The 115,343-nt window shown below is 62.7% G+C and carries 76 protein-coding genes, 9 tRNA genes and 2 pseudogenes (1 of these 87 running past the window's edge); 60 read left to right on the top strand and 27 right to left on the bottom strand.

What is annotated here, in order from left to right; translation table 11 throughout:
* The 4 genes from EGM97_RS19115 to EGM97_RS19100 all read left to right on the top strand — a co-directional run.
* A protein-coding gene (locus EGM97_RS19115; RefSeq protein ID WP_238960867.1) for a non-ribosomal peptide synthetase crosses the window boundary here: on the top strand, nucleotides 1-5,917 show its final stretch. The gene continues 6,482 nt to the left of window position 1, outside the view; only the last 5,917 of its 12,399 coding nucleotides appear in the window; its start codon lies off the left edge, out of view; it ends in the stop codon at nucleotides 5,915-5,917.
* Complete coding sequence (locus EGM97_RS19110; RefSeq protein ID WP_238960866.1) at nucleotides 5,917-19,455, top strand: non-ribosomal peptide synthase/polyketide synthase; 13,539 nt, start codon at nucleotides 5,917-5,919, stop codon at nucleotides 19,453-19,455. The genes EGM97_RS19115 and EGM97_RS19110 overlap by 1 nt, the downstream gene beginning before the upstream one ends.
* A complete protein-coding gene (locus tag EGM97_RS19105; RefSeq protein WP_238960865.1) occupies nucleotides 19,452-22,682 on the top strand; it encodes a non-ribosomal peptide synthetase in 3,231 nt (1,076 codons plus the stop codon). Before EGM97_RS19110 ends, EGM97_RS19105 begins: the two co-directional genes overlap by 4 nt.
* Before the next feature lie 345 nt (nucleotides 22,683-23,027).
* Nucleotides 23,028-25,499 (top strand): TonB-dependent siderophore receptor, encoded by a 2,472-nt coding sequence (locus EGM97_RS19100; protein ID WP_238960864.1) that lies wholly within the window; start codon nucleotides 23,028-23,030, stop codon nucleotides 25,497-25,499.
* Between the two features lie 92 nt (nucleotides 25,500-25,591).
* Here EGM97_RS19100 and EGM97_RS19095 read toward each other — a convergent pair whose 3' ends face one another.
* From EGM97_RS19095 to pvdM, 5 genes are all read right to left on the bottom strand, one after another.
* Nucleotides 25,592-29,734 carry an amino acid adenylation domain-containing protein gene (locus EGM97_RS19095; RefSeq protein ID WP_238960863.1) on the bottom strand — a complete coding sequence of 1,381 codons (4,143 nt, stop codon included), beginning with the start codon at nucleotides 29,732-29,734 and terminating at the stop codon, nucleotides 25,592-25,594.
* A gap of 37 nt (nucleotides 29,735-29,771) precedes the next feature.
* Nucleotides 29,772-31,430, bottom strand: coding sequence for a cyclic peptide export ABC transporter (locus EGM97_RS19090; protein WP_238960862.1), 1,659 nt, complete (start codon nucleotides 31,428-31,430; stop codon nucleotides 29,772-29,774).
* An 87-nt stretch (nucleotides 31,431-31,517) separates the two neighbouring features.
* Nucleotides 31,518-32,387, bottom strand: a complete 870-nt coding sequence (locus EGM97_RS19085; protein ID WP_238960861.1) for a formylglycine-generating enzyme family protein — start codon at nucleotides 32,385-32,387, stop codon at nucleotides 31,518-31,520.
* A 33-nt stretch (nucleotides 32,388-32,420) separates the two neighbouring features.
* Nucleotides 32,421-33,701, bottom strand: coding sequence for a pyoverdine-tailoring periplasmic protein PvdN (pvdN, locus tag EGM97_RS19080; RefSeq protein WP_238960860.1), 1,281 nt, complete (start codon nucleotides 33,699-33,701; stop codon nucleotides 32,421-32,423).
* The gene (pvdM, locus tag EGM97_RS19075) at nucleotides 33,698-35,068 is read right to left on the bottom strand and encodes a pyoverdine-tailoring dipeptidase-like protein PvdM (protein WP_238960859.1); all 1,371 of its coding nucleotides are present in this window, start codon (nucleotides 35,066-35,068) and stop codon (nucleotides 33,698-33,700) included. The genes pvdN and pvdM overlap by 4 nt, the downstream gene beginning before the upstream one ends.
* Nucleotides 35,069-35,313: 245 nt before the next feature.
* Here pvdM and pvdP point away from each other — a divergent pair, with 245 nt between their 5' ends.
* The gene (gene pvdP, locus EGM97_RS19070; RefSeq protein ID WP_238960858.1) at nucleotides 35,314-36,930 is read left to right on the top strand and encodes a pyoverdine maturation tyrosinase PvdP; all 1,617 of its coding nucleotides are present in this window, start codon (nucleotides 35,314-35,316) and stop codon (nucleotides 36,928-36,930) included.
* Nucleotides 36,931-37,032: 102 nt separating this feature from the next.
* Nucleotides 37,033-37,338 carry a hypothetical protein gene (locus tag EGM97_RS19065; RefSeq protein ID WP_238960857.1) on the top strand — a complete coding sequence of 102 codons (306 nt, stop codon included), beginning with the start codon at nucleotides 37,033-37,035 and terminating at the stop codon, nucleotides 37,336-37,338.
* Between the two features lie 176 nt (nucleotides 37,339-37,514).
* Here the strand turns inward: EGM97_RS19065 and EGM97_RS19060 are convergent, their stop codons facing one another.
* From EGM97_RS19060 to EGM97_RS19045, 4 genes are all read right to left on the bottom strand, one after another.
* Nucleotides 37,515-37,841 carry a DUF6124 family protein gene (locus EGM97_RS19060; RefSeq protein ID WP_238960856.1) on the bottom strand — a complete coding sequence of 109 codons (327 nt, stop codon included), beginning with the start codon at nucleotides 37,839-37,841 and terminating at the stop codon, nucleotides 37,515-37,517.
* Between the two features lie 442 nt (nucleotides 37,842-38,283).
* Nucleotides 38,284-39,678: an efflux transporter outer membrane subunit gene (locus EGM97_RS19055; RefSeq protein WP_238960855.1), complete on the bottom strand. Its 1,395-nt coding sequence runs from the start codon at nucleotides 39,676-39,678 to the stop codon at nucleotides 38,284-38,286.
* 10 nt (nucleotides 39,679-39,688) lie between these two features.
* A complete protein-coding gene (locus EGM97_RS19050) occupies nucleotides 39,689-41,659 on the bottom strand; it encodes a MacB family efflux pump subunit (protein ID WP_238960854.1) in 1,971 nt (656 codons plus the stop codon).
* A complete protein-coding gene (locus EGM97_RS19045) occupies nucleotides 41,660-42,811 on the bottom strand; it encodes an efflux RND transporter periplasmic adaptor subunit (RefSeq protein WP_238960853.1) in 1,152 nt (383 codons plus the stop codon).
* A gap of 384 nt (nucleotides 42,812-43,195) precedes the next feature.
* On the opposite strand from EGM97_RS19045, the gene EGM97_RS19040 reads away from it, so the two are divergent.
* The 11 genes from EGM97_RS19040 (at nucleotide 43,196) to EGM97_RS18990 (ending at nucleotide 57,563) form a co-directional block, all read left to right on the top strand.
* Nucleotides 43,196-43,678, top strand: a complete 483-nt coding sequence (locus tag EGM97_RS19040; protein WP_275300489.1) for a sigma-70 family RNA polymerase sigma factor — start codon at nucleotides 43,196-43,198, stop codon at nucleotides 43,676-43,678.
* A gap of 153 nt (nucleotides 43,679-43,831) precedes the next feature.
* Nucleotides 43,832-45,166, top strand: a complete 1,335-nt coding sequence (locus EGM97_RS19035; protein WP_238960851.1) for a lysine N(6)-hydroxylase/L-ornithine N(5)-oxygenase family protein — start codon at nucleotides 43,832-43,834, stop codon at nucleotides 45,164-45,166.
* Nucleotides 45,167-45,497: 331 nt separating this feature from the next.
* A complete protein-coding gene (locus tag EGM97_RS19030; RefSeq protein ID WP_238960850.1) occupies nucleotides 45,498-48,722 on the top strand; it encodes an ATP-binding protein in 3,225 nt (1,074 codons plus the stop codon).
* Nucleotides 48,723-48,876: 154 nt separating this feature from the next.
* Nucleotides 48,877-49,311, top strand: coding sequence for an ANTAR domain-containing protein (locus EGM97_RS19025; protein ID WP_238960849.1), 435 nt, complete (start codon nucleotides 48,877-48,879; stop codon nucleotides 49,309-49,311).
* A gap of 113 nt (nucleotides 49,312-49,424) precedes the next feature.
* On the top strand, nucleotides 49,425-50,039 hold the full coding sequence (locus tag EGM97_RS19020; protein ID WP_238960848.1) for a response regulator transcription factor: 615 nt from the start codon (nucleotides 49,425-49,427) through the stop codon (nucleotides 50,037-50,039).
* A 118-nt stretch (nucleotides 50,040-50,157) separates the two neighbouring features.
* Nucleotides 50,158-51,024 carry a pirin family protein gene (locus tag EGM97_RS19015; RefSeq protein ID WP_238960847.1) on the top strand — a complete coding sequence of 289 codons (867 nt, stop codon included), beginning with the start codon at nucleotides 50,158-50,160 and terminating at the stop codon, nucleotides 51,022-51,024.
* Between the two features lie 204 nt (nucleotides 51,025-51,228).
* Nucleotides 51,229-52,671, top strand: a complete 1,443-nt coding sequence (locus EGM97_RS19010) for a mechanosensitive ion channel family protein (RefSeq protein WP_238960846.1) — start codon at nucleotides 51,229-51,231, stop codon at nucleotides 52,669-52,671.
* Between the two features lie 166 nt (nucleotides 52,672-52,837).
* Nucleotides 52,838-53,278 (top strand): carboxymuconolactone decarboxylase family protein, encoded by a 441-nt coding sequence (locus EGM97_RS19005; protein WP_238960845.1) that lies wholly within the window; start codon nucleotides 52,838-52,840, stop codon nucleotides 53,276-53,278.
* Between the two features lie 212 nt (nucleotides 53,279-53,490).
* Complete coding sequence (locus EGM97_RS19000) at nucleotides 53,491-53,991, top strand: sigma-70 family RNA polymerase sigma factor (protein WP_238960882.1); 501 nt, start codon at nucleotides 53,491-53,493, stop codon at nucleotides 53,989-53,991.
* A gap of 51 nt (nucleotides 53,992-54,042) precedes the next feature.
* A complete protein-coding gene (locus EGM97_RS18995) occupies nucleotides 54,043-55,026 on the top strand; it encodes a FecR family protein (RefSeq protein ID WP_238960844.1) in 984 nt (327 codons plus the stop codon).
* Nucleotides 55,027-55,124: 98 nt separating this feature from the next.
* Complete coding sequence (locus EGM97_RS18990; RefSeq protein ID WP_238960843.1) at nucleotides 55,125-57,563, top strand: TonB-dependent siderophore receptor; 2,439 nt, start codon at nucleotides 55,125-55,127, stop codon at nucleotides 57,561-57,563.
* Nucleotides 57,564-57,739: 176 nt separating this feature from the next.
* Here EGM97_RS18990 and EGM97_RS18985 read toward each other — a convergent pair whose 3' ends face one another.
* Nucleotides 57,740-58,891 carry an MFS transporter gene (locus EGM97_RS18985; RefSeq protein ID WP_238960842.1) on the bottom strand — a complete coding sequence of 384 codons (1,152 nt, stop codon included), beginning with the start codon at nucleotides 58,889-58,891 and terminating at the stop codon, nucleotides 57,740-57,742.
* A gap of 207 nt (nucleotides 58,892-59,098) precedes the next feature.
* Here EGM97_RS18985 and EGM97_RS18980 point away from each other — a divergent pair, with 207 nt between their 5' ends.
* Nucleotides 59,099-60,091: a diaminopimelate epimerase gene (locus EGM97_RS18980; protein ID WP_238960841.1), complete on the top strand. Its 993-nt coding sequence runs from the start codon at nucleotides 59,099-59,101 to the stop codon at nucleotides 60,089-60,091.
* A 171-nt stretch (nucleotides 60,092-60,262) separates the two neighbouring features.
* Here EGM97_RS18980 and codA read toward each other — a convergent pair whose 3' ends face one another.
* The 5 genes from codA to EGM97_RS18955 all read right to left on the bottom strand — a co-directional run bounded on the left by codA (nucleotide 60,263) and on the right by EGM97_RS18955 (nucleotide 65,501).
* Nucleotides 60,263-61,510 carry a cytosine deaminase gene (gene codA, locus EGM97_RS18975; protein ID WP_053147542.1) on the bottom strand — a complete coding sequence of 416 codons (1,248 nt, stop codon included), beginning with the start codon at nucleotides 61,508-61,510 and terminating at the stop codon, nucleotides 60,263-60,265.
* Nucleotides 61,511-61,524: 14 nt separating this feature from the next.
* On the bottom strand, nucleotides 61,525-62,796 hold the full coding sequence (gene codB / locus EGM97_RS18970) for a cytosine permease (RefSeq protein WP_238960840.1): 1,272 nt from the start codon (nucleotides 62,794-62,796) through the stop codon (nucleotides 61,525-61,527).
* A 278-nt stretch (nucleotides 62,797-63,074) separates the two neighbouring features.
* On the bottom strand, nucleotides 63,075-63,905 hold the full coding sequence (locus tag EGM97_RS18965) for an alpha/beta fold hydrolase (protein ID WP_238960839.1): 831 nt from the start codon (nucleotides 63,903-63,905) through the stop codon (nucleotides 63,075-63,077).
* Nucleotides 63,906-63,980: 75 nt separating this feature from the next.
* Entirely contained in the window at nucleotides 63,981-64,337 is a 357-nt protein-coding gene (gene queD / locus EGM97_RS18960) for a 6-carboxytetrahydropterin synthase QueD (RefSeq protein WP_047700553.1), read from the bottom strand.
* 84 nt (nucleotides 64,338-64,421) lie between these two features.
* Nucleotides 64,422-65,501 carry a patatin-like phospholipase domain-containing protein gene (locus tag EGM97_RS18955; protein WP_238960838.1) on the bottom strand — a complete coding sequence of 360 codons (1,080 nt, stop codon included), beginning with the start codon at nucleotides 65,499-65,501 and terminating at the stop codon, nucleotides 64,422-64,424.
* Nucleotides 65,502-65,667: 166 nt separating this feature from the next.
* On the opposite strand from EGM97_RS18955, the gene EGM97_RS18950 reads away from it, so the two are divergent.
* The 7 genes and pseudogenes from EGM97_RS18950 to EGM97_RS18920 all read left to right on the top strand — a co-directional run bounded on the left by EGM97_RS18950 (nucleotide 65,668) and on the right by EGM97_RS18920 (nucleotide 71,792).
* Nucleotides 65,668-65,976, top strand: a complete 309-nt coding sequence (locus EGM97_RS18950) for a PepSY domain-containing protein (protein ID WP_238960837.1) — start codon at nucleotides 65,668-65,670, stop codon at nucleotides 65,974-65,976.
* Complete coding sequence (locus tag EGM97_RS18945; RefSeq protein WP_053147550.1) at nucleotides 65,976-66,287, top strand: PepSY domain-containing protein; 312 nt, start codon at nucleotides 65,976-65,978, stop codon at nucleotides 66,285-66,287. The genes EGM97_RS18950 and EGM97_RS18945 overlap by 1 nt, the downstream gene beginning before the upstream one ends.
* Nucleotides 66,287-66,955, top strand: coding sequence for a response regulator transcription factor (locus EGM97_RS18940; protein WP_053147555.1), 669 nt, complete (start codon nucleotides 66,287-66,289; stop codon nucleotides 66,953-66,955). The genes EGM97_RS18945 and EGM97_RS18940 overlap by 1 nt, the downstream gene beginning before the upstream one ends.
* Nucleotides 66,956-66,965: 10 nt before the next feature.
* A complete protein-coding gene (locus EGM97_RS18935; RefSeq protein ID WP_238960836.1) occupies nucleotides 66,966-68,279 on the top strand; it encodes an ATP-binding protein in 1,314 nt (437 codons plus the stop codon).
* 347 nt (nucleotides 68,280-68,626) lie between these two features.
* Nucleotides 68,627-69,943, top strand: coding sequence for a Na+/H+ antiporter family protein (locus EGM97_RS18930; protein WP_238960881.1), 1,317 nt, complete (start codon nucleotides 68,627-68,629; stop codon nucleotides 69,941-69,943).
* A gap of 49 nt (nucleotides 69,944-69,992) precedes the next feature.
* Nucleotides 69,993-70,886: pseudogene (locus EGM97_RS18925) on the top strand (cache domain-containing protein); the annotation flags it as partial.
* 84 nt (nucleotides 70,887-70,970) lie between these two features.
* Nucleotides 70,971-71,792: a methyl-accepting chemotaxis protein gene (locus tag EGM97_RS18920; RefSeq protein ID WP_477788835.1), complete on the top strand. Its 822-nt coding sequence runs from the start codon at nucleotides 70,971-70,973 to the stop codon at nucleotides 71,790-71,792.
* Between the two features lie 238 nt (nucleotides 71,793-72,030).
* Here the strand turns inward: EGM97_RS18920 and trhP are convergent, their stop codons facing one another.
* A complete protein-coding gene (gene trhP, locus EGM97_RS18915; RefSeq protein WP_238960834.1) occupies nucleotides 72,031-73,356 on the bottom strand; it encodes a prephenate-dependent tRNA uridine(34) hydroxylase TrhP in 1,326 nt (441 codons plus the stop codon).
* Between the two features lie 151 nt (nucleotides 73,357-73,507).
* On the opposite strand from trhP, the gene EGM97_RS18910 reads away from it, so the two are divergent.
* Complete coding sequence (locus tag EGM97_RS18910) at nucleotides 73,508-74,569, top strand: AI-2E family transporter (RefSeq protein WP_238960833.1); 1,062 nt, start codon at nucleotides 73,508-73,510, stop codon at nucleotides 74,567-74,569.
* On the opposite strand, the gene EGM97_RS18905 is transcribed toward EGM97_RS18910, so the two are convergent.
* From EGM97_RS18905 to EGM97_RS18890, 4 genes are all read right to left on the bottom strand, one after another.
* Nucleotides 74,566-74,748, bottom strand: a complete 183-nt coding sequence (locus EGM97_RS18905) for a hypothetical protein (protein WP_238960832.1) — start codon at nucleotides 74,746-74,748, stop codon at nucleotides 74,566-74,568. The two genes, EGM97_RS18910 and EGM97_RS18905, sit on opposite strands and share 4 nt — an antisense overlap.
* 88 nt (nucleotides 74,749-74,836) lie before the next feature.
* Nucleotides 74,837-75,031: a hypothetical protein gene (locus tag EGM97_RS18900; RefSeq protein WP_053154796.1), complete on the bottom strand. Its 195-nt coding sequence runs from the start codon at nucleotides 75,029-75,031 to the stop codon at nucleotides 74,837-74,839.
* 244 nt (nucleotides 75,032-75,275) lie between these two features.
* A tRNA-Asn gene (locus tag EGM97_RS18895) sits at nucleotides 75,276-75,351 on the bottom strand.
* A 201-nt stretch (nucleotides 75,352-75,552) separates the two neighbouring features.
* On the bottom strand, nucleotides 75,553-76,749 hold the full coding sequence (locus EGM97_RS18890; RefSeq protein WP_238960831.1) for an amino acid aminotransferase: 1,197 nt from the start codon (nucleotides 76,747-76,749) through the stop codon (nucleotides 75,553-75,555).
* 332 nt (nucleotides 76,750-77,081) lie between these two features.
* Between EGM97_RS18890 and uvrB the strand changes: the two genes are divergently transcribed.
* From uvrB to EGM97_RS18835, 11 genes are all read left to right on the top strand, one after another.
* Complete coding sequence (gene uvrB / locus EGM97_RS18885) at nucleotides 77,082-79,097, top strand: excinuclease ABC subunit UvrB (RefSeq protein ID WP_238960830.1); 2,016 nt, start codon at nucleotides 77,082-77,084, stop codon at nucleotides 79,095-79,097.
* Between the two features lie 224 nt (nucleotides 79,098-79,321).
* Complete coding sequence (gene gltX / locus EGM97_RS18880; protein WP_238960829.1) at nucleotides 79,322-80,803, top strand: glutamate--tRNA ligase; 1,482 nt, start codon at nucleotides 79,322-79,324, stop codon at nucleotides 80,801-80,803.
* 146 nt (nucleotides 80,804-80,949) lie between these two features.
* Nucleotides 80,950-81,025, top strand: a tRNA-Ala gene (locus tag EGM97_RS18875).
* A 78-nt stretch (nucleotides 81,026-81,103) separates the two neighbouring features.
* Nucleotides 81,104-81,179: transfer RNA gene (locus tag EGM97_RS18870), tRNA-Glu, on the top strand.
* 53 nt (nucleotides 81,180-81,232) lie between these two features.
* A tRNA-Ala gene (locus EGM97_RS18865) sits at nucleotides 81,233-81,308 on the top strand.
* A gap of 76 nt (nucleotides 81,309-81,384) precedes the next feature.
* Nucleotides 81,385-81,460 (top strand) — tRNA-Glu (locus EGM97_RS18860).
* Nucleotides 81,461-81,640: 180 nt separating this feature from the next.
* Nucleotides 81,641-82,180: a TetR/AcrR family transcriptional regulator gene (locus tag EGM97_RS18855; protein WP_232777871.1), complete on the top strand. Its 540-nt coding sequence runs from the start codon at nucleotides 81,641-81,643 to the stop codon at nucleotides 82,178-82,180.
* 27 nt (nucleotides 82,181-82,207) lie between these two features.
* Nucleotides 82,208-83,041: an alpha/beta fold hydrolase gene (locus EGM97_RS18850; protein ID WP_238965553.1), complete on the top strand. Its 834-nt coding sequence runs from the start codon at nucleotides 82,208-82,210 to the stop codon at nucleotides 83,039-83,041.
* Nucleotides 83,042-83,117: 76 nt separating this feature from the next.
* Nucleotides 83,118-83,561: an acyl-CoA thioesterase gene (locus EGM97_RS18845; protein ID WP_238965552.1), complete on the top strand. Its 444-nt coding sequence runs from the start codon at nucleotides 83,118-83,120 to the stop codon at nucleotides 83,559-83,561.
* Between the two features lie 196 nt (nucleotides 83,562-83,757).
* Nucleotides 83,758-84,717: a tRNA dihydrouridine synthase gene (locus EGM97_RS18840; protein WP_238965551.1), complete on the top strand. Its 960-nt coding sequence runs from the start codon at nucleotides 83,758-83,760 to the stop codon at nucleotides 84,715-84,717.
* Between the two features lie 120 nt (nucleotides 84,718-84,837).
* A complete protein-coding gene (locus EGM97_RS18835) occupies nucleotides 84,838-85,290 on the top strand; it encodes an Hsp20 family protein (RefSeq protein ID WP_053154767.1) in 453 nt (150 codons plus the stop codon).
* Between the two features lie 53 nt (nucleotides 85,291-85,343).
* Here EGM97_RS18835 and EGM97_RS18830 read toward each other — a convergent pair whose 3' ends face one another.
* Nucleotides 85,344-88,622: an EAL domain-containing protein gene (locus EGM97_RS18830; RefSeq protein ID WP_238965550.1), complete on the bottom strand. Its 3,279-nt coding sequence runs from the start codon at nucleotides 88,620-88,622 to the stop codon at nucleotides 85,344-85,346.
* A gap of 66 nt (nucleotides 88,623-88,688) precedes the next feature.
* On the bottom strand, nucleotides 88,689-89,579 hold the full coding sequence (locus EGM97_RS18825) for a LysR family transcriptional regulator (RefSeq protein ID WP_238965549.1): 891 nt from the start codon (nucleotides 89,577-89,579) through the stop codon (nucleotides 88,689-88,691).
* A gap of 158 nt (nucleotides 89,580-89,737) precedes the next feature.
* On the opposite strand from EGM97_RS18825, the gene leuC reads away from it, so the two are divergent.
* The 19 genes from leuC (at nucleotide 89,738) to EGM97_RS18730 (ending at nucleotide 108,974) form a co-directional block, all read left to right on the top strand.
* Complete coding sequence (gene leuC, locus EGM97_RS18820) at nucleotides 89,738-91,156, top strand: 3-isopropylmalate dehydratase large subunit (protein ID WP_238965548.1); 1,419 nt, start codon at nucleotides 89,738-89,740, stop codon at nucleotides 91,154-91,156.
* Nucleotides 91,157-91,167: 11 nt separating this feature from the next.
* Nucleotides 91,168-91,812 carry a 3-isopropylmalate dehydratase small subunit gene (gene leuD, locus EGM97_RS18815; protein ID WP_238965547.1) on the top strand — a complete coding sequence of 215 codons (645 nt, stop codon included), beginning with the start codon at nucleotides 91,168-91,170 and terminating at the stop codon, nucleotides 91,810-91,812.
* A gap of 155 nt (nucleotides 91,813-91,967) precedes the next feature.
* Nucleotides 91,968-92,732, top strand: coding sequence for a class I SAM-dependent methyltransferase (locus EGM97_RS18810; RefSeq protein WP_238965546.1), 765 nt, complete (start codon nucleotides 91,968-91,970; stop codon nucleotides 92,730-92,732).
* Between the two features lie 65 nt (nucleotides 92,733-92,797).
* Nucleotides 92,798-93,880, top strand: a complete 1,083-nt coding sequence (leuB, locus tag EGM97_RS18805) for a 3-isopropylmalate dehydrogenase (RefSeq protein ID WP_238965545.1) — start codon at nucleotides 92,798-92,800, stop codon at nucleotides 93,878-93,880.
* A 54-nt stretch (nucleotides 93,881-93,934) separates the two neighbouring features.
* Nucleotides 93,935-95,047: an aspartate-semialdehyde dehydrogenase gene (asd, locus tag EGM97_RS18800; RefSeq protein ID WP_053154747.1), complete on the top strand. Its 1,113-nt coding sequence runs from the start codon at nucleotides 93,935-93,937 to the stop codon at nucleotides 95,045-95,047.
* A gap of 250 nt (nucleotides 95,048-95,297) precedes the next feature.
* On the top strand, nucleotides 95,298-96,308 hold the full coding sequence (locus tag EGM97_RS18795) for an aspartate-semialdehyde dehydrogenase (RefSeq protein ID WP_238965544.1): 1,011 nt from the start codon (nucleotides 95,298-95,300) through the stop codon (nucleotides 96,306-96,308).
* A gap of 211 nt (nucleotides 96,309-96,519) precedes the next feature.
* Nucleotides 96,520-99,126: a FimV/HubP family polar landmark protein gene (locus EGM97_RS18790; RefSeq protein ID WP_238965543.1), complete on the top strand. Its 2,607-nt coding sequence runs from the start codon at nucleotides 96,520-96,522 to the stop codon at nucleotides 99,124-99,126.
* 419 nt (nucleotides 99,127-99,545) lie between these two features.
* Nucleotides 99,546-100,370 (top strand): tRNA pseudouridine(38-40) synthase TruA, encoded by an 825-nt coding sequence (gene truA / locus EGM97_RS18785; protein ID WP_238965555.1) that lies wholly within the window; start codon nucleotides 99,546-99,548, stop codon nucleotides 100,368-100,370.
* A gap of 63 nt (nucleotides 100,371-100,433) precedes the next feature.
* A complete protein-coding gene (locus EGM97_RS18780) occupies nucleotides 100,434-101,066 on the top strand; it encodes a phosphoribosylanthranilate isomerase (protein WP_238965542.1) in 633 nt (210 codons plus the stop codon).
* Between the two features lie 256 nt (nucleotides 101,067-101,322).
* Nucleotides 101,323-102,243 (top strand): acetyl-CoA carboxylase, carboxyltransferase subunit beta, encoded by a 921-nt coding sequence (accD, locus tag EGM97_RS18775; RefSeq protein ID WP_238965541.1) that lies wholly within the window; start codon nucleotides 101,323-101,325, stop codon nucleotides 102,241-102,243.
* Nucleotides 102,240-103,547, top strand: coding sequence for a bifunctional tetrahydrofolate synthase/dihydrofolate synthase (folC, locus tag EGM97_RS18770; RefSeq protein ID WP_238965540.1), 1,308 nt, complete (start codon nucleotides 102,240-102,242; stop codon nucleotides 103,545-103,547). The genes accD and folC overlap by 4 nt, the downstream gene beginning before the upstream one ends.
* The gene (locus EGM97_RS18765; RefSeq protein WP_238965539.1) at nucleotides 103,531-104,211 is read left to right on the top strand and encodes an SPOR domain-containing protein; all 681 of its coding nucleotides are present in this window, start codon (nucleotides 103,531-103,533) and stop codon (nucleotides 104,209-104,211) included. The genes folC and EGM97_RS18765 overlap by 17 nt, the downstream gene beginning before the upstream one ends.
* A gap of 99 nt (nucleotides 104,212-104,310) precedes the next feature.
* Nucleotides 104,311-104,871: a CvpA family protein gene (locus EGM97_RS18760; RefSeq protein ID WP_053154729.1), complete on the top strand. Its 561-nt coding sequence runs from the start codon at nucleotides 104,311-104,313 to the stop codon at nucleotides 104,869-104,871.
* A 41-nt stretch (nucleotides 104,872-104,912) separates the two neighbouring features.
* Nucleotides 104,913-106,418 (top strand): amidophosphoribosyltransferase, encoded by a 1,506-nt coding sequence (purF, locus tag EGM97_RS18755; RefSeq protein ID WP_232777879.1) that lies wholly within the window; start codon nucleotides 104,913-104,915, stop codon nucleotides 106,416-106,418.
* A 57-nt stretch (nucleotides 106,419-106,475) separates the two neighbouring features.
* Nucleotides 106,476-107,687, top strand: coding sequence for an O-succinylhomoserine sulfhydrylase (locus EGM97_RS18750; protein ID WP_238965538.1), 1,212 nt, complete (start codon nucleotides 106,476-106,478; stop codon nucleotides 107,685-107,687).
* Nucleotides 107,684-108,439, top strand: coding sequence for an SDR family oxidoreductase (locus tag EGM97_RS18745; RefSeq protein WP_238965537.1), 756 nt, complete (start codon nucleotides 107,684-107,686; stop codon nucleotides 108,437-108,439). Before EGM97_RS18750 ends, EGM97_RS18745 begins: the two co-directional genes overlap by 4 nt.
* A gap of 158 nt (nucleotides 108,440-108,597) precedes the next feature.
* Nucleotides 108,598-108,673 (top strand) — tRNA-Val (locus EGM97_RS18740).
* 58 nt (nucleotides 108,674-108,731) lie between these two features.
* A tRNA-Asp gene (locus tag EGM97_RS18735) sits at nucleotides 108,732-108,808 on the top strand.
* Between the two features lie 89 nt (nucleotides 108,809-108,897).
* Nucleotides 108,898-108,974 (top strand) — tRNA-Asp (locus EGM97_RS18730).
* Nucleotides 108,975-109,148: 174 nt separating this feature from the next.
* Here EGM97_RS18730 and EGM97_RS18725 read toward each other — a convergent pair.
* Nucleotides 109,149-110,432: an NAD(P)/FAD-dependent oxidoreductase gene (locus EGM97_RS18725; protein WP_238965536.1), complete on the bottom strand. Its 1,284-nt coding sequence runs from the start codon at nucleotides 110,430-110,432 to the stop codon at nucleotides 109,149-109,151.
* A 183-nt stretch (nucleotides 110,433-110,615) separates the two neighbouring features.
* Between EGM97_RS18725 and EGM97_RS18720 the strand changes: the two genes are divergently transcribed.
* Nucleotides 110,616-110,692 (top strand) — tRNA-Val (locus tag EGM97_RS18720).
* Between the two features lie 99 nt (nucleotides 110,693-110,791).
* Here the strand turns inward: EGM97_RS18720 and EGM97_RS18715 are convergent.
* Nucleotides 110,792-111,079 (bottom strand): tyrosine-type recombinase/integrase, encoded by a 288-nt coding sequence (locus tag EGM97_RS18715; protein ID WP_238965535.1) that lies wholly within the window; start codon nucleotides 111,077-111,079, stop codon nucleotides 110,792-110,794.
* A 62-nt stretch (nucleotides 111,080-111,141) separates the two neighbouring features.
* On the opposite strand from EGM97_RS18715, the gene EGM97_RS18710 reads away from it, so the two are divergent.
* The gene (locus tag EGM97_RS18710; RefSeq protein ID WP_238965534.1) at nucleotides 111,142-111,531 is read left to right on the top strand and encodes a hypothetical protein; all 390 of its coding nucleotides are present in this window, start codon (nucleotides 111,142-111,144) and stop codon (nucleotides 111,529-111,531) included.
* Between the two features lie 81 nt (nucleotides 111,532-111,612).
* Nucleotides 111,613-111,864 carry a hypothetical protein gene (locus tag EGM97_RS18705; RefSeq protein ID WP_238965533.1) on the top strand — a complete coding sequence of 84 codons (252 nt, stop codon included), beginning with the start codon at nucleotides 111,613-111,615 and terminating at the stop codon, nucleotides 111,862-111,864.
* Between the two features lies 1 nt (nucleotide 111,865).
* Here the strand turns inward: EGM97_RS18705 and EGM97_RS18700 are convergent.
* A pseudogene (locus tag EGM97_RS18700) lies at nucleotides 111,866-112,898 on the bottom strand (DNA-methyltransferase).
* 29 nt (nucleotides 112,899-112,927) lie between these two features.
* On the opposite strand from EGM97_RS18700, the gene EGM97_RS18695 reads away from it, so the two are divergent.
* Nucleotides 112,928-113,593 (top strand): DUF6338 family protein, encoded by a 666-nt coding sequence (locus tag EGM97_RS18695; protein WP_343075414.1) that lies wholly within the window; start codon nucleotides 112,928-112,930, stop codon nucleotides 113,591-113,593.
* Nucleotides 113,594-113,920: 327 nt separating this feature from the next.
* On the opposite strand, the gene EGM97_RS18690 is transcribed toward EGM97_RS18695, so the two are convergent.
* Nucleotides 113,921-114,232 (bottom strand): hypothetical protein, encoded by a 312-nt coding sequence (locus EGM97_RS18690; protein WP_238965532.1) that lies wholly within the window; start codon nucleotides 114,230-114,232, stop codon nucleotides 113,921-113,923.
* 286 nt (nucleotides 114,233-114,518) lie between these two features.
* On the bottom strand, nucleotides 114,519-115,343 hold an 825-nt coding region (gene tnpC, locus EGM97_RS18685; protein ID WP_477788834.1), incomplete at its 5' end, for an IS66 family transposase.

Here is a 115,343-nt window from a genome sequence, read left to right as displayed (position 1 = left end):
TTCCACCGGTAACCCCAAGGGCGTGAGCGTGGCCCATGGTCCGCTGGCGATGCACTGCCAGGCCATCGGCGAACGCTATGAAATGCGTGACAGCGACTGCGAGTTCCACTTCATGTCCTTCGCCTTCGACGGCGCCCATGAACGCTGGCTCACCAGCCTGACCCATGGCGCTTCGCTGTTGATTCGCGACGACAGTCTGTGGACCCCGGAACAGACCTGTCAGGCGATGCGCGAGTACGGCGTGACCGTGGCGGCCTTCCCACCGGTGTACCTGCAACAGTTGGCCGAACAGGCCGAGCGCGAGGGTAACCCACCCAAGATGCGCGTCTATTGCTTTGGCGGCGACGCGGTGCCCAACGCCGGTTTCGAGCGGGTCAAGCGCGCCCTCGACCCGGACTTCATCATCAACGGCTATGGCCCGACCGAAACCGTGGTCACCCCGCTGATCTGGAAAGCCGGCCGCGACGTGACCTGCGGCGCCGCGTACGCGCCCATCGGCAGCCGCATCGGCGACCGTAGCGCCTACGTGCTGGACGCGGACCTGAACCTGCTGCCCCAAGGCATGGCCGGTGAGCTTTACCTGGGTGGCACGGGCCTGGCCCGGGGTTACCTGAACCGTCCGGGCCTGACGGCCGAACGCTTTGTCGCCGATCCGTTCAGTGTCGGTGGTTTGCTGTATCGCACCGGCGACCTGGTGCGCCAACGGGCCGACGGCACCTTCGATTACCTGGATCGCATTGACAACCAGGTAAAAATCCGCGGTTTCCGCATCGAGCTGGGCGAGGTCGAGGCCAGCCTGCAAGCCCTGGAGGGCGTGCGCGAAGCGGTGGTCGTGGCCCAGGAAGGTGTTGCCGGCAGCGGCAAGCGCCTGGTGGGTTATGTGGTGGCTGAGGCGTCGGTCACCGCGCCTGAGGCGTTCGCCGGGCAACTGCGCGAACAGCTCCAGGCGACCTTGCCGGCGCACATGGTCCCGGCTTATCTGCTGGTGCTCGAACGCCTGCCCCTGACCCCCAACGGCAAGCTCGACCGCAAGAACCTGCCCAAGCCCGACGTCGGCCAATTGCAGCAGGACTATGTGGCGCCACGCAGCGCGCTGGAACGGCAACTGGCGTCCATCTGGCAGGACGTGCTCAAGCTCGGGCGGGTGGGGCTGCGGGACAATTTCTTCGAGCTGGGCGGCGATTCCATCGTGTCGATCCAGGTGGTCAGTCGCGCCCGTCAGGCCGGCATTCACTTCACGCCGAAGGATCTGTTCCAGCACCAGACCCTCGAAGCACTGGCCACCGTGGCGCAGACCGGCACGGCGGCGCCAGTGATCGACCAGCAGCCGGCAACCGGCGAAACCGCACTGCTGCCGATTCATCAATGGTTCTTCGCCCAACCGATTCCCGACCGCCACCACTGGAACCAGTCGGTGATGCTCAAGCCGACCCAGGCGCTGGACGCTTCGGTGCTGGAGCAGGCCTTGCAAGCGCTGGTCGCCCATCACGACAGTCTGCGCCTGGAATTCATCGAGCAGGGCGAAGGCTGGACCGCGCGCTACCGTGACGTGGACACACGGGCCGCCGGGCCGTTGGTCTGGCAGGCCGAAGTGATTGACCTTGCTGCGCTCGAAGACCTGGGCAACCGCGCCCAGCGCAGCCTGCAACTGAGCGGCGATACGCTGCTACGGGCGGTACTGGCGAACCTCGCCGATGGCACTCAACGGCTGCTGTTGATCGTGCATCATCTGGTGGTGGACGGTGTGTCCTGGCGAATCCTGTTCGAAGACCTGCAAAGCGCTTATCGGCAGCTTCAGGCTGGCACAGCGCTGCACCTGCCGGCCAGGACCAGCGCTCTCAAACGCTGGACCGAAGCGTTGCGGGACTATGCCGCCAGCGCCTCGTTGCAGGCCGAACTGGCCTTCTGGCAACAGCAGTTGCACGGCGCCGGGGCTGCGTTGCCTTGGGACAACCCCGAGGGCGGGCAGCAGCATTGCCATGCGCATGTGGTGCGCAGCCAACTGGACAAGACCCTGACCCGACAGCTGCTGCAACACGCCCCGGCGGCCTATCGCACCCAGGTCAACGACTTGCTGCTCACTGCCCTGGCGCGGGTGATGGTGCGTTGGACCGGCGACGACAGTGTGTGGGTGCAACTGGAAGGTCATGGCCGGGAAGATCTGTTTGCCCACATCGACCTGACTCGCACCGTCGGTTGGTTCACCAGCCTGTACCCGGCGCGGCTGACGCCCGTCGCCGACCTCGATGGTTCGCTGAAGCAGATCAAGGAACAACTGCGGGCCATTCCCCACAAAGGCATCGGCTTCGGTGCCCTGGCGCACCTGGGTGATGCCGACACGCGTCGAGTCTTGCAGGGCTTGCCGACACCGTCACTGACGTTCAACTACCTGGGCCAGTTCGACGCCAGCTTCAATGGCCGCGACGACGCGCTGTTCGTGCCCACCGGTGAAAGCGGCGGTGAAGAGCTGAACCTGCAGGGCCCGCTGGGCAGCCCGCTGGCGCTGGACGGCAAGGTCTTCGATGGCGAGTTGGCGCTGAGCTGGACGTTCAGCGGCGAGCGGTTCGACGTCGCGACCATCCAACGCCTGGCGGATGACTACCAGCAGGAACTGACTGCGCTGATCGCCCATTGCTGTGACAGCGCTCACGGCGGTGTAACGCCCTCGGATTTCCCGTTGGCGCGCTTGTCCCAGGCGCAGTTGGATACTCTGGTTCCGCAATACCTGGCGGTCGAGGACATTTATCCACTGTCGCCGATGCAGCAGGGGATGCTGTTCCACAGCGTCTATGGCGAGGCCGGCGGCGACTACATCAACCAATTGCGCCTGGACGTCGAAGGGCTGGACCCGGAGCGCTTCCGTCAGGCCTGGCAGGCGGCGGTGGACGCTCATGACATTCTGCGCACGCAGTTTGTCTGGCAGGGGGACCTGCCGGAGCCGCTGCAAAGGGTCAGCAAACACCTGGAGCTGCCTTACCGCCTGCATGACTTGCGGGGCGCTGCGCAGGGCGATGAAACCTTGCAGGCGCTGGCCGATGCCGAGCGTCGGCAATTGACGCTGGACTCGCCAGCCCTGTTGCGGCTGACCATCGTGCGCCTCGATGAACAGCGCTACCACCTGATCTACACCCATCACCACATCCTGATGGATGGCTGGAGCAATTCGCAGTTGCTCGGCGAAGTATTGCAACGCTACAGCGGCCAGCGTGTCGCCGTGCAAGGCAGCCGCTATCGGGACTACATCGCCTGGTTGCAACGCCAGGACGGCGCCGCTGGCGAAGCGTTCTGGAAAACTGCGCTGCAACGCTTGGAGGCACCGACGCGGCTGGCCGACACCATGCCCCGGTCGGAAGGGAGTGGCGTCGGTTACGGCGACCATGTCCAGGTACTCGATGAGCCGCTGACCCGGCGCCTGGAGGCGTTCGCCCGCACGTCGAAAGTCACCGTCAACACCCTGGTGCAAGCGGCCTGGCTGCTGCTGTTGCAGCGTTACACCTGCAAGGACACCGTGGCCTTCGGCGCGACGGTGGCCGGTCGGCCGGCTGACCTGCCGGGTATCGAAGAGCAAATCGGCCTGTTCATCAACACGCTGCCGGTGAGCGCCAGCCCACGGGCCGAGCAATCCCTGGACAGCTGGTTGCAAGCGGTGCAAGGGCAGAACCTGGCGCTGCGGGAGTTCGAGCACACGGCGCTGCTCGACATCCAACGCTGGGCCGGGCAGGGCGGCGATGCACTGTTCGACAGCCTGCTGGTGTTCGAGAACTACCCGATTGCCCAGGCCCTGGAACAGGGCGCGCCGCAAGGCCTGCGCTTCGGCCCGGCGATCACTCGGGAGCAGACCAGTTATCCATTGACCTTGCTGGTGAGCCTGGATCGACAATTGTCGGTGCACATGAGCTATCAGCGCGCCCATTTCCAGCCCGACACCGTGGCGCGGCTGGCGGCGCATCTGACTCAACTCCTGGGGCAGATGACCGGCCAGGGCGAGCGTTGTCTGGGGCAGTTGTCGATGCTCGGGTTCGATGAGCATCAGCGCCTGACCCACGACTGGAATCCGGTCGACGCACCGTTCGAGCAAACCCTGTGCGTGCACGAGGTGATCGCTCGCCAGGCCGAAGCCACGCCGGATGCCTTGGCCGTGACCTTCGCCAGCACCCGCATGAGCTACAGCGAACTGGACGGCCGCGCCAATCGCCTGGCCCACCGACTCATCGAACTGGGCGTGGGTCCGGAGGTGCGGGTAGGGGTGGCGATGCCGCGCTCCGAACACCTGCTGGTCGCCTTGCTGGCAGTGCTCAAGGCTGGCGGCGCCTACGTGCCGTTGGACCCGGATTACCCGGCCGAACGCGTGGCCTACATGCTCGACGACAGCCGTGCTCGTGTGCTGCTGACCGAGCAGGCCGTGGCGATGACCTTGAACGTGCCGGCCGACACGACGGTGCTGATGCTCGATCGGCTCGACCTGACGCCGTATCCACTGAGCGCGCCACGTACCACGGTCAGCCCGGACAACCTCGCCTATGTGATCTACACCTCCGGTTCCACCGGCAAGCCCAAGGGCGTGGCGATTGCCCATCGCAACGTGCTGGCGCTGATCGACTGGTCCCGTTCGGTCTACAGCCGTGACGACATCCAGGGGGTGCTGGCTTCGACCTCGGTGTGCTTCGATCTGTCGGTGTGGGAGCTGTTCGTGACCCTGGCCAATGGCGGTTCGCTGATCATCGCCCGCAACGCCCTGGAGCTGCCGCACCTGCCGGCGCGGGATCAGGTGCGGTTGGTCAACACCGTACCGTCGGCCATCGCCGCGTTGCAGCGCGGCGGCGAAATCCCGGCCAGCGTGCGCATCATCAACCTGGCCGGCGAGCCCTTGAAGCAGAGCCTCGTGGACAGTCTGTATTCACAACTCCCACAGGGGGCAGGCTCACTCCCAGTGGGGGGAGGCGTCGAACATGTCTACGACCTGTATGGCCCCTCGGAGGACACCACCTATTCCACCTGGACCCGGCGCACCGCCGGTGGCACCGCGAACATCGGCCGGCCGCTCAAGCACACCGCCAGTTTCCTGCTCGGCGCCGATCTGCAACCGGTGCCCCAGGGCGTATCGGCAGAGTTGTACCTGAGCGGTGCGGGCATTACCCGTGGCTACCTCGGGCGGGCGGCGATGACCGCCGAGAAGTACGTGCCCAATCCGTTCTCCAGCACTGGCGAGCGGATGTATCGCACCGCCGATGTGTGCCGCTACCGCGCCGATGGCGCACTCGAATACCAGGGGCGCATCGACCATCAGGTGAAGATCCGCGGCTTCCGTATCGAGCTGGGGGAAATCGAAGCGCGGCTGCTGGCCCAACCGGCCGTGAGCGAAGTCGCGGTCCTGGCCCAGGACGCCGGGGGCGGTCAACAACTGGTGGCCTACGTGGTTGCCCCGTCGTTGAACCGGGACGACGCCCAAGCACAACGGGCCCTGCGAGATGAACTCAAGGCCGGGCTCAAGACGCATCTGCCTGACTACATGGTGCCGGCTCATCTGTTGTTCCTCGAACGATTGCCGTTGACCCCCAACGGCAAGCTCGACCGCAAGGCCTTGCCCGCCGTGGAGAGCGGCCTGTCCCAGGCCGGTTATGTGGCCCCGGCCAGTGAACGGGAACAACAGGTCGCGGCGATCTGGGCCCAGGTGCTCACTGTGGCGCGCGTCGGCCTGAACGATCATTTCTTCGAGCTGGGCGGTCATTCGCTGCTGGCGGTCAACGCCGTCTCGCGCATGGCCCTCGAACTGGGGCTGACCCTGACCCCGCAACTGATTTTCCAGCACCCCGTCCTGAAGGATTTCGTCGCGCAACTCGACACCGGCGGCGGGCCAATCAATGAACAGAAACTGAACAAGCTGGAAGCCCTGCTTGATGAAATGGAGGAAGTCTGATGGACAAGAGTGTTGCTTTGAGGATTGCCAAGCGCTTTATCACTCTGCCGCTGGACAAACGCAGGCTGTACCTGGAAAAGATGCTCGAAGAGGGCGTCTCGCCGGCCAACCTGCCGATCCCCGAGGTGCGTTCCGGGTTCGAGGCTATCCCGCTGTCCTACGCTCAGGAACGCCAATGGTTCCTGTGGCAGATGGATCCCCTCAGCTCGGCTTATCACATTCCCAGCGCCCTGCGCCTCAAAGGCCGGCTGGACGTGCCGGCCCTGGAGCGCAGCTTCAATGCGCTGGTCGAACGCCACGAGAGCCTGCGCACCACGTTCATCGAGCGTGACGAGCAGACCGTGCAGGTTATCCACCGGCAGATGCCGCTGCGCATCCGCCTCGAATCCTTGCCCGCGAATTCCCCGGCCAGTCAGGACGACAGCATCAAGGCCTTCGTCGAGGCTGAAACCGCACGCCCGTTCGACCTGCGCCAAGGGCCGTTGCTGCGGGTTTCCCTGTTGAAAGTCGCCGAGGACGACCATGTGCTGGTGCTGATCCAGCACCACATCATTTCCGATGGCTGGTCGATGCAGGTGCTGGTCGATGAGCTGGTCCGTCACTATGGCGCCGAGACTGTCGGCACGCCGCTGTCGTTACCGGAATTACCCGTGCAGTACGCCGACTATGCCATCTGGCAACGTCATTGGCTGGAGGCCGGCGAGCGTGAGCGGCAGTTGGCCTACTGGGTCGAGACGCTGGGCGATGAACAGCCGGTGCTGGAGCTGCCCCTGGATCATCCGCGCCCGCCTGTGCAGAGCTTCCGTGGCGCACGGCTGGACCTGGACCTGCCGCCACCATTGGTCGCAGCGCTCAAACAACTGGCCCAACGCGAAGGGGCCAGCCTGTTCATGGTGCTGCTGGCGTCGTTCCAGGCCTTGCTGCACCGCTACAGCGGCCAGCCGCAGATCCGCGTCGGCGTGCCGGTGGCCAACCGTAACCGGGTCGAGACCGAGGGCCTGATTGGCTTTTTCGTCAACACCCAGGTGCTCAACGCGCATGTCGACGGGCAACTGCCTTTTGATCGCTTGCTCGATCAGGTCAAGCAAGCGGCCCTGGCCGCCCAGGCCCATCAGGACTTGCCCTTCGAGCAGTTGATCGAGGCGCTGCAACCGGAGCGCAGCCTCAGCCACAGTCCGATCTTCCAGGTGATGTTCAACCACCAGACCGCCCGCGACGTCCAGGACCGGCAAGTGCAACTGCCGCAACTGGGCATCGAGGACCTGGTGTGGGAAGGGCGCACCGCCCAGTTCGACCTGACGTTGGGCACGTATGAAACCGAGCAGGGTATTGCCGCGGAACTGACCTACGCCACCGACCTCTTCGAACCACAGACCATCGAACGACTGGCCCGGCACTGGCTGCAACTGCTGCAAGGCATTGTCGAGGCGCCGCAGCAGCGGATTGGTGAACTGGCGCTGCTGGACAGCGACCAGCAGCGCCAGACGCAGCAGGATTGGCGTCGGACGGTGGACCACGGCGTTGAGCTTGAGTGCGTGCACCAACGCATCGCCGAGCGGGCCCGCCAGACCCCGGATGCTTTGGCACTGACAATCGATGGACAGGTCCAGACCTACAGGCAACTGGACAGGCGCGCCAACCAACTCGCCCATCGCTTGATCGCCCTGGGCGTGACGCCCGGCCAGCCAGTGGGCATCGCGGTAGAGCGCAGCGTCGAGATGATCGTCGGGCTGCTGGCGATCCTCAAGGCCGGCGGTGCCTACGTGCCGTTGGACCCGGCGTATCCCGAGGATCGCCTGGCCTACATGATTCAGGACAGCGGCATCCGGTTGCTGTTGACCCAGGCCCGCTTGCAGGCGGTGTTACCTATTCCAGCGACCCTCCCGGCCCTGTTGCTGGACCAACCCGACGCCGCGCTACAGGATGCCTGCGACACGTGCCCGAGGGTGCCGCTCACCGGCGAGCATCTGGCCTATGTGATCTACACCTCCGGTTCCACCGGCAAACCCAAGGGCGTGATGGTGCGCCACGGGGCATTGAGCAACTTCGTCACCAGCATGATTGCCCAACCCGGCCTGACGGCCGACGACCGCATGCTGTCGCTGACCACCTTCTCCTTCGACATCTTTGGCCTGGAGATCTATGGCCCGCTGTGCGCCGGCGCCAGCGTGGTGCTGACCGGCCAGAACGTGCACCAGGATCCGCAAGCGGTACTGGAGTTGATCGCACGACACGATGTCACCGTATTGCAAGCCACGCCTTCGAGCTGGCGCATGCTGCTGGATCATGAACAGTCGCCGCTGCTGGCCGGGCGTACCTTCCTCTGTGGCGGCGAAGCGTTGCCCCAGGAACTGGCGCAACGGCTGCTGGCGCTGTCGCCCAAGGTCTGGAACCTCTATGGCCCGACCGAGACCACCATCTGGTCGGCGGTGCATCCGTTGAGCCCCGAAAACAGCCGTCCGTTCCTGGGTAAACCCCTGGACAACACAGCGCTGTACATCGTCGGCAGCGACCTGACTCTCAACCCGCCCGGCGCGCCGGGTGAATTGCTCATCGGTGGTGACGGCCTGGCCCGCGGTTACTTCCAGCGTCCGGCCTTGACCGCCGAACGGTTTGTCCCGGACCCGTTTTCCACCCGTGGCGAGCGGCTGTACCGCACCGGCGACCTGACCCGCTATCGGGCCGAAGGCGTGGTCGAGTATCTCGGGCGCCTGGATCATCAGGTCAAGATCCGTGGCCTGCGCATCGAGCTAGGTGAGATCGAAGCGGCGCTGTTGGCCCAGGACAGCGTGCGTGAAACCGTGGTGATCGCCCATGAAGGCCCGACCGGCGCGCAACTGGTGGGTTACGTGGTGCCTGCCGTCAATCCGGGACCGAACCCGGAAGACGAGGCTGCCGCGCGCACTGCACTCAAGGCTGCGCTCAAGGCGCAGTTGCCCGAGTACATGGTCCCGGCGCACCTGCTGTTCCTGGCGCAACTGCCGCTGACGCCCAATGGCAAAATCGACCGCAAGGCCTTGCCCGCCCCGGATGCCCGCGATGTGCAACGTGCCTACGTGGCGCCCCGCAGCCCCCGTGAGCAAGAGGTGGCGGCGATCTGGCAAGAAGTGCTCAAGCTCGAACGGGTAGGGCTGGAAGATAACTTCTTCGACCTGGGCGGCCACTCACTGTTGGTCACCCAAGTGGTGTCGCGGGTCCGCCGGGCACTGGGGATCGAGGTGCCGCTGCGCAGCCTGTTCGAACACAGCACATTGCAGGATTTTGTCGGCGCCCTCGATGTCGACCGGGGCGAACACGCGCCGGCAATGGTGCCAGTGCCGCGAGACAAGCCGCTGCCGCTGTCGTTTGCCCAGGAGCGCCAGTGGTTCCTGTGGAAAATGGACCCGGACAGCGCCGCCTACAATATTCCGACGGCCCTGCGCCTGCGCGGTGCCCTGGATAAACTCGCCCTGCGTCGCAGCTTCGAAGCGCTGGTGGAGCGTCACGAAAGCTTGCGCACGGCATTCATCGAAGACGATGGGCGCACCTGTCAGGTGATTCGCCCGCAGGGCCAGGTCAGTTTCGTCGAGCAGCGCTTGGACGAACAAGACGAAGCCGCGATCCAGGCGTTCCTCGAACACCAGACACAAGGTCCGTTCGATCTCTTGAACGACGCGTTGCTGCGTGTGGCGTTGCTGGCGCTGGACGACCGGGAGTACATCCTGGTGCTGACCGTGCATCACATCGTCGCCGACGCCTGGTCGTTGCAGGTGATGATCGATGACCTGATGAGCCTGTATTCGGCATTCGTTCAGGCGCGGCCCGCACAGCTGCCTGCGTTGGCGGTGCAGTACGCCGATTATGCGGTCTGGCAGCGGCAATGGATGGACGCCGGCGAGCGGGATCGCCAACTGGCCTACTGGACCGGGCAGTTGGGCGGCGAACAGCCGTTGCTGGAGTTGCCTACGGACCATCCGCGTCCTGCGCAGCAAAGCCAGCGGGGGGCGCGTTTGCCCATTGTGATCGATCCTTCGTTGAGCGATGCCCTCAAGGCACTGGCCCGGCGTGAAAACGTCACGTTGTTCGTGCTCCTGCTCGGTAGCTTCCAGGCCTTGTTGCATCGCTACAGCGGGCAGTCCGACATCCGCGTCGGGGTGCCGATCGCCAACCGCCAGCGGCTGGAAACCGAGCGCTTGATCGGATTCTTCGTCAATACCCAGGTGCTGCGAGGCCAATTCCACGGCGATCTGACAGGTGCCGACCTGCTGCAACAGCTCAAGCAGACGGCCATGGCGGCGCAGGTGCATCAGGACCTGCCGTTCGAGCAACTGGTCGATGCCTTGCAGCCGCAGCGTAACTTGAGCCACAGCCCACTGTTCCAGGCCATGTTCAATCATCGCGCCGAAAACGTCGCCGCGTTCTGCGAAGCATTGCCGGGCCTGACGGTCGAACCCCTTGGCTGGGCGCAACGCACCGCGCAGTTCGATCTGAGCCTGGACACCGTCGACAGCCCGCAAGGCTTGCACGCGGCCCTGACCTACGCCACGGATCTGTTCGAACCGGCCACCATCGAACGCATGGGTCAGCATTGGCTCAACTTGTTGCAGAGTCTGGTGCAGGACCTGCATCGCCCCGTGGCGCAATGGACCATGCTGGAGGCTGGAGAGCGTCGGCGGATGCTCGTCGACTGGAACGCGACGACGGTTCGCTATCCTCTCGAGCGCACGGTGCAGGGGCTGATCGAAGAGCAGGTGCGCAGCAATCCGGATGCCCCGGCGCTGGTCTTCGGCGAGCAACGTCTGTCCTACGGCGAACTCAACGCCCGAGCCAACCGACTGGCTCACCGGTTGATCGATCAAGGCGTCGGCCCGGACGTGCTGGTGGGCATCGCCGTGGAGCGCTCCGTGGAGATGGTGCTGGGGCTGTTGGCGATCCTCAAGGCCGGCGGTGCCTACGTCCCGCTGGACCCGGAATACCCGCGGGAACGCCTGGCCTACATGTTCGAGGACAGTGGCATCGGCCTGCTGCTGACGCAACAACACGTGCTGGATTCGCTGCCGATCCCGACAGGGATGCACAGCCTGCTGCTGGATCAACCTGACGATGGTCTGTATGCCGGTCGCGACAGCGATCCACAGGTCGACGTCCACGGCGAGAACCTGGCGTATGTGATTTACACCTCCGGCTCCACCGGCAAACCCAAGGGCGCGGGTAACCGCCATTCGGCGCTGGTCAACCGGCTGTGCTGGATGCAGCAGGCCTATGGGCTCGACGCCACGGACAACGTGCTGCAAAAAACGCCGTTCAGTTTCGATGTGTCGGTGTGGGAGTTCTTCTGGCCGCTGATGACCGGCTCCACCCTGGTGGTGGCCGCGCCGGGTGCTCATCGCGACCCGACTCAACTGATCGAGCTGATCACCGCACACCGCATCACCACGCTGCACTTCGTCCCGTCGATGTTGCAGGCTTTCGTGCAAGATCCTCACGTGACCGATTGCACCAGCCTCAAGCGCATCGTTTGCAGCGGTGAAGCCCTGCCGGTGGATGCGCAGCAGCAGGTGTTCGCCAAGCTGCCGGGCGCCGGCCTGTACAACCTCTATGGCCCGACCGAGGCGGCCATCGACGTGACCCACTGGACGTGCGTCGAGGAAGGTCGTGACAGCGTGCCCATCGGCCAACCCATTGCCAATCTGGGCACCTACATCCTGGACGATGAACTGGCCCCGGTGCCGGTGGGCGTAATAGGCGAGTTGTACCTGGCGGGCGAGGGCCTGGCCCGTGGTTACCATCGCCGCGCCGCGCTGACGGCCGAGCGCTTCGTCACCGGGCCTTTCGGCCAGGGGCAGCGGCTGTATCGCACCGGTGACCTGGCACGGTACCGCGCCGATGGTGTGATCGAATACGCCGGACGGATGGATCATCAGGTGAAGATCCGTGGCCTGCGCATCGAACTGGGCGAAATCGAGGCGCGCCTGGCCGAGCACGAAGACGTGCGCGAAACGGTCGTCATCGCTCAGGACGGTGCCCTGCTGGTGGCCTACGTGGTGCCGGCCCGCGTCGAGCTGCTGGCCGCCGATGACGCCGTTCGCCAGGCATTGCAAGAGCGCCTCAAGGATCACTTGAGCCGTGCCTTGCCCGACTACATGGTGCCGCAGCACTGGCTATGGCTGGAAAAGATGCCTGTCAGCCCCAACGGCAAACTGGAGCGCAAGGCGCTGCCCAAAGCCGATACCAGCGCCAGCCCCAAAGCCTACATCGCACCGCGCACAGCCATCGAACAGGCGCTGGCCGACATCTGGCAAAGCGTGCTGGGGCGCGACCAGGTGGGTATCCAGGACAACTTCTTCGAGCTGGGGGGCGATTCGATCATCTCCATTCAGGTGGTCAGCCGGGCCCGCCAGGCCGGGATTCATTTCAGTCCCAAGGACCTGTTCGTCCACCAGACCATCCAGGGCCTGGCGGGTGTGGCGGGCAGGGGCGACAGCGGTCCGGGCATCGACCAGGGCCCGGTGACGGGCGATACGGTGCTGCTGCCGTTCCAACAGTTGTTCTTCGAACAGAACATGGCCGAGCCTCATCACTGGAACCAGTCGCTGCTGCTCAAGGGCCGGCGACCGGTGGACGCCGGGCATCTGGAGCAGGCGTTGCAAGCGTTGGTGGCTCATCACGATGCCTTGCGGCTCGCGTTCATCCATGAGGGTGACGGCTGGATCGCTCGCCATCGCACGCTCGCCGAGCAGCACACGGTCTGGCAACGATCGCCTCTGTTGTGGACCGCCGAAGTGGCCGATGCCTTGGCTTTCGAGCCATTGGCCGAACAGGCCCAGCGCAGTCTTGCTCTGGACGGCGGCACCTTGTTGCGCGGCGTATTGGCGAACCTGGCCGATGGCAGCCAGCGGCTGTTGCTGGTGATCCATCACTTGGTAGTGGACGGCGTCTCCTGGCGCGTTCTGCTGGAAGACCTGCAACAGGCGTATGCCCAACTGCAAGCCGGACAGACGCCGACGCTGCCCACCAAGACCAGTTCCACCCAGGCCTGGGCGCAACGGTTGCAAACCCATGCCGGCAGTGCAGCGCTACAGGCTCAGCTGGCTTATTGGCAAGATCAGTTGGAGGGCGCTCGCCCTGACCTGCCGTGTGACCGCCCTCAGGGGGCAATGCTCAGATGCCATGCCGCGCAAGTCCAGACGCGTCTGGACAAGCACCAGACCCAACGCCTCTTGCAGCAAGCGCCGGCGGCTTATCGCACCCAGGTCAACGATTTGCTGCTAACGGCCCTGGCCCGAGTCATCGGCCGCTGGACCGCCGAAGCCTCGACGCTGATTCAATTGGAGGGGCATGGCCGCGAGGCGCTGTTCGACGACCTGGACCTGAGCCGCAGCGTGGGCTGGTTCACCAGCCTGTTCCCGGTGCGCCTGACCCCGGCGGCCAGCGCAGCGGATTCGATCAAGGCCATCAAGGAACAATTGCGAGCGATCCCCGACAAGGGGCTCGGATTCGGCGTGCTGCGCTATCTGGGCGATGAGCAGACCCGTCGCACCCTGGCGGCACTGCCCGTGCCGCGCATCACCTTCAACTATCTGGGCCAGTTCGACAACGGGTTCGCCGATGACACCGACGGGCTGTTCGTCCCGGCCAGTGAATCGTCGGGCCGGGCACAAAGTCCCCTGGCGCCGCTGGACAACTGGCTGACGCTCAACGGCAGCGTCTACGCGGGCGAACTGAGCATCGACTGGACGTTCAGTGCGCAGATGTTCGACGAGGCGACCGTCCAGGCCCTGGCCTCGGATTACGGCCACGAGTTGCAGGCGTTGATCGAGCATTGCTGCCAGGCGCAGCACCAGGGGTTCACACCGTCGGACGTGCCGCTGGCCGGTTTGACCCAGGCCCAACTGGACGGCCTGGCCCTGGCACCTCGGCAGGTCGAAGACCTCTATCCGTTGTCGCCCATGCAGCAGGGCATGCTGTTCCACACCCTCTATGAACAAGAGGCGGGTCACTACATCAATCAACTGCGGGTGGACGTCGAGGGACTGGAGGTCGAGCGCTTCCGCCAGGCCTGGCAGGCCGTCATGGACGCCCATGAAGTGCTGCGCAGCTGTTTTACCTGGGAGGGCGACTTCAAGCGGGCCTTGCAGGTGGTGCACAAGCGAGTGGACGTCCCGTTCCTGTTCCATGACTGGCACGCCAACCCCAGCCAGTCCCTGGAACTGGACTCGCTGGCCCTGGACCAGCGCCAGCAAGGTTTCTCGCTGGACACGGCGCCGTTGCTGCGCTTGGTGGTGGTGCGTGTGGCAGAGGACCGTTATCACCTGATCTACACCAGCCATCACATCCTCATGGACGGCTGGAGCCATTCGCAGTTGCTCGGTGAAGTGCTGCAACGCTACAGCGGCCAGGCACCGGCGCGGCCGGCTGGACGCTACCGGGACTACATCGAGTGGCTGTCGCTCCAGGATCCGCTGGCCAGCGAGCAGTTCTGGCGCACGCAACTGGCCGAGCTGGACGAACCGACGCACCTGGCGGGGGCCTTTGCCCGGGATTCGCGCAGTGAGGCAGGCGCCGGCCATGGCGAGTACGAACAATCGCTCGACGAGCACGCCACGGCGCGGTTGCACGCTTTTGCCCGAGAGCAGAAGGTGACGGTCAATACCCTGGTGCAAGCGGCCTGGCAGTTGTTGCTGCAACGCTGCACCGGGCAATCGGTGGTGGCTTTCGGTGCCACGGTGGCCGGCCGGCCCGCGTCCATTGCCGGCGTTGAGCAACAGATCGGCCTGTTCATCAACACCTTGCCGGTGATCGGCAGCCCACGGGCGGAGCACAGCGTCGGCCAATGGTTGCGGGAGGTCCAGGGACGAAACCTGAGCCTGCGCGAACATGAGCACACGCCGCTGTTCGATATCCAGCGCTGGGCCGGACAGGGCGGTGCGGCACTGTTCGACACCTTGCTGGTATTCGAGAATTACCCGGTGTCCCAGGCGCTGCAAGAGGGCGCTCCGGCCACGTTGCGTTTCGGCGAGGTGGCTAACCATGAACAAACCAACTACCCGCTGACCCTGGCGGTGAACCTGGGTGAAACGCTGTCGCTGCTCTTGAGTTACCACCGCGCCAGCTTCGCGCCAGGGGACGTTGTCCGCATCGGCCAGCACCTGGTGCACCTGTTGGAGCAGATCGTTCTCGGCGGCGAGCGCAGGGTGGGGCAATTGTCATTGCTCGATGCCGGACAACGGGCGGTTCAGCAGGCCTGGAACGATACCACCACTGCGTACCCGCTCGACCGCAGCGTGCATCGTCTGATCGAAGAACAGGTGGAGAAAACCCCCCACGCCTGCGCGCTGGTCTTCGGCCGGCAACGGTTCAGTTATGCCGAACTCAATGCCCAGGCCAACCGCCTGGCCCATCGGTTGATGGCGCAGGGCGTCGGCCCGGATGTACTGGTGGGCATCGCCGTGGAGCGGTCGGTGGAAATGGTGGTTGGCCTGTTGGCGATTCTCAAGGCCGGTGGTGCCTACGTGCCGCTGGACCCGGAATACCCTCAGGATCGCCTGGCCTACATGTTCGAAGACAGCGGCATCGGATTGCTGCTCACCCAGCGTCATCTGCTTGACCAACTGCCAGTGCCGACCGGCTTGCACAGCCTGGTGCTGGATCAGCCGGACGACTGGCTGGCCGGGTGCAGCGGCGCCAATCCCGGGGTCGCGCTGCAGGGCGAAAACCTGGCCTACGTGATCTACACCTCCGGTTCCACCGGCAAGCCCAAGGGCGCCGGCAACCGCCATTCGGCCCTGGTCAACCGGTTGTGCTGGATGCAGGACGCCTACCGGCTGGACGCAGGCGACCGCGTGCTGCAAAAGACCCCCTTCAGCTTCGACGTATCGGTCTGGGAGTTCTTCTGGCCATTGCTGACCGGCGCCACGTTGGTGATGGCGCCTCCAGGGGCTCATCGCGATCCGCAGCAGTTGATCGAGCTGATCACCACGCAGCAGATCACGACCTTGCACTTCGTGCCGTCGATGTTGCAGGTGTTCATGCAGGATCCGGCGGTGGATCGTTGCCGGAGCCTGAAACGGATTATCTGCAGCGGCGAAGCGCTGCCGGTGGATGCTCAACTGCAGGTGTTCGCCAAACTGCCGGCTGCCGACCTGTATAACCTGTACGGCCCCACCGAAGCCGCCATCGACGTGACCCATTGGACCTGCGTCGATGAAGGCCGGGACGCGGTGCCGATCGGTCAGCCGATCGCCAACCTGGGCACGTTTATCCTCGACCACGACCTGGCGCCATTGCCCGTGGGCGTGACGGGCGAGTTGTACCTGGGCGGTGAAGGCCTGGCGCGCGGCTACCATCGTCGCCCGTCACTGACGGCCGAGCGATTCGTCACCAGCCCGTTCGGCGATGGTGCGCGGTTGTACCGGACCGGCGACCTGGCGCGCTATCGCGCCGATGGCGTCATCGAGTACGCCGGGCGCATGGACCATCAAGTGAAAATCCGTGGCTTGCGCATCGAGCTGGGGGAAATCGAAGCGCGCCTGACCGAGCATGACGAGGTCCGTGAAAGCGTGGTCATCGCCCAGGACGGCACGCTGCTTGTGGGCTATGTGGTGCCGCAGTCGCCTGCGCTGTTGTGTGGCGACGGCGACATCGGCCAGGCGTTGGAGCGGGCATTGAAAGTCCACTTGAGCCAGCACCTGCCCGACTACATGGTTCCGCAGCACTGGGTTCTGCTGGAGCGCATGCCGGTGAGCCCTAACGGCAAGCTGGACCGCAAGGCCTTGCCGCGATTCGATGCCAGCTTGTCGCAGCCTGGCTTCGTGATGCCCGAGGGTGAGCTGGAGCAACAGATTGCCGCTGTCTGGCAAGAGGTGCTGGAGGTGGAGCAGGTCGGGCGCCACGATCATTTCTTCGAGCGCGGCGGTCACTCGCTGCTGGCGACCCAGGCGGTTTCCCGCCTGCGCAAACTGACCGGCTATCCGCTGAGCCTGCGTGATCTGTTCGACCATCCGCGGCTCAAGGCGCTGGCGGCCCTGATGGCCGGCGCCGGAGAGGGGCCGGTGCGGGCCGGGGACTCCAGCGGGGTCCGGCTCGTGGCCCATGGTCCGCGGCGTTCGGCACCGCTGTCGTTGGTGCAGCGACGGCTGTGGATCGCCGAGCAGTTGTCCGGCGGCACCTCGGCGTACGGCATGCCCATGGCGTTGCGCCTGTGCGGCGAATTGTCGGTGGCGCGTCTGTTGGACAGCTTCGCCGAAGTGGTCCGTCGCCACGATGTGCTACGCACCGCGTACACCCAGGACGACGAAGGCGATCCGGTTGCGTTGATTGCCGATGGGGTCCGACTGGACTTCCCGCTGATCGACCTGTCCGGCCTTTCCCCCAGCGCCCAGCGCGAGCGGGTGGCCCAGGCGACATTGGAAAACGCGCGCATGCCGATCGACCTGGAGCAGGCACCGCTGCTGCGCGGGCAAATCCTGCACTTGGGAGCGACCGAGCATGTGTTGCTGTTCGCCATGCATCACATCATCTCCGATGGCTGGTCCATGGGCCTGTTGATCAACGAACTGGTGCAAGCCTACGAGGCGTCCCTCAAGGGCGAACCGATGCCGCTGCCGCCCCTGGAGGTCCAGTACCAGGACTTTGCGTTGTGGCAGCAGGCGCTGGAAGCACAAGGCGTATTGGCGCGCCAGGCCGAGTACTGGAAACAGCGGCTCAGTGGCTACGAGGGGCGTTTGAGCCTGCCGCTGGACAGCCCGCGTGGCCAGGCCGCGTCCTATGACGGCGATGCACTGCAATTCCAGCTGTCCACAACCTTGAGCGAGGCCTTGCGCCGATTGTCCGGCGCGGCGGGCGTCACGCTGTACAGCACGTTGCTGGCTTCCTTCCAGGTACTGCTGCATCGCGTCTGCGGGGCACAGGACGTGGTGATCGGGGTGGACGTGGCCGGTCGTGAGCGACCCGAGCTGGAGCGCCTGATCGGCTTCTTCGTCAACGTGTTGCCGCTACGTTCTCGCCTTGACGCCGACGCCACGTTCGCACGGTTCCTGGGGCAGACCCAGGACGACCTGCTTGGCGCCCTGGAGCATCAGGACGTGCCGTTCGACCAGATCGTCGACGTGTCCGGGGTCCCCCGTCACAAAGGCATGAACCCCTTGCTCCAGGTGTTGTTCGTGATGAATAACGTGCCAGTGCGCACCCGTTCCATGGCGGGGCTGAGCGTGGAGTTCCTGCCGGCGCTTGAGACCCATTCTAAATTCGACATGGCGCTGTTCGTTGACGAAGAAGAAGGGCAATTGCGCGGTAATTGGCAATTCGCCACAACCTTGTTCGGACACGAGCGCATCCAGTACCTGATCCAGGCCTGGACGGCCCTGTTGGAACAGATCGTCGCTGATCAGGACATTCAATTGGGAGCTATCAGCATGCCAGTCGACAACTTGGCGGCAGCCGTCACGCCTGCCACCGTCCCGGGGCCCAAGGCCGATAAACTGGGCAAGTTTCTCAAACGCTCCGTGACACCGCTGGCCAAGGCCCGCCCGGCACGGGTGCGTGAATCGCTGGTGGCGGCGCCGCAGCGATTCCCGTTGATGCTGGAGCCGGGCGAGCCCCATCTGGATGTCATCGAGTGGATCCAGCAGAACCGGCCGTTGATCGAGCAGAAGCTGGCCGAGCACGCCGGCATTCTTTTCCGCGGTTTCGAGCTGGATGGCATCCAGGGCTTCGAAGCGTTCGCCGAAGCGATACAGCCGGGCCTTTACGGCCAGTACGGCGACCTGCCCAAGAAGGAAGGTGGCAAGAACACCTACCGCTCCACGCCGTACCCGGAGCGCAAGATGATCCTGTTCCATAACGAGAGCTCCCATCAGGACCGCTGGCCACGCAAGCAGATGTTCTATTGCGAGCAGGCAGCGCCGGTGGGGGGCGCGACCCCGGTGGTGGATTGCCGGTTGATGTACGAAAAACTGCCGACCGAGCTTCGCGAGAAATTCGAGGACAAGGGCCTGCTCTACGTGCGCACCTTCACCGACAAGCTCGACGTGTCGTGGCAGCACTTCTTCAAGACCGAAGACCGCCGCGAAGTCGAGGCCCGTTGCCGGGCGGGCGGCATCCAATGGCGCTGGCTCGACAACGATGAATTGCAGACCCGCACGCCGGGACCCGCGATCATCACGCACCCGATCACCGGTGAAAAGTCGTTCTTCAACCAGGTGCAGTTGCATCACATCTACTGGCTGGACCCGGACGTGCGGGAGGACCTGCTGTCGATGTACGGCCTGGAGCGGATGCCCCGGCATGTCTACTACGGCGACGGTACACCGATCGAAGACGAGGTGATGGAGCGCATTGGCCAGTTGTACGAAGCCTGCGCGGTGCGTTTCGACTGGCGCAAAGGTGATGTGATCCTGCTGGATAACATGCTGGTGGCCCATGCCCGTGATCCGTTCGAAGGCCCTCGCAAGATCGTCGTCGCCATGGGCGATATGTACGACCGCAGCAGCCTGGAGCATCCGCCGGCCGCTGGGCAAACCGCCCAGGGCGCACTGAATACCGAGGAAGTCGGAGCATGAACGAGGTCATGATGGACGCACAGGATCCGGGTTTCGCCCTGACGCCCGAGCAACAACGGGCACTGGAGCAGTTGTCGAACACGGCGACCTGTGGCGAGGCATTGCGCTGGTTGAAGGTGGGCATCGAGGGCGATCTCGATCCGCAGCGCTTGCAGGTTGCATTGGATGCCCTGGTGGCGCAGCAGCCAATGTTGCTGGCGCGTCTGGTCAAGGTCGCCGGTTTCCACGGTTGGCGTCAGGTCGCTGGTACTGCCGGGCGCTTCCCGCTGGCGATACAGGCTGGCGAGCAACGGGTCGAGGACGTGCAGGCGCAGATCGAGGAATCGATGGGCCGCGCCTTTGTGGTCGGTGAATCGGAAAGCGTCCAGGCCGTGCTCCATCGCCTGGCGCCCCAGCGCTGGCAACTGGTGCTGGGCATCGCCCGCCACAGTGCCGATGCACAGACCCTGAACCTGCTGCTTCAACAAATCCAACAGGCCTATGCCGCAGCCCAGGCAACGGACGACGAGCTGCCCGGCGAGTTTGCCCAGTACCTGGAGTGGCGCAGTGAAGTGGTGCTCGATGAAGATGCCGCCGCTGCGCGGACCTACTGGCAACAACATCTGCAAGGCGTGCAGACGGACATCGCCACGCCATGGCTGGCCGAGCGCGGCGCCAGCGGTGAGGCGGCTGCTGCCGACTCGCGGGTATCGCTGACACTGGCGCCTGCTCAGCATGACGCTTTGCAGCGTTTGGCCGAGCAACTCGGCCAGCCGCTTGCCACGCTGTTACAGGGCGCGTGGTGGCTCCTGCTGGGCCGTTTGAGCGGTCTGGAACAGGCCCTGGTGGGCGTGCGTCATGACAGTCGCGAGGACTATGAGTATTTCGCCCATGCCCTGGGTATGTTCGAGAAAACCTTGCCGTTGTGGCTTTCGCTGCCTGCTACCGCACCGTTCGATGAGTGGTTGGGAGCGCTGGCGGCGCGCCTCGAAGAACATCGCACCTGGCAGGAATACTGGGCGCCGGAACTGTCGCCCGACGCAGCGCGTCCGGCCTATGGCTTTACCGTAGGACAGGCCATCCCTGTCGGGCACATGGGCGGCTTGAACTGGGTCGCATCGGAGTGTGCCATGGGCCAGGCCGATGCGTTCGAGCTGCTGCTGCAGGTTCAGTTGCGAGCTGATCAGCAACTGGCTGCCATCGATTTGTGTTACGCCAGTTCGCGTTATTCGCCAGCTTCGGCCAATGCCCTGCTTGAACACTACGGCGTGCTGTTGGCCTCGATCCTGGCGGCACCGAAGAATGCACTGGCCCAGCTCAGTCTGCTGGGGGCCACCGAGGAACAACGCTTACGGGCGATCAACCCGACGATGCAGGCGTTGGCGGATAACCGTTACCTGCCGCAGCGCATCGCCGATCTGGCGATCCAAACGCCCGATGCCATCGCCCTGAGCGATGCCCATGGGCAATTGAGCTACGCACAATTGCAAGCCCGGGTCGAGTCTGTAGCGCGAGGCCTCAAGGAGCGGGGGCTGGAGGCCGGTTCGATTGTCGCCCTGGCCCTGCCGCGCTCGGCGGACCTGGTGATTGCCATGCTGGCGAGCTGGCGCTTGGGGGCGGCGTATCTGCCGCTGGATGCGCAGTGGCCCCAGGCGCGCCAGGCGTTGATGCTGGAACAGGCCGGCGCGGCGGTGTTGCTGACCGATGCGACGCGTCTGCCGATCTGGCAGGAACAACCGTACATGGCGCTGACCCTGGCTGAACTCGATCAGTCGACGGCGTCGTTGCCCGCACTTGCCACCCGGGGCAACGACATCGCTTATGTGTTGTTTACCTCCGGCTCGACCGGCGTGCCCAAAGGCGTGGTGATCGAGCATCGGCAATTGCTCAACTACACCGCCCAGGCCAGCCGGGCGCTGGGACTCGAGCAGTGCAGGAGCGTCGCTTTCAGCTCCACCGTAGCGGCGGACCTGGGCAACACGACCCTGTTCGGTGCGCTGTTCAACGGTGCGGCGTTGCATGTGGCCAGCGATGAGCAGATGCAGGACGGCGCGTTGTTCGCCGAGTACCTGCGACACCACGCCATCGACTGCCTGAAAATCGTGCCGTCGCACCTGGCGGCACTGCTCGACAGTGAGCGGGCGGTCTTGCCGCGGACCTTGATCCTGGGCGGAGAACCGATTGCGGCTACGTTGGTCGAGCGCATCGCACGTGTGCGTGGCGATTGCCGGGTGTTCAACCACTACGGGCCGACCGAGGCCACGGTGGGCGTGATGATCCATCCGTTATCGCTGGACGGCGCCGCCGACGATTGTTCGGCGCTCAGCCAAGTGCTGGGCAATAACCAGGTGTACGTGCTGGACGCCGACCTGCGCCTGGCCCCGGTGGGCCTGCTGGGCGAGTTGTACCTGGGCGGCGCGCAGCTGTGCCGGGGGTATCTGAACGCCGAAGCCGACGGGCAAGCATTCATCCAGAGTCCCTTCGATCCGGCGCAGCGGCTGTATCGCACCGGTGACCTGGCGCGTTATCGGGCGGACGGGGCGATCCAGCTGCACGGCCGGCGCGATCAGCAGATCAAGGTGCGCGGGTTCCGTATTGAATTGGCGGAAATCGAGGCCGAGCTTCTGCGTATGCCTGGGGTGGCCGAAGCGCAGGTGTTGCCGGCAGCGTCGGCCGAACAGGGGCTGCTGGCCTTTGTGGTGGCGCAGTCGGGGCCGTCGGCGGGCTTGCTGGACGCCGTGCGTGCCGGTCTGAGCGCGCGCCTGCCCAGTGTGATGGTGCCGGCGCACCTGCAACTGATCGAGCATTTTCCACGGTTGGCCAACGGCAAGATCGATCGCAAGGCGTTGCAACAGTTGGCCGGCGCGACGGCGAATGACGAAGACGCCGCGCCACGGGATGCGCTGGAGCAGTTGCTTGCCACACGCATGGCGCAGCTGTTGGGGCTTGAGCGACTGGGCATCGACCGTGACTTCTTCGCCGCCGGGGGGCATTCGCTGCTGGTGATCAAGCTGGTGGCTGGCATTCGCAAGTTATTGCAGTGCGAAATTCATCCGGGGCTGGTCTTCGATCATCCGACGGTGGCGTCGCTGTCGTCGGCCTTACGGGCGATGGAAAGTAGCCCGGGGCAACTGGAAAAAATGGCCCAGGTGCGCTTGCGCATGGAGGCGATGAGTCCCGAGGAAAAGGCCCGCCTGACCGAACAGGCTCGGCAACAACACGCCACTCGGGTCGCGCAAGGCACCTGACCTGACAGGCTCGCAAAGCAAGGAAAAAGGCCGTCGCCTCACCGCGTCGGCCTTTTTTTAAATTTTGTTACGTGAATGATAAATAAACTCATTCCGGTTTTCTCCAAGTGCTGCGTCTTACTAACGTGTGTAGGCAAATCGGGTCGGGCAGGGCAGCCCAGGCAGCGGATTTGTCCAGCAGGAAAATTGCCGTCTTCCAGCCGGATGACCGCGCCCGGGGAGGGGCCGGTCAGCGCGCCCTGATCCATTGCCTGAGGCAGTCGGCAGGGCGGGTTCACGGGTACTGGCGAGCGGTGGGCCCTCCGGCCCCATGACCTTTCACTTCTACCAATAATAGAGAGCACGATGTCATCCATTCATGAGTTGAAACCTCTGTTCAAGGCACTCGTCATGTCCCGCGGCCTGCGTTCGCGTCGGATGTTGGCCGGCCTGGGGTTGGTTTGCGTACTGCCACTGAGCGCCCAGGTGATGGCGGAAGACGTCAGCATCGACATTCCCGCGCAATCGCTGCCCAAGGCGTTACAGGCGTTCGGCCAGCAGACCAATCAGCAGGTGATCTACAACGCCGACGATATGGCCGGCCTGAAAAGCAACCGCGTCAGCGGCAAGATGAGCCCGCAGGCGGCCATTGCCGAATTGCTCAAGGGCACGGGCGTGAGCTACAGCGTGGAGGGCAGCACGTTGATGCTGGTGCGTGGTTCCGCCGCGGGAGGCCTGGAGCTGGGGGCGACCACCGTGAAGGCGACGGCACCGGATGCAACGACCGAAGGCAGCCACTCCTACACCAGCAACGCCGTGACCATCGGCAAGGGCACCCACACCCTCAAGGAAATTCCCCAGTCGGTCACCGTGATGACGCGCAAGCAGATGGACGACCAGAACCTGGTCAGCCTCAAGGACGCCGTCAACCAGACCACTGGCATCGTTGGCCTGCAGGGCGTGGGCCAGGGCATGATCCTGTCGTCGCGCGGTTTCCAGATCGACGACTGGCAGTACGACGGCGTACCGATCCCGCGCAACACCTATTCGCTGGGCAACTGGGCGACCCAGGATCTGATCTTCTTCGACCGTCTGGAGATCCTGCGCGGCGCTTCCGGCCTGCTGCAAGGCACGGGCAGCCCCGGCGGTGCCGTCAACCTGGTACGCAAGCGTGGCCAGAGCGCCCCGACCGTGACCCTCACCGGCAAGGCCGGCTCCTGGGACCACTATGGCCTGCAACTGGACGCCGGCGGCCCCTTGAACGAGGCCGGCACTATCCGCGGTCGTATCGTCGCCGACGAGGACCAGAGTAATTCCTTTATCGATCACGCGTGGAGCAAGACCCACTCGCTGTACGGCGCGCTGGACATCGACCTGAGCGAGGACACCACCCTGGGCCTGGCGGTCAGCCGCTCCGAGGGCGAATCCCGCGGCAACATCCGCGGTTTGCCACGCTACGCCGACGGCTCGATGCCGGACGTGTCACGTTCGACCTACACCGGCGCGCGCTGGAACCGCTCCGACATCAATGTCACCACCACCTATGCCGATCTGGAACACCGCTTCAACGACGACTGGGCGTTCAAGGTGGGCGCCGTACACATGACCGAGGACAACCAGGCGAAAAACCAGCGAGTCCAAAGGGGCGGTGGTCTGTTGCCCGATGGCAGTGGTGTGCAATATGCCGACTTCGTAACTGATTTCCAGTCCGAGAAGGTCGGTCTGGACATGAACCTGACCGGCAAGTTCGAAGCCCTGTCGATGCAGCAGGAAGTCATGCTGGGCGGCAACTATTCCCAGTTGGAGACCGATGACAAATACGCCCGGACCTTCAACAACACCAGTGACTCCATCTTCGACCTGGACAATGACCGTCCGGACATCAGCTATGACAGCCTGATCAACAGTCCGGGTGGCTTGGGCGTCCTCAGCAAGTACGATGTCCGCCAGAAAGGCCTGTACGGCACCTGGCGCGTCAAGCCGGTGGACGACCTGACGCTGATCCTGGGCTCCCGGGTCAGTTGGTATGACTTCAGCTACAAGTCGAAAAACGAAAGATCAACCGGGATCACACGCAACGACCCCAGCACCTCGACTGAAACCGGAGTGGTCACGCCGTACGCCGGTATCGTCTATGACCTGAGCCGTGAATGGGCGGTGTACACCAGCTACACCGATGTGTTCCAGCCACAGACCAATATCGATGCCAGCGGTTCGGTGCTCAAACCTGTAGTCGGAAAAAACTACGAGGTCGGTCTCAAGGGTGAACTGATGGATGGTCGGGTCAATACTTCCCTTGCGGTCTTCCGCTACGACCATGAGAACCGCGCCGTCAACGACGGCGGCTCGGGGTGTGGAGGCTTTGGTTGCTCTACAGCGTCGGGCAAAGTGCGTAGCCAGGGCATTGACGCCGAAATCAGTGGTGAAGTGATCGACAACCTGGAGCTGTTCGCCGGCTACACCTACAACACCACCAAGTATCTGGAAGACCCGAACAATGAAGGCAGTGTCTTCAGTACCTGGACGCCGAAACACATGCTGCGTGTATGGAGCAACTACCAGTTCACCGGTGATTGGAACCGCGTCAGTGCCGGCCTGGGGTTCACGACCCAAAGCCACACACTGGTTTACGACCTTGACCGCGACGTACCGGGCTATACCGTCTGGAATGCTCGTGTGGGGTATCAACTGACGCCTGAAATCAACCTGGCAGTCAATGCCAATAACCTGTTCGACAAGACGTACATCACGTCGGCTTACAACCAGCTCAACGGCAATAACAACTTCGGTGATCCACGTAATCTGATGTTTACCGTGAAGTACACCCCGCAGTTCTGATCCACGCATCGACAAAAAAACCGACCCGCTTGTGCGGGTCGGTTTTTTTATGGCTGAAGGGTGAGTAGGGCAAGCGCTGTGGCGATCCTGACCTATGGGCTGACGGTACTGTCCATGAAGGCCTCGACCAGTGAATCCAGCAAGGCGTCATCGAAGATCATGCCGCGGTGGCGCAACGGCGAGTGCACCGAACCGTTCAGCTCACCGGTCAGGCTGTGCGCCTGGATCAAGTTTTCGCAGAAGGCCAGTTCTTCCGGAGTTTTTTCCGCCTGCGTCCACCAGCAACTGGGACGTACCCGCACCGACTTGAAGGTGTACCCGTCAAAGGCTTCCAACAATCGATCATGCACCGAGAACGCCTGGGCGTTCATGACCTCTTCCTTGACGCTTTGCACCACCGACAGCAAATCGCTGCGGCCTGGCTCGATCTGGCTGGCAGCCCAGTCATGGAACGCCTTGACCGTGCTCTCGGGGTGTTCACGCCGATACGCCGCCGTGCGCTCCGTAAGCGTCGGAAACAGCAGGTCGAAATACTCGATGGCCTCGATCAGATCCTGGGACGCCAGGTCGGTTTTTTCCTGGTCGGGTAAATGCCGATGACGCGGCAACGCTTCAGGGTAGAGCTGCTCAGGGATCGTGCTGTCCACCAATCCCAGAAAACCGACGGTATGACCCTGGCTTTCCAGCATCGCAGCGATGTCCATGGCAATCGTCCCGCCCAGGGACCAGCCCATCAGGTAATACGGCCCTTGGGGCTGGGCCTTGACGATTTCCCGGCTGTAGTCGGCAATCATCTCGCCCCAGGCCTCGGGCCCCACATGGGGTTCGCTGAAGCCGCGGTGCATGACGCCGACGGTGCGTGCCCGATCTCGCAGTTTGCGCGCCAGCGGCTGATAGCAGAACACGATACCGCCGCTGGGGTGCAGGCAGAACAATTGGGGCGAGCTGGCGGGGGCGCTGTTCAAGGCCACCAGGCATTGAGCTTGTTCGCGATGTTTTTGCGAGATGAACAGGGCCAGTTCGGCGATGCTCGGATGGCTCAGCAACTCCTGCAAACGCACCGTGATATCCAGGCGTGCCTTGAGGCTGGCGATCAGCTCGATGGCCAGGATCGAATGTCCGCCCAGCTCGAAGAAGCTGTCGTTGATACCCACGCGCTCGACCCTGAGGGATTGCCGCCAAAGCTGCGCCAGGGCCTGTTCCAACTGAGTGCGAGGCGCCACGTAGCGCGATTGCCTGAGGTTGGCGTCGGGTTCCGGCAAGGCCTTGCGGTCGAGCTTGCCATTGGCATTGAGGGGGAACCGGTCGATGAACAGCAGGTGGCTGGGCACCATGTAGTCCGGCAAGTGTGCCTTGAGCGCGGCCAGCAGGCTTTCGCGCAGTTCCGGGGTGGGCTGCGCGGCAATCACATAGGCGACCAGTTGCAGGCCGCCGGGGCCGTCATGGGTCAGTACGACGGCATCCTGCACCTGCGGCAGCGTTTGCAGGCGCGCCTGGATTTCGCCCAATTCGATGCGGAAGCCGCGGATCTTGACCTGATGATCCAGGCGCCCGATGTATTCGATGCTGCCGTCGGCACGGTAGCGGGCGAGGTCGCCGGTGCGGTACAGGCGTCCACCCGGCAGCGGATCGAAGGGGTCGGGGATGAACCGGCTGGCGCTCAGGTCGGCGCGCCCGTGATAACCACGGGCCAGGCCGGCCCGACCGACATAGAGCTCACCGGTGCAGCCTTTGGGGACAGGGTTCAGGTGAGCGTCGAGCAGATACCAGGACAGGTCGACAATGGGCTCGCCGATAGGGCTCGCGGCCTCGCTGTCCAGGTCTTGCATCGACAGCGGTCGCCAGGTGACATGGACGGTGGTTTCCGTGATGCCATACATGTTGATCAACTGTGGTGTCCGGTCACCGAAGCGTTCGAACCAGGGACGCAGGCTCTGCACATCGATGGCCTCACCGCCGAAGATCACCTGCCGCAAATGCTGGTCAAGCGGCTGCCGTGACGCACAGGCGACCTGCGACAACGACTTGAACGCCGACGGTGTCTGGTTCAGTACGGTGACGCGTTCCTGGCACAACAGGGCATGAAAATCCTCCGGCGAACGGCTTATGGCGTGGGGCACGATGACCAGCCGACCGCCATGCAGCAGGGCGCCGAAAATCTCCCATACGGAAAAGTCGAAGGCATAGGAGTGGAACAGGCACCACACGTCGTGGTGGTCGAAGCTGAACCAGCGGTCCGTGGCCTGGAACAGACGAGTGACGTTGTGATGCGCCAGCAACGCGCCTTTGGGCTGGCCGGTGGAGCCCGAGGTGTAGATCACGTAGGCCAGGTTATCCGGGTGCACCGGCACATCCGGGTTGTGCTTGGGACACGCGTCATCGACGTCCTGCGGATCCAGTGACAGACAGACCGTACCGGCGGGCAACGCCAACGAATCCCGCAGATGCGCCTGGGTCAGGACCTGCGTGACGCCGCTGTCCTGGATCATGTAGGCCAGGCGATCGGAAGGATACGCCGGGTCCAGCGGCACGTAGGCGCCGCCCGCCTTGAGAATCGCCAGCAGGCCGATGATCATCTGGGGTGTCCGTTCTGCGGCGATCCCCACCAGCACATCGGGTCCGACCCCTTCGGCGATCAACCGATGGGCCAAGCGGTTAGCCTGCCGGTTGAGGTCGGCATAGCTCAGGTGCTGCCCTTCGAAGGTCAGGGCAATCGCATCGCCCGTGGTGGCGGCGTGGGTTTCGATCAGCTGATGCAGGCAACGCCCGTGGGGCAGTAGGGTCGGTTGCCGGTTCCAGTCGTCCAGGGTCTGTTGACGCTCAGGGGCACTCAGCAGTTGCAGCTCGCCCAACGCGGATTCCGGGGTTTCGATCAGGCTCTGCAGCAGGTTGTGCCAGTGCTCGGCCATGCGCTCGATGGTCGCTGTCCGGTAGAGATCACGGCTGTACTCAAACGTCGCCAGTAATTGCTGCTGTGAATAATCGACATCCAGCGACAGGTCGAATTTGGCCTGGCTGTCGCCAGCGGGCAGAAACTCCAGCGCCAGTCCATCCTGGATCGACATCGATGTCGTGGGCGCGCCGGTGCGCCAGTTGAACAAGACCTGGAACAGCGGGTTGGAACCTTGTGCGCCGGGGCGTTGCAGTTGATCGAGGATCAGTTCCAACGGGTAGTCGGCATGTTCGAGCGCCGCCAGGGATTGGGTGCGCAGGTCGTGGAGAAAATCCAACGCGGTGCGCGTCGAGTCGAGCCGCGCCCGGTAGACCTGGCTGCTGACGAAAAAACCCACCAGTGCCTGGCTTTCAGGGCTGTTGCGGTTGGCGTTGGGGACGCCGACGGTGAAATCGTTCTGGTTGGCGTACCGGCCCAGCAACAGTTGCCAGGCGCCCAGCGCGACCACGAACGGTGTGAGCCCCTGGCGTCGGCAAAACGTCTCCAGGGCCTGGGCCATGGCTGGTGCGAGTGTCACCTGGACGCGTCCGGCCATGTGCTGCTGGCTCGCGGCGCGAGGGAAATCCTGAGGCAGTTCCAGAACGGGCAGGTCATGGCCCAGGCACTGGCGCCAGTAGTCGCCGCTGCGCTGGCAGGCCGTGCTCTGCAGGTATTCGCTTCGTTGGTGGGTTGCGTAGTCGGCGTATTGCAAGGGCAAGGCCGGCAGCGGTGAAGCGTCGCCGAGCAGCGCGCGGGTGTAGGCCTGGGTCATGTCCTGCATGAGAATCGTATTGGACCAGGCGTCGGAGACGATGTGATGCATGTTCAGCAGCAACACGTGTGCATCGCTGTCCAGCCGCAGCAGCGTTGCTCGCATCAGTGGCGCATGGCTGAGGTCGAACGGTTGCCGGGCGTGCTGCTCGATGCGCTGGGCGAGCGCCGTGGCCCGGGCCTGTTGGTCGAGTGCGCCGAGGTCCTCGCGGTGCAGGATGAGCCTGGCGTTGCGTTCGACCACCTGGACCGCTGCGCCGTCGATTTCGACAATCGCGGTGCGCAGGATGTCGTGGCGATCGATGACGCGGTTGAGCGCCTGTTCCAGGGCGTCGGCGTCGAGTTCACCCGACAGGCGCAGGGCGCGCGGCAGGTTGTAGGCCGACCGGGTCGGGTCTCGCTGGTGCTCCAGCCACAGGCGTTGCTGGGCGAAGGACAAGGGCGCGCGGTCCAGCCGGGGCCCTTCGGGCATGCCATCCTCGGCCTCATCGAGCAGTAGCGTCAGCAGATCATCATCTAGCAGTTCGTTCATGGTGTTCTCGCGGTAAACAGCATTGCGTCGGGACGGCTCAGGCAAAAGCCTGCGGGGCCTTTTCACTGATGACCCGACCGGCCTGCATCCGGACCAGTTGATCGGCGATATCGAAGTAACGGTCATCGTGGGAAATGACGATGATGGTTTTGCCCAGCGCCTTGAGTTCCGGCAGCAGCTGCGTATAGAAAACCCGGCGGAACACCGGGTCCTGATCGGCGGCCCATTCGTCGAAGACCAGCACCGGGCGGCCTTCCAGCCAGGCGTTGAGCAGGGCCAGGCGCTTGCGCTGGCCGGTGGACAGGTCGGTGGTGCTGAACAGACCGTCGTGGATGCTGACCTTGTGGGCGATTTCCAGGCGTTCCAGGTAGCGGTTGGCTTCTTCAGGCACTTGCTGGTCGCCCTGGACCAGTTCGTCGAACAGGTAGTAGTCGGCAAAAATGGTGGTGAACAGCTGGCGATAATCGTCCCGTTGGGCAGCCGTTACCGGTTTGCCATCGAGCAGGATATCGCCACGTTGTGGGGGATAGAGCCCCAGCAGAAGCTTGATCAACGTGGTCTTGCCGCCGCCGTTTTCGCCGACGATGAAGACGATATCGCCCTGGGCGATGGTCAGGTTGACCGGCCCGAGGGCGAAGGGTTGGCTGCCGTCGACCGCCGGGAAGGCGTAATGCACATCGCGCAGTTCCAGCTGCTGGAGCGTCGGGCTGGGGCTGTTCCTGGCATCGAGCGGCAGGTGCGGCTCGGGTGAAGAAAACTGCTCGGCAAGGTCGGCAATGCGCTTGAAGGCAATGTTGGCCCGGCTGATGACCGGCAGGGTCATCACCAGGTATTCCAGCGGGCCCTTCATGTACAGCAGCACCAGCACGAAGCCGCTGAGCACCGCCTTGTCGGTGCCCAGCCACAGCGACTGCAGCGCCAGGACCAGGCCGATGACCACGAAGAACAGCATCGAGCCGAAGGTCTTGGCGACCACGAAGGTATTGACCGAACGGATATTGGTCGCGCAGATGTCGTCGGCGGTTGCTTCGATGCGCTGGTTGAACATGCGCTGGCGGCGGGGACGGTGGATGCGCAGTTCCTTGGCACCGGCGGCGATGGCGCTGTAGTGCTTTTGCAGGGCGTCTTCCGCCTCGCGGGCTGCTTCGAAGCCCCTGATGCCCCGGGCCCGGGCCACGTACTGGATGACGGTGCCGATCACCAGCGCCACCAGCAGCACCGCGAACATCGGCAGTGACAGGTAGGCCAGGTAGGCCAGGCAACCGAGGGTGACGGTGAAGGCGATGGCCAGCGGGGCGAAGGAAAACGCGAAGTTGCTGACCATGTTGACGTCATGGGTCAGTACCGGGATGAGCCGATGGCTGCGAAAGCGTTCGATCTGCTCGATGGGGGCCAGCAAGACTTTCTTGCCCAGGGATTTACGCAAGCTGGCGATGATGTTCTGGCCGACATGGTTGGTGCCGATGTCCGAAAGAATCGAGGTCAGCAGCGCCGCCGCACAGAGCCCCACGAACGTTGCCAGCATCTGCGGCGTGGGCTTGGTCGAGGCATTCAGGGCGTCGTTGATGGTCGCCAGCAGCGCGGTGATGCTCAGGCCACCCAGCATGCCGAGCAGAATCGACGCCACCATGATGAGCCGGAAGGGCTTGAGCAGGCTGAGCACTTCACGCAGGGCTCCGCGGGAGTTCGAGGTCATGGGAATCCCCTTTTAGGGCCGGTGATGGCCGTGGTTCAAGGCGTTGGCGCAAGGCGGGAAAAATGCAATGAGCAGGGCGGTCATGGTTTACATATCCCGCGCCACGCGGAACCCCAGCCAGTCGCCCCGTGCATCGGGATAAACCGCGTTGCGATTGCCCGAGCGAGAAAACACCGGCGCTTCGCCCCAGTCGTTACCACGGATGCGTCGCACCTTGCAGTCGCCGCTGAGCCAGGCGCTGCCGTCGCTCGGGGCGCCGTCGTAGTTGGGGTTGTAGCAGTCGGCCGTCCATTCGTAGACGTTGCCGTGCATGTCGTAGACGCCGAAGGCATTGGGTGGAAAGCTGCCGGCGGGGGCGGTGAAGTTGTAGCCGTCGGCTGCGCCGTAGGTGTTGGCGTGTCGGGCGATGCTGTACTCCTTGCCTTCATCGAAGGGGAACGGGCCGCTGCTGCCGCCGCGGGCCGCGTATTCACGCAAGGACTCGCTCACCAGCCGGTACGGCTTGCCGGTTTTTTTCGACAACCACGCCACGTAAGCGTTGGCTTCGTCGAAGTTCATGCACACCGCCGGATGCAGGTCGGTGTATTGCTTGCCTGGGTCGCTGCCCTGATAGTCGGGAACGCCGGCCTTGCACGCGCGGCCGGGGCGCTTGTCGGCGTCGGGCATCGTGTAGCCGGTGTCCTTGAGGTAGGCGAACCATTCGCCTTTGAGCACCTGGAAGCGGCTGATGGCCACGGGCCTGGCGAACGTCACCGGGTGCATCGGACCCTCATCGGGCTCGCGGCCGACTTCATTGTCCGGGGTGCCCATGGTGAAAGTACCGCTGGGCAGTACGACCATCTGCGGGCAGTCCTTGCAGTCCCGGAATACTTGGCCCGGTTGGGACGCCTGGGCGCCGGAGGGCAGCAGGGCGGTAAGGGCCAGGGCCGGGAATAGCTTCAGCGAAAAACTGTTCATCCATCTCTCTCGATTAGATCAAAAAGGTTCGGTTCAGAGCGTCTTGCTCAGCAGCCTCATGAAGTGATCGATCTCGGCTTCGGTATTGAGCAGCCCAGGCGCGGTGCGGACCACTGGGCCGGCATCGCGATGCACCGCGTCGGCGATCACCCGGTTTTTCATCAGGTAGGCGGCGATCTCGTCGCTCTCGCGGCCCTTGACCCGGAAAAACGTGAAACCGGCGGACAGCTCCGGGCTCAGGGGCGTGACCAGTTCGATCTGCGGCTTCGCGAGCAGCTGCTTTTTCAGGTAAGTGTTGAGGGCATGGATGCGCGCCTGCACCTCGGCCTTGCCCAGTTGCAGGTGCAGCTTGAAGGCTTCGTCCGCGGCCCAGCGATGCTCGAAGGCGTGGAAGCCTCCTGGTGTCATGACGGTGGAAAACGCCGTGGCTTCGGAGAACGTTGGAATGATCGGTGTGACGTACCTGAGCTCTTCGCTGCGGCTGCACACCAGGCCCGTGCCCCGTGGGCCGAACATCCACTTGTGGGTGCCGGCGATGAAGAAATCGCAGTTCATCGTCGGGAAATCGAGGTTCTCGACGCCGAAGCCATGGACGCCGTCCACCACGTAGATGAGGCGTTGTGCGTCGCTGCGGCCTTGATTGTGCTTGTCGACCAGAGCGCCGATCTTGTCGATGGGCAGCTTGACGCCGCTGCCCGAGTGCACCCAGGTCATGCCCAGCACGCGAGTCTGCGGACGGATATTGCGGTCGATGGTCGCGAGGATTTCCGCCTCGCTGGCGTTGTGGGCGCTTTCGAACAGCTTGATCTTGCGCACCTGGGTGCCGTCCCGTTGATTGCGCAGGCCGAGGATGGTGTGGGTGGAATAGTGTTCGTGAGCGGTGGTGAGGATCTCCTGATCGGCGTTCACCTGAACGCCGCCGTAGATCATCGCCAGGCCCTCGGTGGTGCTGCCGGTGAGGGCGATCTGTTTCGGGCTCGCTTGCAGGTAGCGTCCGGCCCAGGTCCGCACGTTCTCCTCGCGTTCCTCGGTGACGCCCAGGTCCCAGTCCATCAACAGGCCGGGGTTCTTATCCAGGGCGGCGCGGTGTTTTTCGATGGCTTCGCGCACCGGGCGGGGGTGGGTGGTGACCAGGAAGTTGGAGAAGTGCAGGTAGTCCGGGTCCTGGTCGAACAAGGCGCGCAGTTGTGCCCATTTGTCCCGGGGCAACCGTGGCAGAGCATCGGCGCTGGCGGGCGCGGGAAGGCTGGCGACCAGTGGCAGGCCGGCGGCGAGAATCCCGGCCTGTTTCAGGAAAGTGCGGCGTTCATTCATGGCTGTACGGCCTTCTGGTTCGAGGCCACGGCTGGCCGGGCGGCTTTCTGCACCTGGTCCCAGACCCGCAGGAAATTGCCGCCCCACAGCTTGGCGATGTCGGCTTCGGAGTAGCCGCGGGTGAGCAGTTCGGCGGTGACGTTGCGGATGTCGCCCACGTCTTCCCAACCTTTCACGCCGCCGCCTTCGTTGAAGTCCGAGCTGATGCCGACGTGATCGATGCCGATCTTGCGCACGGCATAGTCGATGGCGTCTCCCAGGTCCTTGAGGCTGGCCTTGGGTTCTTCCTCCAGGATGCCGTAGAGCTGGGCAGCGTATTCGCCAAAGCGCTGTTCCGGCCACGCGGCAATGATCGGGTCGCCCGGCATCAACGCCATGGCGAGATTGGGCAATGGCGGCAGGTCGAAGCGCTCGCGCAGGGCGTTGAGTTTGTCCTGGGTCTTCTGCGTCAGCGGGCGCAGGTATTGGGAGAAGCCAACGATCTGCACCACACCGCCGCTGGCCTTGATCAACTGCATTTCCTTGTCGCTGAGGTTGCGCGGGATGTCCACCATCGCCCGTGGTGCCGAATGGGAAGCCACCAGCGGCGTGCGGCTCAGCTGTGCGACTTGCTCCAGGGCCTGGGTCGACATTTGCGACACGTCGATAATCACGCCCAGATCGTTCAATCGCGTCACCGCTTGCTTGCCGATGTCGGAGAGGCCGCCGAGGGCGTCGGGCGAATCGTTGAAGAAGGGCAGCGGTCGCGAAGAGTCGGCCCAGTCGTTGTTGCCGATATAGCTGAAGCCGAACATGCGCATGCCCCGCGCCGTCCACAGGTCCAGCAGGTTCAAGTCGTGGCCCAGGGGATAGGCATTGAGCATGCTGATGAAAATCGCGAACTTGCCTTCGCCGTGCAGGCGCCGGAATTCGTCCGGGGTGTAGGCGATGGCGACCTGGTTGGGAAAGTCGCGGACCATGCCGGTGATGATCTTGTAGCGCACCTCCTGTTGGTTGCGCGCTTCTTCGACGAAACCGGCAGTGGGCCTGTGGGGGGCGTTGGGGCCGTTCCACAGTTCCGGCCAGCCGAAGATGGTCAGGGCCGCGCCGGACAGGTGGCCGCGATTGGCTTTCACCAGGTCGAACTGACCCTTGCCGTCCTTATCGGCTTCGTTGCCGGCGGTGCCGAAATCCAGCGGCACGGTGATGTGGCTGTCGAAGGAGAGCAGGCGTTCGTGCAGCTCCCGGGCTTGCTTCATCACCTTGACCGGGTAGCCGGGGTTGTCCCGCCACCAGTGGTCCCAGGCCGCGAGGCCGCCACCGACCACCAGCGCCAGGGCCAGGGGCACACCGGTGAAAAGAGCCTTTTTCGAACGTCGTGTTGTCATTGCCGATCTCGATCTGGTTCGCCTTGGAAGGACAGGCGCGGGGCCTTTGCTATCTGGGGAGGACGAGTGGTTGGCGGGGAAATTTAGGTGGCCTGGAGGGCCCTTTCGCGAGCAAGCCCGCTCCCACATTGGAATGCGGTCCCCTGTGGGAGCGGGCTTGCTCGCGAAACGCTTTAAATTTGCCGGCCCACCCATCGTCCTAGCTTGGATAAAGCCCACCCCAGGGCCCGAACACAGGTAAGGCAATGACGATTTCTCGACGATGGTTCATGGCAGGCCTGGCGCTGACCGGTGCCGCCGTGCCTGCGGTTTATTACGGGCATCGCGAACTGACCCGGCCGGACCCCACCATCACCCCCGGCGAGGCTTCATTCGATGTGGCGGACGTGGCGGGCCAACGCCGCGCCGACAAGCTGCGCGGTATCTGGACGATCCGTTTCACCGGACGCGACGGCGGCGTCGATGGCCTGCCGAGCGACGGGCTGCAACTGTTTCTCGACATCGCCCATAAGGGCCGTGGCCTGGTGGGTTGCCTGGATACCGCTGAACGTCTGCGTACGGGCGCCGAGCCTCGTTACCGGGTGTTGGGCGACCTGGCCGGCGACGACTCCAGGCAGTTGAGTTGGCGACTCACCCGTGCCGAGCATGAAGCACCGGACTATGAATTCATCATGACTCTGGACGAGGTCTGGGCCGGTTTCGGCAATGCCGGTCGCGCCACGCTCAGTGGTCGCGTGTCGCGACTGGACCGGTCGGCGGCCCTGCCGGAACTCGACAACTCGTTCATCGCCCTCAAACAAGCGTTTCCCGAAGCCCGCGAACGCACGCCGTTGAGCCCCGCACTGCTGGCCTGGCTGGTATCGCCCGAACATCGGTTGTTCCACCAGCTCTGGCATGCCTCGCGGGACAAGTGGCACACCCTGGACGAAGACAAGCGCAACGCCCTGCGCGGCCTTGGCTGGCAGCCCGGACCGCGCGACCAGGAGCGTGACGCCCGTGGCCCACGCAAGGATCGCAACGGCTCAGGCATCGACTTTTTTTTCATGCACCGGCACATGCTGAGAACGGCCCGTTCGTACCAGCCGCTACCGTCCTGGCAGCGCTTTCCCTTGCCGCAGCCGGAGCTGGAGCGTGATCGCCTCGGTTTTGCCCGGTATTTCGATAACCTCGACGGTACGGCATTGCCGCCCACCTGGCTGGCCGCCGGTGACGAGCAATACGCCCAGTGGGTGAGCGACATCAAGACGGCCGAGACGTACCACAGCAATTTCCTGGTCTGGGAGTCGCGCTACCGTGATCCGCGTTACCTGTCGAAACTGACCCTGGGTCAGTTCGGTTCGGAGGTAGAGCTGGGTCTGCACGATTGGCTGCACATGCGCTGGGCCTCGGTGCCCCGGGATCCGTCCAACGGCCACCCGGTGCCGTTCGCCCGCGACCAGGCCGACTTCGCCCAGCGTTGGTTCGCAGCGGAAAACGACTTCCTCGGCGATCCGTTTTCCTCCCATGTGAACCCGGTGTTCTGGGCGTTCCACGGCTGGATCGACGACCGTATCGAAGACTGGTTCCGAGCCCACGAGCGTTTCCATCCAGGCGAAGTGAGCCGGCTTGAAGTCGACGGCGTACCCTGGTTCGCCCCCGGCCGTTGGGTGGAAATCGCCGACCCCTGGCTGGGGCCGGACACCCACGGGTGCAGCACCACGCCGGGGCTGCAGGTCGGACGCTCGGTGGAGAGGGACCCGGAAACCATGAAACTGGCCCTGCGCATCACCTTCGGCAATGACGATAAAAAGCTCTCGAAGCTGTTTCGCCGCGTGCCGCAACGTCCGTGGTATGCGCGCAATCTCAAGGCCAGGCCGGTGTAGTGCCTGGGCGAGGAGACCTGTTAGTTCTTACAGCAGACAGCCTTGTCCGCTCGGCATAGAGTGCTCGCACTGCCATCGGATCATCTGCAAAGGGGGCTTCGAATGGAGACCAGTAAAGGCATCCTGATCACCTTGACCGAGAAAACCGGCTCGACTTTCGGGGCGGTGGAGATCGACTTCGTGACCCGCATGACGGGGTTCGTCGATGACGACCCGGACACTGAGTTCATCGACTCGATTGTGTCCGCCTACAGCGTCCGGGTGACCCGGACAAACCCGCAAGGCCCCCTCGACAAGGTTTCGGTGCATGGCGACATGGACGGGGACAACGACGTGGACGCGGCCGATAGCCAAGCGCTGATCGACCTCGCCATCGCCGCAACCAGGGTGCCCGCGCCGGCAGGATAAACCCACGCCACAGGTCAGATACACCGCGCCCCCTGTGGGAGCGGGCTTGCTCGCGAAAACGTCGGCACATCTAACATCATCGGTTCAGATACACCGCCATCGCGGGCAAGCCCAGCTCCCACAGAATGTGGCTCTTTCATATGGGGGGCTTGGCTTGATAGAGACCTTGCCTAGGACTACGGCCGTTCAGCGATATCCAAGGCACGGTTCGCCAGCAATTCGCCCAACTCGACCATCTGCTGGATCCCCAGCGCAAAATGCCGCCGCGAACCTTCCAGTTCGAACGCCAATTCGCTGGCCATGACATTGACCGAGGCCAGGGTTTCACTGAGGTTGGCGAGCAGGCATTCCATGTCCGCGCCTTCTGCCACTGTGAACAATTGGCCCGGTAATGGATTGTTTTTTTCAGGTTTGGGGTCGAGGTAGAAGGCGAGGGCGCGGTCGGCGGCTTCGTTGAGTTTTTTCGAGTCGTCTTCGGGGGGATTGGGGGTGATCTTGAGCATGGTGTAACTCCTAGTATTCATTTAAGGAGCCGACACTATCGCTACCAAACGATTGGGTGGCGGCCGTACGCGGGTTGGTAGACCGGAGCACTAGGAACCCGGCGCGCCCGAAGACGCCCTGCGCACGGCCACCATGAAACAGACACCGAGAGAGCATCTGAAAAAGGTGGCGCTTGCGCCTAGTGAACTCGCGGGCTACCAAACCCGATCGCTGAAATCAGCGACCCGGAAACAGTAAAAGCCACGAGCCAGGCGCACAAGCCGGCGGATTCTGGCGCAGTTGTAGGCAATGGCGCAAGGCGATGTAGCCTGGCTCGGGAGTCCTACAGGGTCGGATAAACAAAGCCAAAGCCGAACACAATCGGTGGCAGGAAGAGTTACCCGTGGCGAGGGGATAAATCCCCTCGCCACAACTGTCATCGGCTTGAAATATGTTCGAGGCCTACATCACCCGCCAACCCCCACCCAACGCCTTGTACAACGCCACGCTCGCCTGCACCCGCGCCAAACGTAATTGCACGTTCGTGTCCTGAGCCGCGTAGAGCGTACGTTGGGTTTCCAGTACGGTGAGCAGGTCTTCGGCGCCGGCCTGGTAGCGGCTTTGTGCGATCTCGAAAGCGTTTTGGGCTTGCTGCAGTTCTTCGGTTTGCCACTGCCGTTGCTGGTCGAGTCCGTGCACAGTGTTCAGGGCTTTTTCAACGTCGGCGAAGCCGTTGACGATGGCGGCTCGGTAGAGCGCCAGCAGTTCTTCCTGGCGGGCGCTGGCCTTGTCCCGTTCGGCCTTGAGGCGGCCGTTGTTGAAGATGGGCGCGACCACGCCGGCGCTGAGGTTGTAGACGTTGTTGCGCAGCAGTTGGTCGGCGATGTCGGCACCGGTGGCGAGGCCCAGGCCCAGGGTCACGGACGGCAGCATGGCGGCGCGGGTGACGATGATGTCGGCCTGGGCCGCCGCAAGGCGCGCTTCGGCGGCAGCGATGTCCGGGCGGCGGCGCAGCAGGTCGCTGGGCACACCGGCGTCGATGGACGGCCAGCGCAAGTGGTCGAAGGGTTCATCGTCGAGCCTGACCGCTTGCACCGGTTGCCCCAGCAGCGTCGCCAGGGTGATCAGCGCCTCTTGAGCCTGCTGTTGCACTTGCGGCAACCGGCGTTGTTGGGCTGCCACCAGGCTTTTTTGCTGGGACAGTTCCAGGGCCGTGGCGCTGCCGGCGTCGTAGCGGGTCTGCACCAGATCGAGCACATGCCGGGCGTTGGCGAGGTTCAGCTCGGCGATGCGTTGCTGCTCGCGCAAGGACAGCGCCTGGGTGTAACTGTTGGCGACGCCGCTGAGCAGGGTCAGCTCCACGGTCGCGCGGTCGAACCGGCTGGCCGACAGAGTACTCGTCGCACTGTCCCGGGCCGCTCGTTTGCCGCCCCAGAAATCCAGCTCGTAGCTGGCGCTGAGGTGGGCATCGTAGTAATCGATGGTGCGGTTGTTCCGATCCACATCCAATTGGCTGTAACCCTTGCCGCGAAGCAGTTCCTGGCGGTTGCCATTGAGCCCGGCCGTGATCTCGGGCAGCAGCGGGGCGCCGGCGATCACTGCGCTGGCCTGCGCCTGGCGAACCCTGGCCGTGGCAGCCGCCAGGTCGTGGCTGTCCAGGCGTGCCTGTTCGATCAGCCGGTTCAATTGCGGGCTGCCGAAGTGCGTCCACCAGCGTGAGTTGTCAGCCTGGGCGCCGGACATGTCGGGGTTCTGCCAGGCCAGTGGCGGCTGGATGCCGCTTTCCGGCGTCGGCATCGAAGTGCCGCAGGCCGCCAACAACAGGCCGGCCGCCAAAAGGGTCAGGTGCGCTTTCATAGGTTGGGATTCATTCGCTTGTGAGGGCCGCGACCGGGTCGAGGCGGGCGGCCTTGCGGGCTGGCATGAAGCCAAAGACGACGCCGGTCACCAGCGCGCAGCCAAACGCGCCGAACACCGCCAGCCATTCGAAGGCCACGGCGATCCGGCCCAGCAACAACGCGCCGCCCACCAGCAGGGCCAGGCCGATGCCCGCCAGCCCGCCGACCACCGAGAGCATCACCGCCTCGGTGAGGAACTGGCGCAGGATGTCGCGCTGGCGGGCGCCGGTCGCCATGCGGATGCCGATCTCCCGGGTCCGTTCGCGCACGGTCATGAGCATGATGTTCATCACACCGATACCGCCCACCAGCAGCGAAATCGCGGCAATTGCGCCGAGCATCAGCGACAGGGTGCCCTGGGTCCGGGCTTCGGCCTGGATCATCGCGGCGTTGTTGGTCAGCTCGAAGTCCCGCTTGCCGTCGTGCAGGCGCAGCAGGGTCCGGGAGATGGCCTGTTCGGCCTCCTTGACCTTGGTCGCATCCCGGGCGGCGATCACCACGTATTCGGGGTGACGGGTGCCGAACAGCCTGACGCTGGCGGCGGAGTAGGGCACGGCGATGCGGTTGTCGGCGTCGGAGTCGCCGGAGCTGGCGCCTTTTTCCGCCAATACGCCGACCACCTGGAATGGCATGTTCTCGATCAGGATGTAGCGGCCAATGGGGTTGGCGACGTCCTTGAGCAGCTTCTGCCGGACCTTGTAGCCGATCACCGCCACCGCTGCCGCACCTCGTTCGTCGGCGTCGGTGAAGTAGCTGCCCTCGGTCACCGGCCAGTTGAAGATGGTCGGGAAGTTCGTGTCGTTGCCACCCACGTAACTGGTGTGGTCGAGGTTGCCGAAACGTACGCTGGCCTTGGCGCCGTTGACGGGCATGATGCGTTGCACCTCGGGCAGGGCGGCGAGGGCGGCCAGGTCATGTTCGCTGATGATGCCTTTGGCGGCACGCGGGCTGGGCGCGGCACCGTTGAGGTAGATGATGTTGGAGCCGAAGGCGCCCATCTGCGCCATGACCTGGCGCTTGCTGCCTTCGCCCACCGCCAGCATCACCACCACCGAGGCCACGCCGATGATGATGCCCAGGAGTGTCAGGGTGGTGCGGAATCGGTTGATCCACATCACCCGCCACGCCGCCTGCACCGCGTCGAGCAGTTCGCCCTTCCAGGCGCCGTTGTGTTCGCTGCCGGCACTCAGGCGTTGCCGCAGGTCCACCGCTTGCAGCGCATTCGGGTTGGCCCGCGGCGGTGTCGGATCGGCGTGGGCGCTGTCGTTGATGATCAGCCCATCGCGGACTTCGATGATGCGTTTGGCCCGGGCCGCCACGTCACGGTCGTGGGTGATCAGGATCACCACATGGCCCTGGCTTGCCAGCTCGTCGAGCAAGGCCATGACCTCGATGCCGCTCTGGCTGTCGAGGGCGCCGGTGGGTTCGTCGGCGAGAATGATATGGCCGCCGTTCATCAACGCCCGGGCAATCGACACCCGTTGCTGCTGTCCGCCGGACAACTGGTGCGGGCGGTTGCCGGTGCGGCTGGCCAGTCCCAGGCGTTCGAGCAGGGCGCTGGCCCGGGCGTGGCGCTCGGCGGCCGAGGTGCCGGCATAGATCGCCGGCATTTCGACGTTTTCCTGGGCGGTGCCGGACGGAATCAGGTGATACCCCTGGAACACGAAGCCAAACGCTTCGCGTCGCAGCCAGGCCAGTTCGTCGCTGCCCAGATGGGCGACATCTTCGCCGGCAAAGCGGTACTCGCCACTGGTCGGGCGGTCGAGGCAGCCGAGGATGTTCATCAGCGTGGATTTGCCGGAGCCGGACGCCCCGACGATCGCCAGGAACTCCCCGGCATGGATGGACAGATCGATGCCCCGCAGCACCTCCACCCGGGGGCTGTCGCCACCACCGTAGGCCTTGCGAATGTCCCGCAGTTCGATCAGCGGTGTGTTCATTCAGCCTCCGTTGCCAGAGGCCGGGTCGATCAGCACCCGGTCACCCTCGTTCAAGCCGTCGACAATCTGGGTGCGCAAGCGATCACTGACGCCGGTACGAACGGTGCGTGCCTGGACATCGCCGTTATCGGCCAGCACCCGCACCTGACCGGTGTTGTCCTGCAGGGCCGCGGTGGGTACGGTCAATACATCGTGAGCCTGGGCGGCGACAAAGAACACCTGTGCGGTCATGTCGGTCATCAAGGCACGGTCGGCGTTGTCCACGTCCAGCAACACGGTATAAAGCACCACCCGTTCGGTACCGCTGCGTCCTGCCGTGGGACTGCCGCCCTGGCTGGCTTCAAGCGGACGCGGCGGCACCGGCAGAATCTGGCGCACGGTGCTGCTCCAGCGCCGGGTGCCGCCGGCCAGGGTAGTGAAGTAAGCGGTCATGCCCGGCTTGACGTGGCCGATGTCGGCTTCCGAGACCTCGGCCCACACCGTCATCGGCGACAGCCGGGCGATGCGCAGGATCAGGGGCGTTTGCTGCTGGGCATTGAGGGTCTGGCCTTCCCGGGCGCCGACGGCGACCACGGTGCCGGCCATGGGCGCATAGATGCGGGTGTAACCCAGCTCGGCCTCGTCACTGCGCAGGCTGGCCTGGGCCTCGCGGATCCGCGCCTGGAACATGTCGATGCGCGCCTGGGTCGCCCGCACTTCGGCCTGGGCGGTCTGTACGTCCTCCTCGCGGGTGGCACCGCCGGCCTTGAGTTGCTGCTGGCGGCGGAATTTCTGCTGCGCCAGGTCGTGCTGGGCACGCTGTTCCTGAAGCTGCGCCTTGAGGTTTTCGATGGAGAACCGTCCGGCATCCAATTTGGCTTTCTGCGTGGACGGGTCGATTTCCACCAGCAACTGGCCTTCGCGAACCTCGTCTCCGGCTTCCACGTGGATCTTCTGGATCTGCCCGGAGGCCTGGGCGCCCACATCCACGTATCGTCGCGGCTGCAACGTGCCCAGGGCGGTCACGCTGTTTTCGATGTCGCCACGGCTGACGGTGGCGGTGGCCAGGGGGGCGCGGCTGGGTACCGCCGCCTGCCAGGCGGCGAAAGCCACGGCCGGGAGCACGGCAAAAGTAAAAAGCCAGGCGCGTCGGGTAGGGCGGGGACGTTTCATGCAGGGTTCCGACCGGTGAAAACGGGCCCGTTCCGAGAGACTTCGGGACGGGCGGCTGTTTTGGTAAACGAGCGCTTTGGCCGGGAATTTACTGGCTGAAAAACTTGGTAGCAGGTTGGAGGGAAAACAACTTAATCGCCGAGCCATGGGATGTGGTGGTGAGGGGATAAATCCCCTAGCCACAGACAAATCCCCTCTCTCCACAAGAGCCATGCTCTGCCACCGCCGGGGGGGACGAATCAGCCTGGATACAAACGAATGCTTTAAATCTATATGAGAATTACTATAAATTACGTGATTGAATCTGCCACCATCGTGCTACTGCCTTGCGGGGCAAGCCGGGTGGCACAGGGATAGCTGTCGCAGCCATTGCGCACGGGAGTCATGTTGGAAAACTACTATCGCGAGCTGGTGTGTTTCCTGAACGCCAGGCTAGGCAACCGCCAGGCGGCCGAGGATGTGGTGCATGACGCCTATGTGCGGGTGCTGGAGCGCGCCAGCGACACGCCCATCGAACAGCCTCGGGCATTCCTGTATCGCACCGCGCTGAACCTGGTGATCGACGGGCATCGACGCAATACCCTGCGCCAGGTCGAATCCCTGGATGTTCTGGACAACGAAGAGCGCTTCTTCACGCCCTCGCCCCATACCAGCCTCGACCACGGTCAGCGCCTGGAGATGCTGCAACGTGCCCTGGCCGAGCTGCCGCCGCTGTGCCGGGACAGTTTTCTGCTGCGCAAGCTCGAAGGCCTGTCTCATCCGCAGATCGCCGAGCGCCTGGGCATTTCCCGGGCGTTGGTGGAAAAGCACATCGTCAATGCCATGAAACATTGCCGTATTCGCGTCCGGCAATGGGACCAGGGCTGAACATCGCAGTGCGTTAAATTTTCTTTCATCGTCCTCGTTACCACTCAACAGCAACTACTGACGACTTGCCGGCCCGGTTGCATGGCCACCGCCGGCCGGTTTTTACGGTTTTTCGCGCCCTGTTGAGGGGCTTCTCTCCAGAGGACACTGGACATGACACAGGCAACTGCAACGCCCCACGTTCACGATTTGATCGGCATCGGCTTCGGCCCCTCGAACCTGGCGTTGGCCATCGCGCTGCAGGAACGCGGCCTGGTCCAGGGCGAGCTGGATGTGCTGTTCCTCGACAAGCAGGCCGATTACCGCTGGCACGGCAACACCCTGGTGAACCAGAGCGAGTTGCAGATTTCCTTCCTCAAGGACCTGGTGACCCTGCGCAACCCCACCAGCCCCTATTCGTTCGTCAATTACCTCAAGCACCACGGCCGCCTGGTGGACTTCATCAACCTGGGCACCTTCTACCCGTGCCGCATGGAGTTCAATGATTACCTGCGCTGGGTCGCCGCACAGTTCGCCGGGCAGAGCCGTTATGGCGAGGAAGTGCTGCGTATCGAACCGGTGCTGCACAACCAGCAGGTCGAAGCCCTGCGAGTGATTTCCCGCGATCGCCAGGGCGAAGAGCGCGCGCGCACCACCCGTTCGGTGGTGGTGAGTGCCGGTGGTACACCGCGTATTCCGGAGGCATTCAAGGCGTTCAAGGATGACCACCGGGTATTCCATCACTCCCAGTACCTGGAACGCATGGCGACTCAGCCCTGTGTGAAGGGCCAGCCCATGAACATCGCCATCATCGGCGGTGGGCAGAGCGCGGCGGAAGCCTTTATCGACCTGAACGACAGTTACCCTTCGGCGCAGGTCGACATGATTCTGCGCGGCTCGGCCCTCAAGCCGGCCGACGACAGCCCGTTCGTCAACGAGGTGTTCTCGCCACAATTCACCGACCTGGTGTTCCAACAACCCCACAGCGAGCGCGAACGCCTGATCAACGAGTACCACAACACCAATTATTCGGTGGTGGATATCGACTTGATCGAACGCATCTACGGGATTTTCTACCGCCAGAAAGTGTCCGGCATCGCCCGCCATGCGTTCCGCACCCTGACCACGGTGGAGAAAGCCACGGCCACCGACGCCGGCGTGGAATTGGCGGTGCGCAACAATGCCACCGGTGAAGTCAGTGTGTGCCGTTACGACGCGGTAGTGCTGGCCACCGGTTACGAGCGCCAGACGCATCGCACATTGTTGGCGCCACTGGCGCAATACCTCGATGACTTCGAGGTGGACCGTCACTACAAGCTGATCACCGATGAGCGCTGCAAGGCCGCCATCTACATGCAGGGCTTCTGCCAGGCCAGCCACGGCCTGAGCGATACCTTGCTGTCGGTCCTGCCGGTACGCGCCGATGAAATCGCCGGCTCGCTGTATGAACATGGCAAGCATCTCGACCAGTGGCGCTCGGTGCGTGAACAACGGCTGGCCGCGGTGTAGCGACGTGCGGAACGTGTCAGTCAACACAATCCTTGTGGGAGCGGGCTTGCTCGCGAATACGGTGGGTCAGTTGCTATCTATGTTGACTGGTCTGACGCCTTCGCGAGCAAGCCCGCTCCCACAGGTTCCATATCAGGTCTTTCGCTAGGGCTGGCATCAGGCAAGCAAATCTTCAGAAATTTCCTACACTCATCCCACGCCTGCCCCGCATTTGGCAGGCGTGTTGACGGTTCGCTGTTCCCTCGCATTGTCAGTCTGAACCTATCAGCCGGTCGCCCTGGCCTGGAGCCGGTGGTGTGCCGGGTCGATTTCGCCATGCGAACAGATTCAGATGATGCTGCTTCTACGCACGGGCCTGGTGGTGCTGTTGCTGGGCTCATTGAATGTGACGCCACAGGCTGGCGCGGCTCCCGAAGGGTTGCAGGTGCTCGGGCGCTCCCATGTGGACGGTTATTCGGTGGCCCTGGACGCGGCCGACCAGGCCTGGTTGCGGCAGAAAGGGGCGTTGCGCTTGGGTGCCTCGGCACCGGATTACGCGCCGTTCAGCATGACCGGCAATGGCAGTGATTATGAGGGACTGACCGCTGACTACGCGCAGTTGCTCGGTCAATTGCTACAGGTACAGGTGCAGGTGCTGCGCTACCCGTCCCGTGCCGAATCGCTGCAGGCCCTGCGCGATGGTGAAATCGACTTGCTCGGCACGGCCAACGATTTCGAGGCCGACGATCCGGCGTTGGCGATGTCACGGGCCTATGCCGATGACCTGCCCACGCTGGTGGCCCGCATCGACGACAGCCAGGACTTGCCCCCGGACCTGGCGGGCAAGCGGCTGGCAATGCTCTATCACTACTTGCCGCCGGACCGGGTCAAGGCGTTCTACCCAGAGGCGACGTTACAGTTGTACCCCTCGACCCTGAGTGCCATCGGCGCCGTGGCGTTCGGCCAGGCCGATGTCTACCTGGGGGATTCCATCAGTTCCAATTACCTGATCAGCAAGAACTACCTGAACAATGTGCAGTTGGCGGATTTCTCGCCCATGCAAGTGCAGCCGTTCGCCTTTGCGCTCAGGCGCGACAATGCGCGTCTGTTGCGGATCGTCGACGCGGCGCTGCAAGCCATTCCCACCGGTGAAAACATGATCATCCTGCGTCGCTGGAGCGCCGGTGGCGCGAGCATGCCGGGCCAGCAGGCGCTGCATTTCAGCGTCGATGAACAGCGTTGGTTGGCGGCCCATCCGCGGGTCAGGGTCGTGATCGACGAGAATTTCCTGCCGCTGACATTCAGCGACGAACAAGGTCATTTCCGGGGTATCAGCGCCGATGTGCTGGCCCGGATCAGTTTACGCACGGGCCTTAAGTTCGATATCCAGCGGGGCAAATCGGTGTACGACCTGATCGAGCAGGTCAAGAACGGCCAGGCCGATGTGCTGGCGGCGATCACCGTCAGCGTCGGCTCCGAGGATGAGGGTGCGCTGCGGTTCACCCGACCGTACCTGACCAACCCCTTCGTGCTGGTTACATCCCCTAAGGCCAAAGCTCCGTTGACACTGGACCAGATGGACGGCAAGCGATTGGCGCTGGTGCGCGGCAACGTCTTGCACGACTATCTGCGACAGACATTTCCACGGGTACAGTTGGTGCTCGCTGAAAACGTACCCGAGGCCATGGCGATGGTCGCCGCCGGCACGGTGGAGGGCGCGGTCAATTCGCTGATCAGCGCCCGCTACATGATCTCCCGCCAATACCGCGACCGATTGCAGATCACCAGCACCGTGGGCACGCTGCCGGCGCGCATCGCCCTGGCGACCCACCGGGATGCACCGCAGCTGCATTCAATACTCGACAAGGCGCTGCTGGGCATCTCCCCCGAAGAAATGGACGAGCTGACCAACCGCTGGCGCAGCGAAGTGGTGATTGACGACAGCTACTGGCTGCGCAACCGCACGGTCATCATCCAGGGGTTCGCCCTCGCCGCGCTGTTGTTGCTGCTGGCCCTGGGGTGGGTCGTTTACCTGCGCCGGCTGCTGGAACAGTTACGTGTGGCCAAGGAACGCGCCGACGACGCCAATCGAGCCAAGACCACTTTCGTGGCCACCATGAGCCATGAAATCCGCACGCCGATGAATGCGGTGATCGGCATGTTGGAACTGGCATTGAAAAAAGCCGAAGAGGGGGTCGTGGACCGGGTCGCCATCGAGGTCGCTTCCGGGGCGGCCCGGGGGTTGCTGGACCTGATTGGTGACATTCTCGACATCGCCCGCATCGAGTCGGGGCGACTGTCCCTGGCGCCGGAGCGCGCCAACCTGGGGCAATTGATCGAGTCAGTAGTACGGATGTTCGACGGACTGGCGCGGCAGAAACACGTGCACCTGTCCCTGGACCTGGATGAAGCGGTAAGCCGCGACGTGCTGATCGATCCGTTGCGCTTCAAGCAGATCGTGTCGAACCTGCTGGGCAATGCCATCAAGTTCACCGATCGAGGCCAGGTGCGTTTGAGCGCCCGCACCGAGCCGGGCGGTGACGAGGAACACCTGGGCGTCTGCCTGCGCGTCGAAGACACCGGTTGCGGCATCTCGTTGCCGGACCAACGCAAGCTGTTCCGTCCCTTCAGCCAGGCCACCGACAACCCTCAGTCGGCCCGCAGTGGTTCAGGGCTTGGGCTGGTGATCAGCCGTACCCTGAGCGAGATGATGGGCGGTACTCTGACGTTGCAGAGTGCGCCGGGGGAAGGCACGCAGGTCGAGGTCCGACTGAACCTGCCTTTGCTCGGCACCGAGGAGCAAGCGCCGCGGCCTGAATCCGCGATGGCGATGCCGGTCCGGGCGCTGGATATCCTGGTGGTGGACGACCACCCGGCCAACCGCTTGCTGCTGGCACGGCAGTTGAATTATCTGGGGCACCGGGTCCAGTCGGCTGAAGACGGCTTACAAGGGTTGCGTCTCTGGCGCGCCGGACACTTCGATGCGGTCATTACGGACTGCAACATGCCGCTGGTGAGTGGCTACGAGTTGGCTCGCGCCATTCGCGGCGATGAGCGGACCCGAGGTGTTTCGCCAGTGGTGATCCTGGGCTTCACGGCCAACGCTCAGCGTGAGGAAAAGGACCGTTGCATCGAAGCCGGGATGGATGACTGTTTGTTCAAACCTATCGGCCTCAGGCACCTGAAGGTGCGCCTGGAGGAGAGTGTCGTCTCACGATTTGACGAAATGGCGACCACTGATGGTGTGGGTTTTTCCAGCCTCGAAGCGTTGATCGGAGACGACACCGCTGCGATGACGGAATTGTTGCAGGCACTGGCCGACAGCAATACCGAAGACAGGGCGCGGCTGTTGCAGTTGTTTATCCGTCGTGATGTGTCAGGGCTGGCAGACCTGGCGCATCGGATCAAGGGCAGCGCCAGGATCATCGGGGCGCAGAGTCTGATCGTTGCCTGTGAAGCGTTGGAAAACGCCTGCCGAGGCGCCGATGCCACGGAACTCGCCAGTGCGGTGGATGGCTTGCAGCAAGCCATGGACCGACTGGCGGAGCGGCTGCAAACGGGTGGGGCGCAGGGATGAAATTCCAACGCCGCACGTCCGGGGTGGCTTTTTCCGTCTCAATTTAGGATTCGTCCTACAGCGCCCCTCAAAAGCTTTCTCTAGCCTGACGGCCACTTAACGTTCACGACACGCGCCGGCTCGACCCCTCGCGTCGTCATTGGGATGGCCCGTCATGCCGAATAAAGCATTGCGCATCATGATTGCCGATACACAACATGCTCATCGAATGAGGCTCGAGTTCCTGTTCAATCAGCTGGGCTACTTCCGCATTGTTCCCGTGAGTGACGTGCAGGAGTTGATGACGCTGGTGGAGTACGCCAGCGAGCCGTTCGACCTGCTGGTCGTCGACGCCTGCCTGGGGGAAGGGGCGCTGGACCTGCCGGGTTTCTTCCTCGAACACCCTCAAGTTCGCCACGGAATGATCTACAACGCCCGGCAGGCCGGACCCATGCCAGTGCCGGGCGTGCGTCGGGCCAGTGTGCACCTGCATCCTGCCCCGTTGCCTGACCTTGTTTCGCTGGCGAACCTGATGGCCCGGGTCGACCCTCAGGACAATGTGTCGGCCGCGCCATGGGGCAGAGCCATCAGGCAGGGCTTCAGGGGCTGATTTGACCTTCGGTCGGGACTGTCAGAGCTGACAGGTGGCCCGGCCTTTCGCCTGTGTAAGAGTCCGGTGCACCCATGGCATCGGTGCCGTTTATTTTCGTCCGGGGAGTAGCCTTGAAAAACGTGTTGATCGTCGATGACCACCCTGTCATACGGGGGGCATTGCGGCTCATTTGCCAGAACGAAGGGTTTAGCCGTGTCAGAGACGCCAGCGGCGTGGCCGATGCCAGGGCAATGATCAAGGAGAGTGCGCCGGACCTGGTCATCCTGGACCTGGTCATGAACGGCTTCGATGGCCTGGACCTGTTGGTGTGGATCATGGCCCAATACCCGGAGTGCGCTGTGCTGGTGTTCACCTCCCAGGATGCGCAGCACTTCTGTAACCGTTGTATCTCGGCGGGGGCGAGGGGCTTCGTGACCAAGAAAAGCGACCTGAAGGAACTGGCCAAGGCGCTTCATGCCCTGAAATCCGGTTATTCCTACTTCCCCCAGATGCCGGTCAGGCTGGACCTGCGACAGCGCACCGAACAGCAGGCCCTGGAAAGTCTTTCCACCCGCGAGCTGTCTATCCTGCGAATGCTCGCCATGGGCATGCGGGGCAAGGATGTCGCCGAGTCTCTGTTTCTGAGCCCGAAAACCGTCAGCACCTACAAGACTCGCCTGCTGGAAAAGCTTGGCTTGAAGACGCTGGTGGGGTTGTCGGATTTCGCCAAGCGCAATCACCTGTAAAACGTCATGATCGTTCTTCATATAGAACGCTGAGGCTGATTTTTACAGCCTAGTGGATTGGCGCAGTCGCCTTTAATCTGTCTCCATCGCTTGGCCTTACCGGATTTGGAGACGCAGCATGAAACGCATCATTGGCCTTTACGCCAGCCCACGGCCCCATTGGGTCGGTGACGGTTTCCCGGTTCGCACGTTATTTTCCTACGACAGCCTGGGCGAGCACATCAGTCCGTTCCTGCTGCTGGACCACGCGGCCCCGACCGAATTTGCCCCCACCGGGGAGCGTCGTGGTGTAGGCCAGCATCCGCACCGGGGGTTCGAAACCGTGACCATCGTCTACCAGGGCGAACTGGAACACCGGGACTCCACCGGCAGTGGCGGCAGGATCGGCCCAGGTGACGTGCAGTGGATGACTGCCGGTTCCGGCATTATCCACGAAGAATTTCATTCCCCAGCCTTTGCCCGCCAGGGTGGATTCATGGAAATGGTCCAGCTGTGGGTCAACTTGCCCGCCAAGGACAAGATGACGCCGGCCGGCTACCAGACCCTCCTCGACGGCGATATTCCGGATATTGCCTTGAAAGACGATGCCGGCCGTTTGCGCCTGATTGCCGGCACTTTCCAGGGGCAGCACGGACCGGCGAAGACCTTCACCCCGATCGACCTATGGGACCTGCGCTTGAACGCGGGGAAAAGTCTGACCCTGGACCTGCATGAGGGCCGCAACGTCGCGCTGGTGGTGCTGCGCGGTACGGTCCAGGTCAATGGTCGCGAGCGGGCCGAGGCCGGGCAGCTCGCCCTGTTCGACCGGTCTGGCGAGCGGATAACGCTGCAAGCCAATGACGATGCGGTAGTGCTATTGCTCAGCGGTGAACCGATCGACGAACCCATCGTCGGCCATGGCCCGTTCGTGATGAACAGCGAGCAGGAAATTCATCAGGCTTTCAGCGATTTTCATTCCGGGCGCTTTGGACGGATGGATGACTGAAGCCTACGCGGCTTTTGTGGCGCGATCCAATCACTGACGAACCGGGACTCTGTGGGAGCGGGCTTGCTCGCGAAGGCGCAGGCACAGTCGACACCTTTGTCGACTGTGCCGTCCTCTTCGCGAGCAAGCCCGCTCCCACAAAAGTTTGTGGCGTGTTCAATCTGTGCCAATCTTCGCTCCAATGATTTTCCTGGAGCTGTCCCGATGCTGTCTCTGATTGCCGACCACCCGCTGCTCTGCGCCCTGGTGCTGCTTGTCCTCGACTTGCTGTTGTGGCGATTGGTCAGTGTGGAGCGGACCTATTGGAAGATAGGCGGGCGGCTGGCGATCTTTTCCTTGTTCAGCATGCTGCTGTTCAACGAAGGCCTCAATCCCATGCAACCGGCGCAGTGGGTCGACGACGTACCCAGGCACCTGGCGGCCACCGGCCTGCAGATCGCCTGGTGGTTGTTTGCCGCGCGCACGCTGACGGTGATGATCGGCGCGGCGATGATGCAACGGGTCGGCCATACCGGACGGTTGTTGCAGGATCTGCTCGGCGCGGTGATCTTCCTGATTGCCGTCATCGCGGCCCTGGCCTATGTGCTGGACCTGCCGGTCAAGGGCGTGTTGGCGACCTCCGGGGCCATGGCGATCATTGTCGGCCTGGCGTTGCAAAGCACCCTCAGCGACGTGTTCTCCGGCATCGTGCTCAACACCACCAAGCCCTATCAGCTCGATGACTGGATTTCCATCGATGGCACCGAAGGCCGGGTCACCGATATCGACTGGCGGGCCACGCGGTTGCAGACGTCCCAGGGCAGCATGGCAGTGATTCCCAACTCATTGGCAGCCAAGGCCAAGATCGTCAATTTCAGCCGGCCCAGCGATGTACACGGGCTGTCCATCAGCGTCCAGGTCAGCCCCCATGCCCGGCCGCAGAAAGTGATCGACGCGTTGGAGCGGGCCATGATCGGCTGCCGTGCGCTGCTTCCCACTCCAGCCCCTTGCGTCACGCTCAAGAGCTCCGGCAGCGACGGGGCGCAATACGAGATCAGCGGGTTCGTCGCCTCGATGAGTCAGAAGCGCGAGGTGCGCAACCAATTGTTCGATCTGGCGTTCCGGCATTTGCGTGCGTCTGGCATCAGCCTGCTGTCCACCGGCGAAAACGCCTTGGCCAATGGCGCGTCGCGACCGCGGGCGTTGTTGGACAGTTCGAGCATTTTCTCCACCTTGCGCCCGGAAGAAAAAGACACCTTCAGCCAGAACATGACCCTGCAGACCTTCCGCGCCGGGGACATGATCCTGCCGGCGGGCGAGGTCAGCGATCACCTGTTCATCATTGAGTCGGGCGTGGTCAGCGTGACGATGGTTCGCAATGGCCAGGTGCTGGAAGGCGGGCGCATGGGGCCGGGGGAAGTGATTGGTGAAGCGGGCATCGTTGCAGATCAGGCGACGTTGGCGGATTTTTCGGCCAAAACGTACTGCACCCTTTATCGCATCGAAAAGGATTACCTCAAGCCCTGCCTCGACGCCCGTCACGACATCAACGATGCCATGAAAAACCTCCTGGACTTCCGCATGCACCTGGCCCAGAACCTGACCCGCGAGGCGCCCAAGCCCGTCGCCAAGAAGCGCTTTCTGCAATGGTTGCGCAGCCGGGCCTGAACAGGTCCTGAAGTCGTCCCCTGTGGCGAGGGGATAAATCCCCTCGCCACAGGCGACAATGTCCTTCGGCATCCATTGGCCACCCGAACTTCCCAATAATTGGCTATTTGTACGGCGCCACCTCAAGGCTAACGTAGCGCCACACCCAATCGTTCTGGAGTTCACCATGCAACCGCGTATCGATTTCTACACCGCTTCCCCTGAGGCTTTCAAAGCCATGATGGCCCTGGAAACCGCCGTTTCGAAGCTGGGCCTGGAAAAGTCCCTGCTCGAACTGGTCAAGCTGCGTTCCTCGCAGATCAACGGCTGCGCCTTCTGCATCGACATGCACACCGCCGATGCCCGCAAGGACGGTGAGACCGAACGTCGCCTGTATGCCGTGACCGCCTGGCGTGAAGCGCCGTTCTTCACCGGCCGTGAGCGCGCCGCGCTGGCCTGGACCGAAGCCTTGACCCGCCTGAGCGAAACCCACGCACCGGACGCCGACTACGAATTGCTGAGCCAGCATTTCAACCCCAAGGAAATGGTCGACCTGACGGTGGCGATCAACGCCATCAATGGCTGGAACCGCCTGGCGGTGGGCTTTCGCAAGATGCCCGAGGCGTAATTGAGCGAAGAAAATACCTGTGGGAGCGAGCCTGCTCGCGATGCGGTAGGGCATTCAATAGTGTATTGACTGTCGCACTGCCATCGCGAGCAGGCTCACTCCCACTGGACATTCTCATTTCCGAAAGCTTCGGATGACAGGCAGCGCAATAGGTTTGCCTCTCATTAATAGGAAGCATTACTATTCACGCCCCGTTCCCGCAGCGCGCCGTGATGATCCCCAAGTTGCCCCGCAGACCCGGCTTTTTCGAGCATTACGAAGAGTTGATCGGGACCTGGACCCGTCGCCTGCGCAATCGCGAGCAGGCCGAGGACCTGGCTCACGACACCTTCGTGCGGGTGCTCGAAGCTGATTCGGCCGGGGTCGAGCAGCCGAGGGCTTATCTGCACCAGACGGCACGCAACATTGCAGTGGATGGCTTTAGGCGCGAAGATCGACGGGGTGCCATGGAGGAGGCAGCAGTCGACTTCAGCCAGTCGCTTACCAGCGACCCGGAGCACTTCATGCACGCGATCCAACTGGCGGACTCCATCGAACAGGCGCTTGCCGAGCTGCCGGCCAATTGCCGCACGGTGTTTGTCTGGCAGAAGATCGAAGGCCTGACCCAGGCGGAGATCGCCGAGCGCCTGGGCCTGTCAAAAAACATGGTGGAAAAGTATATGATCCGCACCCTGCGGCATCTGCGCGATCGCCTGGACGGGCCAGGACAATGATTCGCCGTCATCTTCCACTTGAACCCGCTCACCCGAACCCGAGGACCTTCCATGATGGATAGCCGTGAATGCCCCTGCGGGCAGAACCGGGTTCGCGACGAGGCGGCGCAATGGTTCGTGCGCTTGCAGGCCCCTGTCATGGGTGTCGACGAGCGTCAGCGTTTTAATGGCTGGCTGGACGAACACCCCAACCATCGAGATGAAATCCAGCTGCTGCAAGGCATCTGGAGCGCGACGGACTTGCTGCCCCGCGAGCGTCTGCGAGCGTTGTGCGAACCGCCCGCCAAACGTCCCGCGCGTCGACCATTGCTGCGCTATGCCGTGGCCGCCGGGTTGCTGGCGATGGCGGTCGGGCTGGGGCTGTTCAGCGGCCTGGGCTCTTCCACCGACTACAGCGCTGAATTCGCGACGGCCCTCGGTGAGCGCCGGCACGTCGCGCTGCCGGATGGCTCGGTAATCGATCTCAATAGTCGCAGCCGGGTGCGTATTCAATACGCGCACCATCAACGGCGGGTGGAATTGGCCGAGGGCGAGGCCTTGTTTCGCGTCGAGCATGACGCGGACCGACCTTTTACCGTTGATGCCGGCAACGGCCAGGTGACCGTCACCGGGACGCGCTTCGACGTGCGCCGTGACGTCGACAAGACTCGGGTGGCAGTGGAGCAGGGCAGCGTCAAGGTCCAGGGGCGCGATGTGTCCCAGGCCCGCTTTGTCAGCCTCACGGCCGGCCTGGGTACCCAGATCGACGCTCAGGGCAAGGTCGCCACGCCTTATGCCATCGATGCCGATGCGCTCACTGCCTGGCGCAATGGCAAGCTGGTGTTTACCAATGCCTCGTTGAACGAGGTGGCCGAAGAGGTTTCCCGCTATCGCGCCAAACCCCTGCGGGTCGGCAGCGCGGCGGTGGGCAACCTGCGCCTGACCAGCGTGTTCCGCTCGGACAACCCCGAGGCGCTGCTCAAAGCCTTGCCGAACATCCTGCCCGTGGCCATCCGTACGCTGGAGGACGGCAGCCAGGAAATAATTGCGCGATAGATTCAGGTTTTTTTCGAGTTCTTCGTCTTCTTGTCCAACTGCAACTGGTTTGCATTAACAGACGCGTATTCTTGCGATTCCACAGGACAAGGTTCGACGTGAAAACTTCTGCCAAAAATAACAAACGCCTCCACCCACGCTGGTTGCCACTGGCCCTGACACTGGCGGTCAGCGCCGTGATGCCCCAGGCGTTCGCCAATCAGGCGACCAGCGCTATCCATATCCAGGCGCAGCCGCTGGGCCAGGCCTTGAGCCAGTTGGCGCAGCAGACCTCGTTGCAAGTGTTCTTCAGCCCGGAACTGGTGGCGGGCAAGCAGGCGCCGGCGGTGGATGGCAACTTGTCCCCCGAAGCGGCGCTGCGCCAGTTGCTGCAAGGCAGTGGCCTGCAATATCAGATCAATGACGGCTCGGTGACGGTGCTGCCGGCGCCTTCGGCCACCAACGGCGGTCCGTTGGAACTGGGCACCACGGATATCCAGGTAGTCGGCGACTGGCTCGGCGATGCCAACGCCGAAGTGGTGCAGAACCACCCCGGCGCACGTACGGTGATCCGCCGCGAGGCGATGCAGGAGCAGGGCGCCATGAACGTCGGCGATGTGCTGCGACGTGTGCCCGGCGTGCAAGTGCAGGATGCCAACGGCACCGGTGGCAGCGATATTTCCCTCAACGTCGGCGTTCGCGGCCTCACTTCGCGCCTGTCGCCGCGCTCCACGGTGCTCATCGACGGCGTGCCGGCGGCGTTCGCGCCTTATGGCCAGCCGCAACTGTCCATGGCGCCGATTTCCTCGGGCAACCTGGACAGCATCGATGTGGTACGCGGCGCTGGCTCCGTGCGCTACGGGCCGCAGAACGTCGGCGGGGTCATCAATTTCGTGACCCGCGCCATCCCCGAGAAAGCCACCGGTGAAATCGGATCCACCCTGGAAACCTCCCAGCGCGGCGGCTGGAAGCACATCGACACGGCGTTCCTCGGCGGCACCGCTGACAATGGCCTGGGCGTGGCGCTCCTGTATTCGGGCGTCAACGGCAATGGTTATCGCCAGAGCAACAACGGCAACGACATCGACGACGTCATCCTCAAGACCCACTGGGCACCCACCGATGTGGACGATTTCTCACTGAATTTTCACTATTACGACGCCAAGGCCGACATGCCGGGCGGCCTGACCCAGAAGCAGTACGACGCCGACCCGTACCAGTCCGACCGCGACTGGGACAATTTCAGCGGACGGCGCAAGGACGTGTCCTTCAAGTGGATCCGGGAAATCAGCGACCGCACCCAGGCCGAAGTGCTGACTTACTATTCCGACAGCTACCGCGGCAGCACCATTGCATCGCGGGACCAGCGCAACCTGGTGTCCTACCCGCGCACCTATTACACCTTCGGCATCGAGCCGCGGGTGTCCCATGTGTTTGACCTGGGTGCTACCACCCAGGAGGCTAGCGTCGGCTATCGCTACCTCAAGGAAGGCATGCACGAAGAGGCCAGTCGCCTGGCGCTGCGGGATAATCAGCCGGTGGTGCGTCCCGGTTCCGACGGCCATGTCTACCAGGATCGTACCGGTGGCACCGAGGCCCATGCGGTCTACATCGATGACAAGATCGACGTCGGCAAATGGACCATCACGCCGGGCATCCGCTTCGAAAGCATCAGCACCGAATGGCACGACCGGCCGGTGCTCGACACCGCCGGCCGCCCCGTGCAGGAAAAACGCCGCAGCATCGACAGCAACGAGCCATTGCCAGCCCTGAGCGTGATGTACCACTTGTCCGATGCATGGAAGCTGTTCGCCAACTACGAAACGTCGTTTGGCAGCCTGCAGTATTTCCAGCTTGGCCAGGGCGGTGACGGCAACAATACGGCCAACGGCCTGAGCCCGGAAAAAGCCAAGACCTACGAGATTGGTACGCGCTACAACGATGACGTTTGGGGTGGGGAAGTGACGCTGTTCTACATCGACTTCGATGACGAACTGCAGTACATCAGCAACGACATCGGCTGGACCAACATGGGCGCCACCAAGCACCAGGGCCTGGAAGCCTCGGTGCACTATGACCTGGCCGCGCTGGACCCGCGTCTCGAAGGCTTGAGCGCCAATGCCGGTTTCACCTACACCCGAGCGACCTACGAAGGCCAGATCCCGAGCTTCAAGGGCCGCGACCTGCCGTTCTACTCCCGTCAGGTAGCGAACGTGGGCTTGCGCTATGAAGTCAACCGTTGGACCTACAACCTCGATGCCTTTGCCCAATCCAAACAACGCTCACCCGGTAACAACGTGAATGCCGATGGCAGCTTCAGTGACAACTACATCACCGACGGCAGCGCCGACGGGCAGTTCGGCGACATGCCGGGCTACGTATTGTGGAACGTGCGCGGCGGCTATGACTTCGGGGAGCAAATGTCGAACCTGAAAGTCGGCGCCGGGGTGAAGAACCTGTTCGATCACCAGTACTACACCCGTTCGAGCGACAACAACTCGGGGATCTACGTGGGGGCGCCGCGCACGTTCTTCGTGCAGGCGAGTGTGGGGTTTTGATTGAAACTTGAAGTTTCACACAACCCTTTGTGGCGAGGGGATTTATCCCCGCTGGGCTGCGAAGCAGCCCTAAAACCAAGCCCCTCGGTGTGCCTGACACACCGCATTGATGGTTGAGGGCTGCTGCGCAGCCCAGCGGGGATAAATCCCCTCGCCACAGGGGGACGGTGTAAGGCTCAGACTTTGAGCACTTTCCCACTGGCCGCTACCGCCACCAGTGACAGCGCAATCAGCCCGAACGCAATGCTCAGGCTGCTGCCATGGGCCACGAACCCGATCAGCGCCGGGCCGGCAAGGATGCCGGCGTAGCCGATGGTGGTGATGGCCGGTACGGCAATCGCTTCGGGCATCAGGGTCTGTTTGCCGACGGCGGTGTACAGCACCGGCACGATGTTCGAACAACCGGCCCCCACCAATCCATATCCCAGCAACGCCGCCTGCCACATCGGTGCCAGGGTCGCCAGCAGGAATCCCGTCGCCGCAAGGGCCCCGCCGTAGATGATGATGCGTTTGGGCCCCAGGCGACGCACCACTGAATCGCCCGTCAACCGGCCGACGGTCATCGTTAGCGCGAACGCGGCATAACCCAGCCCGGCGTAGGCGGTTTCCACCCCGCGCTCGGTGGTGAGGAACACCGCACTCCAGTCCAGCACCGCGCCCTCGGCCAGAAATACGATGAAACAGAGGATGCCGATGAACAACACCACGCCATGGGGAATGGCAAACGCCGGTCCCGAACTCTCACTGCCGTAGGGCAGCAGATGCGGTGCCGCCTTGAACAGCGCCACCAACAGCAAGGCGTTGACCACCAGTGTCGCTCCCAGGGGCGAGAGCCCAAGGCCGAGCAAGGCACTGACCCCGGCCGCACCAATGATGCCCCCCAGGCTGAACATGCCGTGGAAGCCCGACATCATGGTCTTGCCACTGGCTCGCTCGACGATCACCGCTTGCAGGTTGACCGTCGAATCCACGGTGCCAAGCCCGGCACCGAACACGAACAGCGCGGCCACCAGCCAGGGTAGCGTCGTCATCGTCGCCAGCAACGGCAGAGCCAGGCAGATCAGGATCGTGCCGCCGCTGAGCACCCGACGGCAGCCGAAGCGCGCCGCCAGCGCGCCGGAAATCGGCATCGCCAGGATCGATCCCACCCCCAGGCACAACAGCAGCAGCCCGAGCGTGCCTTCATCGAGATTGGCCCGGACCTTGGCATAAGGCACCAGCGGCGCCCAGGCCGCGATGCCGACACCGGCGATCAGATAGGCGATGCGGGTGGACATCTGTTCCAGGCGTCCGGGGATAAAGGTTGGCGGTGGGGTGATGGCAGTCATGAAACGTCCTTGGTCTGGCGATGCGGTGGTGCGGGCAGGGCCCTATGCTTGCATATTCACTGACCGTGCTGCGACTCCAAGGTGCCGACCGCGTTGTCTGCATCGCGAGCAAGCTTTGCTCCCTCCGTTATGCGTTGATGATTTTGCTCCTGTCGGGGCGCTCGGCATAAAGTACGGCCTCTTGCTGGCGAATACCGGGTTGGGTCCATGACGCAGTTTTATGATGCACGCGGCAATGTTTATGGTGTGGTTTCACCGCAACAGGTCCGTGCCCGGGGCATAGACCTGCCCTCGTCGGCCGGGCAGGCGGCAAGGGCGCGGGAGGGTTGGGCCTCGGCCGTCGTCCATGCCTTTTGCAGCTGGGCGCCGGGCGAAGCGCCGCCGGGGGCCAAGGCCCATCGCTGCGACGGCTTGCTGATCGGGCCATTCCAGAACGAGCCGCCGTTCGATCTGTTGATCGTCAACACCGATGGCACTCTGGCCGAGCGCAGCGGCAATGGTCTGACGATCTTTTCCCAGGCGTTGCGAGAGAAGGGCCTGATGCCGGGTGAGGGCAATTGTGTGTTGCAGGTCCATCACGGCAGGGGTGACGGCCTGTCGCCCTTGCAAACGTCGGTCCGGCCTGCCGAGTTCGAGGGCTCCCCCGGTTTCTGGCTGGACCTGGGGCAGCCCGCGTTCGGACCTCGGGCGGTGGGTGCGGGGGGCGTGGAGACGGTGACGCTCAATCAACGGGACATCAGCCGGGTGGCCGGGCTGCACGCGCTGAACCCGGCATGGGGCAACAGTCAGTTCGTGAGCATCGGCAATCCACACTGTGTGACGCTGGTCGATAGCGCCGACGCCTTGCCGGAAAACTCGCAGATGCGCGCCACGGCGTTGTCGCAAAGCCTGACGCGCATCGCCTATGCCGCGCCCGGTGGGGACGGGGTTCCCTGTCAGGCGGGTGTAAACCTGCAATGGGCTCGGCTTGAAGCACCGGGACGGATCGCTGCCCGCGTCTTCGAGCGCGGCGAAGGTCCCACCGCCTCCTCGGGCACCAGCGCCAGCGCCGTGGCGTGCGCTGCGTGGCGGGTGGGGTGGGTGACGGCGGGCCCGGTGAAGGTGGTCATGCCGGGCGGTACGGCGCCGATCCTGTTGCAGGAGCAAGGGGGTGAGCTGATTCGGGTGAGTTTGTTCGGGGCTGCCAGAGTGCTTGAGTGATGCGTTGAGGCTGATGGCCCCTTCGCGAGCAAGCCCGCTCCCACATTCGATCTATAGTGGACATGAATGTCAGGTTCGGCACGAAACCCGTGTGGGAGCGGGCTTGCTCGCGAAGGGGCCGGCACGTCGAACAGCAATGCCTCAGCACCAACACCATCGCGAGTACACCCTTCAGCCCACCTGCGCCCCAAACTCCACCACCGGCATCTGCCGCTTCATCAACACTGCGCCATTGCGAATCGAATAAAGCGGCAACCCCTGGCTGCGGATCACTTCGTAATCACTGTCGGCCGACAGGATCAGCAGGTTCGCCGGCCGCCCGGGTTCCAACCCGTAGCGCTCGCCCAGTGCCATGGCCTTGGCGCTGTTGTCCGTGACCAGGTCCAGGGCGCTTTGCAGGTTGCGGTAGCCGAGCATGTGGCAGATGTGCAGCCCGGCCTCCAGCACCCGCAGGATGTTGCCGTTGCCCAGCGGGTACCACGGATCGACGATGGAATCCTGACCGAAGCACACGTTCATCCCGGCTTCGAGCAGTTCATTGACCCGCGTGACACCGCGGCGCTTGGGAAAGGTGTCGAAGCGCCCCTGCAAGTGGATGCTTTCGGTGGGGCAGGAGACAAAACTGATGCCCGAGTGCCCGAGCAGACGAAACAGTTTCGCGCAGTAGGCATTGTCGTAGGAGCCCATGGCCGTGGTGTGGCTGGCCGTCACCCGGCTGCCCATGTCGCGGCTGCGGGCTTCTTCGGCGAGCACTTCCAGGAAGCGCGAATGCGGGTCGTCGGTTTCGTCGCAATGCACATCCACCAGGCAGCCGGTGCGTTCGGCCAGGTCCATCAGGAATTTCACCGAGCTGACGCCCTGGTCGCGGGTGTATTCGAAGTGCGGGATGCCGCCCACCACATCGGCGCCCATGCGGATCGCTTCTTCCATCAGCTCGCGGCCGTTGCGGTAGGACTCGATGCCTTCCTGGGGAAACGCGACGATCTGCATGTCGACCAGATGACGACTCTCCTCGCGCACTTGCAGCATGGCCTTGAGGGCGGTGAGTTCGGGGTCGGTCACGTCGACGTGGGTGCGCACGTGCTGGATGCCATGGGCGGCGAGGGCCTGGATGGTTTTTTGGGCGCGGGTCCGGGTGTCTTCCTGGGTGATGGTGGCTTTGCGCTCACCCCAGCACTCGATGCCTTCGAACAGCGTGCCGCTCATGTTCCAGCGCGGTTCGCCGGCGGTGAGGGTGGCGTCCAGGTGTATATGCGGTTCGACGAAGGGCGGCACCACCAGGTTGCCGCCGGCATCGAGGTCGTCGGGGCCGAGGCTGGGGGCTTCGGTCTGGCGGGCGATGTTGGCGATCAGGCCGTTTTCCAGGTGCAGCTCATGCAAGCCTTCGCGGTTGCGCAGGCGGGCGTTGATGATGTGCATCGGGCGAGTCCTTGTTATAGGTCTTGGAGTGGCGCAACAGCGGTGCGGGTACCCATGACGCCGGTCAATAACACATACGTTAGCGCGCCGGTGGCGATTCCTACCAGTGGCGCGATCCATGGCGAGTTGAACGCGGCGACGGTGCCGAGCCCATAGGCCAACAATCCGGGCCAATTGAATGCTGGCAATCGTGCATCCGCCAGGCGTGGGTAACGACCGCGCCAGCGGAAAAAGAAGTCGGCCATGACTACACCGCCAATGGGCGGGATGACTGTTCCCAGCAGGATCAGATACGGCACCAGCATGTCATACATGCCCAGCAGCGCCAGCAGCGTGCCGATCACCGCGCCGCCCAGGGTGACGGTCTTGCGACGACGGGTGCGCAGCAGGTTGCAGCCGGCCACGGCGAAATTGTAGATGGTGTTGTCCTGGGTGCTCCAGATGTTGAGCAGCAGCATCGCCATCGCCGCCATGGCGAAGCCCTGTAACAGCAGCACTTCGACCACGTCCGGCTGTTGGTAAACGATAGCCCCGTAGGCGCCGATCAGCACCATCAGGCCATTGCCGAGGAAGAAGCCGATCAGGCTTGCCAGCACCGCGACTTTCGCCGAGCGGGAGAAGCGTGTCCAGTTGGTCGCCTGGGTCGCGCCGCTGACGAAGGTGCCGAACACCAGCGTGATGGCCGTGGACCAATCGAGGCTGCCCGTGGGCACCACGGCCAGCAAGCCGTCGAAGCCGCCGACTTTCACCGTCGCCACCCACATCGACAGCATCAGCAGCAACACCATCGCTGGCACGGCGATGTAGGAGAGGATTTCCAACCCGCGATAACCGACGTAGGCCGTGGCGCAGAAGCCCAGGCCGAACAGCACCATCAATCCCGACACGGTGCCCTGGTCCAACTGGAAATACTTGCCCAGCACCACTGCCGCGGTCGCCGTGCCCCAGGCGTACCAGCCGATCTGCGTGAAGCCCAGGATCAGGTCGCTGACCTTGCTGCCCATCTCTCCGAAACAGAAACGACCCATCAGCACCGAATTGAGCCCGCTCTTGAACGCGATGTAGCCCAGGCCCGCGGCATACAGGCCCAGCAGCAGGTTGCCGATCACGATCACGGTGAGCATCTCGGCAAAGCCGAACGCCACCCCCAGCTTGCCCCCGGCGAACATCGTGGCGGTGAAGAAGGTGAAGCCCAGCAGCACCATGGCCGTGGAAGCCAGGCCCTTGCGGGCATGCATCGGCACTTCACTCAAGGGGTAGTCGTTGCCCGGATCGTTCTGGGTCATGTGGCGGTCCTTGCGGTCGGAGAGGAAAGTCGCAAGCGTGCAGCGGCCGTGCCAAACGAGTGATCGCGAGTTATTTATAGCCAAACCGGGGACTTTCGTGAGGGAAGAGGGCAAAAGCGGTGCGGGGGTGATTCAAGTTGGATCACGGATCCATTGCCCATGCGGTTTTCTTGTGGAAGCGAGCCTGCTCGCGATGGCGTCAGGTCAGTCTTATCGTTATCGACCGGGATACCGTCATCGCGAGCAGGCTCGCTCCCACTGGGGGAGTGCAGCGTCCCTCAGCTTGCGCAGTGCAATGGCAGAAACTGCAACAGCGCCGCCACGATGGCTTCCGGCGCATCTTCCTGGACCAGGTGCCCGGCGTTCGGAACGGGATGAAATTGCGCCCCCGGGATCATCCGTTGCAGGGCCCGGCCGCGTTCGATGGGGATCCACTGGTCGTCTTCTCCCCACAGTATCTGGGTCGGGCAACGCACGTTCGGGTACCTGCCTTCTGCTTCACGGGTATAGCGCTCGTCCATCTGTGCGATCTGCCGGTAGAACGCGGCTTGGCCTGTCTCGCCTAGCCAGGGCTGTACATAGGGCGCCAGCTCCTCGTCCGGAATGTCCCGTTTGATTGCGCCGCGGATGTACGTCGGTACGATGGCCCGTTGAATGTAGTCAGGCAGTCCGCTGAAGGCGGCTTCGTGTTGGCGAACGTGCTGCACGAAGGGGGATCCCCAGGGCGACAGTGCCACCGGGTCGATCAGGGTCAGGCTGCGGTAGTTTTTGCCATTGAGTAAGTGCGTGCGCAGCGCGGTGGCGCCGCCGAAATCGTGGGCCACCACATCCGGGCAATCCAGGCCCCAATGCTCCAGCAGTTGCGTGAGCAGTTGGTTTTGCACCCCAAGGGACACGTCCGCGTCGGGTTGCGCCGATTTGCCGTAGCCCAGCAAGTCGAAGTAATGCACGGTGTGGGTGGCAAGGAACAGCGGGGCGATTCGGTGCCAGACATAGGACGAGAAGGGCGTTCCGTGGACAAATACCAGCGGTGGGCCATCGCCCTGGATGGCGTAGCGGATGGCGTGTCCGTTGAAGTCGTATACCTGATCCAGCGGCCAGTGGGTCATTGGCGTGTCCTCTCGGCATGTTCGAATCCAAGAGCATAGTCACAAAAAACTGGCCAATCAGCCGCCGGGTACCGATCACTCGCCGCGATAGATGCAGCCGCTGGTGCATGTCTCATGGATGCGAATGGCGCTGAGTTCCGGCAACAACGGCTTCAACTCATTCCAGATCCACTTGGCGAGGACTTCGCTGGTGGGGTTCTCCAGACCGGGGATGTCGTTGAGGTAGTTGTGGTCCAGGCGCTCGTACAGCGGCTTGAAAATCGCCTTGATTTCCGAGAAGTCACGAATCCAGCCGGTATGCGGGTCGATGTCGCCGCTCAGGTGGATCGCCACCTTGAACGAGTGGCCGTGCAGGCGGCCGCATTTGTGGCCGTCCGGGACGTGGGGCAGGCGGTGGGCGGATTCGAAGGTAAATTCTTTGAAGATTTCCACGGGGTTCGGGCTCTTTAAGGTAGCGGTCGCGAAGCAGGCGGCGGAGTTTATCAGGTTGGCCCCGGCGTTGCGCGACCGTGCTGACTAAAGGGTCAGCAAACGCTCCCCCAGCCCGCCGTTTGCCGCCAGCTCAAGGAACTCGTCGCCCAGCCGCCGGCTCTCGTCCATCGCCGTGCGCCAGTATTTGCGGCGGCTCGGGTCATCGCCCATGAAGCGCTTGAAGTCGTTACGGTCCGGCAGTTTGCCGAAGGGCAGGCGAGCCAGGTACTCCCGGGACGGCGCGAGCAACAGCACGTCCTGCAGGCGCTCGACGTTGGCCCGGCGCCACGGCAGGGTCTTGTCGAACCAACCGGGAATCACCCGGTCGGTAAAGTGTGGATAAAGCACGATGTCATCGCCGCTGTAGGGCAGGTCGAGGTGATAGTCCAGCAGGCCGCCATCACGGTAGGTGCCGGCACCTGCGCCCGGCAGGTCGCGCACGCCCTCCATCACCATCGGAATCGAACCCGACGCCAGCAGCGCCTGGCGCAGGTTACCGGCTTCCAGCGGGACGAAGCGCGATGGAAAATCATGCAGAGGGTGCAAGGGCGGCGCCAGACGCGGGTCGTGGACGATCAGCCGTTCAAAGTGGCGCGACAGCCGGGCGCGGCCGCGCAGGTTATCCGCAATCACCGACGACAGCCCCAGGCCCAGCCGTCCGCGATGGTCCTGGGCGAGCAGGCCATGGCTTTTGACCACCATGATGTTGAGCCGATAATGGGGATTGCCGAGGATCGAAGCGTCGCGGCCTTCGAGCAGGTCGTCGAGCATGCGTTGCGAACTCTGGCTGACACTGGCCATGGTCACGCCTTTGGAGAAGCTCTGCTCGTTGTACAGGGTACCCAGGCGCCGGATCCCTTCGGCGGCGTCCGGCAGGCAGGCGCTGGCGAAGCGCCAGGAACCCACCGAGGCCCCGATCAGCGAACGCTCCCGAGGGGCGGCGGGCAGCCATTCGCCAAACAAGGCCAGGTCCAGCCCCTGGATCCCCAAGGCCTTGGGGCCGCCGGCGGCGCCGGGCAGGATACCGACGTCGGCCGCGTCGAGGCCCGCCTGGCGAATCCGTGCGAAAGCCCGGGGGCCGGCCTTGAGGGTGAGGGCGGGGAACTTGATATGGATGGCGGTCATACCGGTCTCTTGGCTTGGGCAAGCAACGGATTATAGCGACACACTCTTGCTGTGGGCTCCCACAAGGTTTGGTCACATTGATCTGAGTTCCATGATGGCAATTCAGTTTCAGTTAAGTTCATCCCGATACAGTCGCCCCGTGACGATTATAAAAAGGAGACACCCCGTGAACCGCCTGACTGCCTTCTTCATCGCGATGCTCATGGTCCTCGGTGCCGGCCTGGCCCACGCACGAGATCTTACAGACGACGAGGCCCAAAAACTGAAGGACGCTGGTACCATCCTGACCTATGAAAAACTCAACGCCGCTGCCTTGGCCAAACACCCTGGCGCCACGTTGACCGATGCCGAGCTGGAAGAAGAGTACGGCAAGTTCATCTATCAAGTGGAACTGCGCGATGCCAAGGGCATTGACTGGGACCTGGAACTGGACGCCGTGACCGGTGAGGTGCTCAAGAATCATCAGGATACGTAATGAAGCTTAATCGATGCGCCCGCCGTCCATGGCCGCTGGCGCTGCTGGCGTTTTGCTCGGTGGTCATGGCTCGGGACCTTGACCAGGACGAGGCCCTGCAATTGCGCCAACAGGGCGTGATATTGCCGCTGGAACACCTGCTGCAACAGGCGCTGGACCTGCACCCCGGCGCCAAGCTGCTGGAGGCCGAGCTGGAAGAGAAGCACGGCGTTTATATTTACGAGGTCGAGTTGCTGGATACCGACGGCGTCGTGCGCGAACTGGACCTTGAGGCCAAGACCGGCCGTTTACTCAAAGATAAGGAAGACTGATGCGCCTGCTTCTGGTGGAAGATCATGTTCCCCTGGCCGACGAGTTGATGGCCGGGCTGACGCGGCAGGGTTATGCCGTCGATTGGCTCGCCGATGGTCGCGACGCGGTGTACCAGGGTAGCAGCGAGCCCTATGACCTGATCATCCTCGATCTTGGCCTGCCGGGGGTTCCCGGGCTCGACGTGCTGGCCCAATGGCGGGCCGGCGGCTTGAGCACTCCGGTGTTGATTCTCACGGCGCGTGGTTCCTGGGCCGAGCGCATCGAAGGCCTCAAGGCCGGTGCCGACGACTACCTGACCAAGCCCTTTCACCCTGAGGAATTGCACCTGCGGGTCCAGGGGTTGCTGCGCCGGTCCCACGGCCAGGCCAACCAGCCGACGCTCCAGGCCGCCGGCTTGCATCTGGATGAGGGCCGGCAGTGCGTGGTTCGCGATGGCACGGACATCCAGCTCACCGCCGCCGAATTTCGCCTGTTGCGCTATTTCATGCTCCATCCCGAGCAGATCCTGTCCAAGAGCCACCTTGCCGAACATTTGTACGACGGTGAAACCGAGCGTGACTCCAATGTGCTTGAAGTTCACGTCAATCACCTGCGGCGCAAGCTGGGGCGCAGCGTGATCGAAACCCGTCGCGGCCAGGGTTACCTGTTCGGCGGGCAGGCGCAATGAGCGCCGCGCGTTGAGGTCCATTCAGCGGCGCCTGAGCCTGGGCCTGATCGGTGTGATGGTGGTGGTCGGCCTGGTCCTGGCGCAGACCAGCCTGTGGCTGTTCGAACTGGGTCTGCAGCGTTATCTCGAAGCGGGGTTGCGCAACGACAGCGAAAGCCTGCTGGTGGCCCTGGTGCGTGGCCCACAGGGATTGCAACTGGATGAGCGACGCCTGTCGCCGGCTTACCTGCGGCCTTTCTCCGGGCACTATTTCCGCATCGATTTTGCCGACGTGCACTGGCGTTCCCGTTCCCTGTGGGATCAGGAATTGCCCCGGCTCGATCATCCGGGCCTGCACAGTAACCTGCAACTGGGACCGGAAGGGCAGAAGCTGCTGGTATTGCGCACCGACTACCGGCGCCTGGGACAGGCGATCACCATCAGCGTGGCCCAGGACTACACGCCGGTGCGCGACAGTTTTCGGCGCATCCAACAAATCGGCCTTGGCCTTGGCCTGGCGGGGTTGCTGCTGATTCTATTGCTGCAGCGGTTCACGGTGCACCGGGCCCTGCGCCCGCTGGAGCGAGCCCGGGAACAGATTGCCCAGCTCCAGCGCGGGCAGCGCTCGCAACTCGACGAGCAGGTGCCCCGGGAGCTGGAGCCGCTGGTGACGCAGATCAACCACTTGTTGGCCCACACAGAAGACAGCCTCAAGCGTTCGCGCAATGCCCTGGGCAACCTGGGTCATGCCTTGAAGACCCCGCTGGCGGTGCTGCAAAGTCTGGCCTCGAACGAAAAGCTCGACCCGTACCCTGAATTGCGCGCATTGCTGCTCGATCAGCTGGAGCAGGTCCGGCAGCGCCTGAATCGTGAACTCAACCGCGCCCGGCTGTCCGGCGATGCTTTGCCGGGGGCGCACCTGGACTGCGATGCCGAACTGCCGGGACTGCTGGCGACGTTGAACATGATTCACGGCGAGCACCTGCATCTGGAATACGTCGCCGCGCCAGGCCTGCATTTGCCCTGGGACCGTGAGGACCTGTTGGAGCTGCTGGGCAACCTGTTGGACAACGCCTGCAAATGGGCGGACGCCGAAGTGCGCCTGACCGTGACCGAGACGGCCGGGGCATTCGTCCTGGCGGTGGAAGACGACGGCCCGGGCATCCCCCCGGACCGGCGCGACCAGGTGTTCAGCCGAGGCACGCGCCTGGACGAACAGACCGATGGCCATGGCCTGGGGCTCGGCATCGTACGGGACATCGTCGATACCTGGGGCGGGACACTGGCCTTGCATGACAGTGAATGGGGCGGGTTGAAAGTCCTGATTGAACTGCCTAAGCGCTGACGTACTTCACGACCCAACACCCCTTGTGGGAGCGGGGTTTTGGGGGGGGGGGAGGGGGGGGGGGGGGAGGGAGGGGAGTGGGGGAAGAGGGTCTGAGGAGAAGCCCGAGCCACCCGAAGACCACTTTTTTGGGGGGGGGGTGGGTTGGGTGGGAGCTTTTTCCTCCCCCCCCCCCCCCCCCCCCCCCCCCCCCCCCCCCCCCCCCCACCCCCGCTCCCACAGGGACGGTGCGACAACGTAGCGTTCGAAAACCCGCCGCATGGCCCTTGCAGGCTGGCGCCGCTTGCTGCACAGTCGCGACCTTTTTGTCCGGTGGCTTTCCATCGCTGTGCTTTGAGGTAACGATGATAAATGCAGTAATTGCCGCGGTTGGCGTCATGTTGGTACTCAGCCTGTCCCGCGTGCATGTGGTGATCGCGCTGATTATCGGCGCGTTGGTGGGTGGCCTGACCGGTGGCCTGGGCATCGAGGCGACGCTCAAGGCGTTCAACGCCGGCCTGGGCGGTGGGGCGACGGTGGCGTTGTCCTATGCGTTGCTCGGCGCGTTCGCGGTGGCGATTGCCAAGTCGGGCATGGCCCATGCCTTGGCCGACAAGGCCCTGGCCATGGTGGATCGCCAGGACGCCGCCGGTGGTTCCGGTGTGAAGTGGGTGCTGATCGGCTTGTTGGGCAGCGTCGCCGTCGCTTCCCAGAACATCCTGCCGATCCACATCGCCTTCATCCCGCTGTTGGTACCGCCGCTTCTGTATGTGCTGACCAAGCTCCAGCTCGACCGCCGGCTGATCGCCTGCGTCATGACCTTCGGCCTGATCACCCCCTACATGTTCCTGCCGGTGGGCTTCGGCAACATCTTCCTCAATGAAATTCTGCTGGCCAACATCGCCCGCAGCGGCGTGGACGTCAGCGGCATCAACGTCACCCATGCCATGGGCATCCCCGCGCTGGGCATGGTGTTCGGCCTGCTGCTGTCGTTGTTCAGCTACCGCAGGAAGCGGGTCTACGACCTGAAGAAAATCGCCCGGGTCGAGCAAGTGGCAGTGCGCTATAACCCGATGAGCCTGATGGTGGCCGGGCTTGCAGTGGTGGCGGCGTTCGCCGTGCAACTGTTGGTGGATTCGATGATCATCGGTGCCTTGGTCGGCTTTCTGATCTTCTCGCTGTCAGGCGTGGTGCGCTGGCGCGAGACCGACGATCTGTTCACCGAAGGCATGAAGATGATGGCGATGATCGGCTTTATCATGATCGCCGCCTCGGGTTTCGCCGAAGTGATGAAGGCCACCGGTGAAGTCCAGAGCCTGGTGGAGGCGTCTGCAGGCTGGATCGGCCATAACAAGGGCATCGGCGCGCTGCTGATGCTGCTGGTGGGGCTGCTGGTGACCATGGGCATCGGCTCGTCGTTTTCCACGGTGCCGATCCTGGCGACGATTTTCGTGCCGCTGTGCCTGCAACTGGGCTTCAGCCCGCTGGCCATCGTCTGCATCGTCGGCACAGCGGGTGCTCTCGGCGATGCCGGCTCGCCGGCCTCGGACTCGACCCTGGGCCCGACCTCCGGCCTGAACATCGACGGCCAGCACAATCACATCTGGGACACCGTGGTCCCGACTTTCATCCACTACAACCTGCCGTTGCTGGCGTTTGGTTGGGTGGCGGCGATGGTGTTGTAACTTCAGACCGCGTCGTCTTCATCGCGAGCAGGCTCGCTCTCGCACTGGAATGCAGTTCCTGTGGGAGCGAGCCTGCTCGCGATTGCTTTTTGATATTGCCCTACAGTTTTTCCGCGCCGGGCCGCTAATACAGCTAACCACTCCAATAACGCCAACAAGAGTGAACAGCATGCGCCTGAGCCTGAAGGCTAAAGTCCTGTCCCTGGCAATACTGCCGGTACTGTTGTCCGCCGTGATCATCAGCCTGACCACGGCCTTCATCCTGAACGAGCAGGCCAGCAACGAAGTCCAGCAGACCCGTGAGCGTTTGCTGGCCGAGGCCAAGGCCACGCTGCAGAACTACGTGGCGGTGGGCCTCACGGCCATCAAGCCGTTGTACGATGCTGCCGCCCCCGGCGATAACGCGGCACGGGCCGAGGCGATCAAGCTGCTGTCGAACGTCAGTTACGGCAAGGACGGCTACTTCTTCGGCTACGACTCCGAAACCATACGCCTGTTCAAGGCCAACAGCCCCGATGGCGTGGGCAAGAGTTTCAAGGACAACCGCGACCCGAACGGTGTCTACGTCAACCGTGACCTGGTGAAGGTCGCCAAGGACGGGACCCACTACCTCGAATACAGCTCGCCACTGCCCAACAGCAAGGACCTGGTGCCCAAGCTCGGCTACACCGAATACCTGCCCAAATGGGACATGGCAGTGGGCAGCTCGGTCAACCTGGATGGCATCGAAGCCCAGGTCGCCCTGGTGGAAGCCAAAGTCCATGAGCGTGTGCAAGGGGTGATATTGAGCATTGTCGGCATCGCCGCCGTCGTGTTGCTGGTGATTGCGGTGGCGGGGCTGCTGCTGGCCAACACCATCCTGCGACCGCTGCACCTGATGAAAGACAACCTCGATGACATCGCAGCGGGTGAGGGCGACCTGACCCGGCGACTGGCCATCACCAGCCAGGACGAGCTCGGCCAACTGGCCGGTTCGTTCAACCGCTTCGTCGACAAGATTCACAGCCTGGTACGGCAGATCACTGACATGACCTCGCAACTGACCGGGTTGGTGACTCAGGTGTCCGAACAGGCCCAGCGTTCCGAGCAGGCCATGGAGCGGCAGCGCCACGAAACCGACCAGGTCGCCACGGCGATCAACCAGATGTCCTCGGCCGCACAGGAAGTGGCTCGCAGCGCCCAGGGCGCGGCTGTTGCGGCCCAGCAGACCGATGAAGAGGGCCAGTCCGCCAAGCGCGTGGTGGCCGGCAGCATCCAGCAGATTCATGCACTGGTCGAGGATATCCGCAGCAGCGGCGTGTCCCTGGACAGTCTGCAACAGGACGTGGCCTCGATTGTCAGCGTGCTGGGGGTGATTCGTTCGATTGCCGAGCAGACCAACCTGCTGGCCCTCAACGCCGCCATCGAGGCCGCGCGGGCCGGGGAGGCCGGGCGCGGCTTTGCGGTGGTGGCCGATGAAGTACGGGCCCTGGCCAGTCGGACCCAGCAGAGCACCCAGGAAATCCAGGGCATGATCGACCGCCTGCAATCGGGTACCCATGCCGCCGTGGAAGCGATGCGCCGCTCCAGTGAGGCCGGCGATGGTACGTCGGTGCGGGCCAACGAGGCGGGCGCGTCCCTGGACACCATGGCGCAGCTTATTGGCACCATCAACTCCATGAACGCCCAGATCGCCAGCGCCGCCGAGGAGCAAACCGCCGTGGCCGAGGAAATCAACCGCAGCGTGCACCAGATCGCCGTGGCGGTGGACACCGTCGCCGACGAAACCCAACTCGGCGCCCAAACCTCCCGCAGCCTGAACGAGCTGGGCCAGCGCCTGGGCAAACTCGTAGGTCAGTTCCGGATCTGATCCCCAGGAGCTGCCGAAGGCTGCGGTCTTTCGCTCTCGATCCAGATGCAACGCCTGGGCAACCGGGCCCTATCGGGAGAGGAGGACCGCAGCCTTCGGCAGTTTCTGTTGCGATCCAAAGGCCAATGCATGCCCATGTGGGAGCGGGCTTGCTCGCGAATGCGGTGTGTCAGGCAATACATTCACTTCTGACGCACCGCTTTCGCGAGCAAGCCCGCTCCCACAGGGGTTATCAGCGCTAAGCCTGGCGCACATCCCGCATCAACAACCCGAACCGCAAATCCACCGCATCCGGAATCGGCACGTACACCACATGCCCGTCTCCCGGCGCGACGTCGATGCGTTGGCCTTTGACGTCCTGCAATTGATGCAGGTCGAAGTGGAAATTGCCCTTGGGCGTCATCAGCTCCAGGTGGTCGCCGACTTCGAAGCGGTTCTTGACCTTCACCTCGGCCAGGCGTTCGCGGCGCTCGCCGGTCAGTTCGCCGACGAACTGCTGGCGCTCCGAAACGGAGCTGCCATTCTGGTAGTTCTGATACTCGTCATGTACATGCCGCCGCAGGAAGCCTTCGGTATAGCCGCGTTGGGCCAGCGACTCCAGGTCGGTCATCAGGCTGCGGTCGAATGCCCGGCCGGCCACGGCATCGTCGATGGCCCGGCGATACACCTGGGTGGTGCGGGCGCAATAGAAGTGCGACTTGGTCCGGCCTTCGATTTTCAGCGAGTGCACGCCCATACGGGTCAGCCGCTCCACGTGCTGCACCGCCCGCAGATCCTTGGCGTTCATGATGTAGGTGCCGTGTTCGTCCTCGAAGGCCGGCATGGATTCGTCCGGGCGGTTGGCTTCCTGGAGCAGGAACACCTGGTCCGTAGGGGCGCCGAGGCCCAGGGTGGGTTCGGGTTGGTAGGTGTGCACGATATCGCCCGTCACGTTTTCCACGGCCGGTTGCGCCGAGTACTTCCAGCGACAGGCATTGGTGCAACTGCCCTGGTTGGCGTCGCGCCTGTTCAAATAACCCGACAGCAGGCAGCGACCGGAGTAGGCCATGCACAGCGCACCGTGGACGAACACTTCCAGTTCCATGGCCGGCACCTGTTCGCGAATTTCGGCGATTTCCTCCAGGGATAATTCCCGCGACAGGATGATCCGACTCAGGCCTTGTTGCTGCCAGAACTCGACGCTCGCCCAGTTCACCGTGTTGGCCTGCACCGACAGGTGGATAGGCATCTCGGGGAAGTGCCGGCGAACCAGCATGATCAGCCCCGGATCGGACATGATCAGCGCATCCGGCGCCATGGCGATCACCGGTTCGAGGTCCTTGAGGAATGTGCGCAGCTTGGCGTTGTGCGGCGCAATGTTGACCACCACGTAGAATCGCTTGCCCATGGCCTGGGCCTCTTGGATGCCCAGGGCCAGATTGGCGTGGTCGAATTCATTGTTACGCACCCGCAGGCTGTAGCGCGGCTGGCCGGCATACACTGCGTCGGCACCGTAGGCGAAGGCATAGCGCATGTTTTTCAAGGTGCCGGCGGGAGCGAGCAGTTCGGGGGCTACGAGGGGCATGGTGGCGTCGGATCGCAAAAAGCGGCGAGGGTAGGCCACGCACGGCCGGACGGTATTGATGCAGGTCAATGTCCGAAGAAGCAAACGCGACGGCACTCCGGCGAGTCCGGACTGACTAAAGGTTATCCGGCCTTGTAGACATGGAAAGCTGATGAACCGAAAGACGCTGCAAAACAAATCCCAAATGCTGTTGCTCGCTTTGGTCACCATTGCCTTCATCTGGATTCTGCTGCCGTTCTACGGCGCGGTGTTCTGGGCGGTGATCCTGGGCATCGTCTTTGCGCCGATGCAGCGTCGCCTGCAACTCAAGTTCGGCTGGCCGCGCAACGTCACGTCGCTGTTCACCCTGAGCATCTGCGTGATCATCGCGATCCTGCCGGTGATCGTCATCAGCACGTTGTTGGTGCAGGAAGGGGCGGCGCTGTACAAGAGTCTGGAGAGCGGAGAGCTGGATGTCGCCGATTACCTGGCCCGGTTCAAGGATGCCTTGCCACCGTATTTCCAGTATCTGCTCGACCGCTTCGGCCTGGGTAACCTGAGTGGGTTACGGGACAAGATCGTCAAGAGCGCGATGCAGGGCAGCGAGTTCTTCGCCACCCAGGCCTTCAGCTTTGGCCAGGGTACGTTCCAGTTCCTGGTGAGCTTCTTTGTCATGCTCTATCTGTTGTTTTTCTTCCTGCGCGATGGTGCGGAGCTGGTGCGCAAGGTGCGTACCGCGGTCCCTCTGGCCGAATACCAGAAACGTCGCCTGCAATTGAAATTCAATCGGGTGGTGCGAGCGACGGTCAAGGGCAACCTGCTGGTGGCCATCACCCAAGGGGCCCTGGGTGGGCTGATTTTCTGGATCCTGGGAATTCCGACGGTATTGCCGTGGGCGGTGCTGATGGCGTTCCTGTCACTGCTGCCGGCCGTGGGCGCGGGTATCGTCTGGGCACCGGTAGCTGTGTATTTCCTGCTGTCGGGGGCGATCTGGCAGGGCGTTGTGTTGACGCTGTTCGGTGTATTCGTGATCGGCCTGGTGGACAACTTCCTGCGTCCGATCCTGGTGGGCAAGGACACCAAGATGCCTGACTACCTGGTTTTGGTCTCGACGCTGGGCGGCCTGGCGGTGTTCGGGTTGAACGGGTTCGTGATCGGGCCGCTGATTGCCGCGCTCTTCATCTCGTGTTGGGCGCTGTTTGTCGAGAGTGGGCCCAAGGTGAAGTTGCCTTAGGCAGTCAGGACATAAGGGCCGATACGTTGCGACAACGCCTGGGCGGCGGGCAGTGAAGTCAGCGGGCCGCTGATCGTTACGCCGTCCTGTACCAGATACCAACAGGCCAGCAGGCCACGTTCCCTGAGCGGGGCGGGGACGGCGCTGCCAACGACAGACATGATGTGAACCTTGGACATGAGAACCTCCATCAATCGATGGGGTTACCTTACGACTCAGCCGGCAAGACGAAAAATCAACAGCCTCGATAGTAGGAATCGACGCCGCTCAATCGACGACCTGATCGAGCATGTGCAGCACTTCCCGTTCGTTGAGCAGGCCTTTGCGCACCAGATTCTCAGTCAACAGCGAAAGGAACTTGGCGCTGCGATGGCCTTCCAGTTGCTTGAGTTCGGTCAGCGCGTTGTACACCTTGCTCGAGGTGCACAGGCCAACGATGCGGTGGGGATTCTGCGTAGGCATACCTTCGTCCTTGTTGTTATAAGCTGCTGTTCACGGACAAACGCCAGCTTGCGGCGGCGTCATGACACCCGCGTTACAGCTTGGGTTGTAGGAAAAGAAAGCAGGATTCAGACCATAATGCCTTTTTGGCGCCGGATTATTGTTCCGGTAGCGACATCGGCCAGGCTTAAATGGCCATGAGCCTGAAAAACGCCCACAAAAAAGCCCCTGAATCTCTCGATGCAGGGGCTTTTGTATTGCTGTCTGGCTCCACGACCTGGACTCGAACCAGGGACCCAGTGATTAACAGTCACTTGCTCTACCAACTGAGCTATCGCGGAATGATGCGTATGTTACTGATTGGAAAAGAGAAGTCAAGCTTTTGAGTGATGATTGGGGAATTGGAAGGGCAGTGGGCGATCCTTTGCTCACTTGTTACCGCTTCACCCAGCCCTTGAGACGGGAAACGCATAAACCAATGCGGGAGCGGGCTTGCCCGCTCCTACAGGGTTTTTTCATTGAATCCCGTTATTCAGCGAGCTTCAGATCACCTGCACGATCGCCTTGGTCACCACGTCGATGTTGTTCTGGTTCAACGCCGCCACGCAGATGCGGCCGGTATCCAGCGCGTAGATACCGAACTCGTTGCGCAGGCGCGCCACTTGTTCGACGGTCAGGCCGGAGTAGGAGAACATCCCGCGCTGGCGAGCAACGAAGCTGAAGTCGCGGTGCGGTGCGGCCTTGGCGAGCAGGTCCACCATCTGGTTGCGCATGCCGCGGATCCGCAGGCGCATTTCGGCCAGTTCCGCTTCCCATTGGGCCCGCAGCTCAGGGCTGTTGAGCACGGCGGCCACGATGCTGGCGCCGTGGGTCGGCGGGTTGGAGTAGTTGGTACGGATCACGCGCTTGACCTGGGACAGCACGCGAGCACTTTCTTCTTTCGATTCGCTGACGATCGACAGGGCGCCGACGCGCTCGCCGTACAGGGAGAACGACTTGGAGAACGAGCTGGATGCAAAGAAGGTCAGGCCCGATTCGGCGAACAGGCGCACGGCCGCCGCGTCTTCGTCGATACCGTCGCCAAAGCCCTGGTAGGCCATGTCCAGGAACGGAACGTGGTTCTTGGCCTTGACCACCGCCAGTACGTTTTTCCAGTCTTCCGGGCTCAGGTCCACACCGGTCGGGTTGTGGCAGCAGGCGTGCAGCACGACGATGGAGCGGTCAGGCAGGGCGTTGAGGTCTTCCAGCAGGCCCGTGCGGTTCACGTCATGGGTGGCCGCGTCGTAGTAGCGGTAGTTCTGCACCGGGAAACCGGCGGTTTCGAACAGGGCGCGGTGGTTTTCCCAGCTTGGGTCGCTGATGGCCACGACGGCGTCGGGCAGCAGTTGCTTGAGGAAGTCGGCGCCGATCTTCAGCGCGCCAGTGCCGCCTACGGCCTGGGTGGTGATGACGCGGCCAGCGGCGATCAGCGCAGAGTCCTTGCCGAACAGCAAAGTCTGGACCGCCTGGTCGTAGGCGGCGATGCCATCGATTGGCAGGTAGCCACGGGAAACGTGCTGGGCCACGCGAATCGTTTCGGCTTCGACCACGGCGCGCAGGAGTGGAATGCGCCCCTCCTCGTTGCAATAAACACCCACGCCCAGGTTGACCTTATTGGTACGGGTGTCGGCGTTGAAGGCTTCGTTGAGGCCCAGGATGGGGTCGCGGGGTGCCAATTCGACAGCGGAAAACAGGCTCATTATTGCGCGGCTCTGAATGGAGGATGAGGGGACGTGTCGCGCTCCAGCCGAATGCACTAGAGCGGTGCACAAACGGGGAGCTAGTATAGAGGCCATCACCGGGCACGGCGACAGGCGATTCGGCATTTACGGTAAGTATTTTCGATTTTTTTCGACCGTTAGTCCTGTCGCAGCGTCAAAGACTCCAAGGCGTGTAGGACGTTCGTCTTGAAAGCGAAGGCGTTCACCTCCACATTGTCTGCATTCCAGCTTTTTCCTCGGACGACATCAGTCGTTTCGGTCTTCCTCGTTCCTGTCGCCTGGCCGACAGGAGTGAACCCAGAGGTCATGTCATGTCTGAATTCCAGCTCGTCACCCGATTCAAGCCCGCCGGCGACCAGCCAGAGGCCATTCGCCTGATGGTCGAAGGTATCGAGGCAGGGCTTTCTCACCAGACACTGCTGGGTGTGACCGGCTCGGGCAAGACTTTCAGCATCGCCAACGTGATTGCCCAAGTGCAGCGCCCGACCCTGGTGCTGGCGCCGAACAAGACCCTGGCGGCGCAGTTGTATGGTGAGTTCAAGGCGTTTTTCCCGAACAACGCGGTGGAGTATTTCGTTTCTTACTACGACTACTACCAGCCCGAAGCCTATGTGCCGTCCTCGGACACCTTCATCGAGAAGGATGCCTCGATCAACGACCACATCGAACAGATGCGGCTCTCGGCCACCAAGGCGTTGCTCGAGCGCAAGGACGCGATCATCGTCACCACGGTGTCATGCATCTACGGCCTCGGCAGCCCGGAGACGTACCTGAAGATGGTGTTGCACGTCGACCGAGGCGACAAGCTCGACCAGCGCGCCTTGCTGCGCCGCCTGGCGGACCTGCAATACACCCGCAATGACATGGATTTCGCCCGGGCGACGTTCCGGGTCCGGGGCGATGTGATCGACATCTACCCGGCGGAATCGGACCTGGAGGCGATCCGCATCGAGCTGTTCGACGACGAGGTGGAGAGCATCTCGGCGTTCGATCCGCTGACCGGGGAGGTGATCCGCAAGCTGCCGCGCTTCACCTTCTATCCCAAGAGCCACTACGTGACGCCACGGGAAACCCTGCTGGACGCCATCGAAGGAATCAAGGCCGAGCTGCAGGAGCGCCTGGAATACCTGCGCTCGAACAACAAACTGGTGGAGGCCCAGCGTCTGGAGCAGCGGACCCGCTTCGACCTGGAGATGATCCTGGAGCTGGGCTACTGCAACGGCATCGAAAACTACTCGCGCTACCTGTCGGGGCGCCCGGCGGGTGCGCCACCGCCCACCTTGTATGACTATTTGCCGGCGGATGCGCTGCTGGTGATCGATGAATCCCATGTCAGCGTGCCCCAGGTCGGCGCGATGTACAAAGGCGACCGGTCCCGCAAGGAAACCCTGGTGGAGTACGGGTTCCGCCTGCCCTCGGCACTGGATAACCGGCCGATGCGCTTCGACGAATGGGAGGCTGTCAGTCCGCAGACGATCTTTGTCTCGGCCACCCCCGGCAACTACGAGGCCGAGCATGCCGGTCGTGTAATCGAGCAGGTGGTGCGGCCGACCGGGCTGGTCGACCCGCAGGTGGAGGTGCGTCCGGCGCTGACCCAGGTGGACGACTTGCTCTCGGAAATCAACAAGCGCGTGGCGGTGGAGGAGCGGGTATTGGTCACGACGCTGACCAAGCGCATGGCCGAAGACCTTACCGACTACCTGGCCGACCACGGTGTGCGGGTGCGTTACCTGCACTCGGACATCGACACGGTGGAGCGGGTCGAGATTATCCGGGACCTGCGCTTGGGCACCTTCGACGTGCTGGTGGGCATCAACTTGCTGCGCGAAGGCCTGGACATGCCGGAGGTATCGCTGGTGGCGATTCTCGACGCCGACAAGGAAGGTTTCCTGCGCTCCGAGCGCTCGCTGATCCAGACCATCGGTCGTGCGGCGCGTAACCTCAACGGCCGGGCGATCCTGTATGCCGACAACATCACCGGCTCCATGGAGCGGGCCATCGGTGAGACGGAGCGCCGTCGTGAGAAACAGATTGCGTTCAACCTGGCGAACGGCATCACGCCCAAAGGAGTGTTCAAGGATGTCGCCGATATCATGGAAGGCGCCACCGTGCCGGGCTCTCGCAGCAAAAAGCGCAAGGGCATGGCCAAGGCCGCCGAAGAAAGCGCCCGCTACGAGGCCGAACTGCGCTCGCCGAGCGAGATCACCAAGCGGATCCGGCAACTGGAAGAAAAAATGTACCAACTGGCCCGGGACCTGGAGTTCGAGGCGGCGGCGCAGTTGCGTGATGAGATTGGCAAGTTGCGGGAGCGGTTGCTTACTGTCTGAGTCTTTTGTCGACTGTCAGGGCCCTATCGCGAGCAGGCTCGCTCCCACATTGGACTTGTGTCGTTCACAAATCCTCTGTGGGAGCGAGCCTGCTCGCGATTGAAGGCGACTCGGTTCAAAGGTTGACTATACAAATCCCCCTCTGACTGGAGCCCGCCCGCCATCGCCTGTTACCATTCGCCCCCTGTTTCACCTTCGCTTTTATCTTCTTTCCGAGACATGCCATGACCACCGTCCGCACCCGCATCGCGCCTTCGCCCACTGGCGATCCCCATGTCGGCACCGCCTACATCGCCTTGTTCAACTATTGCTTTGCCAAGCAGCACGGCGGTGAGTTCATCCTGCGGATCGAAGACACCGACCAGTTGCGCTCGACCCGTGAGTCCGAGCAGCAGATTTTCGACGCCTTGCGCTGGCTGGGCATCGAATGGAGCGAAGGCCCGGACGTCGGCGGCCCGCACGGGCCGTACCGGCAGAGCGAGCGCGGCGATATCTACAAACAGTATTGCCAGCAATTGGTCGACATGGGCCATGCGTTCCCGTGCTTCTGCACCGCCGAAGAGCTGGACCAGATGCGTGCCGAGCAGATCGCCCGCGGCGAAACTCCGCGCTACGACGGCCGTGCGCTGCTGCTGTCCAAGGAAGAAGTCGCGCGCCGCCTGGCGGCCGGCGAGCCCCATGTCATCCGCATGAAAGTGCCGAGTGAAGGCGTCTGCGTGGTGCCGGACATGTTGCGCGGCGATGTCGAGATCCCGTGGGATCGCATGGACATGCAGGTGCTGATGAAGACCGATGGCCTGCCGACGTACTTCCTCGCCAACGTGGTCGACGACCACTTGATGGGCATCACCCACGTATTGCGAGGCGAGGAATGGCTGCCATCGGCGCCGAAACTGATCCTGCTCTACGATTACTTCGGTTGGGAACAGCCGCAGTTGTGCTACATGCCGCTGCTGCGTAACCCGGACAAGAGCAAGCTGTCCAAGCGCAAGAACCCGACTTCGGTGACCTTCTACGAGCGCATGGGCTTCATGCCCGAGGCGATGCTCAACTACCTCGGCCGCATGGGCTGGTCGATGCCCGACGAGCGAGAGAAGTTCTCGTTGCAGGAAATGGTCGAGCACTTCGATCTGTCGCGCGTCTCCCTGGGAGGCCCGATCTTCGACATCGAGAAGCTGTCATGGCTCAACGGCCAGTGGCTGCGGGACCTGCCGGTGGAAGAGTTCGCCGCTCGCGTGCAGAAGTGGGCGTTCAACCCCGAGTACATGATGAAAATCGCGCCCCATGTGCAGGGCAGGGTAGAAACCTTCAGCCAGATCGCCCCGCTGGCCGGTTTCTTCTTCGCCGGTGGCGTGACGCCGGATGCGAAGTTGTTCGAATCCAAGAAGCTCTCGGGCGATCAGGTGCGTCAGTTGATGCAATTGATCCTGTGGAAGCTCGAAAGTCTGCGTCAGTGGGATAAGGACAGCATCACCGCGACCATCCAGGCCGTGGTCGAGTCCCTGGCGTTGAAATTGCGCGATGCCATGCCGTTGATGTTCGCTGCCATTACTGGCCAGGCCAGCTCGGTATCGGTGCTCGACGCGATGGAAATCCTCGGGCCGGACCTGACCCGTTTCCGTCTGCGCCAGGCCATCGATCTGCTCGGTGGCGTGTCGAAGAAGGAAAACAAGGAGTGGGAAAAACTGCTGGGCGCGATTGCTTGAGCGGTCGATGAGGCAGGGCACACCCCGGTTTTCCGGGGTTTGTCGGTAAGTGATTGTTATCCCGGCAAAAAATTTTCAAATTTGTTGAAAATAAATTTGACAGCCCTCCGATACGCCCTTAAGATTCGCCCCGTCCTCAGCGATGAGGGGCTATAGCTCAGCTGGGAGAGCGCTTGCATGGCATGCAAGAGGTCGACGGTTCGATCCCGTCTAGCTCCACCAATTTACACTTCAAGGTCTGGCCACACCGACCTTGAAGGGATCAACACTCAGCGTTGATCAGTTGTTAGAAGGGTTTGCGTCCCCTTCGTCTAGTGGCCTAGGACACCGCCCTTTCACGGCGGTAACAGGGGTTCGAGTCCCCTAGGGGACGCCAGTTTTACAGAAGCGATGTTGCAAGATGTCGCTCCGCCGCGAGGCGAAAAATCCGGGGCTATAGCTCAGCTGGGAGAGCGCTTGCATGGCATGCAAGAGGTCGACGGTTCGATCCCGTCTAGCTCCACCAATCGACAGGTTCAAGGTCTGGCCACACCGGCCTTGAATCGATCAGTTCTCAGCGCTGATCAAGCAAGAAGGTTTGTGTCCCCTTCGTCTAGTGGCCTAGGACACCGCCCTTTCACGGCGGTAACAGGGGTTCGAGTCCCCTAGGGGACGCCACGATTACCCGCTCTGCGGGATTTTTAAGGGTCATTCATTTATTGAATGGCCCTTTTGTTTTTCTGGCGCTCAGCCAATTCTCAATCTCATCAAATGATGCTTCTGACGAGCGGTCCGTGATTTCGCTTGCAGAAATTTATTATGCGAATAATATTTCAGTCGTAATATTTGGAGGCAGCGATGAGCGATAAAAAAGCACAGACCCGTGAACGCATTATCAAGGCCGCCAGCGACGCGCTGATTCAGCGTGGCCCGGCCGAGCCGAGCGTGGGCGAGGTGATGGGCGCGGCCGGGCTGACGGTCGGCGGCTTCTATGCCCATTTTGAAAGCAAGGACGCCTTGATGCTGGAGGCGTTCAAGCAATTGCTCAGTCGGCGTCGCGGTTTGATCGCCGACATGGATGCCGAACTGACCGGTGAAGAGCGGCGTGCCCTGGTGGCCGCGTTCTATCTGTCGCGAAAGCACCGGGACTCCACTGAGAATGCCTGCCCTATCCCCGCGTCGATCGGTGAGCTCGGGCGGCTGCCGGACCCTTTCCGTGAGGTGCTCAACGAGCACATCGAGCTGATGACCGCACAGTTGGCGGCCAGCCCGGAAGACGCCGACAAAGCCCTGGCCGATATCGCCTTGATGGTCGGCGGACTGGCCCTGGCGCGGGCGCTGGGGCCGGGAGATTTATCGGATCGTTTATTGCGCGCGGCCAAATCGGCGGTGCGCTGAGCACAGACGCAGTCCTGGAGATGAGCGATGGACAGGTTGAGCTGGATTCGCGGTGTCAATGGCACGCTTGGCCGGGTAGCCCCGCGCCTGGTGGCGAAGAAAATGCGGACGCTGTTCATGCGGCCACGAAATCTGCCGCCACGGGACTGGGAACTGCCCTTGCTGGCGAGTTCCGAGCGCGTCACCTTGCGCTTCGGGCTTTCTGCCTTGTGCTGGGGCAGGGGGCCGACTGTTTTGCTGATGCACGGTTGGGAAGGGCGGCCCACGCAATTCGCAGCGTTGATCACCGCGCTGGTGGACGCCGGGTATACGGTGGTGGCACTGGACGGGCCGGCCCATGGCCGCTCTCCCGGTCACGAGGCGAATGTTCTGCTGTTCGCTCGCGCCATGCTCGAAGCCGCGGCTGAGCTGCCGCCATTGCAGGCAGTGATCGGGCATTCCATGGGCGGCGCCAGCGCCATGCTTGCGGTCCAGCTGGGCTTGCGCACCGAGACGTTGGTCAGTATCGCCGCGCCGGCACGCATTCTTGGGGTGTTGCGTGGTTTCGCCCGGATGATGGGGCTGCCGCCCAAGGCGCGCTCGGCTTTCATTCGCCAGGTGGAAAATGATGTGGGCATGCCGGCTTCGAAGATGGATGTCGCGCACTATCAATTGGACGTGCCGGGGCTGATCGTCCATGCCGAGGATGATACGTCGGTTCCGGTCACGGAGTCGCAACTGATCCATGATGCCTGGTTCGACAGCCGCCTGCTGCGGCTACCGGTGGGCGGGCATCAGCGGGTGCTGGCCGATCCGCGCGTCATCGAAGGCGTGTTATCACTGCTGGCCGGGCGTAACCTGCAAGCGCGGCAATCGGCCTGAGTGCGCGAGCAAGGCTGGCCCGACTCTCGCAGGGATCGGGTACACTGCCTCGATCACATTCGACCGGGAGAGGGGCATGGGCTGGGATCGGGCAACGCCGTTCATCATTGATCTTCAGGTAAATCCCGAAGATATCGACGGGCTGGGCCACGCCAACAACGCGGTCTATGTCACTTGGCTTGAGCGCTGTGCCTGGCGTCATTCCCAGCGACTGGGACTGGATCTGGCGGAATACCGGCGACTGGACCGGGCCATGGCGGTGGTGCGTCATGAAGTCGATTATCTGGCTGCCGCCTACGAAGGCGACGAGTTGCAACTGGCAACCTGGATCGTCGATTGGGACCAGCGCTTGAAGATGACCCGGCATTTCCAACTGATTCGCCCCAGCGACAACACCACCTTGCTGCGTGCCCAGACCACCTTCGTCTGCATCGAACTCTCCACCGGCAGGCCCAAGCGCATGCCGCCGGAATTCATTGAGGGTTATGGCGCGGCCATACCAGCAGCGGTTTGTAATTGACTACCCTCTCCGAAGACACCCCGAACCCCTGTGGGAGCGAGCCTGCTCGCGATGACGGCGGCACATTTGACATCCCTATCAACTGACGCACCGCTATCGCGAGCAGGCTCGCTCCCACAGGTACTGATGGCGAATGCGATGCTCTGGGCAAAATCCGGTAAACTGCCCCACGTTTTTTCGTTGAGTGCGTTTTCCCATGCAAATTGCCCTGGCGCCCATGGAGGGGTTGGTCGACAACATCCTGCGGGACGTCCTGACTCGCGTTGGCGGTATCGATTGGTGCGTGACCGAGTTCATCCGCGTCAACGACCGCCTGCTCACGCCGGCCTACTTCCATAAGCTTGCCCCGGAGCTGCTGACTCATGCGCGGACCGCTGCCGGTGTGCCGTTGCGGGTGCAACTGCTGGGTTCGGACCCGGTGTGCCTGGCGGAGAACGCCGTGCTGGCTTGTGAGCTGGGCGCGGAAGTGATCGACCTGAACTTCGGTTGTCCGGCCAAGACCGTGAACAAGTCCAGGGGTGGGGCGGTGCTGCTCAAGGAGCCAGAGTTGTTGAACGAGATCGTCGAGCATGTGCGTCGAGCGGTGCCCAGGCACATTCCGGTCACCGCCAAGATGCGCCTGGGGTTCGATAGCCCGGACGGTGCGCTGGTCTGCGCCACGGCCCTGGCCGAAGGCGGCGCCGCGCATATCGTGGTGCATGCGCGGACCAAAACCGACGGTTACAAGCCACCGGCGCACTGGGAATGGATCCCGCGGGTCCAGGAAGTGGTCAAGGTGCCGGTGTTCGCCAATGGCGACATCTGGAGCGTGGAGGATTGGCGCCGTTGCCGTGAAATCAGTGGCGTGGAGGACATCATGCTCGGTCGCGGCCTTGTCTCCCGTCCCGATCTGGCCCGGCAGATCGCCGCGGCTCGGGCTGGTGAGGAAGTGATCGAGATGTCCTGGGCCGAGCTGCAACCGATGCTCCAGGACTTCTGGGGCCAGGTGGTCGAGCAATTGACACCGCGCCAGGCCCCCGGTCGGCTGAAGCAATGGCTGGCGATGCTGACGCGCAATTATCCCGAAGCGGTTGCGCTGTTCAGCGCGCTACGACGGGAAACCGACCTGGATGCGGTGGGCCATTTGCTGGGTGTGCAGCGCACCGAAGCGGCCTGAAAAAAATTTCGAAAAAAGCTCTTGAAAAGTATTTGGCGGACCCTAGATAAGGAGTACGCGATGCCGAATTCGGGTCGCGGAGACAAAAAACCTTGCTGAACTTTTCAGGAGATTTGAATCATGAGTACTGCATTCTCGCTGGCCCCTCTGTTCCGTTCCTCGGTGGGCTTCGACCGTTTCAACGACCTGTTCGAAACCGCCCTGCGCAACGAACCGGGCAGCAGCTATCCACCTTACAACGTGGAAAAACATGGCGATGACGAATACCGCATTGTGGTTGCCGCCGCCGGGTTCCGGGAAGAAGACCTGGACCTGCAGGTGGAAAAAGGTGTGCTGACCATCAGCGGCGGCAAGCGCGAGGCCAGCAACGACAGCGTGACTTACCTGCACCAGGGCATCGCCCAACGTGCGTTCAAATTGTCCTTCCGGTTGGCGGATCATATCGAAATCAAGTCCGCCGGCCTGAGCAACGGTCTGTTGAGCATCGACCTGTTGCGGGTGATTCCGGAAGAGGCGAAAGCCAAGCGCATCCCGATCAACGGTGCGCAGCAACAACCCGCGTTGCAAAACTGATGCATCGCCACTGAAAAAGGGCGCCGGAAGGCGCCCTTTTTCATGCTCATCGCTTATGGCAACAACCGCTCGAACGCTTCCAACGGCAACGGCCGGCTGTGCAGGTAGCCTTGATACAAATGGCAATCGAGCCCCTGCAGGAACTGCAACTGTTCCAGGGTTTCCACGCCTTCGGCAATCATTTCCAGATTCAGGCTGCGGGCCATGGCGACGATGGCGCGGATGATTTCGGCGTCGTTGGGGTCGCTGGTGGCATCGCGCACGAATGACTGGTCGATTTTCAGTGTGTCCACCGGCAGGCGCTTGAGGTAGGTCAGCGATGAGTAGCCGGTGCCAAAGTCGTCCATGGCAAAGCTCACCCCCAGTTTCTTGAGGCGGCGCATCTTGCCGATGGTGTCGTCCAGGTTCTGGATCACGATGCCTTCGGTGATCTCAAGCTTGAGCATGGAGCAGGGCAGGCCGTGGGTGGCAAGACTGGTTTCAATACGTTCGACAAAATCGCTCTGGCGGAACTGTCGCGGGCTGATATTCACGCACAGGCTGAAGCGTCGGGGGTCGACCTTGCCCTTGGCAATCAGTTGCCTGAAGCCGTCGCAGGCCTCGTCGAGGATCCAGGTGCCGACTTCCAGGATCAGTCCGCTGTCTTCCAGCACCTTGATGAACTCGTTGGGCGATTGGGCGCCCAGTTCCGGGTGATGCCAGCGCACCAGGGTTTCGGCCCCGATGATGCGGTTGTCCCGGGCATCGACCTGAGGCTGGAAATGCACGCTGAACTCGCCACGGGCCAGGGCCTGACGCAGGTCGGTCTCCATGCGCAGCCGTTCGCTGGCGGCTTTTTGCATCGTGGCCTGGAACATCTGCGAGGTGTTGCGTCCCGAATCCTTGGCCCGGTAGAGCGCGATGTCGGCGCGCTTGAGCAGGTCGGCGGGTGTGGTGCCATGGTCGGGGATCAACGCCATGCCGATGCTCGGTGTCACTTGTAGCCGCTGGCCATCGAGGGACATCGGTTCGGAGAGCAATTCGCGCAGGGTGTCGGCCAGCTTCTGTACCTGTTCGCTGACTTCGGCGCGAGTGCCTTCCAGGCCGCTGAGCAGCACCACGAACTCGTCGCCACCCAGTCGCGCGACGGTGTCTTCCTGGCGCACGCTGGCTTCAAGGCGGGCGGTGATGATTTTCAATACCGTGTCGCCCACCGGGTGACCAAGGGAGTCGTTGATATGCTTGAAATGGTCCAGGTCCAGGAACAGCAGCGCGCCCCGCAGATCATGGCGTTTGAGCAGGGCGATCTGCTGGCTCAGCCGGTCCATCAGCAGGGCGCGGTTGGGCAGGTTGGTCAGCGGGTCATGATAGGCCAGGTGGCGGATCTGTGCTTCGGCGTTGCGCAACAGGCTCACGTCGCGGGCCGTCAGTAACAGGCAAGCCGTTTCATTAAGCGTGATGGGCTCGACCGAAACTTCCACGGTGAGCATCTCGCCGCGTTTGTTGCGCCCGAGCATTTCCAGATGATGGACGCGACCCTTGAGCTGCAGTTCGGCCAACAATGCCGTGCGTTGCTTGGTTTCCGCCCAGATACCCACCTCATACACCGTATGGCCGATCACTTCGTCGGCACGGTAGCCGGTCAGGCGACAGAAACCATCGTTGACCTCAAGGTAGCGGCCGCTGTCGCGTTCGGTGATGGTGATGGCGTCGGGGCTGGAGTGGAACGCCTTGGCGAATTTCTCCTCACTGGCCTTCAGGGCCGCTTCGGAGCGTTGCTGCTGGGTGATGTCCCGCAGGGTGGTGACGATGCAGGGCTGGTTGCCGACATTGATCTGCCGGCTGGAGATCACGCAGGTCAACGGATGGCCGGATTTATGGTGCACGACAATAGCGACGTTGTTCAGCGACTGTTCGCGGATCACTCGTTCGATGCGTTGCAGGCTGCTGCCCGAGGCATCCCATAGACCAATTTCGTCGGCGGTGCGGCCAATGACTTCACTGGCGACCCAGCCGAAGGTCTGGGTGAAGCTGGAGTTGATCTCCAGGAACCGGCCGCTGTCATGGTGAGTGACACAGATCGGGTCGGGGCTCACCTGGAACAGTGTGGCGAATTTTTCTTCCGACGCCGCCAGGCTCTGTTCACGCTCCACCTGGTCGGTAATGTCCAGCAGGGTCCCGGCCATGCGCAGGGGGCTGCCGTCTTCGTTGCGGTAGAGGCGGGCGCGGCTTTCCAGGTAGCGGGAGCTGCCATCCGGTAGTTGTACGCGGTAGGTCAACTGGTAGTTGCCAGCCGGGCCCTCGCGCAGGCTGCGGTAGGCGTTGCGCATGTTGGCGCGTTCATTGTCCGGCACGCCTTCGAAAAACGCGTCGAAGGATTCATGGAAGGGCTTGGGCTCCAGGCCATGCAGCTGGGCGGCCCGGGCCGAGCCGTAGAGCATGCCGCTGGGAATGTGCCAGTCCCAGGTACCCAGCTGTGCCGAATCGAGCGCCAGGTCCAGGCGTTCCTGGCTGTCCTTGAGCGCCTGTTCGGCCAGTTTGCGTTCGGTGGTGTCAAGGAAGGTGCTCAAGAGGTAGGGCTGGCCTTCGAGCTCGACTTTCTGCGCACTGAGTATGCCGTTGTGGATCTGGCCGTTGCTGGCCCGGAACTCCACTTCCATGCTGACCAGCTCACCCTTGGCCTTGGTCGCTTCCACCAGTCTGGCTCGCTGGCTGGGATCGACCCACAAGCCCAGTTCCAGAGTGGTCCGACCGATCACATCATGCACCGGCCAGCCGAACAGGCTTTCGAAATACTGGTTGGCTTCGCTGATCAGGCCGTCTTCCTGGCGGGTCAGCAATACCATGTTCGGGCAGAGATGAAAGAGCGTGGCGAAACGTTTTTCCGAGCTGCGCAGGGCTTGTTCGCGCTCGCGCTGGTGGGTGATTTCGCGGATCACGCCGATCATGCGCGGACGGCCGTGCTTGTCGGGCAATACGCTGCCACTGATCTCCAGCCAGTGCAGGCTGCCATCGGGCCAGACGATGCGGTGGTGCATGGCCTGTTCCAAGGGCGCGCCGGCCACGGCCGCGTGGAACGCCCGGATCGCCTTGGCCCGGTCTTCGGGCAGCAACAGGTCGAGGTAATCCACGTCCGTCGGCAGCGGGTGGCGCGGATCGAAGCCGAACAGCGCCTGGGTACCCCGGGACCAACTGATCTTCCCGGTCTCGATATCCCAAGACCACGCCCCCAGGTGCGCGCCGTTCAGGGCGGCCAGCAGCTGCGGTGCGCTGTCCCAGCTTTGCTCGGACCGCTTGGGGTCAAGCGCCTGGATGCGTGGCAAGGGCGGGATATGGTCGGCAGGGTTGGGCATTATCTAGCGAGCCTTGGGCAGTTGGGCGTTAAGCACAGGCATTCGGCACCAGAGGAGTAGCACAACCTATGCCTGGGTCCCTGGCAGATCGATTTGTGCGTCCAGTAGGGCCATGAAAGCCCGAGCAGCGTTCGACAGCGTCCGTTCGGTGTGCAGGATATAGCCTAGCTGGCGACTGAGCTGTATGCCTGGCAAAGGAATGCGCGCTACCTGATCGTCAAGCATAGTGCGTGGCAGGACGCTCCACGCGAGGCCGATGGAAACCATCATTTTTATGGTTTCCAGATAATTCGTGCTCATGGCGATGTTTGGCGTCAGGCCCTGGGCCTCGAACAGGCGCTGGACGATGTGATGGGTAAAGGTGTTGCCACCGGGAAATACCGCCGGGTGCAGCGCGATGTCCGCCAGGCTCACGGCGGGGTTCTCCAGTAACGCATGCTCCGGCGCCACCACGAAGTCCAGGGGGTCGTCCCACACCGGCATGGCGCGCATCAGGGCGTGCGGCTCGGGAGCGAGGGTGATGACCGCCAGTTCTGCCCGGCCATGAAGGATTTCTTCGTAGGCCACTTCCGAATCCAGAAACTGGATATCCAGCGCCACCTGCGGGTAACGACGGGTGAATTCGCGCAGCAGAGGCGGCAGGCGATGCAGGCCGATGTGATGGCTGGTGGCGAGCGTCAGCCGGCCGGTGACTTCGCCGGTCAGGTTGGTCAGGGCACGGCGGGTGTCGTCCAGTACGTTGAGAATCTGATAGGCCCGTGGCAGCAGCGCCCGGCCGGCCTCGGTCAGGCCTATCTCGCGGCCCAACCGGTCGAACAAACGTACGTTGAGCTGCTGTTCCAGGCCCGCAATCCGCTTGCTGATCGCCGGTTGGGTCAGATGAAGGCGTTCACCGGCGCCCGAGAAACTGCCCGTCTCGGCAATGGCGATGAAGGCGTTGAGGTTCGCAAGGTCCATGGCCGTCTCGATCGAATTCCTGTGGGTTATGCAAAGTATGAAAAATATGAATTTGAGTTATTTAATGTAGCCTCATAACATCAGCCTCACAAGCCAGAGGGTTATTGATTTCGTTCAAGGCCCGGGGCATAGAAACAAGCTGATGAGGAAACCGTCTGATGGCCGGCAAAACGCTCTACGACAAGCTCTGGGACTCGCATTTGGTCAAGCAGCGCGACGATGGCTCGGCGCTGATCTATATCGATCGTCACATCATCCACGAAGTGACGTCGCCGCAGGCCTTCGAAGGCCTGCGCCTGGCCGGGCGCAAGCCGTGGCGCATCGACGCCAACATCGCGACCCCGGACCACAACGTCCCGACCACGCCGGAGCGCAAGGGCGGCATCGAAGCCATCGTCGATCAGGTTTCGCGCCTGCAAGTCCAGACCCTCGATGACAACTGTGACGAATACGGCATCGTCGAATTCAAGATGAACGACGTGCGCCAGGGCATCGTCCACGTGATCGGCCCGGAGCAGGGCGCGACCTTGCCCGGCATGACCGTGGTCTGTGGCGATTCCCACACCTCCACCCACGGCGCATTCGGTGCACTGGCCCATGGCATCGGCACTTCCGAAGTCGAGCACGTGCTCGCCACCCAGTGCCTGGTGGCCAAGAAAATGAAGAACATGCTGGTGCGCGTCGAGGGCAAGCTGCCATTCGGCGTGACTGCCAAGGACATCGTCCTGGCCGTGATCGGCAAAATCGGCACCGCCGGCGGTAACGGCCATGCCATCGAGTTTGCCGGCAGCGCGATCCGCGACCTGTCCGTCGAAGGCCGCATGACCATCTGCAACATGTCCATCGAGGCCGGCGCCCGCGTCGGGCTGGTGGCGGCCGATGAAAAGACCATCGAGTACGTCAAGGGTCGCCCGTTCGCCCCGAAAGGCGCCGAATGGGACAAGGCGGTCGAAGCCTGGAAAGACCTGGTGTCCGATCCCGACGCGACATTCGATACCGTGGTCGAGCTCGACGCCGCGCAGATCAAGCCGCAAGTCAGCTGGGGCACGTCTCCGGAGATGGTGTTGGCGGTGGATCAGAACGTCCCGGATCCGGCCAGGGAAATGGACCTGGTCAAGCGCGACTCTATTGTCCGCGCCCTGAAATACATGGGTTTGAGCGCCAACCAGGCGATCACCGACATTCAACTGGACCGCGTATTCATTGGCTCCTGCACCAACTCGCGGATCGAAGACCTGCGCGCCGCGGCGGTGATTGCCAAGGGGCGCAAGGTGGCCTCGACCATCAAGCAGGCCATCGTGGTGCCGGGCTCAGGCCTGGTGAAAGCCCAGGCGGAAGCGGAAGGGCTGGACAAGATCTTCCTCGAAGCCGGTTTCGAATGGCGCGAGCCGGGCTGCTCGATGTGCCTGGCGATGAACCCGGATCGCCTGGAGTCGGGCGAACATTGTGCGTCCACCTCCAACCGTAACTTCGAGGGGCGTCAAGGCGCCGGTGGCCGTACGCACCTGGTCAGCCCGGCCATGGCCGCGGCTGCCGCCGTCAACGGCCGTTTCGTCGACGTTCGTGAATTGATCTGAAGGAGCGCAGCATGAAAGCTTTTACCCAGCACACTGGTCTTGTTGCGCCTCTGGATCGTGCCAATGTCGACACCGACCAGATCATTCCCAAGCAGTTCTTGAAGTCCATCAAGCGCACCGGCTTCGGCCCGAACCTGTTCGACGAGTGGCGTTACCTCGACGTGGGCCAGCCGTACCAGGACAACTCCAAGCGCCCGCTGAACAAGGACTTCGTCCTCAACGCCGAGCGCTACCAGGGCGCCAGCATGTTGCTCGCCCGCGAGAACTTCGGTTGCGGTTCGAGCCGCGAACACGCGCCATGGGCGCTGGAAGAGTACGGTTTTCGCAGCATCATCGCGCCGAGCTATGCCGATATCTTCTTCAACAACAGCTTCAAGAACGGCTTGTTGCCAATCATCCTCAGCGACGCTGAAGTGGACGAGTTGTTCCAGCAGGTCGAGGCCAATCCGGGCTATCAACTGCAGATCGATCTTCAGGCCCAGACCGTCACCCGTCCCGACGGCAAGGTGTTGAGTTTCGAGATCGATGCGTTCCGCAAGCATTGCCTGCTCAATGGGTTGGACGATATTGGCCTGACCTTGCAGGACAGCGACGCGATTGCGGCGTTTGAGGCCAGGCATCGGGCGAGCCAGCCTTGGTTGTTTCGTGATGCTTGATTGACTTGAGACGGGGGTGAGCAGTGCCGGCCTCTTCGCGAGCAAGCCCGCTCCCACTGGGTTTTGTGAGCACCGCTGAGCCGATGTGGGAGCGGGCTTGCTCGCGAAGGCGGCAGTACTGACACAACAAGGCCACACCCCAAAAAGGAAACCCCATGACCAGCACCGCCCACAGTCAAGTTGTACAAAAGCAATTCGGTGAACAGGCCGCGGCCTACCTGAGCAGTGCCGTGCACGCCCAGGGTGCCGAGTTCGCGTTGCTACAGGCTGAGCTGGCCGGTCATGCCGGTGCCCGTGTGCTGGACTTGGGTTGCGGCGCCGGCCATGTGAGTTTCCATGTGGCGCCATTGGCCGCTGAAGTGGTGGCCTACGACCTGTCCCAGCAAATGCTGGATGTGGTGGCCGCGGCGGCAGCGGATCGGGGCCTGGGCAATATCGGCACGGTGCGCGGCGCCGCCGAATACCTGCCGTTCGCCGATGGCGAGTTCGATTTCGTGTTCAGCCGTTATTCGGCGCATCATTGGACTGATTTGGGCCTGGCCCTGCGGGAAGTGCGCCGGGTGCTCAAGCCGGGTGGGGTGGCGGCATTCATCGACGTGCTTTCGCCGGGTGCGCCATTGCTGGACACCTATCTGCAAAGTGTCGAAGTGCTGCGCGACACCAGCCATGTGCGCGACTATTCGGCTGGCGAATGGCTGCGCCAGGTCAGCGAGGCGGGGTTGCATACCCGCAGCACATTGCGCCAGCGCCTGCGTCTGGAGTACCGCTCCTGGGTCGAGCGCATGCGCACGCCCGAGGTGATGCGCGCCGCGATCCTCGAGCTGCAACGCTCGATGGGCGATGAAGTGCGTGAATATTTTGAGATTGAGGCCGATGGTTCGTTCAGTACAGATGTACTGGTGCTGTGGGCCGAGCGATAGACTTTTCCCCGGCCAGTCCCAGGTTGCAAAGCCTGGGGCGCGTCGACAGAGCAAATGAGGAATACATGAGCAAGCAGATTCTGATTCTCCCAGGCGACGGCATTGGTCCGGAAATCATGGCCGAAGCGGTCAAGGTCCTGGAGCTGGCGAACGACAAGTACGGCCTGGGCTTCGAGCTCAGCCACGACGTGATCGGTGGCGCGGCCATCGACAAGCACGGCGTGCCCCTGGCCGACGAGACCCTCGATCGTGCCCGTGCCGCCGACGCCGTGCTGCTGGGCGCCGTGGGCGGTCCGAAATGGGACAAGATCGAGCGCGACATCCGCCCCGAGCGCGGCCTGCTGAAAATCCGTGCGCAACTGGGCCTGTTCGGCAACCTGCGTCCGGCGATCCTTTACCCGCAACTGGCCGATGCGTCGAGCCTGAAGCCGGAAATCGTCTCGGGCCTGGACATCCTCATCGTCCGTGAACTGACCGGCGGTATCTACTTCGGCGCCCCGCGTGGCACCCGTGAGCTGGATAATGGCGAGCGTCAGGCCTACGACACCCTGCCGTACAGCGAGAGTGAAATCCGCCGTATCGCCCGGGTCGGTTTCGACATGGCCCGCGTGCGGGGCAAGAAACTGTGCTCGGTGGACAAGGCCAACGTACTGGCGTCCAGCCAATTGTGGCGCGAAGTGGTCGAGCAGGTGGCCAAGGATTACCCGGACGTCGAACTGAGCCACATGTATGTCGACAACGCGGCCATGCAACTGGTCCGTGCGCCGAAGCAGTTCGATGTGATTGTCACCGACAACATGTTCGGCGACATTCTGTCCGACGAAGCGTCGATGCTCACGGGTTCCATCGGCATGCTGCCGTCGGCCTCCCTGGACGCCAACAACAAAGGCATGTACGAGCCGTGCCACGGCTCGGCGCCGGACATCGCGGGGCAGGGCATTGCCAACCCACTGGCGACCATCCTGTCGGTGTCGATGATGCTGCGCTACAGCTTCAATCTCAACGCCGCCGCCGATGCCATCGAGAAAGCCGTCAGCGTGGTGTTGGACCAAGGGTTGCGCACCGGTGACATCTGGTCGACCGGTTGTACCAAAGTCGGTACCCAGCAAATGGGCGACGCAGTAGTCGCCGCGCTGCGGAATCTGTAATCTCTCGGGTCCACTGCCTGGACGGTGGCCCACTTTTGTAAAGGTGTAGTTGCGATGAAACGTGTAGGTCTGATCGGTTGGCGCGGCATGGTCGGTTCCGTGCTCATGCAGCGAATGCTGGAAGAGCAGGATTTCGATCTCATCGAGCCGGTGTTTTTCACCACTTCCAATGTCGGTGGACAGGGCCCTTCCGTGGGCAAGGACACCGGTGCGCTCAAGGATGCCTACAGCATTGAAGAGCTCAAGACCCTCGACGTGATCCTGACGTGCCAGGGTGGCGACTACACCAGCGAAGTCTTCCCAAAGCTGCGCGAAGCCGGCTGGCAGGGTTACTGGATCGACGCTGCTTCGAGCCTGCGCATGAAGGACGACGCGGTGATCATCCTCGACCCGGTGAACCGCAAGGTCATCGACCAGCAACTGGACGCGGGCACCAAGAACTACATCGGCGGCAACTGCACCGTCAGCCTGATGCTGATGGGCCTGGGCGGACTGTTCGAAGCCGGCCTGGTGGAGTGGATGAGCGCCATGACCTACCAGGCGGCCTCGGGCGCCGGCGCGCAGAACATGCGTGAACTGATCAAGCAGATGGGCGCGACCCACGCAGCCGTCGCCGACGACCTGGCCAATCCGGCCAGCGCCATCCTGGACATCGACCGTAAGGTGGCCGAGGCAATGCGCAGCGATGCGTACCCGACCGAAAACTTCGGCGTGCCGCTGGCCGGCAGCCTGATCCCGTGGATCGACAAGGAACTGCCAAACGGCCAGAGCCGTGAAGAGTGGAAGGCCCAGGCCGAAACCAACAAGATCCTGGGTCGCTTCAAGAGCCCGATCCCGGTGGACGGCATCTGCGTGCGCATCGGCGCCATGCGCTGCCACAGTCAGGCGCTGACCATCAAGCTGAACAAGGACGTGCCGATCGCCGACATCGAAGGGCTGATCAGCCAGCACAACCCTTGGGTGAAACTGGTGCCGAACAACCGTGAAACCAGTATGCAGGAGCTGAGCCCGACCAAGGTCACCGGCACCCTGAACGTGCCGGTGGGCCGTTTGCGCAAACTGAACATGGGTTCGCAATTCGTCGGTGCTTTCACCGTCGGCGACCAACTGCTGTGGGGTGCGGCCGAACCGCTGCGCCGCATGCTGCGGATCCTGCTCGAGCGTTGATCGGTTACTGTAGTGAAAGAACCCGTGCCTTGTGAGAGGTGCGGGTTTTTTTATGGATATTGTGTTGGTTTTGCTTGCCTCATCGCGAGCAGGCTCGCTCCCACATTGGAATTGCGGCGTGCACAAAAAACTGTGGGAGCGAGCCTGCTCGCGATAGCGCCGATCCATCCACCACAAAATCCCCGGTCAATTGCCTGACCGCCTGCCACCCGGTAAAGTGCCGCTCCCCCGTTTTGCCTGAGGTAGACCCATGAGCCAGTCCTTCGAAATTGCCGTGATCGGCGCCACCGGTACTGTCGGCGAAACCCTTGTCCAGATTCTCGAAGAGCGCGACTTTCCCGTCGCCAACCTGCACCTGCTGGCCAGCAGTGAGTCGGCGGGCAGTTCGGTGGCGTTTCGCGGTAAAAACGTGCGGGTGCGGGAAGTCGATGAGTTCGACTTCAGCAAAGTCCAACTGGCGTTTTTCGCCGCCGGACCGGCGGTGACTCTGAGCTTCGCTCCCCGTGCCACCGCCGCCGGTTGCGCCTTGATCGATTTGTCGGGCGCCTTGCCACCGGAGCAGGCGCCGCAGATCGTGCCCGAGGCCAACGCCCACGTGCTGGCGGGGCTGGGCAAGCCGTTTCAGGTGAGCAGCCCCAGCGCATCGGCCACGGCGCTGGCGGTCGCGTTGGCGCCGTTGCGTGACTGCCTGGATCTGCAGCGCATCAGCCTGACCGCCAATCTCGCCGTTTCCGCCCAGGGGCGTGTCGCGGTCAGTGAGTTGGCGCGCCAGACGGCCGAGCTGCTCAACGCCCGCCCGCTGGAACCGAAGTTCTTCGACCGGCAGATGGCATTCAATCTGCTGGCCCAGGTGGGTACGCCGGACGAGCAGGGCCATACACCGCTGGAAAAGCGTCTGGTGCGCGAGTTGCGGCAGGTGCTGGATCAAGCTTTATTAAAGATTTCCGTTACTTGCATTCAAGCCCCGGTGTTTTTCGGCGATAGCTTTAGCGTGACCGTGCAGTCTGCAACGCCCGTCGATCTGGCGAAAGTCAGTGCCGCCCTGGAAGCCGCACCCGGCATCGAGCTGGTGGAGGCGGGCGATTATCCGACGCCCGTGGGCGACGCAGTGGGGCAGGATGTGGTTTATGTGGGGCGCGTGCGCACCGGTATCGACGATCCGATGGAGCTCAATCTGTGGCTGACCACGGATAACGTGCGCAAGGGCGCGGCGCTCAACGCGGTGCAGGTGGCGGAGTTGTTGATAAAAGACCTGCTGTAAAAGATACTTGGCAACAATTTGTCGAATGATTCTAGCTGGGCGCTATGCTTGGCCAGAGTAATGAAGGCGAACCATGCTCCCGGAGTATTTCCGGGCATGTGTGAAACGATCGCGCGCACCGTTGTTTACTGGGGGCAGTGCGCAATGCCTCGCGGCGGCGACAACACTATCTTCTCGCTGGCCGAGGAATGTTCAAACAAAGGAAGAGGCTATGGTTCAAGTTCGCAAACTGGTGTTAGCAATAGCGGCCGCCTCGGCGCTGTCCTCCGGTATGGCGCAAGCGCTCGGGCTTGGGGAATTGACCCTCAAGTCGCCGCCGAACCAGCCTCTGGTCGCCGAGATCGAGTTGCTCGATGTTCAACAGCTGACCGCTGCCGAAGTCGTACCGAGCCTGGCCTCGCCCGAAGAATTCGCCAAGGCCGGCATTGACCGCCAGGCCTTTCTCAATGACCTGACGTTCACCCCGGTGATCAACGCCAGCGGCAAGAGTGTCCTGCGCGTGACCTCCAGCCGGCCGCTGTCCGAGCCGATGGTCAAGTTCCTGGTGCAGGTCATGTGGCCTAACGGTCGCCTGCTGCGCGATTACAGCGTGCTGCTCGACCCTTCCAAGTTTTCGCCCCAGGCGGCCGAGGCGGCCCGACCGAAACCGCCTCAGGTCATATCGACGCCGGTGACCGGTGCTACCAAGCCGTCCCAGTACACCACCACGCCGCGCGACACCCTGTGGGAAATCGCCGCCAAGGCGCGCAACGGTGGCTCGGTCCAGCAAACCATGCTGGCGATCCAGGCGTTGAACCCGAACGCATTCATCGATGGCAACATCAACCTGCTCAAGACTGGCCAGGTGCTGCGCCTGCCGGACCCGGTGCAGAGCACCGCGTTGCCGCAGGCCCAGGCCATTGCCGAAGTGGCGGCGCAGAACGCGGCCTGGCGAGGGCGTCAGGGACGCCAGGGCGTGGCACGTAGTGGCCAGCAGCAACTGGACGCGACCAAACGTGGCCGTGGCGAAAGCGCACCAGCGCAAACTGCCGGTCGCGATAACCTGAGCCTGGTATCGGCCGAATCTGCGAAGAAAGGTGCAAAGGGCCCCGCCGGCGATGCCCAGGCGCTGAGCAACAAGCTCGCGATCACCCAGGAGAGCCTCGACTCGGCTCGCCGTGATAACGAAGAGCTGAAAAGCCGCATGGCGGATCTGCAGAGCCAATTGGACAAATTGCAGCGCCTGATCGAGCTCAAGAACGATCAACTGGCCAAGATGCAGGCCGAAGGCGCCGCTGTGCCACCGGCTCCCGGATCGACCCCGGCGATGTCGGCGCAACTGACGCCGCCGCCCTCGGCACAAGCTCCGACTACTGCGCCAGCACCGGCCGCCCAGGCTACACCGGAAGCCACGCCCGAGGCCGCCCCTGAAGCGACGCCGCCGGCTGCTCCAGCCGAGCAGAAGTACAACGACTTGCTGACCAATCCGATCCTGCTGGGATTGATCGGTGGTGGGGTGGTGATCCTGCTGTTGCTGCTGTTGTTACTCGCTCGTCGTCGCAAGGCGCAACAGGAAGCCGAGAAACACCTGCGCATGGCCCGAGCCCTCGAGGAGGAGGCCGACTTCTCCCCGGAGCTCGATCTGCCCCCGAGCAGCTTCGAGGGCATTGAGGTCCCACCGCCAAGCGTAAAACTCGAACCCAAGCCCGCTCCCGCTCCAGCGCCGGCACCCAAGCCGGCTCCGGTAGTAGCTCCTGTGGTAGCGCCTGTGGTCGTTACGCCGCCTATCGCCGCGCCACTGGTCGCACCAGCCGCCGATCGGTCCGACGACGTGCTGCCCCAGGCTCAGGCCCATATCGATCGTGGTCGCCTGAACCAGGCGGCTGACCTGCTGGAGCAAGGCATCAAGGCCGAACCACAGCGCAGTGATCTGCGTCTTAAACTGATGGAGGTCTACGGTCAGCAGGGCGACCGTGACGCGTTCGTCGCACAGGAGCGCCAGCTGGTGGCCAATGGCGATAATTACGCCCAGGTCGAGCAACTCAAGAGCCGCTTCCCGGCCATGGCGGTCGCCGCTGGTGCCGGCCTGGCCGCCGCAGCAGTGGCCGCCGAACTGGACGCGCAGTACGTCAAGGAACTGCTGGAAGACACACCGCCGACCGATGAGGAGCTCGACAGTGCCTTCGATCTGAGCCTGGACGACCTGGAGGCCGCACCGACCACGCCGGCATCCGAGCCGGTTCCCGAGCTGGACGCATTCCCGGCCGACGATGACCTGAGTTTCGAGTCGGTGCTCAAGCAGCAGACCGAAGCCGCCGAAAGCCTGGACGACTTGTCGGAGTTCGACCTGGACCTGGGGACCGATGCGCCGGCGCCGGCCCTGGCCGACGAAGATTTCCTGCTGGATCTGGACGACGACCTCAAAGGGCTGGACGTTTCGCCAGCCGAGACGCCTGCCCTGGACGATACCCCGGCCGATGACCTCGAGCTGCCAGCGGATTTCGACCTGTCCCTGGCCGATGAAATGGACGCTCCCGAGGCGCCGAAGGATCCTTTCGAGTCCGAACTGGACGATGTCAACGCAGAATTGGAGCGTTTGTCCGACAGCCTGGGTCAACCGTCCTTCACTGCTGAGGATGCGCTCGCCAGTGCGGAAGACGAGCCGGACTTCGATTTCCTCAGTGGCACCGACGAAGTGGCGACCAAGCTTGACCTGGCCCAAGCCTACATCGACATGGGTGACAACGACGGCGCCCGGGATATCCTGGGTGAAGTCCTCAATGAAGGCGATGCGACCCAGAAGAGCGAAGCTCAGGAGATGTTGTCGCGCCTGGCCTGAGGTCATAGGGGTATTCAGAACGGCAGCCGGTGAGGCTGCCGTTTTTGTTTGGGGGAGGTGGTGCCTGGGCTGGCCTCATCGCGGGCAGAGAATCTAGGTGTTCCGCAGATCCAGCCTCCAGCGCCGGCCCTTTTGTGGGAGCGGGCTTGCTCGCGAAAGCGGTGTGACAGGCGATGAAGATGTTGAATGTGCCGACGCCTTCGCGAGCAAGCCCGCTCCCACAGGGGGGGCGATGTGCCCCGCAAATCCGTATCCATTGCCGATCCTGTGGGCGCAGCCTGCTCGCGATGAGGCCCGTCCATACACCACAGGATCAACGGCTGCACTGGCATCCCATCCCATCAGCCTTATAATGCCCGCCTTTGCGTACCTCAGCAGGCTGTAATTCCTTGGCAAACATAGACAATCCGGCCGCCGAAATGGCGGCCGACGGCTTTTTCCGGATCGCCCTGGGCGTTGAATACAAAGGCTCGCGCTATCGCGGCTGGCAGCGCCAGGCCTCCGGTGTGGCGACGGTGCAGCAGACCCTTGAAGAGGCGCTGTCCAAGGTCGCCGACTCACCCGTGTCGCTGCATTGCGCCGGCCGCACCGATGCCGGCGTGCACGCCTGCGGGCAAGTGGTGCATTTCGACACCCAGGCCGAGCGTTCGATGAAGGCCTGGGTCATGGGCGCCAACATCAACCTGCCACACGATGTCAGTGTCAGTTGGGCCAAGGTGATGCCGGCGCATTTCCACGCGCGTTTCAAGGCCATTGCCCGTCGCTATCGCTATGTGATCTACAACGACCAGATCCGTCCGGCGCACCTGAACGAAGAAATTACCTGGAACCATCGTCCGCTGGACGTCGAGCGCATGGCAGAGGCCGCGCAGTACCTGGTCGGCGTCCACGACTTCAGCGCTTTCCGCGCCGGCCAGTGCCAGGCCAAATCGCCGATCAAGGAGCTGCATCACCTGCGCGTGACCCGTCACGGCAAAATGATCGTGCTCGACATTCGCGCCAGTGCATTCCTGCACCACATGGTGCGCAACATTGCCGGGGTATTGATGACCATCGGCGCCGGCGAGCGGCCGGTGGAGTGGGCCAAGGAAGTGCTCGACAGTCGCATCCGCCGCTCTGGTGGCGTGACGGCGCATCCGTTTGGCCTGTATCTGGTGCAAGTTGAATATCACAAGGAATTCGAGCTGCCGGAGCGTTACATCGGGCCACATTTCCTCACGGGCTTCTCGGAACTCGACGGCTGACGCCCTCCGCTGCATTTGCTACCATCCGGGACTTTCACGGATCTGCCTGAGGTTTTTCACGATATGCCAGCCGTTCGCAGCAAGATTTGCGGGATCACCCGCGTCGAGGACGCGTTGGCGGCAGTCGAGGCCGGGGCCGATGCCATCGGGCTGGTGTTCTACGCCAACAGTCCCCGGGCGGTGACGGTGCAGCAGGCAAGGGCGATCATCGGTGCGTTGCCGCCGTTCGTGACCCCCGTAGGTCTGTTCGTCAATGCCAGTCGTTGCGAGCTGGGCGAAATACTCGACGCGGTGCCGTTGGCGCTGTTGCAGTTCCATGGTGACGAGACGCCGGCCGATTGCGAAGGCTGGCATCGCCCGTACATCAAGGCGCTGCGGGTCAAGGCCGGTGATGATATCGCCGCCGGTTGCCAGGCTTTTGCCAGCGCCAGTGGCATTCTGCTGGACACGTATGTCGAGGGCATCCCCGGAGGGACGGGCGAGGCATTCGACTGGTCGTTGGTGCCCCAGGACCTGAGCAAGCCCATCATCCTGGCTGGAGGGTTGACGGCTGACAACGTGGCCGAAGCCATTCGCCAGGTCCGTCCGTATGCAGTGGATGTGAGTGGCGGGGTGGAGCAGGGCAAGGGCATCAAGGATCCGGAAAAGATTCGTGCGTTCATGGCTGCTGTGCGCAGCAGTCAGTCGCCAATGTGACGGCTGGCAGACTGCCGCCGTCCATACCTGCACTGTACAAAGCAGGCAGGCGCCGCCTCAGGGCGGGCCGATAGCGTAGTGGCAACCGCGTTGAAGCGGTTGTCGGAATGGCAGGGAAGGTCGGGCTGCTCGCAGGTCATGTTTCGCGCTGACCGTGGTGGCTCCCCGAACCCCGTCACACAATGAATTTAGCTCAAGGGCATACGCGGGGCCGCGAACCAGAGCGTTCGGGCCGCCGGTACTGGAGAAAGAAAGCATGAGCAACTGGTTGGTAGACAAACTGATCCCTTCGATCATGCGTTCCGAGGTGAAGAAAAGCTCGGTGCCTGAAGGTCTGTGGCACAAATGTCCATCCTGCGAAGCGGTGCTGTACCGCCCCGAGCTGGAAAAGACCCTGGACGTTTGCCCCAAGTGCAACCACCACATGCGCATCGGCGCACGTGCCCGTATCGACATCTTCCTGGACGCCGAAGGCCGTGTTGAGCTGGGTGCCGACCTGGAGCCCGTGGATCGCCTGAAATTCCGCGATGGCAAGAAGTACAAGGACCGCCTGACCGCGGCCCAGAAGCAGACCGGTGAAAAGGATGCCCTGGTGTCCATGAGCGGCACGCTGCTGGGTATGCCGGTGGTGGTTTCGGCCTTTGAATTCTCGTTCATGGGCGGGTCCATGGGCGCCATCGTCGGCGAGCGCTTTGTTCGTGCCGCCAACCATGCCCTGGAAAACCGTTGCCCGATGGTCTGCTTCTCCGCTTCCGGCGGTGCGCGGATGCAGGAAGCGCTGATCTCCCTGATGCAGATGGCCAAGACCTCCGCAGTGCTGGCGCGTCTGCGCGAGGAAGGCATTCCCTTCATCTCGGTGCTGACCGATCCGGTCTATGGCGGCGTATCGGCTAGCCTGGCGATGCTTGGCGACGTGATCGTCGGCGAGCCGAAGGCCCTGATCGGCTTCGCCGGTCCGCGCGTGATCGAGCAGACCGTTCGCGAAAAACTGCCGGAAGGCTTCCAGCGCAGCGAATTCCTGCTGGAGCATGGCGCTATCGACATGATCATCCCTCGCCAGGAGCTGCGTCCACGCCTGGGTAACCTGCTGGCTCAACTGATGGGCTTGCCGACACCGAAATATGTCGCTGCACCCATCGAGCCGATGGTCGTTCCGCCGGTGCCTGCCGGCCTATGATCCAGCGCACCCTGGGCGACTGGCTGGCCTACCTCGAGCAATTGCACCCCTCAGCCATCGACATGGGGTTGGAGCGCTCGCAAGCGGTCATGTCCCGCATGGGGTTGGGCAAGCTGGCCCCCAGGGTCATCACCGTGACCGGCACCAATGGCAAGGGCTCGACCTGTGCCTTCCTGGCGTCGCTGTTGCGCGCCCAGGGGTTGAGCGTCGGTGTCTACAGTTCGCCGCACCTGCTGCGTTACAACGAGCGGGTGCAGGTCAACGGCGTCGAGGCGACCGATGCCGAGTTGTGCGAAGCCTTTGCCGCGGTGGAAGCCGGGCGGGGCGAGATATCCCTGACCTATTTCGAGATGGGCACCCTGGCGGCGTTCTGGCTGTTCGGCCGTGCCGGCCTCGATGCGGTTGTGTTGGAGGTAGGACTGGGCGGGCGACTGGACGCGGTCAACCTGGTGGATGCAGACCTGGCGCTGGTCACCAGCATTGGCGTCGACCATGCCGATTACCTGGGCGACACGCGCGAATCCGTGGCCTTCGAGAAGGCGGGTATTTTCCGTCGGGGCGCGCCTGCGCTCTGTGGCGACCTCAATCCTCCGCAGCCGTTGCTGGACAAGGCGCGGGAGCTGGGCTGTCCGTTCTTCCTGCGCGGGCGCGATTTCGACCTCGCACTGACCGAACAACACTGGCAATGGCGCGGCAGCGATGCCCAGGGTAACCCGGTTGAACTGCGCGACCTGCCATTGCTGGACCTTCCCATGGAAAACGCCGCGCTGGCGCTCCAGGCTTACCGGTTGCTGGGCATGCCATGGGACGCCGGGCAAATTGGCAGGGCGCTGCAGGCGACCCGGGTGGTCGGTCGACTCGATCGTCGTTCGCTCAATTGGCAAGGCAAGCGCCTGAACCTGTTGCTGGATGTCGGCCACAACCCCCATGCGGCCCAGTACCTGGCCGAGCGATTGGCACGGCGGCCAGTGGCGGGGCGGCGGCTGGCGGTGTTCGGGTTGCTGGCGGACAAGGATCTGGATGGCGTTGTCGAGGCGTTGGATGCTAGTGTCCAGCATTGGGCGGTCACGCCGCTGGATTCACCGCGCTCGCGTCCCGCGGTCCAGTTGCAGGAGGCCTTGCAACGTCGTGGCGCTTCGGTAGAGGCTTACGAGAGCGTAGCCGCCGCGCTGGAAGGGCAGTGCGCCCTGGCGACGGCCGATGATGAGATTCTGCTGTTCGGATCATTTTTTTGTGTCGCCGAGGCTCTTCAATGGCTGGACCGGCGATCCACGGAGGAAGCTGCAGATGGCATTGCTGGATAAGGCGTACAAGCAGCGCATGGTGGGGGCCCTGGTATTGGTGGCCCTGGCGGTGATTTTCCTGCCGATGCTGTTTTCCCGTCAGGACGAGCAGCGCCAGGTGTCGGTCGATGCGCCCGCTGCGCCCCAGGCACCGTCGGTTGCGCCCGTACAGGTCGAACCGGTGGCGGTGCCCGAGCCTCAAGCGCTTCCACAGGAGCCCGTCCCGAGCGACGAGGACCTGGCCGAGCAACCTGTCGTGCCGAGCACGCCTGCGGCCCCTGCGGCCCCTGTGGTTGCGCCGACCGCACCGATCAAACCCGCCGTCGGACCGGCTCCAGCACCTGCTGCTTCTGCCGCGCCCACCGTCAAGCCGGCACCGACCCAGCCGATTACCGCTGCGCCGACCAAGCCGGACACCACCCAGAGCCGTGTGGACGCCAATGGCCTGTCGGTCAGTTGGTCCGTGCAACTGGCCAGCCTGACCAGTCGCGAAAGCGCCGAGAACCTGCAGAAATCCCTGCGCAGCCAGGGGTACAACGCCTACATTCGTTCCGCCGATGGCAAGAACCGAGTGTTTGTCGGGCCGTTGATCGAGCGTGCCGAGGCCGATCGCCTGCGGGACCTGCTCGGCCGCCAGCAGAACCTCAAGGGCTTTGTGGTGCGCTTCCAGCCGGAGCGCGGTTGATTGCGGTTCGCCTGATTTGAATCACACTGACAATCGCAGCTTACCGACAGCTCTGCGCTCTGCTAAAATGCGCCGCCTTATCCGTCTGTAGGCTGCACCGTGCCATTTACCTGGGTTGACTGGGCGATCGTTGCAATCGTCGCTATCTCCGCATTGATCAGTCTGAGCCGCGGCTTCGTCAAGGAAGCCCTCTCGCTGCTGACCTGGATCATCGCGGGAGTCGTAGCCTGGATGTTTGGTGGCTCGCTGTCCCAGTACCTCGCCGGATACATCGAAACGCCGTCGGCTCGCGTCATCGCGGGCTGTGCCATTCTGTTTATCGCCACCTTGCTGGTCGGCGCAATGATCAACTATCTGATCGGCGAACTGATTCGCGTCACCGGGCTTTCCGGGACGGACCGGTTCCTGGGCATGGCTTTCGGCGCCGCGCGTGGCGCGTTGCTGGTGGTCGTGGCCGTCGGGCTGCTGAGCCTGGGGCCGGTACAACAGGATAAGTGGTGGCAGGAGTCCCGGCTCGTGCCACAATTTTTATTGGTCGCAGACTGGTCCAAGAACCTGATCCTGGGTTGGAGCAGTCAGTGGCTTGCCAGCGGTATCAGCGTACCCGCTGAAATACCGTTCAAGGAACAGCTCTTGCCGATGGCCAAAACGCCTCAGTAAGGGTTGTTCAGTTCAGATCCATTAAGTAGGGGTTGCGTCGCATGTGTGGCATCGTCGGTATCGTCGGTAAGTCGAACGTCAATCAGGCGCTGTATGACGCGCTAACCGTGCTCCAGCACCGCGGCCAGGACGCTGCCGGTATCGTGACCAGCCATGATGGCCGGTTGTTCCTGCGCAAGGATAACGGCCTGGTGCGTGACGTGTTCCAACAGCGCCACATGCAGCGTCTGGTCGGCCACATGGGCATCGGCCATGTGCGTTATCCGACCGCGGGCAGTTCGACCTCGGCTGAGGCTCAGCCGTTCTACGTCAACTCACCGTACGGCATCACCCTGGCGCACAACGGCAACCTGACCAACGTCGAACAACTCGCCAAGGAAATCTACGAATCGGACCTGCGCCACGTCAACACCAGCTCCGACTCGGAAGTGATGCTCAACGTGTTCGCCCACGAGCTGGCCCAGCGCGGCAAGCTCCAGCCTACCGAAGAAGACGTGTTCGCCGCCGTGTCGGAAGTGCATAACCGTTGCGTTGGCGGTTACTCGGTGGTGGCGATGATCACCGGCTACGGTATCGTCGGTTTCCGTGATCCCCATGGCATCCGCCCGATCGTGTTCGGCCAGCGTCACACCGACGAAGGCGTCGAGTACATGATCGCCTCCGAAAGCGTGTCCCTGGACGTGCTGGGCTTCACCCTGATTCGCGACCTGGCCCCGGGCGAAGCGGTCTACATCACCGAAGACGGCAAGCTGTTCACCCGCCAGTGCGCGACCAACCCGTCGCTGACGCCCTGCATCTTCGAACACGTGTACCTGGCGCGCCCTGACTCGATCATGGACGGTGTCTCGGTCTACAAGGCGCGCCTGCGCATGGGCGAGAAGCTGGCCGAGAAGATCCTGCGCGAGCGTCCGGACCACGACATCGATGTCGTTATCCCGATCCCGGACACCAGCCGCACCGCGGCCCTGGAGCTGGCGAACCACCTGGGCGTCAAGTTCCGCGAAGGCTTCGTGAAGAACCGCTACATCGGCCGTACCTTCATCATGCCGGGCCAGGCTGCGCGGAAAAAATCCGTGCGTCAGAAGCTCAACGCCATCGAGCTGGAATTCCGCGGCAAGAACGTGATGCTGGTGGACGATTCCATCGTGCGCGGCACCACGTGCAAGCAGATCATCCAGATGGCCCGCGAAGCCGGCGCCAAGAACGTGTACTTCTGCTCGGCGGCCCCGGCCGTGCGCTACCCGAACGTCTACGGTATCGACATGCCGAGTGCCCATGAGCTGATCGCTCATAACCGTACCACCCAGGAAGTGGCCGACCTGATCGGCGCCGACTGGCTGATCTACCAGGACCTGCCGGACCTGATCGAGGCGGTCGGTGGCGGCAAGATCAAGATCGAGCAGTTCGACTGCGCGGTGTTCGACGGCAAGTACGTCACCGGCGACATCGACGAGGCTTACCTGAACAAGATCGAAAGCGCTCGTAACGATGCGTCCAAGGCCAAGACCCAGGCGGTCAGTGCGATCATCGATCTGTACAACAACTGAGTGACAAACCGGCCCTGAGGGGCCGGTTTGCGTTAAACCGATTGAAGGAGTGGCAGCATGAGTCAGGATTGGGATGCCGGTCGGCTGGACAGCGACCTTGAAGGCGTAGCGTTCGACACCCTGGCGGTACGCGCCGGCCAGCATCGCACGCCGGAAGCCGAACATGGCGATCCGATGTTCTTCACTTCCAGCTATGTGTTCCGCACCGCTGCCGATGCAGCGGCCCGGTTTGCCGGTGAAGTGCCGGGCAACGTCTACTCGCGCTATACCAACCCCACCGTGCGGGCGTTCGAAGAGCGCATCGCCGCCCTCGAAGGTGCCGAGCAAGCGGTTGCCACCGCCACCGGCATGGCCGCGATCATGGCTGTGGTGATGAGCCTGTGCAGCGCCGGTGACCATGTACTGGTGTCGCGCAGCGTCTTCGGCTCGACCATCAGTCTGTTCGAGAAATACTTCAAGCGCTTCGGCGTGGAAGTCGATTACGTGCCCCTGGCTGACCTGTCCGCTTGGGATGCGGCAATCAAGGCCAATACCAAGCTGTTGTTCGTCGAATCGCCTTCCAATCCGCTGGCTGAGCTGGTGGACATCGCCGCCCTGGCGGAAATCGCCCATGCCAAGGGCGCCATGCTGGTGGTGGACAACTGCTTCTGCACCCCGGCGCTGCAACAGCCGTTGAAGCTGGGCGCGGACGTGGTGGTGCACTCGGCGACCAAGTTCATTGACGGCCAGGGCCGTTGCATGGGCGGTGTGGTGGCCGGCCGTGGCGAGCAGATGAAAGAAGTGGTGGGCTTCCTGCGCACTGCCGGTCCGACCCTCAGCCCGTTCAATGCCTGGGTTTTCCTCAAGGGACTGGAAACCCTGGGGTTGCGCATGAAGGCTCACTGCGCCAATGCCCAGGCTCTGGCCGAGTGGCTGGAGAAGCAGGACGGCATCGAGAAAGTGCATTACGCCGGTCTCAAGAGCCATCCGCAGCACGAACTGGCCGTGCGTCAGCAGCGTGGTTTCGGTGCGGTGGTGAGCTTCGAGGTCAAGGGTGGCAAGGAGGGCGCCTGGCGTTTCATCGACGCGACCCGTCTGATCTCCATTACGGCGAACCTGGGCGACAGCAAAACCACCATTACCCATCCGAGCACCACCTCCCACGGCCGTTTGTCGCCCCAGGAGCGTGAGTCGGCAGGCATCCGTGACAGCCTGATCCGCGTTGCGGTCGGCCTGGAGGATGTGACGGACCTGCAGGCCGATCTGGCTCGTGGGTTGGCGGCCTTGTGATTGACCGCATTCATGGCCGGGTTGCGCTCGTAACGGGTGCCGCCCGGGGCATTGGTCTCGGCATCGCGGCCTGGCTGATCTGTGAGGGCTGGCAAGTGGTCCTGACCGACCGGGATCGCGAGCGCGGTTCCCGGGTCGCCAAGGCCCTCGGAGATAACGCATGGTTCGTTGGCATGGACGTGGCGGACGAAGCGCAGGTCGCAACGGGCATCGCCGAAGTGCTCGGTCAGTTCGGTCGCCTCGACGCGCTGGTGTGCAATGCGGCCATTGCCGATCCCCACAACATCACCCTGGAAAGCCTCGACCTGGCTTACTGGAATCGAGTCCTGGCGGTCAACCTGAGCGGACCGATGCTGCTGGCCAAGCACTGTGCGCCATACCTGCGTGCTCACAACGGCGCCATCGTCAACCTGGCGTCGACCCGTGCCGCGCAGTCCGAGCCTGACACCGAGGCCTATGCAGCCAGCAAGGGCGGGCTCCTGGCCCTGACCCATGCCTTGGCGATCAGCCTGGGGCCGGAGATCCGCGTCAACGCCGTGAGCCCCGGCTGGATCGACGCGCGGGACCCTTCGCAGCGCCGTGCAGAGCCGCTGACCGATGCCGATCATGCGCAGCATCCGGCGGGCAGGGTGGGTACGGTAGAAGACGTAGCGGCCATGGTGGCGTGGCTGTTGTCGCGCAACGCCGGTTTCGTCACGGGCCAGGAGTTCGTGGTGGACGGTGGCATGACCAAGAAAATGATTTATGAATAAGGCAGCTGCAAGTGGCGAGCTGCAAGCAACTGTGTGTGTCGGCGCTTCTGACTTGCAGCTTGAAGCTTGCCGCTCGAAGCTGTTTTTGAAAAAAACTCAACCCTGCTATTGACTTAGCTTCGGTACCTGCGTAAATTTCGCGGCCTCAGCGAAGCAAAGGGTGATTAGCTCAGCCGGGAGAGCGTCTGCCTTACAAGCAGAATGTCGGCGGTTCGATCCCGTCATCACCCACCATGTTCCATGAGAGTCTTGCGAGAGCAAGATGGAAGCTGTAAGAAGCCTCCACCGACGCGCAGCGGTAGTTCAGTCGGTTAGAATACCGGCCTGTCACGCCGGGGGTCGCGGGTTCGAGTCCCGTCCGCTGCGCCATATTTTCCGAATCAGGTTCGCCTGGTTCGAGATCGAAGCCCAAGGGTTCTGGTCAGACGAGTTAACTGGACGCAAGTCCACAGCGATACGCAGCGGTAGTTCAGTCGGTTAGAATACCGGCCTGTCACGCCGGGGGTCGCGGGTTCGAGTCCCGTCCGCTGCGCCATATCTGCTTCGAGGACCACTGAACGCCTTGAAGCTAAGGAGAAAACCGCAAGGTTTCTTCCAATCGATAGCAAAGACCCCGGTCGAAAGACCGGGGTTTTTTGTTTGTGTGGATTGGGTTTTTCCAGCTCTGGGGCTGTCCCCTCGTCCTTGTGGGGGCTTTTGAATCTGCTACTCAAACCCCAAGCCTGTCCCGCAATCCGTAATACCAAGCCCCCAGCGCCGCAAACGGCGTGCGCAACAACTGGCCGCCAGGGAACGGGTAGTGGGGCAGGTCGGCAAACGCATCGAAGCGCTCGGCCTGGCCGCGCAGCGCCTCCGCCAGGACCTTGCCCGCCAGATGCGTGTACGTCACGCCATGACCGCTGCAGCCCTGGGAATAATAGATGTTGTCCCCCAGGCGCCCGACCTGAGGAAGGCGCGACAGTGTCAGCAGGAAATTACCCGTCCAGGCGTAATCGATCTTCACCTGCTTGAGCTGAGGGAAGGCCTTGAGCATCTTCGGCCGAATGATCGCTTCAATGTTAGCCGGATCCCTGGCGCCATAAACCACGCCGCCCCCGAAGATCAGGCGCTTGTCACTCGTCAGCCGGTAATAGTCCAGCAGGTAGTTGCAGTCTTCGACGCAATAGTCCTGGGGCAGCAGACTATGAGCCAACTCGTCCCCCAGCGGCTCGGTGGTGATGACCTGCGTGCCGCACGGCATGGACTTGGCCGCCAGCTCCGGTACCAGATTCCCCAGATACGCGTTGCCGGCGACGATAATGAACCTGGCCCTGACCTTGCCCTGTGGCGTATGCACCACCGGGCTGGCGCCACGCTCGATTCGAACGGCCGGTGATTGTTCGTAGATAACCCCGCCAAGAGACTCCACGGCCGCCGCTTCACCCAGCGCCAGGTTGAGTGGATGAATATGGCCGCCGCTCATGTCCAGCATACCGCCGACATACTCATCGCAGACCACCACCTCGCGAATGCGGCGCTGATCCAACAGTTCCAGCTGGGTATGACCGAAACGCTCCCATAAACGTTTCTGGGACTCCAGATGACCCATCTGTTTGGCGGTGAGGGCCGCGAACACGCCGCCGTCCTTCAAATCGCACTGGATCTGATACTTCGCCACGCGCTCGCGAATGATCCGTCCGCCCTCGAACGCCATATTGCCCAGCAACTGCGCCTGCGCAGGCCCGACACTGCGTTCGATCACATCAATATCACGGCTGTAGCTGTTAACGATTTGCCCGCCGTTGCGACCCGAAGCGCCAAACCCCACCTTCGCCGCCTCGACAATCGTGACCTTGAAACCGTGCTCCAGCAAAAACAGGGCAGAGGACAGGCCGGTGTAACCCGCGCCGATGACACACACGTCGGTTTCGACATCACCCTGCAGAACCGGACGCGACGGCGCCGGGTTGGCCGACGCGGCGTAATAGGACGCTGGATAAGGAGTGTTCGCCATTCTGCAACCTCTGTTTTATATTTTTTACGAGTGCGTCGATCCTACCCGAGATAAAAATCGGCCGCCAGCCACCGCAAAAACTTCGTCGCAACGGCGAAATTAAATATTTTGCATATTCATAGGGTTAGGTGAAAAAAAGGTGTTGACACCCCTTTGGAATTCCGTAGAATGCCGCCTCACAGCAGGCACGTAGCTCAGTTGGTTAGAGCACCACCTTGACATGGTGGGGGTCGTTGGTTCGAGTCCAATCGCGCCTACCAAACAAAATCCGCTCTGCTGGGCGGTCTAGAAGGGGGGCACCGGAAACGGTGGCCCCTTTTTGCTTTCTGCGATTTGCAAACTTTTGCAAAACCCCCACCTCAGAGCGCCAATTCGGCGCATACCGCGACGTACTCGATCGTCTTATCCCCATGGCCTTCCTGGTAGTGTTTGGTCATCTTCTCGTCTGCGTGGCCCATCAAGGCCTGGATGTATTCCAGCGGGAAATTCTGTTGCCCATAGAGCCAGGTGCCCAAAGCGCGGATCTCGTGAAAAGTGGGGCGCTCCCCGGCCGGAATATGGTCGTAGGTGTGGGCTGCGTCCCTTGCCTTGCTGAACTCCTTGGTCAGGTAGTCAAGCGCCACCGATGTCCAGTGGTCTTTTCGCATCTATTTGCTCTCGGCGCCGAGCCTTGTGCTTGTAGTGCACCAGTGGGGTGGAGGTGTACGCGATGCTGAAAGGTGCTGATGATTCAGAACGAATCACTGAGTTTTACGAATACATCCAGAGCAAAGAGGTCAGGACAGCGTTCGCGCTACTTGTAGGTACGCTCACCTGCCTCAGGGGTGTCAGTTGCAGTACTGCTTATCAAGGCAAAGTCAGATCGATTGCTGTACGCCAGGGCGATGACTGGTGTTTTTCGATCATGCCATCACGCAAGAAATTGCTCTTTCATTGGCGGTCCCCGGTTGTTGATCGGTACAGACCCAAGTTAGATGTAATAAAGACCTGGTTCCCAGGCGACTTTACTGACACATCTCACAAAGACGCTGAGCACTGGGCCGTCAACATTGATTCGATTGAAGAGGCTTTACGACTTCTGCTCATCCTCGACCTCTGATGATGCTCGCCGGTTGGCGTGACTCGAGTTTGTGGGCTATTGGTTGATGGCCCGGTATGGGGCCGGAAGGGGAGCGAAATGGTGGATCGAGTTATTACGGAAGCGGAAATCGATCAGGTTGATCTGAAGAGCTACAATTCCGTGTTTTTAGTTGGCAATCCTGAGGACCGGACAGGAGTAGAAATTTTCACATGGCCTAAGCTGGCGCAACTTGTACACCCTTCAACTGCAGCTCCGCTGACGGATACCAGCCAATTGCTGATAGTCGTCGACAATCCTGACGACCCCGATACTGTTGCCAGGATAAAAAGCATTGTCGTTCCGACTCGCTGAGTCACGCGGCTGGCGCTGAGTCGTGAAACACATCCATCTGCGCCGCGCCGTCGAGCCAGGCCGCAGCAACCCGGCGCTCAGCCATCGCAGCATATTCTGGGTTCAGCTCGCATAGGATGGATCTCCGTCCTTCTTGCATCGCAACCAGTGCCGTGGTGTCCGCGCCTCCGAACGGATCCAGCACAACCCCACCACGCGGCGCCCCGGCCAGGAGGCATGGTCGGATCAAGTCAGGCGGGAAGGTGGCGAAGTGAGCCCCCCTGATAGCCGACCGTGGCCACCGTCCACACACTCCGTTTGTTTCTCGTGTCGGTAACTGGCGTTGGCGTGGGTCGCCCTGGCCGGTGCTGGGCAAACCGCTGCCCTGGTATGACGTGCTCGCCGCTTGACCCGTTTCTCCCAAACTGCATTGCTGCTTCGGTTTGTCCATCGATGGCCGGCTCACGGATAGCGGCCTGGTCGTAGTAGTAACGAGGCGACTTGCTCAGCAGAAACAAATACTCGTGAGCCTTGGTGCAGCGGTCTCTCGGCGATTCAGGCATCGGGTTTGGCTTGTGCCAGATGATGTCTTGGCGCAGGTACCAGCCGTCATCCTGAAGTGCGAAAGCGAGCCGCCAGGGAATGCCCTTCAGGTCCTTTACCTTCAGCCCGTAACCTTTGGGGTCCGCGGTCGTTTTGCGGGCGCGTTTCGGGTGGTTTGTGATTGAGTACCGCTGCATCACACTGGCGTTGTGGGATGAGTTTCCATGATTGGTTGTTCGTCCTTCGGCACCCCCAGCTACCAGCATAACTATCGCCTATGTTTACCCAGGCGGTACCGTCGTCGCGAAGTACCCGTCGCACCTCGTGGAACACTTCGACCAGGCGAGCGATGAGCTCCGCCGGCGTTTCTTCCAGGCCGATCTGCCCATCGACGCCGTATCCCGCAAACCGTAGTAGGGCGGGCTGGTGACGCAGCACTGCGCTGATCGGTCGGGCAACGTCCGCATCATGTCGATGCAGTCGCCGACCAAGATCTGGTGGGATGAGGTCATGGTTGATTTCCAGTCAGGCGCCGCCCTCCGTGACCGATGGTGGCATTTTGGTTTGGGATGGGGTATTAAGAATCGCAAGAGTTGAAGAGTGGTTTCTCATGGACGATTTAGTAAAAGAGGTGATACCTCTCCTGCAGTACTTGATCCCTGGATTTCTAACAGCCTGGATCTTTTATTCCTTTACCGCTTTCAAGCGCCCCGACACCTTCGGGCAGATTGTGCAGGCTCTGATTTTTACCTTTGTCATCCAGATAATCGTAGGTCTAATAGAGTCGTTGGCCTTATGGGTCGGCACTCATTTCTATTCTTTTGGCGAGTGGACGAGCAACACTAAATCCATCTGGTCTGCTCTGGTCGCTCTGAGCCTTGGAGCGGCTGCATGCTATCTGGCTTCGCGGGATAGGCTGCACAAATGGCTCAGAGATAAGAAATTCACCAAAAAAACCTCATATCCGACGGAGTGGTACGCTGCGTTCACAGAGTTTGAGCGCTATGTTGTATTGCACCTAGTCGACGAGCGCCGAATCTATGGGTGGCCTTTGCATTTTCCAACGGAGCCCAAAGAAGGACAATTCGTTCTGCAAGATCCCGCATGGTTGGACGATCAAGGCGAGGAAACCTCTCTCAGCGCTGACCTGTTCACGATTGAGGCATCTCGGGTACAGTGGGTCGAATTCACGGAAAAAACCTGGTAGGTAATTATGTCAAGCGAAGCACCACGCCCTATCCCTCGCGTTGTTCGTCCAGATCCGGAAGTAAAAATCAACAATGCCAATCCCGGCAAGCCTATCAATGTCCGGCCGAAAGCTCCGGCAGCACCGCCACCGCCAAAAAAATAAGATCTAGTTAATATCAATCAGGGGTCGAAACTAAATGGGAACGTACGCAATCTTTACGACCGATCAGGATGGGCAGCCATCTTTCGAGGATTCGAACGGCGCTCAGCCGGTTGCAAGAGCCAATCGGCCGAAGGCGCCAAACGCACCTCCAGCCCCTAAGCCGAAGTGCGGGTAGTCTGCGCTTCACTCTGCCGTAGAAATTCTGAGCTCCTCCCTAGCTCTGAATAGGTGAAGCTTTCGCGCCACAGCAGGTGAAACCGTGATTTCGTGGCGCGGAGGTTCAAGAAATGGTAGAGCATCACCCGGGCCTAGGCCATGCAGGTGATGAATCATCAGCGTCATCGCCTCGCCCTGCTCCTCGATACCCGCCCTGGTCATCAGCTCAGCAAGTGCTTGTCGCGTGCCGGACAGACAGTGAAGCCGCAATTCCTCTTCGCCGCGGTTCTTTCGTTTCGCCGCGGTCTTCGCTGAGCGCTCTTTTTGCGTGGCTGCCATGGCCTACCTCTTCAATTCCACTGGCCGGCAAGCCCAGCCAGGTTTGTCGTATGCGTTGCTGGATGCGAAACCGTCTCACGCTGCTACCTTCACCTGGTTCCAGGCGCCGACGGCAGCCAGAAGTGCAGACAATCGCGCCTCGGATACCAGCGTATCGCCGGGCACCGCCAGCCAGCCCATGCCGATCCGATGATTCGGGTTACAGTCCGCCTTCACCTCTTCGTAGAAATTCTCCAGGACATCCGAGAGCCTTTCCGTAAGCGTCCGGGCATCCCGTCTTGCGTAGCTAAGCCGGTTGCCAACGATGCGGCAACAACTCCCCAATTTCACTCGCCTGCTGTGTCGGCAGGCGAGCAAGAACGTCCTTCAGATAGGCATACGCATCATGCCCGTTGAGCTTGGCCGATTGGATCAAACTCATCAGCGCAGCCGCTCGCTGCCCACTGCGTAGTGAGCCGGCGAACAGCCAATTTTTGCGTCCGAGCGCCCATGGCCGTATCTGATTTTCGATGTGGTTGTTGTCTATGGGCACCGTGCCGTCGTTTAGATACCGACTCAACGCCGCCCAGCGTTTGAGGCTGTAATCCAAGGCTTTGGTAATCCCCAAACCTTCATGCACAAGCTCGCGCTGGGCAATCATCCAGGCATGAAACGCGTTCATCAGGGGCGCCGCCTTTTCCTGACGTATTCGTCGTCGGACGTCCGGATCCACATCACGAACTTCGCGTTCAACCTCATATAAGGCCGCTATGTACCGCAATGCTTGCTCGGCAAGCACGCTTTTGCTGGTGATGTGCAAGTCGTAAAACTTGCGGCGGGCGTGAGCCATGCAGCCGATTTCAGTGACACCGAGTGCAAAGCTGGCTTTGTAGCCGCCGTAGTCATCGCAAACCAACTTGCCTTTCCAGTCTCCCAGGAAGTTACGAGCATGCTCACCCGACCGACCAGAGCTGAAGTCGTACACCACAGCGCTAATCGGGGCGGACGCTGTCGTGGCATAACCCCAGACGTAAGCGCGATGGGTTTTCTTCTCGCCCGGCGCCAGCATCTGCACCGGCGTTTCATCGACGTGTACCACGTTGTGTGCAAGCACCACTTCGCGAAGGGCGTC

It is taken from the genome of Pseudomonas sp. AF32, from assembly GCF_022342325.2.
In the GTDB taxonomy this organism is placed as follows: Bacteria; Pseudomonadota; Gammaproteobacteria; order Pseudomonadales; family Pseudomonadaceae; genus Aquipseudomonas; species Aquipseudomonas uvaldensis.
The sequence above is the reverse complement of the archived record's forward strand: the minus strand, read 5'-3'. Positions and strand labels throughout refer to the sequence as shown.

Excerpts from the sequence above, each read along its gene's own strand:
- folC (WP_238965540.1), top strand. The coding sequence starts at position 102,240 with ATGATCCAGCGCACCCTGGGCGACTGGCTGGCCTACCTCGAGCAATTG.
- EGM97_RS18840 (WP_238965551.1), top strand. The coding sequence starts at position 83,758 with ATGCAAATTGCCCTGGCGCCCATGGAGGGGTTGGTCGACAACATCCTG.
- EGM97_RS18825 (WP_238965549.1), bottom strand. The coding sequence starts at position 89,579 with ATGGACCTTGCGAACCTCAACGCCTTCATCGCCATTGCCGAGACGGGC.
- EGM97_RS18985 (WP_238960842.1), bottom strand. The coding sequence starts at position 58,891 with ATGACTGCCATCACCCCACCGCCAACCTTTATCCCCGGACGCCTGGAA.
- EGM97_RS19035 (WP_238960851.1), top strand. The coding sequence starts at position 43,832 with ATGACACAGGCAACTGCAACGCCCCACGTTCACGATTTGATCGGCATC.
- trhP (WP_238960834.1), bottom strand. The coding sequence starts at position 73,356 with ATGCCCCTCGTAGCCCCCGAACTGCTCGCTCCCGCCGGCACCTTGAAA.
- EGM97_RS18995 (WP_238960844.1), top strand. The coding sequence starts at position 54,043 with ATGATGGATAGCCGTGAATGCCCCTGCGGGCAGAACCGGGTTCGCGAC.
- EGM97_RS19000 (WP_238960882.1), top strand. The coding sequence starts at position 53,491 with ATGATCCCCAAGTTGCCCCGCAGACCCGGCTTTTTCGAGCATTACGAA.
- EGM97_RS19015 (WP_238960847.1), top strand. The coding sequence starts at position 50,158 with ATGAAACGCATCATTGGCCTTTACGCCAGCCCACGGCCCCATTGGGTC.
- EGM97_RS18750 (WP_238965538.1), top strand. The coding sequence starts at position 106,476 with ATGAGTCAGGATTGGGATGCCGGTCGGCTGGACAGCGACCTTGAAGGC.
- purF (WP_232777879.1), top strand. The coding sequence starts at position 104,913 with ATGTGTGGCATCGTCGGTATCGTCGGTAAGTCGAACGTCAATCAGGCG.
- uvrB (WP_238960830.1), top strand. The coding sequence starts at position 77,082 with ATGTCTGAATTCCAGCTCGTCACCCGATTCAAGCCCGCCGGCGACCAG.
- EGM97_RS18845 (WP_238965552.1), top strand. The coding sequence starts at position 83,118 with ATGGGCTGGGATCGGGCAACGCCGTTCATCATTGATCTTCAGGTAAAT.
- EGM97_RS19095 (WP_238960863.1), bottom strand. The coding sequence starts at position 29,734 with ATGAACGAACTGCTAGATGATGATCTGCTGACGCTACTGCTCGATGAG.
- EGM97_RS18955 (WP_238960838.1), bottom strand. The coding sequence starts at position 65,501 with ATGACCGCCATCCATATCAAGTTCCCCGCCCTCACCCTCAAGGCCGGC.
- EGM97_RS19105 (WP_238960865.1), top strand. The coding sequence starts at position 19,452 with ATGAACGAGGTCATGATGGACGCACAGGATCCGGGTTTCGCCCTGACG.
- EGM97_RS18945 (WP_053147550.1), top strand. The coding sequence starts at position 65,976 with ATGAAGCTTAATCGATGCGCCCGCCGTCCATGGCCGCTGGCGCTGCTG.
- accD (WP_238965541.1), top strand. The coding sequence starts at position 101,323 with ATGAGCAACTGGTTGGTAGACAAACTGATCCCTTCGATCATGCGTTCC.
- EGM97_RS19065 (WP_238960857.1), top strand. The coding sequence starts at position 37,033 with ATGGAGACCAGTAAAGGCATCCTGATCACCTTGACCGAGAAAACCGGC.
- EGM97_RS19005 (WP_238960845.1), top strand. The coding sequence starts at position 52,838 with ATGCAACCGCGTATCGATTTCTACACCGCTTCCCCTGAGGCTTTCAAA.
- pvdN (WP_238960860.1), bottom strand. The coding sequence starts at position 33,701 with ATGAATGAACGCCGCACTTTCCTGAAACAGGCCGGGATTCTCGCCGCC.
- EGM97_RS18690 (WP_238965532.1), bottom strand. The coding sequence starts at position 114,232 with ATGGCAGCCACGCAAAAAGAGCGCTCAGCGAAGACCGCGGCGAAACGA.
- EGM97_RS19060 (WP_238960856.1), bottom strand. The coding sequence starts at position 37,841 with ATGCTCAAGATCACCCCCAATCCCCCCGAAGACGACTCGAAAAAACTC.
- EGM97_RS19110 (WP_238960866.1), top strand. The coding sequence starts at position 5,917 with ATGGACAAGAGTGTTGCTTTGAGGATTGCCAAGCGCTTTATCACTCTG.
- asd (WP_053154747.1), top strand. The coding sequence starts at position 93,935 with ATGAAACGTGTAGGTCTGATCGGTTGGCGCGGCATGGTCGGTTCCGTG.
- EGM97_RS19045 (WP_238960853.1), bottom strand. The coding sequence starts at position 42,811 with ATGAAACGTCCCCGCCCTACCCGACGCGCCTGGCTTTTTACTTTTGCC.
- EGM97_RS18850 (WP_238965553.1), top strand. The coding sequence starts at position 82,208 with ATGGACAGGTTGAGCTGGATTCGCGGTGTCAATGGCACGCTTGGCCGG.
- EGM97_RS18765 (WP_238965539.1), top strand. The coding sequence starts at position 103,531 with ATGGCATTGCTGGATAAGGCGTACAAGCAGCGCATGGTGGGGGCCCTG.
- EGM97_RS19010 (WP_238960846.1), top strand. The coding sequence starts at position 51,229 with ATGCTGTCTCTGATTGCCGACCACCCGCTGCTCTGCGCCCTGGTGCTG.
- EGM97_RS18965 (WP_238960839.1), bottom strand. The coding sequence starts at position 63,905 with ATGACCCACTGGCCGCTGGATCAGGTATACGACTTCAACGGACACGCC.
- truA (WP_238965555.1), top strand. The coding sequence starts at position 99,546 with ATGGCGGCCGACGGCTTTTTCCGGATCGCCCTGGGCGTTGAATACAAA.
- EGM97_RS18710 (WP_238965534.1), top strand. The coding sequence starts at position 111,142 with ATGCTGAAAGGTGCTGATGATTCAGAACGAATCACTGAGTTTTACGAA.
- leuB (WP_238965545.1), top strand. The coding sequence starts at position 92,798 with ATGAGCAAGCAGATTCTGATTCTCCCAGGCGACGGCATTGGTCCGGAA.
- EGM97_RS18810 (WP_238965546.1), top strand. The coding sequence starts at position 91,968 with ATGACCAGCACCGCCCACAGTCAAGTTGTACAAAAGCAATTCGGTGAA.
- EGM97_RS18890 (WP_238960831.1), bottom strand. The coding sequence starts at position 76,749 with ATGAGCCTGTTTTCCGCTGTCGAATTGGCACCCCGCGACCCCATCCTG.
- EGM97_RS18980 (WP_238960841.1), top strand. The coding sequence starts at position 59,099 with ATGACGCAGTTTTATGATGCACGCGGCAATGTTTATGGTGTGGTTTCA.
- EGM97_RS18725 (WP_238965536.1), bottom strand. The coding sequence starts at position 110,432 with ATGGCGAACACTCCTTATCCAGCGTCCTATTACGCCGCGTCGGCCAAC.
- EGM97_RS18905 (WP_238960832.1), bottom strand. The coding sequence starts at position 74,748 with ATGTCCAAGGTTCACATCATGTCTGTCGTTGGCAGCGCCGTCCCCGCC.
- leuC (WP_238965548.1), top strand. The coding sequence starts at position 89,738 with ATGGCCGGCAAAACGCTCTACGACAAGCTCTGGGACTCGCATTTGGTC.
- leuD (WP_238965547.1), top strand. The coding sequence starts at position 91,168 with ATGAAAGCTTTTACCCAGCACACTGGTCTTGTTGCGCCTCTGGATCGT.
- EGM97_RS19025 (WP_238960849.1), top strand. The coding sequence starts at position 48,877 with ATGCCGAATAAAGCATTGCGCATCATGATTGCCGATACACAACATGCT.
- EGM97_RS18920 (WP_477788835.1), top strand. The coding sequence starts at position 70,971 with ATGACCTCGCAACTGACCGGGTTGGTGACTCAGGTGTCCGAACAGGCC.
- EGM97_RS18715 (WP_238965535.1), bottom strand. The coding sequence starts at position 111,079 with ATGCGAAAAGACCACTGGACATCGGTGGCGCTTGACTACCTGACCAAG.
- EGM97_RS19100 (WP_238960864.1), top strand. The coding sequence starts at position 23,028 with ATGTCATCCATTCATGAGTTGAAACCTCTGTTCAAGGCACTCGTCATG.
- EGM97_RS18795 (WP_238965544.1), top strand. The coding sequence starts at position 95,298 with ATGAGCCAGTCCTTCGAAATTGCCGTGATCGGCGCCACCGGTACTGTC.
- codA (WP_053147542.1), bottom strand. The coding sequence starts at position 61,510 with ATGCACATCATCAACGCCCGCCTGCGCAACCGCGAAGGCTTGCATGAG.
- EGM97_RS18855 (WP_232777871.1), top strand. The coding sequence starts at position 81,641 with ATGAGCGATAAAAAAGCACAGACCCGTGAACGCATTATCAAGGCCGCC.
- gltX (WP_238960829.1), top strand. The coding sequence starts at position 79,322 with ATGACCACCGTCCGCACCCGCATCGCGCCTTCGCCCACTGGCGATCCC.
- EGM97_RS19055 (WP_238960855.1), bottom strand. The coding sequence starts at position 39,678 with ATGAAAGCGCACCTGACCCTTTTGGCGGCCGGCCTGTTGTTGGCGGCC.
- EGM97_RS18835 (WP_053154767.1), top strand. The coding sequence starts at position 84,838 with ATGAGTACTGCATTCTCGCTGGCCCCTCTGTTCCGTTCCTCGGTGGGC.
- EGM97_RS19090 (WP_238960862.1), bottom strand. The coding sequence starts at position 31,430 with ATGACCTCGAACTCCCGCGGAGCCCTGCGTGAAGTGCTCAGCCTGCTC.
- EGM97_RS19085 (WP_238960861.1), bottom strand. The coding sequence starts at position 32,387 with ATGAACAGTTTTTCGCTGAAGCTATTCCCGGCCCTGGCCCTTACCGCC.
- EGM97_RS19050 (WP_238960854.1), bottom strand. The coding sequence starts at position 41,659 with ATGAACACACCGCTGATCGAACTGCGGGACATTCGCAAGGCCTACGGT.
- EGM97_RS18830 (WP_238965550.1), bottom strand. The coding sequence starts at position 88,622 with ATGCCCAACCCTGCCGACCATATCCCGCCCTTGCCACGCATCCAGGCG.
- codB (WP_238960840.1), bottom strand. The coding sequence starts at position 62,796 with ATGACCCAGAACGATCCGGGCAACGACTACCCCTTGAGTGAAGTGCCG.
- pvdP (WP_238960858.1), top strand. The coding sequence starts at position 35,314 with ATGACGATTTCTCGACGATGGTTCATGGCAGGCCTGGCGCTGACCGGT.
- EGM97_RS18780 (WP_238965542.1), top strand. The coding sequence starts at position 100,434 with ATGCCAGCCGTTCGCAGCAAGATTTGCGGGATCACCCGCGTCGAGGAC.
- EGM97_RS18790 (WP_238965543.1), top strand. The coding sequence starts at position 96,520 with ATGGTTCAAGTTCGCAAACTGGTGTTAGCAATAGCGGCCGCCTCGGCG.
- EGM97_RS18910 (WP_238960833.1), top strand. The coding sequence starts at position 73,508 with ATGAACCGAAAGACGCTGCAAAACAAATCCCAAATGCTGTTGCTCGCT.
- pvdM (WP_238960859.1), bottom strand. The coding sequence starts at position 35,068 with ATGACAACACGACGTTCGAAAAAGGCTCTTTTCACCGGTGTGCCCCTG.
- EGM97_RS19040 (WP_275300489.1), top strand. The coding sequence starts at position 43,196 with ATGTTGGAAAACTACTATCGCGAGCTGGTGTGTTTCCTGAACGCCAGG.
- EGM97_RS18900 (WP_053154796.1), bottom strand. The coding sequence starts at position 75,031 with ATGCCTACGCAGAATCCCCACCGCATCGTTGGCCTGTGCACCTCGAGC.
- EGM97_RS19030 (WP_238960850.1), top strand. The coding sequence starts at position 45,498 with ATGATGCTGCTTCTACGCACGGGCCTGGTGGTGCTGTTGCTGGGCTCA.
- EGM97_RS18940 (WP_053147555.1), top strand. The coding sequence starts at position 66,287 with ATGCGCCTGCTTCTGGTGGAAGATCATGTTCCCCTGGCCGACGAGTTG.